The following is a 113,157-nucleotide window of genomic DNA, read 5'->3' as shown; positions in this document are numbered from 1 at the left end:
GATGAGGCCGAGCGAGGGCCACGCCACGGTCGGCTCTCTCCGGCTGCCGAAACGGATGGCGGCCGTCCGCAGGATCAGCGCCCTCGCCCACGTCCCCGGGGTGACCGACCTCGACCCGGCTCTGACCGTCGGGGAGCACCTACGCGAACGGGCGCTGCTGCGGCGGCGTTTCGACGGTTCCCTGCGCGGGCTGCTGCGGCCCCGGGCCGAGCGCGCCGCCGAGGCCGAGGACCGGGTCGAGGCCGCCTTGAGCGCCGCCGGGCTCGACCTCGAGGCGCTGCCCAAGGGAGCCAGGACCGCCGTACGGGACCTGGACCGGCTGGAGGCCGTGCGGCTGTCCGTCGCCCTGGCCCTCGTCGGCCGGCCCCGACTGCTCGGCGTCGACGACATCGACCTCAAGCTCTCCGACGCCGAACGGGCCGAGGTGTGGGCCCTGTTGAAATCCCTCACCGGGTCCGGGATCACGATCGTGGCGGTGTGCAGCGAGGCCCCGGAGGGGGCCGTCGTCGTGTCGACTGCGCCGGCCGGAGCACCACGCGCGCGTGAGGACGCGCACGAAGCCCCTGAGCCCGACAGCGACCCCGACAGTGGCCCCGACGCCGACCCCGACCGCGCCCCCCACGGCGACGAGGGTGACAGCGACGAGGACGTCAACGACAAGGCAGTCGTCGACAAGGACAAGGACAAGGAGACGGCCGATGCGCTCGCCCAGGCTCGCCGCGCTTGAGCTCAGGCGGTTCGGCCGGGGGAAGCTGCCCCGGGCCGCGCTGGTCTCGCTCCTGCTGCTGCCGTTGCTCTACGGCGCCCTGTACCTGTGGTCGTTCTGGGACCCGTACGGCCGTCTCGACCGTATCCCCGTGGCGTTGGTCAACGACGACAAGGGCGCGTCGGTCGGCGAGGAGAGGCTGACGGCCGGTGAGGACATAGCGAAGGGGCTGCGGGACAGCGACACCTTCGAGTGGCACCGGGTGAGCGCCGCCGAGGCCCGGAAGGGTGTCGAGGACGGTACGTACTATCTGTCGCTGACGATGCCGAAGGACTTCAGCGAGCGGATCGCGTCCAGCTCCGGGGACGTACCGGAGGCGGGCGCCCTCCAGGTGCGGACGAACGACGCGAACAACTACATCGTCGGGCAGATCTCCCGGACGGTGTTCTCGGAGGTGCGGACGGCGGCGTCGACGAAGGCCTCGCGGTCGTTCCTGGACCGGATCTTCATCTCGTTCTCCGGCATCCACGACGAGACCCAGAAGGCGGCGGACGGCGCCGACGACCTCAAGGGCGGCATCGACAAGGCGGAGAAGGGCTCCAAGGACCTCGCGGACGGGCTGAAGGAGGCCAAGGAGGGCAGCGGGAAGCTGTCCGGTGGCCTCAAGGACCTGGACGAGGGCGCGGGCGATCTGGAGGACGGGGCCCAGCAGGTCGCGGACGGCACCGGCAAGCTCGCCGACAAGGTCGGCGGCGCGGCGGACCGGGTGCGGCCCTTCCTCGACGAGAACGGCGACACGATCGCCGACACCGCCACCCTGGTCGCCGACTCGGCGGCCACGATCCGCGCACACCTCGACGCGTTCGTCACGACGGCGCCGGCCGCCGCGACCGGCACCCGCGCCGCCTCCGACACCCTGGACGAGGTGTACGAACGGCGCTGCGAGAAGGCCGAACTGCCGGACGCGGCCTGCGCGGACCTGAAGAAGGCAAAGGACGCGGCGGCGGAGGCGGCGGTGCTCGCCGAGGACGTCGACACCGTGGTGAAGAACTACGACGGTGACATGAAGGCGTTCGACAAGGACCTGGAGACCCTGGAGAAGCAGGCCCGCGCCCTCGCGAAGGCGGCCCCCACCCTCTCCGGGGACCTCGACGACGCCGTCGCCAAGGTGAACGCGCTCGACAAGGGCGCCGCACAGGTCGCCAAGGGAGCCAAGACCCTGCACACCGGCCTCGGCACGGCCAAGACGGGCGCGGAGACCCTCGACACGGGCGTCGGCGACCTGAAGACGGGCGCGAACAGCCTCAAGGGCGGCATGTTCAAGCTGGCCGACGGCTCCGGGAAGCTCGCGGGCGGGCTGCACGACGGGGCCGAGCGGATCCCCGACTACGACCGGCGGGACCGTGACCGGCGCACCGAAGTGATGGCCGATCCCGTCCAGTTGGCCAGCCGGGACCTGCACAAGGCGCCCAACTACGGCACCGGGTTCGCCCCGTACTTCATCCCGCTGTCCCTGTGGGTGGGCGCGATGGTGGCGTACATGCTGATCCAGCCGCTCAACCGGCGTGCTCTCGCGACGGGTGGGTCGGCGTGGCGGATCGCGCTGGCGGGATGGCTGCCGGTGGCCGTCCTGGGCGTGCTTCAGACGGCGGCTCTGATGGCGGTCCTGCACTGGGCGGTCGGGCTGGAGATGGTGCGGGCGGCCGGGACGGTGGGCTTCCTGTTCCTGGTGTCGGCGTGCTTCGCGGCGATCGTCCAGTGGCTCAACGCGCGCTTCGGGGCGGCGGGCCGGATCCTCGTCCTCGCCTTCCTGATGCTTCAGTTGACGTCCGCGGGCGGCACCTATCCCGTGCAGACCAGCCCGGACTTCTTCAACGCTGTCCATCCCTTCCTGCCGATGAGCCACGTCGTCGACGCCCTGCGCAGGCTCATCACCGGCGGCGGCCTCGGTCCGGTGTGGCAGGCGTGCGCGGTGCTGGTGGCCTTCACTGCCGGCGCGCTCGCGCTGACCGCCCTGTCCGCCCGCCGCAAGCAGGTGTGGACCCTGGACCGGCTGCACCCGGAGCTGAGTCTGTGAGCGAGCGAGCAACAGTGCCCGCACACCGCGAGGTTCCTGTGACAATCAGGGCCATGGAAAGCAGCAACGCCCCCGGCGGCGCAGGCGGGGGCCGCCGCGAGGCGACCCGGCAGAAACTCTACGAAGCGGCCGTCACCCTCATCGCGGAGCAGGGGTTCTCCGCCACCACGGTGGACGAGATCGCCGAGCGCGCCGGTGTCGCCAAGGGCACGGTCTACTACAACTTCGCGAGCAAGTCGGTCCTCTTCGAGGAGCTGCTGCGGCACGGCGTGGGACTCCTCACCGCCTCCCTCCGCGAGGCGGCCGAGCGGACCGCCGGGGAGGGCGGCTCCCGGGTCGACTCCCTGGACGCGATGATCCGGGCCGGACTCGTCTTCATCGACCGCTACCCGTCCTTCACCCAGCTCTACGTCGCCGAGCTGTGGCGCACCAACCGCGCTTGGCAGTCCACGCTGATGGTGGTCCGGCAGGAGGCGGTCGCGGTCGTCGAGGACGTGCTCCGCGAGGGCGTCGAGCGGGGTGAGCTGAGCGAGGAGATCGACGTCGGTCTGACGGCGGCGGCCCTGGTCGGCATGGTCCTGGTGGCCGCCCTGGACTGGAAGGCCTTCCAGCCCGAGCGCTCCCTCGACGACGTCCACGCGGCGCTCTCCCGACTGCTGCAAGGGCGGGTGAGCGGACACCGCTGACGGGGCCGGCACACGTACACGGACAAGAGCGCCGGTCCGAACTGGCCGCGTCCCCCGCGGGCCACCTCGAACCGGCGCTTCCCCGTTCCCCCCGTTCCCCCGTGCCTCGCTCCCGCCGACTCTCGTCGACGGAAGGAGCGGTGCGGGGCGCGAACCGTTCCGCCGCCCCGTGTCGGCGGTACCGGAGCCGTGCCCCCTTCCCGTGCCTCCACCCTCTCGTTCGCGCAGGTCGCAGCCCATCCGCGCGCGTACTCATCTCATCGGCTGAGTACGGATACTCAGCACTGCGCACTCAGCCCCAGGACACGTTGTTGCCGACTGGTGACGATCGCGTCCGCGCACGTACTCCCCGCAAGGCGGCACGCCGCTCCCACGCCCCGCAAGGCGGCGCGCCGCTCGGACTCCCCGCAAGGCGGGCACGGCCACCGCACGGGGCGCGGGGAAGCGGCGGCCGATAAGGTCGCTGCCATGGCGAGAATCGCGGTGATCGGTGCCGGCCTCGGCGCCATGGCAGCCGCCGCCCGGCTGGCCGTGGCGGGCCACCGCGTGGTGGTGTACGAGAGCACGGCGACCTACGGCGGAGCCGTGGGTCGCTTCGAGCGCGACGGCTTCGTGTTCGACACGGGCCCCGCCCTGCTCCCGCTGCCCGCCGTCTACCGCGATCTGTTCCTCAAGACCGGCAAGGAGCCGCTGGAGAAGTGCGTCGACCTGGTCCAGGTCGACCCGGCGGCCCGCCATGTCTTCGCCGACGGTACGGACCTGTCGCTGCCGAACGCCTCACGCGCCGGCGTGGTCGCCGCCCTGAACACCGCGCTCGGCTCGGGCGCGGGCGACCGCTGGGGCGACTTCCTGGTGCGCGCCCGCGAGGCCTGGGACCGCACCCGGCGTCCCCTCCTGGAAGAGCCGCTGTGGCCCGACTGGAAGGTCCTCGCCGAGCGCGAGCCCTACCCCTCGGTGCCGCACAAGCGGCTGCTGCGCACCCGCCGCGCCCGCACCCTCGCCGAGGTCGGCGCCTGGGAGCTGCGCGACCCCCGGCTCACGGCCCTGCTGGAGAGTTACGCCCTCGCGTACGGGCTGGATCCCAGGAACATCCCGGCGAGCGCGGCGGTCCTGCCGTACATGGAGCACGCCTTCGGGACCTGGTACGTGCGGGGCGGGCTCAGGGAGTTGGCGCGGGCGCTGTACGAGCGGTGCCTGGCCCGGAAGGTCGAGTTCGTCTTCGGCGCCGAGGTCACGGGGATCGTCGAAAGAGACGGCCGGGCGGCCGGTGTGGAGCTCGCGGCCGAGGTGGACACCGGGGACCGCGCGGTGACGGAGGCGGACCACGTCGTCGCGGGCATCGATCCGGTGAGGCTGGGCGGCCTGACGGAGACAGCCGTCCAGGGCGACGGGGACGTGCGGCCGGACCCGGGGTCACCGCGCTCCGGCCGGCTGACCGTGCTGCTGGCCCTGCGCGGCGCCCGCGAGGCCGGCGCGGCGCACCGGACGGTCGTGCACGCGCCGGACCGGGAGGCGGAGTTGGACTTCCTGAGCCACCTGCGCGAGACCGACGACCCCGTGGCTCTCACCGTGACGGTGCTGCGCCCGGACGACCCCGCGCTGCGCCCGGACGAGGAGCACGAGTCGGTGGTCGTCTCGGCGGCGGTGCCGACCCACATCGACTGGTCGGCGGGCGACATCGCCGAGCGGTGCGCGCGGTCGCTGGTCGGCGCCGCCGAGGCAGCCGTGCCCGGCCTGCGGGAGCGGCTGCTGTGGCGCGAGGTGCGCACGCCCGCGGACACGGCCAGGGAGACGGGTGCCGACGGCGGGGCCGTCCCCGCGCCGGCGCTGGCCGCGGCCGACGGCCGTTTCCTGCACCCGTCCAACGCGTCCCGCGTGCCCGGGCTCCATCTGGTCGGCGGCTGGTCCCATCCGGGCGGCGGCCTCCCGCACGCGGGGATGTCGGGGGCGCTGGTGGCGGGACTGATCGTGGAAGGTCCGGACTTCCGCGGCTCACAGTGAGCGGTGAGCCGCCGCCGACGGCGGTTCAGAAACGGTACTGCTGCTCGTCGTAGCCGTTCTGGCCGTTGCTGTTCTGGCCGTTGCCGTTCTGGCCGTTGCCGTTCTGGCCGTTGCCGTTCTCCTGCTGCGGGTACGACTGCTCCGACGGAAGTCCGTTGCCGAACGGGTCGAAGGTGTCGTCGGTGTTGCGCTGCTGCGGGACCCAGACGCCGCCGGGCGGGGTATCCCCGCCGTAACCCCCGTTGCCGTACTGGTCCTGCCCGTAGCCCTGTTGACCGTATCCCTGCTGGCCGTAGGACTGGTCGTAGGAGGCGGTGGCGTCGTACGTCTGTGTGCCGATGTACGGGTCGGAGTAGGCCGCGTACTGCTGCTGGGCCTGGTCGTAGCCGTAACTCTGCTGGTCGTAGCCGTAGTAGGCGAAGGCCTCGTCCTGCGTGGACCGGTCGGCGGTCTCGTGGGGCTGTCCGGGGGCGCCCGCGTAGTGGTTGCCGTCTCCGTAGACGCCGTAGGTGCTGGTGTCGTCGGGCATGGGCTCCGGGGAGTAGACGGTGGTCGTCTCCGCCGCGGCGGGCGTGGACCGGCGGCGGACGAACACGTCGTCGTCGCGGTCGTCGTGGTCCAGCGGATCGTCGGCCCGGTGGTACGTCCCGCCGGGCGTGGACTCCAGGTCGGTGACCTCCGGGCTCGGGTCCTGGCTCTCCGGTTCGCCGCGTCGCCGCTTCTTGCCGGCCTTGGCGAGCTTGCCGGGCCTGTCGCCGTCCTCGCCCTCACCGGACCGCGGGCGGACGGCCCAGCCGGCCTCGAAGCCGCGGCGGAACGACAGCGTCACATAGGTCTGCCCGGTCGCGAACCCGATCGCGCCCAGCGCGATGACGATCACGTTGGGCATCAGTACGCCGAGGACGACACCGAGGAAACCGACGAAGGCGAGCAGCCGCCAGCGCAAGCGCGCCTTGTACTGCAGCAGCACCTCACCCAGCAGCCACAACGCGACGATGCCGAACGCGATGTAGAGGACCGTCCAGCCCATGTACGCCCCTCTCCCTGTGGCCGCTACGCAGTGTGTCGTACGCGAGTGCGACCGGTCTAGGCCCGTGGTGGATGGTGCAGGCCCAGGTTCTCGTAGATTTCCAGAGTCGCGGTGGAGTTGTTCAGGGTGATGAAGTGAAGCCCGGGGACTCCCTCGTCCAGCAGCCTCGCGCAGAACTCCGTGGCGAACTCGATGCCAATGGAGCGTACAGCGGCCGGATCCTCTTTGGCTGTGACGATCCGCTCTTTCAGGGCGTTCGGGATTGCGGCGTTGCTGAGTTGGGGCAACCGTTCCAGCATCTTCACGCTGGTGACGGGCATGACCTCGGGAATGACCGGGGTCTCACAGCCCGCCTTCGCGACGGCGTCCCTCAGACGCAGGTACGAGTCCGGGTGGAAGAACATCTGGGTGATGGCGTAGTCGGCGCCTGCCCGGCACTTGTCGACGAAGTGCGCCACGTCGCTGTCCCAGTTCGGGGAGCGCGGGTGCATCTCCGGGAAGGCCGCCACGCCCACACAGAAGTCCCCGGACTCCTTGATGAGTTGGACGAGTTCGGCGGCGTACGTCAGGCCTTGCGGATGCGGTACCCACTCGGCCATGGGGTCGCCGGGCGGGTCGCCGCGCACCGCGAGCATGTTGCGGATCCCGGCGTCCGCGTACTGGCCGATGATGTTGCGCAGTTCGGCGATGGAGTGGCTGACCGCGGTGAGGTGGGCGACCGGGGTGAGGGTGGTGTCGGCGGCGATCTGCTCGGTGGCCTTCACCGTGCCGGCCCGGGTGGAGCCTCCGGCGCCGTAAGTCACGGAGACGAAGCTGGGGGCGACCGCCTCGATCCTGCGGAGGGCGTTCCACAGGTTCCGCTCACCCTTCTCCGTCTTGGGCGCCCAGAACTCGAAGGAGTACGTGGTCTTGCCCGTGGCGAGCATGTCGCGCACGGTACGCGCGCGATCCGTCCTGGTGGAGGCGGTTCCTAGGGCCATATCGGCAGATTAGTCAGATCGGGGCCGTCCCCCAACCAGAGCAAGGCCATTTGCCCGTTTTGCCGAGCTGTTGTCCACGCCTTGGACAGCGGTGGAGGGCCATGAGGGGCCATGAGGGGGCCTGAGGGGCCATGGAGGCCCTAGAGGGCGCGCAGCCGCCCGGCGAACTCGGCCGCGGCGGCTCCCGGGTCGTCGGCCTCGGTGATCGCCCGGACGACGACGGCCCGGCGGGCGCCCGCCTCGACCACCTCATCCAGGTTGCCGAGGTCGATGCCACCGATGGCGAACCAGGGGCGGTCGGTGCCGAGGCCGGCGGTGTACCGGACGAGGTCCAGGCCAGGGGCGTGGCGGCCGGGCTTGGTGGGGGTGGGCCAGCAGGGGCCCGTGCAGAAGTAGTCCACGCCCTCCTGGACGGCGGCCGCCGCGGCCTCGGACTCGGAGTGGGTGGAGCGGCCCATGAGAACGCCGTCGCCGAGGATCGCGCGGGCGGCGGGGACCGGGAGGTCTCCCTGGCCGAGGTGCAGGACGTCCGCGCCGATGGCGTGGGCGACGTCCGCGCGGTCGTTGACCGCGAGCAGCGTGCCGTGCCGACGGCACGCGTCCGCGAAGACCTGGAGGTGCTCCAGCTCCTCGGCGGCCTCCATGCCCTTGTCGCGCAGCTGCACGATGTCCACGCCTGAGCCCAGGACCGCGTCCAGGAACTCCGGTAGGTCGCCCTGACGGGTACGGGCGTCCGTGCAGAGGTAGAGCCGGGCGTCGGCGAGCCGGGCGTCGGCGTCGGACATGCGTGGGTCCCCCGTTGGTGGTGGATCGTCGGTGCGGCGTACGGGATCGCGCTCCTCGGGGCGGGCTCCCGTACGCCGTACGGCTGGCGGTGTCGCGGTTCTCTCAGGTGGTTCCGGTCAGACGGCGAGCGCCTGGGCCCGGCGCTTCACCTCCGTGCCGCGATTCTCGCTGAGGGCCTGGGCCGGGGTGCCGGGCAGGCTGGGGTCCGGAGTGAAGAGCCACTCCAGCATCTCTTCGTCGGTGAAGCCGTCGTCCCTCAGGAGGGTCAGGGTGCCGGACAGGCCCTTGACCACCCTGTCCCCGTCGATGAAGGCGGCGGGGACGTGCAGTGCGCGGTTCTCACCACGGCGTACGGCGATGAGCTGGCCTTCCTTCACCAGTTGCCGTACGCGCGTCACCTCGACGTCGAGCATCTCGGCGATGTCGGGGAGGGTCAGCCACGCGGGGACGAGAGCATCGATCTTTGCGTCAATCTCGGTCACGTCTCCAAGACTGCCATCTGCGACTGACACTGGGTAGCCGAGCCGCCTCCGGCGAGGCCGACGGGGCGTACGCCTGCGGCGACACCGCAGGCCCCGCTTCCCGGCACCGGGCTATGCCGTGGCGGCCTTCAGGGGCCTCGACGGATCCCGCAGGAGGGCCGGGTCCATGGGGGTGCCGGCGTCGATCAGGCGGCGGCCCTGGGCCAGGTCGCGGGGGCGGCCCACGGCGAGGAGCGCGATGAGACGGCTGTCGCGGAGCCAGCACACGGACCAGGCGGCACCGGCGGGGTCGCCGCGCCAGAGGGTGGTGTCGGCGAAGGCGTGGTCACCGGCGTACTGGACGAAGCGGCCGAACTGCTCCGACCAGAAGTAGGGAACGGGATCGTAGCGCTCGGGGGCCTCGCCGAGGATGTTCGCGGCGACCGTGCGGGGGCCCTGGAGCGCGTTGTCCCAGTGGTGGACGAGGAGGCGCTGGCCGTACCTGCCCGAAGGGAAGGACGCGCAGTCGCCGACGGCGTAGACGTCGGGCGCGGAGGCGCGCAGGTGATCGTCGGCCACCACCTCGCCGTGCTGCGCGCCGAGCTCGATGCCTGAGCCCTGCAGCCAGGCCGTGGCGGGGCGCGCGCCGATGCCGACCACGACGGCCCCGGCCGGGATCTCGGTGCCGTCGTCCAGGACCACCGTCCCGGGCTCCACACGCTCCACGCGCGCGTGCGTGCGCAGCGTGGTGCCGCTGTCGGCGTACCAGGCGGTCATCGGCGCGGCCACCTCCGCCGGCAGCGCGCCCGCCAGGGGCCGGTCGGCCGCCTCGACGACCGTCACCGCGCACCCCGCCTCCCGCGCGGCCGTCGCGAACTCGGCGCCGATCCAGCCCGCGCCCACCACCACGATGTCGTGCTGCTGCGCCAGCACCGGCCGCAGCCGCTCCGCGTCGTCCAGCGTCCGCAGCAGATGCACTCCGGGCACGCCCTCGGCCCCCGGCAGCCGGATCGGTTCCGCGCCGGTGGCGATGACGAGGACGTCGTACGGGACGGGTCCGGTGGCCGTGTCGAGTTCATGGTCGGCGGGGCGCAGGCCCGACACCTCACGGCCCAGCTGGAGTTCGATGCCGAGCGCCTCGAAGTCGACGTCGAAGGCGGAGCCCTCGGCCTTGCCGAGCAGCACGGCCTTGGACAGCGGTGGCCGGTCGTACGGCTGGTGGGGCTCGGCGCCGATCAGTGTGACGGTGCCGGCGAAGCCCTGTTCGCGCAGGGCGACCGCGGTCTGCACACCGGCCATGCCCGCGCCCACGACGACCACGCGGCGTGCCGGTGACGTGCCCCGTTGTTGCGTCTGCTCGCTCACCTGATCACCATAGACAACTGACTGTTCATCAGTCAGGGGGCATGCTCGGTGACCTGCTCCACAACGCTGCTCCCGGCACCTTCCTGTGACTCCCACTCCCAGGTCTCCTCCAGGCGCACCCGCCCGTCGGGGAGCTCGACCACCGTCGACACGCAGTGCCCCGAGGACGTCGTCCCGTCCCGCTTCAGCTGCACGTACCGGAAGTCCAGCCGGTCGCCGTCCCTGGTGCCCACCAGATGCCCGCGCACGACGTCGCCGCCCGTGTACTCCGCCCAGATCTCACCGTCCTTCTCGTGGTAGGTGAACCGGGTGCGGGTGCCCACCTGACCTGGGGCCTGGTCGGCCACGGGGGCGAGGACGAGACCGTCGAGCGAACGTGCCACGGGTGGAGGCTCCCTTACTGAGACTTACGGCGGCGGGCTAGGGTGGCCAACGTAGAGCACTCGCGGGAGCCCGGACGTACCGGGCTGAGAGGGAGGCTGGCGGCCTCCGACCGTACGAACCTGATCCGGGTCATGCCGGCGAAGGGAGGGGCTGGACGCCCATGTCGCGTACACACACGTCAGACGTCCTCGTCGTGGGGGGCGGAATCATCGGGCTGGTCACGGCGTGGCGGGCCGCCCGGCGCGGGTTGGCCACGGCCGTGGTCGATCCCGAGCCCGGCGGCGGGGCCGCGCAGGTGGCGGCCGGGATGCTCGCCGCCGTGACGGAACTGCACTACGGCGAGCAGACACTGCTGGGGCTCAACCTGGAGTCCGCACGCCGCTACCCCGACTTCGCGGCCGAGCTGACCGAGGAGACGGGCCTCGACCTCGGCTACCGCCGCTCCGGCACGCTCGCCGTGGCACTCGACGCCGACGACCGCGCCCACCTGCGGGAACTGCACACTCTGCAGCGGCGGTCGGGCCTTGAGTCGGAGTGGCTGAGCGGCCGTGACTGCCGCCGTCTGGAGCCGATGCTGGCCCCCGGCGTGCGCGGTGGGCTGCGCGTCGACGGGGACCACCAGATCGACCCGAGGCGGCTGTCCAGGGCCCTCGTCGCGGCCTGCGAGCGCGCCGGGGTGGTGTTCCACCGGACATGGGCTGAGGAACTGTCGGTGGTACGGGCGCGGGCCGCCGGGGTCCGGACCGGTGACGGTGACCGGTTGGCCGCCGGGCAGGTCGTCCTCGCCGCGGGCAGCCTCAGCGCGCGGCTCGCGGGGGTCCCGGAGGAGGTGCTGCCGCCGGTGCGGCCGGTGAAGGGGCAGGTGCTGCGGCTGACCGTGCCGAAGCCCTGTGCGCCCTTCCTGAGCCGGACCGTGCGGGCCGTGGTCCGCGGCGGTCACGTCTACCTGGTGCCGCGCGAGAACGGCGAACTCGTCGTCGGCGCGACCAGCGAGGAGCTGGGCTGGGACACCACGGTGACGGCCGGCGGGGTCTACGAACTGCTGCGCGACGCCCATGAACTCGTCCCCGGGATCACCGAACTCCCGCTCACCGAGACCCGTGCGGGCCTGCGCCCCGCCTCCCCCGACAACGCGCCGCTCCTCGGCCCCACCGCACTCGACGGTCTGCTCCTCGCGACGGGCCACCACCGCAACGGGGTGCTCCTCACCCCGGTCACCGGCGATGTCATGGCCCATGTGCTGACCGCCGGTGAACTGCCGGAGGAGGCCAGGGACTTCACGCCGCTGCGGTTCCGCGCCGGTGTGGCCCGCGCACTCATGGAGCAGCCCGCGTGAGCGCCACCGAGACCCTGAGCATCCTCGTCAACGGGGAGCGGCGGGAGATCGCTCCCGGTACGGCGCTCGACGCGGTCGTACGCGCTCTCACCGCGTCCCCGTCCGGGGTCGCCGCCGCCCTCAACGAAACCGTCGTCCCTCGCGCGCGATGGACGTCCACCGCCCTCTGCGAGGGGGACCGCGTCGAGGTCCTCACCGCCGTCCAAGGAGGCTGATCCATGGCAGACGACCCCTTCGTCCTCGGCGGTACGACCTATTCGTCCCGGCTGATCATGGGCACCGGTGGCGCGGCCGGCCTGGACGTCCTGGAGCGTGCGCTGGTGGCCTCCGGCACGGAGCTGACGACGGTCGCGATGCGCCGGGTGAACGCCTCCGTGCACGGCTCGGTCCTGTCCGTGCTCGACAGGCTGGGCATCCGTGTACTGCCCAACACGGCCGGCTGCTTCACGGCGGGCGAGGCCGTGCTGACCGCCCGTCTCGCGCGCGAGGCGCTCGGCACCTCGCTGGTCAAGTTGGAGGTCATCGCCGACGAGCGGACGCTGCTGCCCGATCCGATCGAGCTGCTCGACGCCGCCGAGACGCTGGTCGACGACGGTTTCACCGTGCTGCCGTACACGAATGACGATCCCGTGCTCGCGCGGAAGCTGGAGGACGTGGGCTGTGCGGCGATCATGCCGCTCGGGTCGCCGATCGGGTCGGGGCTCGGGATCCGCAATCCGCACAACTTCCGGTTGATCGTCGAGCACGCGCGCGTGCCGGTGATCCTCGACGCGGGGGCGGGAACGGCGTCGGACGTCGCGCTCGCGATGGAGCTGGGGTGTGCGGGGGTGATGCTCGCCTCGGCCGTCACCCGGGCGCAGGAGCCGGTGCTGATGGCCGAGGGGATGCGGCACGCGGTGGAGGCGGGACGGCTGGCGTGGCGGGCGGGCCGGATTCCCCGACGGTACTTCGCGGAGGCGTCGTCGCCGGAGGAGGGGATGGCACGGCTGGACCCGGAGCGGCCGGCGTTCTGAGCGGCGCCTCATGGCTCGCAGGACACGGCCCCCGCGCCCCTGAGCCTTGAGACGCCCGACCGTCCCCGACCGGTCACAGCTCTGCTGCAGTCCGCACCGGACGTGATCCGGGGGTCGGTGGCGGCTCGTAGACTCGCTGCGTGGACACGACCCTTCAGGACCCGCTTGTCGGCCGGGTGCTCGACGGCCGGTATCGAGTCGAGGCGCGGATCGCGGTCGGCGGGATGGCCACGGTCTACCGGACCGTGGACACCCGCCTCGACCGCGTGCTCGCGCTCAAGGTGATGCATCCGACGCTGGCCGCGGACCGGATGTTCGTCGAGCGGTTCATCCGTGAGGCCAAGTCGGTGGCGAGGCTGTCGCACCCGAACGTGGTGGGGGTCTACGACCAGGGCACCGACGGCCCGTACGTCTACCTCGCGATGGAGTACGTGGCCGGCTGCACCCTCCGCGACGTGCTGCGTGAGCGCGGCGCGCTGCAGCCCCGGGCGGCGCTGGACATCCTGGAGCCCGTGCTCGCCGCGCTGGGCGCCGCGCACCGCGCCGGGTTCGTGCACCGGGACATGAAGCCGGAGAACGTGCTGATAGGGGACGACGGCCGGGTCAAGGTCGCCGACTTCGGGCTCGTACGGGCCGTGGACACGGTCACCAGCACCACCGGCACCGTCCTCGGCACCGTCTCCTACCTCGCTCCGGAGCAGTTGGAGCACGGCACGACCGACACCCGGGTCGATGTGTACGCGTGCGGCGTGATGCTCTACGAGATGCTCACCGGCGGCAAGCCGCACGCCGGGGACTCCCCCGCACAGGTGCTCTACCACGCACTGCACGTCGACGTGCCCCCGCCGTCGGCCGTCGTTCCGGGGCTGCCGTACGAGCTGGACGAACTGGTCGCCTCGGCGACCGCCCGCAATCCCGAGCTGCGGCCGTACGACGCCGTGGCCCTGCTCGGGCAGACGCTGGACGCACGGGCCGGGCTGAGCGCCGAGCAACTGGACGCGGTGCCGCCCCAGGCGACAGCGGGCGGGCACGACAACGCGGAGGACCGGACGAGCGTGATCCCTCGCTCCCTGTCCCTGCCGCGGTCGGCTCCGGCCGAACCCGACCAGCCGCTGAACCGGACGAGCCGGCTGGAGTCGCCCCCGCCGCCGCCCCGGCGTGCCCGTGACGGCCGAGCGCCCCGGCGTGGGCTGCTCGCGGTCATGGTGGCCGTGCTGCTGGTGTTCGGTGTGGGCGGCGCCGTCTGGTACATCACCTCGGGCCAGTTCACCCGGGTCCCGGCGGTGCTGCAGCAGAGCCAGGCGGACGCGACGAAGCGGCTCCAAGGCGCCGGGCTGGACGTCGATGTCGAGCGCGAGTTCAGCGACACCGTCGAGCGTGGGAAGGTGATCAGCACCGACCCGGCGCCGGGCGAGCGGATCCGGGACAACGACACCGTCATGGTGAGGATCTCCCTGGGTCCGGAGATCGTGGAGGTACCCGATCTGCAGGGTGACCGGCTGGACCTGGCGAAGACCCGGCTGAACAACGACGGGCTGGAACCGGGCGTGGTGACGCGGGAGTTCAGCGAAGAGGTCGTCAAGGGTCAGGTGATCAGCACCGAGCCGGCCTCCGGCACCGAGGTCTCCGCGGGCACGGCCGTCAGGATCGTGGTGAGCCGGGGCGCCCCGGTGACGGTGCCCGAGGTGTCCGGGTCCTCGGTCGAGGACGCCACCGCCGAGTTGGAGGAGGCGGGTCTCAAGGTGAAGACCGCCTCGACCCGGGTCAACTCCGAGTTCGACAAGGGGCTCGTGGCCAAGACCTCCCCGGACCAGGGCAAGCAGGTCGGCGAGGGCGACACCGTCACCCTGACGATCTCCAAGGGGCCCGTGATGGTCGAGGTCCCGGACGTCGTCGGCGACAGCGTCGACGAGGCGACCCAGAGGCTCAAGGCCGCCGGTTTCGAGGTCGAGGAGGACCGGGGCTTCCTGGGACTCTTCGGCGACGAGGTCAAGGGCCAGTCGGTGGACGGCGGCGACACGGCCCCCAAGGGGTCCACGATCACGATCGAGATCGGCTGACCGAGAGCGTCGGACCGTCCTCGGCCGCTCGCGAGCGGCCGAGGACGGTCTCCAGCAGTGCCGTGCCGCGCCGCGCGCCCCCCGTCGGCGGACGAAAGCCAACGACGAAAAGCGCCTACGGCAACGAGCGCCCGGCCCGCAGACGCCGTGGTTGCCGACCACGGCCCCCTGAGGCGCATGCCGCCGGGACCCTGAGCCGCATCCTTCCGGTACCCCGGGCCGCACGACGCCGTAGCTGCCGCCCGGGCTCGCCGAGCCGCATGACACCCTTGGGCCCGTGAGCACTCAGCAGTCCCGGGGTCGCGTCCCCGCCCCCTCCGCCGACCGGCCCTCCCCCACCCCCACCGCCACTCAGCCGGGCCGGCCCGCCGCGGCCCGGCCCGGTCCCTCCCGCAACCCCGTCGGTGGTCATGTGCCCGTGGCCGGAGGGCTGAACTCCGTCGGACTGGCGTACGCCCGTGATCTCAAGGCCGAGACGGTACAGGTCTTCGTGGCCAATCCACGGGGCTGGGCGACGCCCGTCGGGAATCCCCGGCAGGACGAGGAGTTCCGGGCGGCGTGTGCCGAGGAGTCGATTCCCGCGTACGTGCACGCGCCGTACCTGATCAACTTCGGGTCGCACACCGAGGCGACTGTGGAGAAGTCCGTGGAGTCGCTGCGGCATTCGCTGCGCAGGGGCCGGGAGATCGGTGCGCTGGGGGTGGTCGTGCACACCGGAAGCGCGACCGGCGGGCGGGACCGGTCGGTGGCGCTGAAGCAGGTGCGGGAGTATCTGCTGCCGCTGTTGGACGAGCTGACACACGACGACGACCCGTGTCTGCTCCTGGAGTCGACGGCGGGCCAGGGGGCCTCGCTGTGCTCACGCACCTGGGACTTCGGCCCCTACTTCGAGGCGCTGGACGCCCACCCCAAGCTGGGCGTCTGCCTGGACACCTGCCACATCTTCGCGGCGGGACACGACCTGACCGGCCCGAACGGTATGCACCAGACCCTCGACCTGCTGGTGGACACCGTCGGCGAGGGCCGGCTGAAGCTGATCCACGCCAATGACTCCAAGGACGTGGTCGGCGCGCACAAGGACCGCCACGAGAACATCGGCGCCGGTCACATCGGAGAGGACCCGTTCCGCGCGCTCATGACACACCCCGCCACGGCGGGCGTCCCGCTGATCATCGAGACGCCCGGCGGCAAGGAGGGCCACGCGGCGGACGTGGAGCGGCTGAAGAAGCTCAGGGACGGCTGAGGCGCCGGGCGGTCAGTCCTCGTCTTCGAACAGTACGTGGGTCGTGTCGACGAGGTGCACCACGAGCACGATCAGCAGTCCGTCGCTGACGACATACTCGATGGCCATCGTGTGAGTCAGTGCGAGGGAGCGAGTGTTCTCATCACCGGAGAGAGGCGACGAGATCTTGTTACGGGGGTCTGTGGCCAGTATGGCGAGGCCACGCTGGAGCAGCTCACGGCGGTCGTCCGGGAGGCTGTCGCGCACACGCGCCGCAGCCTCCGAGAAGATCACGTTGAACACTGCCATCAGGGGCTCCCCGCACGTTCGGTGGAGTAACGACCACCGAGCCTACCGGCCCGGTCAGAGCTCGGGCCCGTCCCCCGGCTCCTCCTGGTACGAGTACCGCTGTTCCTGCCACGGGTCGCCGATGTTGTGATAGCCGCGTTCCTCCCAGAAGCCGCGGCGGTCGGCGGTCATGTACTCGACACCGCGGACCCATTTGGGGCCCTTCCAGGCGTAGAGGCGGGGGACGACGAGGCGGAGGGGGAAGCCGTGCTCGGCGGTGAGGAGTTCGCCGTCCTTGTGGGTGGCGAAGATCGTGCGGTCGTCGGCGAAGTCGGCCAGGCGGAGGTTGGAGCTGAACCCGTACTCGGCCCAGACCATCACATGGGTGACCTCGGGGGCGGGCGGCGCGGCCCGCAGGATCGTGCGGGCCGGGATGCCACCCCACTCGGCGCCGACCATGCTGAACTTCGTCACGCAGTGCAGATCGGCCACGACCGAGTCGTACGGCAGGGCGGTGAACTCGTCATGGGTCCAGCTGTGTTTCTCGCCGTCGGCGGTGGCGCCGAAGACCCGGAAGTCCCAGCGCTCGGGACGGAACTTGGGGACGGGGCCGTAGTGCGTGACCGGCCAGCCGCGCTGGAGCCGCTGTCCCGGCGGGAGCTGCGGCGACACCGCGTTCTCCGTTGCGCGATCTCCTGATGCGCGTTCCGCCGGCTGACCCATGACTCCATCCTGACAGACCGCGAGTGGTGCACATGACCAGGGTCGACTCGACCCGGGCATTTCGGACTAAGGCTGCACTTACTTACTAAGCTTGCACTTACTGGACGATCTTCGACGGCGGTGCAATCATCGCGGCGCAACCTCCCAGTCCCCCGCTTGGAAGGAGCCTCTGCGATGCAGGGCGACCCCGAGGTCATCGAATTCCTCAACGAGCAGCTGACCGCTGAGCTGACCGCGATCAACCAGTACTTCCTGCACGCGAAGATGCAGGAGAACTTCGGCTGGACCAAGCTCGCGAAGTACACGCGGCACGAGTCGTTCGACGAGATGAAGCACGCGGAGGTGCTCACCGACCGGATCCTCTTCCTGGAGGGCCTGCCGAACTACCAGCGCCTCTTCCACGTCCGCGTGGGCCAGACGGTCAAGGAGATGTTCGAGGCCGACCGGCAGATCGAGGTCGAGGCGATCGACCGCCTCAAGCGCGGCATCGAGGTGATGCGCAACAAGGGCGACATCACGTCCGCCAACATCTTCGAGTCGATCCTCGCGGACGAGGAGCACCACATCGACTACCTCGACACACAGCTGGAGCTGCTGGAGAAGCTCGGCGAGGCGCTCTACATCGCGCAGCTCATCGAGCAGCCGGAGAGCTGAGCTACGCCGCTTCCTCGAGCCCGGTGAGGACCGGCACGCGCCGGTCGGCCGACTCGGGGCGCGGGCAGGCGCCCCTGCCCAGGATCGCCTGGATGCGCCGTACGCACGAACCGCAGTCCGTGCCCGCCTTGCAGGCGGACGCGATCTGGCGCGGGGTGCAGGCGCCGTCCGCCGCGTGCTTCTTGACCTGCTGCTCGGTGACGCCGAAGCAACTGCAGACGAACACGCGGTCCACCTCCCGCCGGGATCGATGAGTGAGGCCGTCCCGATGATCGGTGAGGCTAACCTAACCTTACCCGGCGCATAAGAGCCGCAAAAGTGGAGCGGGGCGCGGATCTCATGTGATCCGCGCCCCACCTCATGCCCCTGTAACAGGCGCATCCACTGTTGATCTCCTACTAGTCCCGGTACAGCTCGGCGACGAGGAACGCCAGGTCCAGGGACTGGCTGCGGTTGAGCCGGGGGTCGCAGGCGGTCTCGTAGCGCTGGTGCAGGTCGTCGACGAAGATCTCGTCGCCGCCGCCCACGCACTCGGTGACGTCGTCACCGGTGAGCTCCACGTGGATGCCGCCCGGGTGGGTGCCCAGACCCTTGTGGACCTCGAAGAAGCCCTTGACCTCGTCGAGCACGTCGTCGAAGCGGCGGGTCTTGTGGCCGGAGGCCGCCTCGAAGGTGTTGCCGTGCATCGGGTCGGTCACCCAGGCCACGGTCGCGCCGGAGGCGGTGACCTTCTCGACCAGCTCGGGCAGCTTGTCGCGGACCTTGTCGGCGCCCATGCGGACGATGAAGGTCAGCCGGCCCGGCTCACGGTCGGGGTCGAGGCGCTCGATGTACTGCAGCGCGTCCTCGGCCGTGGTCGTCGGGCCGAGCTTGATCCCGATCGGGTTGCGGATCTTCGAGGCGAACTCGATGTGCGCGTGGTCGAGCTGACGGGTGCGCTCACCGATCCACACCATGTGCGCGGAGACGTCGTACAGCCGGCCCGTGCGCGAGTCCACGCGGGTCAGCGCCGACTCGTAGTCGAGCAGCAGCGCCTCGTGCGAGGAGAAGAACTCGACGGTGCGGAACTCCTCCGGGTCGGCCCCGCAGGCGTGCATGAAGTTCAGCGCGTTGTCGATCTCGCGGGCGAGCTGCTCGTAGCGCTGGCCGGACGGGGACGACTTCACGAAGTCCTGATTCCAGGCGTGCACCTGGCGCAGGTCGGCGTAACCGCCGGTGGTGAAGGCGCGGACCAGGTTGAGCGTGGAGGCGGAGGCGTGGTACATCCGCTTCAGCCGCTCGGGGTCCGGGACACGGGCCTCTTCGGTGAAGTCGAAGCCGTTGACGGAGTCGCCCCGGTAGGTCGGGAGCGTCACGCCGTCACGGGTCTCGGTCGGCTTGGAGCGGGGCTTGGAGTACTGCCCGGCGATACGGCCGACCTTCACGACCGGCACGGAGGCCGCGTACGTGAGGACCGCACCCATCTGGAGCAGCGTCTTCAGCTTGTTGCGGATGTGGTCGGCCGATACGGCGTCGAAGGCCTCGGCGCAGTCGCCGCCCTGGAGGAGGAACGCCTCTCCCTTGGCGACGGACGCCATCCGGGCGCGCAGCTGGTCGCACTCGCCCGCGAAGACGAGCGGCGGATACGACTCGAGCTCCGCAACGACTGCGCGCAGAGCCTCGGTGTCGGGGTACTCGGGCTGCTGCGCCGCGGGCAGGTCTCGCCAGGTGTTGCCAGCGCTCGCGCTGGACTTAGCGTTCACGGTCACGACGTCCACATTACGGGGTCGTGTCGGGCGTCCATCCCCCTGCTCATCAAGTGAGACGAACCCCGCTCGATCGGAGCGGGGGTCCGTGGACGGAGTGGGTGCGGGCGTCAGTGCAGGTCCATGACCACCGGGTCGGTGAAGCCGACGGCGAAGACCGTGCGCAGCGAGAGGTTGGCCCCGCCCGCGCAGCCGTCACAGGCGTTGCGTCGCTCGTCGGCTGCCTCGACGGCCTCGAACTCTCCGTCGACGGTCGTGTCGCACGGCCTCGGGGCCCGGGTGTCACCGACCCGGGTGCAAGCCGACTGTGGGGTGTCGATCGTGTGAGTTTCCGGCAGTCGTCCGGTAAGGTGCGGCGCATGTTCGCGCATCCGACCCAGAACTGGTGGTGGACCGCTCATCCGGCGGCCCACTGACTGCGCGTACGCACAACTTCGCGAAGGCCGCCCGAGGGGCGGCCTTCGGTGTTTCCAGGGCCCGGCCGTTCCTCCCCGATCACCGCGACGACCGTGATCTCCCAGGGAAGAGGAACCCATGGACCTGACCAGGCTCCCGTACGACGACCGCCCGTTCGCCCTGCTCCGCCGCCGCACACCCGGCATCGACCACGACACGGTGGAGCTGCTGATCGGCCCGGTGACCACGTGCGAACGGCTCGCCGACCTTCCCGACGAGGGGCTGGCGCTCGTGCCCTTCCGGCAGATCCGCGAACGCGGCTTCGACGTCCGCGACGACGGGACGCCCCTGGCGGTCATGGTGCCGCAGGAGCGCTACGAGCTGCCGCTGGACCGGGTCCTCGCCGAGCTGCCCGGGCACGACGTCCGGGTCGGGGGCGGTGGCTTCGACGTGGACGACGAGGAGTACGCGGAGATCGTCGGACGGGTGCTGCGCGAGGAGATCGGGCGGGGCGAGGGCGCGAACTTCGTGATCCGGCGGACGTACGAGGGCGCGATCCCCGGGTTCGGGCGCGCCGACGCGCTCGCACTGTTCCGGCGGCTGCTGGAGGGCGAGCGGGGCGCCTACTGGACGTTCGTGGTCCACACCGGTGAGCGCACGCTGGTGGGCGCCTCGCCCGAGGTGCATGTCCGGATGTCCGGCGGGACGGTCGTGATGAACCCGATCAGCGGGACCTACCGCTACCCGGCCGAGGGGCCCACGCCGGAGGACCTGTTGACCTTCCTCGCCGACGGCAAGGAGATCGAGGAGCTCTCGATGGTCGTCGACGAGGAGCTCAAGATGATGTGCACGGTCGGCGACATGGGCGGGGTCGTGATCGGGCCCCGGCTGAAGGAGATGGCGCACCTCGCGCACACCGAGTACGAGCTGCGCGGGCGGTCGTCGCTGGATGTGCGGGAGGTGCTGAAGGAGACGATGTTCGCCGCGACGGTCACCGGGTCCCCGGTGCAGAACGCGTGCCGGGTGATCGAGCGGCACGAGGTGGGTGGGCGCGGGTACTACGCCGGGGCCCTGGCCCTGCTGGGGCGGGACTCGGGGGGTGCGCAGACCCTGGACTCGCCGATTCTGATCCGTACGGCCGACATCGCCGCGGACGGGCGGCTGAAGGTGCCGGTGGGGGCGACGCTGGTGCGGGGGTCCGATCCGACGGGCGAGGTCGCGGAGACGCATGCCAAGGCCGCGGGCGTGCTGGCGGCGCTGGGGGTACGGCCGGGGCGGCCGGCTCGGGAGCGGGTGCGGGCGGGGCTGGCCGACGATCCCCGGGTGCGGGCGGCGTTGGACGGGCGCCGCGAGTCGTTGGCGCCGTTCTGGCTGCGGATGCGGGAGCGGACGGCCGAGCCGGCCGGGCACGCGCTCGTCGTGGACGCCGAGGACACGTTCACCGCGATGCTCGCGCATCTGCTGCGGTCCTCGGGGCTCGAGGTGACGGTGCGGCGGTACGACGAGCCGGGGCTGCGGGAGGGTGTGCTCGCGCACGAGGGGGTCGTGGTGCTGGGGCCCGGGCCAGGGGATCCGGGGGACCTGCGGGATCCCAGGATGCGGTTTCTGCGAGGGCTGACCGCGGAGGTGGTGCGGGGGCACCGGTACGGGGTGCTCGGGGTGTGTCTCGGGCACGAACTCATCGCGGCGGAGTTGGGGCTGGGGATCGTGCGGAAGGAGGTGCCGTACCAGGGGGCTCAGGTCTCGATCGATCTGTTCGGGAGGAGGGAGACGGTCGGGTTCTACAACAGTTTCGTGGCGTACTGCGACGACGAGGCTGCGGGTGGGCTGGTGGCGCGTGGGGTGGAGGTCAGTCGTGGTGGGCGTGGGGGTGGAGAGGTGCACGCGTTGCGGGGGCCCGGGTTCGCGGGGGTTCAGTTCCATCCTGAGTCCGTGTTGACGTTGGATGGCCTGGGTGTGGTGCGGGAGTTGGTGGCGGGGGTTCGGTCGCTGCGGGCGCTGTAGGGTTCTTCGCCCCCGCCGCCCCTACCCGTCCCGTCCCCAGGGGCTGCGCCCCTTCGACCCCCTTGGGGGCGTCGGGTGTGCGTTCTTCGGGTGCGGGTGGGTGGGGGCTGGTCGCGCAGTTCCCCGCGCCCCTTGAGGGCCTGCGGCCACTCAGGGCGAAAGGCACGGGGCCGCAGCCCCTGCATTTCAGGGGCGCGGGGAACTGCGCGAGCAACCACGAACCACCCGCACCCGCCGACGAACCCGCAACCCCCGAGTTCTTCCGCGCCCCTCCCCCGGGTCAGCCGAAGAAGACTCCGACCTCCTCGTACAGCTTGGGGTCGACGGTCTTCAGCCTGGCCGTGGCGTCGGCGATGGGGACGCGGACGATGTCCGTGCCCCGCAGCGCGACCATCTTGCCGAAGTCGCGGTCGTGGACGGCGTCGATCGCGTGGAGGCCGAACCGGGTGGCGAGCCAGCGGTCGAACGCGGAGGGCGTACCGCCGCGTTGGACATGGCCCAGCACCGTCGTACGGGCCTCCTTGCCCGTCCGCTTCTCGATCTCTTTCGCCAGCCATTCACCCACGCCGGAGAGGCGGACATGACCGAAGGAGTCCAGCGACTCGTCCTTCAGGACCATCTCGCCGTCCTTCGGCATGGCCCCCTCCGCCACCACCACGATCGGCGCGTACGAGGCCTTGAAGCGGGACGTCACCCAGGCGCACACCTTGTCGACGTCGAAGCGCTGTTCGGGGATGAGGATGGCGTTCGCGCCGCCGGCGAGGCCGGAGTGGATGGCGATCCAGCCGGCGTGACGGCCCATCACCTCGACGACGAGGACGCGCATATGGGACTCGGCCGTGGTGTGCAGACGGTCGATCGCCTCCGTCGCGATGCCCACGGCGGTGTCGAAGCCGAAGGTGTAGTCCGTGGCGGAGAGGTCGTTGTCGATGGTCTTGGGGACGCCCACGCAGGGGACGCCGTACTCGTCCGACAGGCGCGCGGCCACTCCCAGCGTGTCCTCGCCGCCGACCGCGACGAGCGCCTCCACCTCCTGTTTGGCGAGATTGTCCTTGATGCGGCGGATGCCGTTCTCCTGCTTGAGGGGGTTGGTGCGCGAGGAGCCGAGGATGGTGCCGCCACGGGGCAGGATGCCGCGTACGGCGGGGATGTCGAGGCGGACGGTGTCGTTCTCCAGCGGTCCCCGCCAGCCGTCCCGGAAGCCGACGAACTCGTAGCCGTACTCCTGCACGCCCTTGCGGACGACGCCACGGATGACGGCGTTGAGTCCGGGGCAGTCGCCGCCTCCGGTCAGTACTCCGACGCGCATGGAAATGTCCCTTCGCCGCGGTTGCCTGGTGAGGGCCACGCTAATAGTGATCCACGTCACTTCGGCATGAACGGGAGGTCAATTCCGGCGAATTACGGCCGATTGAGGGGGAGTTGGCTGAAGTTGATCAAATTACCTTCACTCTATGGGGTGATTCGCGACGTTTACTCGTCGTCGAGACCGCGCTCTATGGCATAGCGGACCAGCTCCACCCGGTTGTGGAGTTGGAGCTTGCCGAGGGTGTTCTGGACGTGGTTCTGGACCGTGCGGTGGGAGATGACGAGGCGCTCGGCGATCTGCTTGTAGCTCAGGCCCTTGGCGACCAGACGCAGCACCTCGGTCTCACGGTCGGTGAGCTGCGGGGCCTTGGGCTCGTCGGCGCCCGGCGCGGGGGCGGGCTCCGAGGCGAGGCGGCGGTACTCGCCGAGGACCAGGCCCGCGAGGCCGGGGGTGAAGACGGGGTCGCCGACGGCGGTGCGGCGTACGGCGTCGATCAGTTCCTCCGTCGAGGCCGATTTGAGCAGATAGCCCGTCGCGCCGGACTTCACCGCCTCCAGCACGTCCGCGTGCTCACCGCTCGCCGAGAGGACGAGGACGCGCAGGGCGGGGTTCGCGCCGACCAGTTCCTTGCAGACCCGCACCCCCGGCTTCGCGGGCAGGTTCAGGTCCAGGACGAGGACGTCGGGCGTGGCGGCCCGGGCGCGGCGCACCGCCTGCTCGCCGTCGCCCGCCGTGGCGACGACCTCGAAGCCGGACTCGGCGAGGTCGCGGGCGACGGCGTCGCGCCACATGGGGTGGTCGTCGACCACCATGACCCTGATCGGGCCGCGCCCGCCGGACTGCGCCTGCCCGTCCGCCGTCCCGCCGTCCCTCGACCCGCCGTACGCCGGCCTGCCGTTCTCCACGCTCTCCGTCACCGTTTCTCCGCCTTCCCCCGTACGCCCTTCGGCCCTTCCACGGCCTTGGGCACCTTCAGTTCGACTTCCGTACCCTGCCCCGGCACCGAGATCAGTTCGGCGGTGCCGCCGATGTCGCGCAGCCGACCCCGGATGGAGAGGGCCACTCCGAGCCGGCCCTCGCCCTCGGCCTGGGCGAGCCGGCCCTCGGGGATGCCGGGGCCATCGTCCCGTACGGTCACGATGATCTCCTCCGGCCAGTCCTCGACCAGGATCCAGGCGCGGGCCCCGTCTCCGGCGTGCTCGCGCACATTGTCCAGGGCGGCACCGACGGCGCCTGCCAGCTCGCGCGCGACCGGCGGGGCGAGCGGGACCGGGGCGCCGGGCTCGGAAAGGGTGATCTTCGCGCCGGCGTACGGGGCGAGGAGGGAGCGCAGGTCCACCGGGCCCGTCGAGGGGTCGTCCGCCGCCGCTGCGTCCGGTTCGTCGACCGCCCGTACGAGCGCTCCGTGGGCCGCGTCCTCGGAGATCCGGGAGACGGGGACCAGGCCGCCGGAGACCAGGGTGCGCAGGGCGACCTCCTGCTCGCCCGCCATCCGGCCCAGCTCGGCGGCCTCGCCGCCGAGCGCGGTGCCGCGCCGCTGGACCATGGCGAGAACCTGCAGAACGCTGTCGTGGATGTCGCGGGCGAGGCGTACTCGCTCACGGGTGGCCGCCTCGATCTCCAGGGCGCGGGCGAGGGTGCGCTCGGAGGCGCGGGCGACCTCGACCACGTACCCGATGGCGATGGACGCGACCCAGACCAGCAGCACGTTGTGGATGGTGTCGCGGGTGGGGGCTCCGCGGTGGATCAGGTTGGCGACGCCGACGAGCGTGGAGGCGAAGGCGGCCCACCGCCAGCCGCCCTTGATGGCGAAGGCCAGCACGGCACCGGCGGTCCATATCGACGGCAGCGTCGGGCCCCCGGCCTCCACCCGCGCGGCCGAGTCGGCGACCCGGGTGAGCAGGATGCCGACGATCGCGATGGTGAGGTCGGCGGCGAGGAACCGCTTGGTGCAGTTGGCCGCGGTCGCGACCCTGGGCAGGGTGATCAGCGTCCAGCCGGCCAGCACCGCGAGGTAGGCGACGGCCAGCCAGGGACGCTCGAACTTGCCGCACGCGCTGACGAAGAGGCCCACGACGTAGACCATCGTCAGGACCCGGTAGCCGGTGAGCGCGCGCCACAGCGGCTGCTCGACCGACATTCTCATGACTCTCTCGCGCTTCGGCATGTCCCCCACCCCGCCCCGGCCCACGACGGTCGCGCCCGGGAACGCGACCGTACCCGTGAACGCGGCCGTTACGAACCCTGCCGGTCCTTGGCCGCCTGTTCCCTCTCGGCCTTGGCCAGAGCGGCCTTGGCGGCCTTCTCGGCCCCCTTCTCCGCCTTGGCCGCGTCCGCGATCTGCCGCTTGGCCGCGGTCGCGTACATGTCGACGTACTCCTGGCCGGAGAGCTTCATGATCTCGTACATGACCTCGTCGGTCAGCGCCCGCAGGACGAAGCGGTCGTGCTCCATGCCCTGGTAGCGGCTGAAGTCGAGGGGCTTGCCGATCCGGATGCCGGGGCGCATGACCTTGGGCAGGACCTTGCCCGGGGGCTGGATCTTCTCCGTGTCGATCATCGCTACGGGGATGACGGGGGCGCCGGTGGCGAGGGCCACCCGGGCCAGGCCGCCGGGCTTGCCCCGGTAGAGCCTGCCGTCGGGCGAGCGGGTGCCCTCGGGGTAGATGCCGAACAGCTCGCCGCTCTCGATCACCTGTATGCCGCTCTTGACGGCGGCCTCGCCCGCGCCGCGCGCGCCGGAGCGGTCCACCGGGAGCTGGCCGACGCCCTTGAAGAAGGCGGCCGTCAGCTTGCCCTTGATGCCGGGGGTGGTGAAGTACTCGGCCTTCGCGATGAACGTGACCTTGCGGTCGAGGACCGCGGGCAGGAAGAACGAGTCCGAGAAGGAGAGGTGGTTGCTCGCGAGCACCGCGGCGCCCTCGGCCGGAATGTTCTCCAGGCCCTCCACCCAGGGCCTGAAGGTGACCTTGAGCGGTCCCCCGATAGCGACCTTCATCGCGCCGTACAACAACCGAGTGCCTCTCTGTGTTCTGTGGATCAGACCTTAACCCGGACGTCCGAGCGGGACTCCGACAGGTCCGGCGGGCGTCGGGTACCCCCGATGGTCCCCACCCGCTCCCTCGGGCGTCTTCCCACCGGCTCCTTCACCGGCCCTCCACCGAGCGAAGCCCCTGGTCGGTGTCAGTGCGGTCGCGTACGGTGAACCACATCCGGACTCATTCACACCCTTCTCATGAACAGGAGACCGAACCGTGCCGGTCCTTCCTGGCGCCGAGCCGTTCCACCACGAAGGCGGGGAGGTCGGTGTCCTCCTCTGCCACGGATTCACCGGGTCCCCGCAGTCGCTGCGCCCCTGGGCGGAGTACCTCGCCGCGCGGGGTCTGACCGTCGCGCTGCCCCTGCTGCCGGGACACGGCACCCGCTGGGAGGACCTCCGGCCGACCGGCTGGCAGGACTGGTACGCGGAGGTGGACCGCGAGCTGCGGGCCCTGCGCGAGCGCTGTACGCACGTCTTCGTGGCGGGGCTGTCCATGGGCGGCGCGCTGGCGCTGCGGCTGGCCGCCAAGCACGGGGACGCGGTCGACGGCGTGATGGTCGTCAACCCCGCCAACAAGGTGCACGGCCCGGCCGCGCACGCCCTCCCCTTGCTCCGTCACTTCGTTCCCACCACGAAGGGCATCACCAGCGACATCGCGAAGGAGGGCGTCGAGGAGGTGGGGTACAGCCATGTGCCGCTGCACGCGGCGCACTCCCTGCGCACCTTCCTCCGCCTCGTCGACGGTGAACTGCCCCAGGTCACCCAGCCGTTGCTGCTGTTGCACAGCGCACGGGACCATGTGGTGCCGCCCGTGGACTCCGAGCGCGTCCTCGGCCGGGTGTCATCGACGGACGTCACGGAGATCCTGCTGGAACAGAGCCACCATGTCGCGACGTTGGACCACGACGCGGACCGGATCTTCGAAGAGAGCCACGCGTTCGTCACCCGGCTGGTGACAGAGTCCGACGCGGCGCACCTGACGGAGTCGGACGAGGCGCACGTGAGGGAGTCCGACGCGGAATCCGTACAGGAGTCTGATTCGGGGTCCGGGGAGCGGATCGGTCCGGGGTCCTTGGAGCAGAGGGAAGGGACGGCCACTGGTGGCTGAGCACGACTCCGAGCGTGAGCCGGAGGAGACGGGAGCGCCCCTCGGCGAGCGCCACGGCGACTCGCGGGGCGACTCCCCGGGCAGCGGCCCCGCAGGTTCCACGGGCAGTCCCACCGGCTCCACGGGCAGTTCCCCGGGCGCTACGGGCAGTTCCCCGGACTCCACGGGCACGTCCTCGGGCGCTACGGGCGGTTCTTCGGGCGCCTCGTCCAAGGAGGCGACCGGTGAGGAACAGCCCGTGGGCGGGGAGCAGCCCACGGGTGAGAGGCAGCAGGTGCCGTTCGACGAGGACGCCGCGTGGCGGGCGATCGTGGCCGGGTTCGGCCAGGAGCCGCCGGATCCGCCGGGCGCCAAGCCGTTCCGGTCGGTGGAGGATCTGGCCCTGCTGGAGACCGAGCCGGAGGAGTCCACGGACAAGGCCCCCGACGCGGCCGGCCCCGCCGCCCCGAGGCCACTGGGCAGCTCGGTCGCGTTCGCCCCGGGCGTCGGCTCGGGGCCGCGTGACTACAGCGTGCCGGACCCGGTCGGCGAGGACCCGGACAAGGGCGACGAGGACTCCGACGACGAGGACGACGAGGGCCACTTCGTGCCGCCCGAGCCTCCCCCGCTGCCGGAGGCCGACGCCACCGCCAAGTTCGCCTGGCTCGGCATGGTCGGCGGCCCCGTGCTGCTGCTGCTCGCCGTGCTGCTCGGCTGGGACATGACCTGGTGGCTCACCACCCTCAGCATCGGCGGCTTCCTCGGCGGCTTCGCCACTCTGGTGATGCGGATGAAGAGCGACGACGAGGACGACGACGATCCCGGTCGGGGCGCGGTCGTCTGACCGATCCGCCACCGTACGAGGGCCCGTCCGGGAGCGTTCCGGGCGGGCCCTCGCTGTTGGCGGCGACGGTCGGCCGGCACGACCGCGCTCTCGCGGAGCGGTAGGGCGGAACGGAACTCGATCCCGGCGAACGGCGAAGTACGGCTGGACGACCCGGGCCGGCCCCGAGCCTTCGAGGCGTTCGGACGAAGGAGAGGAGCCCCGGTGACCTCGGTCGGACCACCGGGCTTCGGCACCCGCGACGAGGATCGCAAGGCCAGTGATGCTGCGTGATCGAGCGGTCCCGGGACGAGCCCGAGCTGTTCGCCGTCCTCTACGACCGGTACGCCGACACCGCGCACGGCAAGGCCATGCAACGGCCTGCCCTGCTAGGACTCGGCGGGCACCCGGAGGGCGGCCAGGACCGGCAGGTGGTCCGTGGCCGCCCTCAGGTCGTGCTCGGTGATGCCGGGGTGGTCGAGGGGGACCCCGCAGCCGAGGACCTCGATGCCGGGGGTGGCCAGGATCGCGTCGATGCGCTGGTGGGGGTCGGCGGGGGTGGAGGTGTACTCGCCGCCCCAGGGGGTGGTGGTCCAGCAGTCCTGGAGTTCGCCGGCCAGGCGGCGGAACGTACGGCCGTCGGGGCGTTCGTTGAGGTCGCCGCCGGCGACGGCGTGCGTCACGCCCAGGTCGGCCAGCCGGTCGAGGAGCATGCCGCCCTGCGCGTACCGCTCGTCCTTCTGCAGGGAGAGGTGGCAGGACAGGACGCCGAGGCGGGCCCGGCCGAAGCGGACCACCGCCGTGGCGAAGCCGCGTCTGTGCAGGCCGGGGGTGAGGGGGAGCAGGATGTCCTCGGTGCGCTCGACGGTGGCCCGGAGGTTGCACAGCAGTGCCGGCCCGGAGGCGGTGGCGCCGCCGGAGAGGGTGACCAGGCCGGAGGCGGCGGCGAGCCTCGCGAGCTTCTTCTGCCAGCGGAAGAAACGAGGGGCTTCCTGGACGAGGACCAGGTCGGGGGCGCAGGCGGTGATCACTCGGGCGAGGGCGGTGGTGTCGTCCCGCATGGAGCGGATGTTGTAGCTGAGGACGCGGATGGTTGCCGAACCGTCGGAGTTCGTGCGGGAGTTGGGGAGCGGCGTCATGTGGATCAATGTACGCGGCAGCGCTCCGCCGGGAGAGCCGGGAAACCACGGGTCGTTCGTTCGGCCGACCGCTGGCGAGGGCTGGTCGCGCAGTCCCCCGCGCCGCTGAAGCGGGCGCGGGGGTGCCCCTGAAGCGGGGCGCGGGGGTGCCGCTGGCCGGTGTCTACATGATCGGGTCGGGTTCTCTCGCCAGGTCCGCCGCGCCCACCAGGCCTGCCTCGTTGCCCAGTTCGGCGGCGATGACCTCGGCCACCGGGCGCCAGTTTCCGCCCACGAGCCAGCGCTTGTAGGACTTGCGGATGGGGTCGAGAACCAGTTCGCCCTCGTCGGAGAGGCCTCCGCCGACGATGAAGGCGGACGGGTCGAAGAGCGAGGCGAGGTCGGCGAGGCCGGCGCCGGCCCAACGGGCGAGTTCGCGGTAGGAGTCGACGGCGACGGGGTCGCCCTGGCGGGCGGCCATGGAGATGTGCTTGCCCTCGATGCCGTCGGGGGTGCCGTCGCCGAGGCCGAGGAGGAGTTCCGCGTTCTCCGGGGTGGCGTTGGCGCGCTGCTTGGCGTACCGGACGAGGGCGCGGCCCGACGCGTACTGCTCCCAGCAACCCTGCGAGCCGCAGCCGCACAGCAGCCCGTCCGGGACCATGCGGATGTGGCCGAACTCGGCCGCCACTCCGTAGTGCCCGCGGCGCAGCTTGTTGCCTATGATGATGCCGCCGCCCAGGCCGGTGCCGAGGGTGATGCAGATGACGTTGCGGTGGCCCTTGCCGGCGCCGAACTTGTACTCGCCCCAGGCGGCCGCGTTGGCGTCGTTCTCCACCACGACCGGCAGGCCCACGCGGGCCTCGACCTTCTCCTTGAGCGGCTCGTTGCGCCAGTCGATGTTGGGGGCGAAGTAGACCGTCGACCGCTGACGGTTGACGTAACCGGCCGCGCCGATGCCGACACCGACGATCTCGTGTCCGGCTCGCGCGCCCTCGACGGCGGCGGCGATGGCGTCCACGATCCCCTCGGGGGTGCCCGGGGTCGGCACCTTGTGGGTCGAGAGGATGTTGCCTTCCTCGTCGACCACACCGGCCGCGATCTTGGTACCGCCGATGTCGACGCCGATGGTGAGTCCCATGAATCCCTCAGTTTCGGTCGAGCCCCGCTACGGCCAACCGTACCCGAGGCCCTGCCCCAGGACTCCCGGCGTCCGCCGGGCGGACGGTCCGGCGTCAGTCCAGGTCGATGCGTTCTCCGGGGCCCGGATCGTCGCCCTGGTCGCGCCCTTCCCGGTGAGCGGCGTCCCGGTGGGTCCAGCGGCGCTCCTGGGCCTCGACGGCGGAGCGGTACGCGGCGAGCAGTTCGCCTCCGGCGGCGGCCAGGTGGTCGAAGACGTCCGGGTTGCGTTCGATGACGGGTTCGACGGCGGCCTTGGCCTGCCGGACGACCTGGTTGACCATCTGCTGGGCCGCGCCCCCGGCGACCGCGCCGAGCAACGGCGACTGCAGCCCGGACAGCTTGTCCGCGACGGTGTCGACGAGCTTGCGCAGTTCCTCGGCGGCCGAGCCCGGCGGTGGCCCGTACTGCGCCCGGCGTCGGGCCTTCTCCGCGGCGAGGTCCTCCTCGCACGCGGTGGCCCAGGCGTCGGCGTCGGTCGCACTGGTCCGGTCGCTCGCGCGCACCTCCTCGGCCGTCCGCGCCTCCTCGGCCGCGTCCTTCCCAGCGGCGTCGGACGTGGGGCGCTCTTCGCTCATGGCGGGCTCCTGCCTACGGTTCGTACCTTCGACGTTACCCGAACGGGCGTAGGGGGTTCACCGGGTCCGGGGCCACAACCGCGGGTCCGGCGCGAAACGGATCCTCAAGCAGCCGTCGCGCAGGGCCGCGCCGTCGACCGTGCAGCGGCGCAGTGCCGACGGCAGCGGAACGATACGGCGGAACTGCCCCGCCGTGACGACCAGCTCGTCACCGCGCCGGATGAGGTCCAGCTCCTCGCGTATCGCGCCGGGCAGCGGGATGCGCCAGACGAGCACGCCCTCCTCCGCGAGGTTGTCGGTGACGGCCCACTCGACGCGGGCGGGAGCGTCACCCGTACCGGGGACGCGGAGAGCGGTGAGGTCGTCGACACCGCGGGGATCGTGCCCGAGGTGGGCGACGCGCCGTACGGAACGGCCGCCCTCCCTCTCTTCCCACTCCTCCAACGCCTTGCGCTGCTGGGCGACGAGGCCGGCGAGCCGGCTGTCCTGTATGCCGTCCGGCAGCACCCGGTTGGCGATCAGCCCGTCCACGGGCAGGCCCCGCAGCGCCAGGCCCACGCTCGCGACACGCAGGTGATCGGCTCCCGCCGGACCCGGTTCCACGACCAGCCGCACGCTCGTCCCGGGGTCCTCGACGACCGCCGCGACGGCGGCCAGCTCCACGTCCCACCGGGCGGCCGTCTCGTACAGCCACTCGGCGGGCATCGGCACACCGGCGAGCCGCCCCAGCACCGGCCGCAGCGCACGGGCCGCCTGTCGCTCGGGCGGGAGCAGCCTGCGCAGATACCTCCGCAGCTCCTCCGGCAGGCCCAGCAGGGCGAGCGCCTGCGGGGCGGGCGGCAGATCGACGACCAGCAGGTCGTACGCCTCCGAGAGCGCGGCGTCGCGCAGCGCCCGCAGCAGGGCGAGCTCCTCGGCGCCGGGCAGGGGCGTGAGTTCTTCGGCGTCCAGCCGACCGGCCCCCAGCAGATCCAGCACGGACGCGGCCCGGTCCTGGAAGGCGACGAGATCCTCGCGGAAGCCGGCCGCGGCATCGGGCCGCCAGGCAGTGAGACGCGGCGCGGCCCGGACGGGCTCCGCTCCGGTCGCCACCCCCAGCACCGTCCGCAGGCCGTCGATCCGGTCCGCGCTCAGCACGAGCGTCCGCGCCCCCGCGCGTGCCGCGTCGAGCGCGGTGGCGGCCGCGACCGTCGTACGGCCACTGCCGCCTTGCCCGGTGATCAGGATGGTGCGCATGAGGCTGAACGGTAACCCAGTGCGGCCCCCACCGACGCCGCGCCGTCGGGGGGCGCGGCCCCGCCGGGAACGCGGGGGCTCGCGCTACCGGCCACGAACGACCTGCAGCCGCGATCCGACACAACCCGCCGGGCTGTTGGGCGCACGGGCGCCCTCACCACCACGGCGAGTCGGGAGGGTGGGTGTGCAAGCCCGTCGCGCTGGCGACGGCTACGCCCCGGACTCGACCCGCTTCTTCAGCCCCGCCAACGCCCGATCGATGATGACCTTCTCCGCCTTGCGCTTGATCATCCCGAGCATCGGGATCTTCACGTCGACGGTCAGCTGGTACGTCACCTCGGTCACCGAGTCACTCACCGGCTTGAGGATGTACGACCCGTCGAGCGACCGCAGCATCTGGGACTTGACCAGCGTCCAGGACACCTCGTTCGCCCCGGTCCAGGTGTACGCCAGCGTCTGGTCGTCCTTGATCGCGCCCGCGTCCATGACGAGCCGGACCTGCTCGGCGCGGCCCTGACCGTCGGTCTCCAGCACCTCGGCCTCCTTCACCTCGCCCGTCCAGTCCGGGTAGCGGGCGAAGTCGGCGATCACTGCCATGACGTCGGCCGCCGCAGCCTCGATCGTGATGCTCGAACTGGTGAATTCCGCCATCGCCGTGGCTCCTCCAGAGACGTTCCGGTGAGGGAGGTGGGTGCGCACGTATGTGCAGCGTGAAGGCTACCGCGCGGAGGGACTCACCACTCCAACGCCCACGGCTTCCCGTTCCCCGCGAAGTGCCCCACGTTCACACACTCCGTCGCCCCGATCCGCATCCGCCGCACCAAGGGCTGGTGGACGTGCCCGAACAGCGAGTAGCGGGGACGCGTCCGGCGGATCGCCTCCAGCAGCGCCCGGCTCCCCCGCTCGAAACGGCGCGCGACCGTGTCGTACACCAGCTCGGGGACCTCCGGCGGGATGTGCGTGCACAGCACGTCCACCTCTCCCACCGCCTCGATCTTCGCCGCGTACTCCTCGTCGCTGATCTCGTACGGCGTCCGCATGGGCGTGCGCAGCCCGCCGCCCACGAAGCCGAAGACCCGTCCGCCGATCTCCACCCGCTCGCCGTCCAGCACCGTCGTCCCCTCGCCCGCGTACTCCGGCCACAGCCTCGGTATATCGACATTGCCGTAGGTGGCGTACGTCGGCGTGGGGAAGGCGGCGAACATACCGGCGTACTGCTTGCGGACGGCCTTCTCGATCACGGCGGACCGCTCCTCCCCCACGCCCGCCCAGAGCCGGGCACCGAGTTCACGCGCCTCCTCGAAGCGCCTGGCGGTGCGCAGTTCGACGAGCCGGGTGGCGTTCTCTGCGCCGAAGAGGTCGGGGAAGATGCCGCGGGAGTGGTCGGCGTAGTCGAGGAAGAGGACCAGGTCGCCCAGGCACACCAGGGCGTCGGCGCCCTCGCCCGCTCTGGCCAGGTCGCGGGTGTTGCCGTGCACGTCGCTGACCACGTGTACGCGCGTCCTGTTACTGCCGCCTGGTGTGGGTGCCATGGCGATCAAGGGTAGGCGTGTGCGGCTCAGGTGAACAGAGCCGTTCGCACGTGCGGTTACTGGCCAGTCAGTAAGTGAGGGGATTATTGTTTCCGGGGAGAACCCGACGTGTGACGCGGAGAACATCTCGCCGGACCCCCCTCGCGGAGAACCCGTACCGGCGGGTAACGTCCGGGCAGTCCAGTTGTGCTCAGGTTTTCAACCAGTGAGGAACCCCGTGAGGCCTGAGCGCTCGTCCCAGCCATGGACCGCACCGTCGCAGCACACACAGAGTCGTGGCGCCGGCGCCCTATGAGGAGCAGCAGTCTTGCGCGAGTTCAGCCTTCCGGCTTTGTACGAGGTCCCGACGGACGGCAATCTGACCGACATCGTCCGTAGAAACGCCGCGCAGCATCCCGATGTCGCCGTCATCGCCCGCAAGGTGGGCGGTGCCTGGCAGGACGTCGACGCGGTCCAGTTCCTCACCGAGGTGCGGACGGCCGCGAAGGGGCTCATCGCCGCCGGGGTCCAGCCGGGCGACCGGGTGGGACTGATGTCCCGTACGCGGTACGAATGGACCCTGCTGGACTTCGCGATCTGGTCGGCGGGCGCGGTCACGGTGCCGGTGTACGAGACCAGCTCGCCTGAGCAGGTGCAGTGGATCCTCGCCGACTCGGGCGCGACGGCCATGATCGTGGAGCTGGACACGCACACGGCCGCCGTAGAGTCCGTCCGTGACGGGCTGCCGGCGCTGAAGCACGTCTGGCAGATCGAGGGCGGCGGTGTGGAGGAACTGGGGCGCCTCGGCCAGGACGTCACCGACGCGGCCGTGGAGGAGCGCAGCTCGCTGGCGAAGGCCGACGACCCGGCGACGATCGTCTACACCTCCGGGACGACCGGCAAGCCCAAGGGCTGTGTGCTCACCCACCGCAGCTTCTTCGCCGAGTGCGGCAACGTGGTCGAGCGGCTGCGGCCGTTGTTCCGTACCGGTGAGTGCAGTGTGCTGCTGTTCCTGCCGCTCGCGCACGTCTTCGGGCGGCTGGTGCAGGTCGCGCCGATGATGGCGCCGATCAAGCTGGGCACCGTGCCGGACATCAAGAACCTCACCGAGGAGCTCGCCTCCTTCCGGCCGACGCTGATCCTCGGGGTGCCGCGCGTCTTCGAGAAGGTCTACAACTCGGCACGGGCCAAGGCGCAGGCCGACGGCAAGGGCAAGATCTTCGACAAGGCCGCGGACACCGCGATCGCGTACAGCAAGGCGCTGGACAGCCCCTCGGGCCCGACCCTCGGCCTGAAGATCAGGCACAAGGTGTTCGACAAGCTCGTCTACAGCAAGCTGCGGGCGGTGCTCGGCGGCAAGGGCGAGTTCGCGATCTCGGGCGGTGCCCCGCTGGGCGAGCGCCTCGGCCACTTCTTCCGCGGCATCGGCTTCACGGTCCTGGAGGGCTACGGCCTCACGGAGTCCTGTGCGGCGACCGCGTTCAACCCGTGGGACCGCCAGAAGATCGGTACGGTCGGGCAGCCGCTGCCGGGGTCCGTGATCCGGATCGCGGACGACGGGGAGGTGCTGCTGCACGGCGACCACCTGTTCCAGGGGTACTGGAACAACCCGCGCGCGACCGAGGAGGCGCTGGCCGACGGCTGGTTCCACACCGGTGACATCGGCACCCTCGACGAGGACGGCTACCTCAGCATCACCGGCCGCAAGAAGGAGATCATCGTCACCGCGGGCGGGAAGAACGTCGCCCCGGCCGTGATCGAGGACCGCATCCGGGCGCACGCCCTGGTCGCGGAGTGCATGGTGGTGGGCGACGGGCGGCCCTTCGTGGGCGCGCTGGTCACCATCGACGAGGAGTTCCTGGGCCGTTGGGCCGCCGAGCACGGCAAGCCCGCGGGGTCCACCGCGGCGTCGCTGAGCGCGGACGCCGATCTGAACGCGGCCGTTCAGGCCGCGATCGACGACGGCAACGCCGCGGTGTCGAAGGCGGAATCGGTGCGGAAGTTCCGCATTCTCTCCTCCCAGTTCACGGAGGACTCGGGCCACCTGACGCCGTCACTGAAACTCAAGCGGAACGTGGTGGCGAAGGACTTCGCGGACGAGATCGAGGCGATCTACCAGAAGTAACCAGTGGTCACACGGTAGTCGGCCGTCACCCGGCGGCCGACGGTCGCACGGCTCATGGCGCGGTGTCCTCGGCGAGGACCCGCGCCATCGTGCGTTCGGCGAGCGCGGTGATCGTGACGAAGGGGTTCACGCCGATCGAGCCGGGCACCAGCGAGCCGTCGGTGACATACAGCTTCGAATACCCCTTGACCCTCCCGTAGTCGTCGGTCGCCTTCCCCAGCACACAGCCGCCGAGCGGGTGGTACGTGAAGTCGTCGGCGAACACCTTGTTGGACGAGCCGAACAGGTCGTACCGGTAGATCGTGCCGTTGGCGGAGTTGATCCGGTCGAAGAGCTTCTTGGCCATGGACACGGAGACCGCGCTCTGGGCGGCGCTCCAGCCGAGTTTCGCCGAGTCGGTCGCGGCGTCGTACGTGAAGGCGGCGCGCTCCGGGTTCTTGGTGATCGCCAGGTAGAGGCTGACCCAGTGTTCGAGACCGGTGGGCAGCGGGGCGATCTCCGCGAAGACGGGGTTGGAGGTGTTGGCCCAGTCGTCGATGCCCAGGACCGGCATGGTCGACTGGTTGGCACCGACGGTGTCCCAGAGGTGGTTGGCGCGGCCGAGCATCACGTTGCCGTTGGTGCCCCAGCCCGCGCCGACACCGGCGTCCAGCGCGGGCAGGGTGCCCTTCGCCCGTGCGCGGACGAGGAGTTCGGTGGTGCCGACGCTGCCGGCGCCGAGGAACAGGTAGGTGCAGCCGTACTCCTTGGTCTCGACGACCGTGCCCGTGCCGTCGATACGGTCGGCGGTGACGACGTACGTGCCGTCGCTCAGCCGGCGGATGCCCCTGGCCCGTTCCATGGTGTGGATGGTGACGTTGCCGGTGCCGAGGGCGGCGGCCAGGTACGTCTTGTCGAGGCTCTTCTTGCCGTGGTTGTTGCCGTAGATGACCTCACCGGCGAGGGCCGACTTCGTCGCCGTACCGGCGGCCTCGCGCTGCATGTGGCCGAAGTCGTAGACGCTGGGGACGAAGGTGGTCCTCAGGCCGGTCTTCTCGGCGTGGGCGCGGGAGATCCGGCTGAAGCGGTACCACTCGGTGGACTCGAACCAGGCGGGGTCGATGGTGTTGACACCCAGCATGGAGCGGGCGCGGGGGAAGTACGTCGCGTACATCTCGGCGGTGTCGACGGTCGGGAACTGCTCGGCGAAGTACGACCGGAGGGGAGTGACGGCCATGCTGCCGTTGACGAGGGAGCCGCCGCCGACACCCCGGCCGAGGAAGACCGACATGTTGGCGTAGCGGACCCGGTCCAGCACGCCGGGGTAGGGGCTGATGTCCTTGTTGACGACGTCCAGCCAGAGGAACGTGGCGAGCGGGGCCTCCGTCCGGGTCTTGAACCACATGGACCGCTCGTCCGGCTCCCTGGTCGAACAGAAGACCTTGCCGTCGGAGCCGGGGGTGTTCCAGGCGCGGCCCATCTCCAGGACGAGGGTGCGGATGCCGGCCTGGCCGAGGCGGAGGGCGGCCACGGCGGCGCCGTAGCCGGAGCCGATGACGATCGCGGGGGCGGATGCGACCGCGTCGGGCTCGGCGGCGTGGGCGGACTGGAGGTTGATGCGGGTGAGGCCGAGGGTGGCCGCGGTCTGGAGCGCGGCCATACCAAGGATGTGACGTCTCGTCAGCTGACGCTGCATCAGTTTTGCTGTCATGTGCGCAGCATGTGCGGATTTCGGGGCTCCGGCTAGGGGTTCGGCCGGTTTTGGGACGCCGTCCGGGGTGTCATGCGTACGTCATGGGCGGCTGCGGGCGGTGGTGGCTGGTCGGTGGCTGGTCGGTGGCTGGTCGCGCAGTTTCCCGCGCCCTTGGGTCGGCTGCCCTACAGCAGTGCCCTGAGATGTTCCGCCAGCAAATCCCAGCGCCACTTCTCCTCGACCCACTCGCGGCCCCGCTGCCCCATGCGCTCCCGCAGCTCTCGGTCGCCGAGGAGGGTGGTGATGCGGTCGGCGGCCTCCGTCGGGGAGCCGCCCCGTACGACCCAGCCCGTCTCGCCGTCCAGGACGGCGTCGGGGGCCCCGCCGGAGTCGCCCGCGACGACGGGCAGGCCGGTGGCGGAGGCCTCCAGGTAGACGATCCCCAGCCCCTCGACGTCCAGGCCTCCCCGGCGGGTGCGGCACGGCATGGCGAAGACGTCGCCGGCGCCGTAGTGGGCGGGCAGCTCGGACCAGGGGACGGAGCCGGTGAAGCGGACGGAGCCGGCGACGCCGGTCTCCTGGGCGAGCCGGCGCAGATCCTTCTCGTAGGGCCCGCCGCCGACGATCAGCAGCACCGCGTCGGGCTGCTCGGCGAGGATGGCGGGCATGGCCTGGATCAGCGTGTCCTGGCCCTTGCGCGGGACGAGCCGGGAGACGCAGACGACGACCGGGCGGTCGGTGAGCCCGAGCCGGGCGCGGACCTCGGCGCCGCCGGAGCCCGGATGGAAGGTCTTCTCGTCCACGCCGGGCGGTAGCTGGACCATGCGTCCTGCGGCCCGCGGGGTGAGTGCCGTGGCGATCCGGGAGCGTGTGTACTCGCCCAGGTACGTGATCGTGTCCGTGCCCTCGCCGATCCGCCTCAGCAGCTGCCGGGCGGCGGGCAGTTGGGCCCAGCCCGCCTCGTGGCCGTGCGTGGTGGCCACCAGCCGCTCCGCGCCCGCCCTGCGCAGCGCTGGTGCCATCAGGCCGAGCGGGGCCGCCGCGCCGAACCACACCGAGGTGCAGCCGTGCTCCCGCAGCAGCCCCACGGCCGTACGGGTGGCTCCCGGCGTCGGCAGCAGCATGGTCGTGCGGTCGCGTACGACGGTGAAGGGCTGCTCGGCGTCGAAGGCGGCCGTCGCTTCGACGCCCTCCCGGCTCCGCTTCCAGGTGGAGGCGTAGACGACGATCCGCTCGGGGTCCAGCCGTAGCGCCATGTTGTGCAGAAACGCCTGGATACCGCCGGGCCGGGGCGGGAAGTCGTTGGTCACGATCAGGGTCTTGTGCATCGCCGCCGACCCTACCGAACCGGCGTGTGCCCACCGCCGCCAGGCACATCCGCACGAGGTCCGGCCATGCTTCACGGCCGCTTCACAGGCCGACGGGGGATCATGTCCCTCACAGACGGGAAGCAGAGTGCGGACGGACAGGGACTCACGTGGCTCATACGGACATGACGGGATCTCGACGGCTCCCGTTCGGGTTGCTGACCCTCTGGGGCGCGACCCGACTGCTCCTGCTGCTGTTCGTCTTCAAGGTGTACGTCTTCCCGGGCCCGGACGTCACCACCGACGTCTCGGTGATCTACCGGGGCTGGTACGAGACCCTGCGTGCGGGAACGTATCCCCTGGACGACGTCACCTGGCAGTACCCGCCCGCCGCCGCCCTCGCGATCCTCTCTCCCGCGCTGCTGCCCTTCCTGGACTACGCGTCGGCGTTCTTCGTCCTCGCCTTCCTCGCCGACCTGGCCGTCCTCGCGCTGCTCCTCCACGCGGGCGCCCGGCCCGGCAGGTCGTGGCGAGGGGCCTGGGTGTGGGTGGTGGGTCTGCCGCTGCTGGGCCCGACGGTGTACGCCCGGTACGACGTGATGGTGACGGCGGTGGCGGTCGCGGCCCTTCTGGCCGGCAGCCGCCACCCGCGCGCGATGGGGGCGCTGACGGCGTTCGCCGCCCTGCTGAAGGTGTGGCCTGCGCTGCTGCTCCTGGGCGTCCGCAAGCGGGCGGCCTGGGCGTGGGCGGCGGGCACCGGTCTGGCCGTGGCCGCCCTGTTCGCCGTCTCCATGCCCGGCGCCTTCGCCTTTCTGACCTTCCAGCGCGACCGGGGCACCGAGGTGGAATCGCTGGGCGCCCTCGTCTTCCATGTGGCCCGGCAGTTCGGCTGGGACGGCGAGGTACGGCTCAACTACGGCTCGGTGGAGTTCCTCGGCGATCATGTCGACACCGTGAGCGACGCGGCCCTGCTGCTGAGCGGGGTGGCCTTCGCCTGGCTGCTGTGGTGGCGGGTGCGGGCCCGGCGGTTCGCCCCGCACACCCTCGCGGACGCCGCCTTTGTGGCGGTGCTGATGTTCACGGCCACCAGCCGGGTGATCAGCCCCCAGTACATGGTGTGGCTGGTCGGTCTCGCCGCCGTGTGCCTCTGCTTCCGGGCCGGCCGCATGGGTCCGCCCGCCCTCCTGGTCCTGGTCGCGTCCTTCGTGACCGTCCTGGAGTTCCCGATCTGGTTCGCCCATGTGGTGGCCAGCGACGGGCTGGGCCTCACCCTCCTCCTCGTCCGTAACGGCCTCCTCGTCCTCGCCGCCCTCCTCGCCGCCTTCGAGCTGTGGCAGGGCACGGTCTCCCGGCCCGCTCCCGCACCGCTGCCGGGTCAGCCGACCCGCGCCAAGGAGCCGCTGGGTTCCTGAGCCCACCGGCACGAGGACCGCGCCCCGCACCGCCCAGGACACCGCGAGCGCCAGACGGCCCCCGGGCAGCCCGGGCCCCGACAGGCTGTACCCGGGGGCAGTCGGCCCCGTACGGCCGGCCCGGCTCGGAACGCGTGCGTCACCAGCGGTGCGGGCGACGTCGGCAGCACGGCGGCCGCGAGGCACACCAGCCGAGTCCACGACCGCCTGCCACCCGACGGCCCACCGCTCGTGCCGGCACTCCCCGCCCGTGCGCGCGGAGTGGAGTGCCACCGCCTGCCGTGAGGCCCCCGGCGGGGCCTGCGGCCCGGCCGCAGGCGACACAGCGGCAGAACTGCAGAACTGCACGCCAGTGCTGCAGTTCTGCAGTTCCGCAGTTCCGCAGTTCCGCACAGCACGGTCTGCCGGACGCACCTTCGATGCCGACCGGTGGAGGTGGAACGGGTCTCGGACGAGGATCACCGCGTTCGCGAGCAGGGCGAGCCACAGGGGGCGGGTGTCGCCGGGGACCGGATGCCGGTCCGAGGCCGATCAGCCGAGCTGGGCCCGCACGTACGCCCGCCACCGCTCGGTGAAGTCCTCGACGGTCGTGCCGAGGACCTTCTTCAGGGCGCCCTCCACCGCCCCGGCCCGCTCCCCGTGGGCTCCGACGGCCCGGTAGAACGCGTCGAGCCGGTCCTCGCCCCAGCGGTCCGCGATCAGACGGCAGGCCAGCCAGCCGCCCTCGTAGGCCTGGGCGAGCTTGCCGGAGTCGCCGGAGAAACCGAAGTCGGAGTCCTCGGGCAGAGCGGCAGGCAGCTGCCCCTCCGCCACGGCCCGCTGCAACTCCGGGGCCACCTCGGGCGCCGTACGGCCGGTTCCCCGGTAGCCGACCCAGTCGGCGTAGCCCTCGGAGAGCCAGAGGGGGGTGGCGGCGTTGGTGTGGGCGCGGGTGGCGACATGGGTCGTCTCGTGGGTGAGGACGGCCTGTTGGCCGAAGTCCCCGAGGACGGCGTACGCGTCGGGGTTGACGATGATCCGGTCGGCGGGGGCCTTGGCCGGGCCTCCGGCCTCCCCGGTCGTGACGGCGGCGATCCCCCGGTACCCGGACGCGGGCGCCCCCAGCAGTCCTGCCATCTCCTCCAGCGACTCGGGGACGAGGACGACGACCCGCCGCGCCCAGTCCCCGCCCCACGCCTCGGTCACGGCAGGCACGGCCCGGTCCGCGAGCCCGGCGTACGTCCGCAGCGCCCGCTCGGACCGCCCGACTCCCAGCACGAGGCTCCGCTCCCCCCGGACCGCGCGTATCCGCCCCTGCTCCCAGAGCTGTTCGGTGCCCTTGCGCGAAGGCTCGTCGGCGGCGACCTGCCAGGCGCCCTCGCCGTCCCGCACCAGGGTCAGGGTCCGTACGGCGGTGACCGGCGCCTTGTCGTAGCCGCGGATCCGGTAGCGCAGGGCCGCCTCGGCGGTGGCCCGGTCGCCGGAGCGCCGGAAGTCGGTGAGATCGTACGACCAGGAGGCCAGGGGCAGGGCGCGAAGGTTGACGAACTCGGCCGTCCCGGTGGCCAGTTGGCCGGGCACGGTGGCCGTCGTCGCCTCGGTGGAGCGGTATGCCCTCTCGTCCCTGCCCAGGACCGCCGTGGCCCGCCGGTCGAGCATCCGCTCGACGTCGGCGCGGGCCCGGTCGCCCACCGCGTCGCCGCCACAGCCGACCAGGAGGGTGAGGGAGAGAGCGACCGTCGAGGGGACCGCTCCGCGTCCCGGGAGCCCGCGCCGGACCCCCGACCCGGACCGGGAACGCGTCGTGCGCCTTGGGCCAGCCACGTTCCCGATCGTACGGTGACCCGGCAGCCGTACGGCAGTGCGTCCGGGCCCGGCCGGCGTACGGCAGGGGCCCGGACGGCGGTCAGGGCCGGGTGACCGAGGTGACGGGCATCATGCCGACGGGGTCGTAGCGGACGGGGGCGCCGGGATAGGGGGCGTGGATGACCTGGCCGTTGCCGACGTACATGCCGACGTGGCTGGCGTCGGCCCGATAGGTGACCAGGTCCCCGGGCTGGGCCTGGGAGAGCGGGACCTGGGTGCCCGCGTACCGCTGGGCCTGCGAGGTGCGGGGCAGACCGACGCCGGCCTGCCCGTACGACCAGACCATCAGGCCCGAGCAGTCGAAGCCGTCGGGGCCGGTGGAGCCCCACACGTACGGCTTGCCGAGGGCGGAGCGGGCGGCGGCGACGGCGGCGGCCGCGCGGCCGCGCGGGGCGGCGGCGACGGAGAGGTCGGGCATGTCGGTACGGCCGGAGCCGGTGGAACGGGAGGCGCGGTCGTACTCGGCGCGCTCCTCGACCGGGAGGGAGTTGAGCAGCCGCCGGGCTTTGGCGAGCTTCCCCTCGACGATCCGCTTGTGTGCGGCGACGGCCTTGCGGCTCTTCTCCAGCTCGGTGAGCTTTCCGGTGGCCTCCTGGCGCTTCTGGGAGAGGTCGCGCAGGGCCTGCTGGAGGTCGTGGAGTTGGCCCGCCTGGTGCGCGCTGATGCGGTCCAGGGCGGCGGCGGTGTCCAGGTAGTCGTCGGGGTCGTCGGAGAACAGCAGGGCGATCGACGGGTCGACGGCGCCGGAGCGGTACTGGGCGCCGGCGAGCGAACCCAGCGACTCCCGCATGGTGTTGACACGGTCCTGCTGCCGGGCGATCGAGTCCTGTGCGATGCCGATCTTGTCGCGCAGCTTGTCCGCGCGCTCGTCGGCCTTGTTGTACGCCTCAGTGGCCCGCTCGGCCTCCTCGTACAGCCGGTCCACCTCGGCCCTGGTGGTGTCGTGCGGCGCGGCGGCGGCCTGCTGGACGGGAACGGCGCCGAAGGCCGCGGCCGCGGCGGACAGCACACCGAGGGCGGCGGCCGCGCCCCGGTCGAACCCGGACGGTACAAGGCGACTGTGGGACACCACGGGAAGCCGCACTCCCTTCGACGCTGGACAGGGCCCTCCCTCGAGGGCCGGAGTGGCGACCCCGATGCGGGGTCGCCCTCACGGCGAGTGAGGGAAGCGCGGCCGACAGTAGCCGCGCGACCGTGTCTCAGCCAAAGACCTCGGCGGGCACACAGCGTGACGCCCGGACCGGAGCCCAGGTCACCAGCGGGTGAAGGGGTCAGCTCGATGTGCGGGAATTCGCCCGTTCGGGCGGCTCTGTGTCCTGATCTTGAACAAGAAAACGGCCGACCGTCACGGAGTGTGATCGGTCGGCCTTGTGTTCAAGCCGTTATGGGCGTCAGATCCGGACACCGAACTGGAAGGAACCGATGGTGCTCATCGACTCGTAGCGGACGACCTTGCCCGGGTAGGGGGCGTGGATGACGGTGTCGTTGCCCGCGTAGAGGCCGACGTGCCCGAGGTTGTTGAAGAAGACCAGGTCGCCCGGCATGAGCTCGCTGCGACCGATCTTCGTGCCGTCGTTCTGCTGCGTGTACGTGGTCCGGCTGATCGACACACCGGCCTGGGCGTAGGCCCACTGGGTCAGCCCGGAGCAGTCGTAGGAGTTGGGGCCGCTGCCACCGGAGACATAGGGCTTGCCCTGCTGGCTGTCGGCGGCGGCGAGGGCTGCGGCGCCGCGCTCGGAGGCCGGCACCTCCTTGCCGAGGTCGACGCGGTCCCCGGCGTCACGGCTGGCGCGCGTCTCCTGCTCGTCCAGGGCGGCCTTCTCCTCGGCCGTCAGGGTGTTGAGGAGCTTCTGCGCCGCGGCCAGCTTGGACTGGACTTCCTTCTTCTTCTCGGCCAGGGTCTCGCGGGTGTCGGCGAGGTCCTCCAGCTTCTCGGAGGCCTCCTGACGCTGCTGCGCCAGCGTGCGCTGCTTCTCCTGGATCTTCTTCAGCGCCTCGACCTGCTGGCTGGACAGCTGGTCGAGCGTGGCGGCCTTGTCCAGATAGTCGTCCGGGTCGGCGGAGAGGAAGAGCTGGATCGAGGAGTCGATGCCACCCGAGCGGTACTGGGCGCTGGCCGCGAGGCCTATGCCCTCACGCAGCTCGTTGAGGTCTTCCTGACCCCGGGCGACGTTGTCCTGGATCGTGGAGATCTCCTTCTCGAGCTTCTCCTGCTTCGCCTGGGCGCCGTTGGCCTTGTCGGTGGCCCGCTCGACGTCTTCGTAGAGCTTGTCGACCTTGGCCTTGACCTCGTCCTTGGTCGGCTTCTCGCTGGGCGCGGCGTTGGCGGCCTGAGAGGTCAGGGCCACGGCAGCGGCGGCGGCAGTGGTGAGCACGGTCACACGCGCACGGCTGGGCTGCTTAGGTCGACGGTGGGACGCCACGGTAGGTGAACTCCTTCATGTGAGCGACCAGCCGGCGAGGACTCCGGCGACGATCACCCGTTCAGAGGTTTAAGCCCAGACCCTAGTGACCGAACGGTGATCACTTCAAATCCCCCACAGGAAAAATCCCGTCCCACGGCGCACAATTTACACGCAACGCACATGCGGTAACGCTCGGTTGACGCAACATTGCGCAACAGTTCAATCCAATTCGGACATAGAGCCCGTTTGTTGCTGGTGGGGCGTACCGGATCGAAGGGTCAGGAAAGCCGCTTGAGGAGCACCGCCGAAGCCACCGGGCGGGCCCCCGCCTTGGCGATGCCGTCGGCCACCTCGCGGTCGGTGGAGGCCACGATGACCGGCCTGCCGGGCGGCTCGGCGCGCACCAACTGGCGGATCAACTCATCGGCGGTGACGCCGGCCTTGGAGAACAGCACCCGCACCCCGCGCGGCGGCGCCAGCAGCACCGGCGCGGCCAGCTCCGCCCCGTCGAAGACACAGGTCACCTCGGCGCCGGTCTGCGCGGCGAGCTGCGAGAGCTGACCGAGGAGCCTGAGCCGCTGCTTCTCCAGCGGCATCTGCGGATAGCCGGTCTTGGTGACGTTGTAGCCGTCGACGACGAGGTGCGCCTGCGGCAGCGCCAGCAACTGGTCCAGGATCGCCGGGTCGTTCTCGGACAGCGCGCGGGCGGCGATGTCCTTCGGGGTCATCCGCCCCGGCTCGACCGCGTCCACCGTCTCGGCGGGCCGTACGGACACCGGCGGCAGCGCCAGCTCCCGCCTGAGTCCCTGGGCGGCGTCCAGCACGGTGTCCAGCAGCAGCCGTACGCGCATGTCCTCGACGCTGCGCCCCTCGCGGGCGGCCCGCCGGGCGGCCTCCAGGGCGGCCTCCGCCTCACCGAGCCGGGCCTTGAGGCGCCGTGACTCGCTCTCAGCGGCGGACACCTGGGCGTGGCCCTCGGCGCGTACGGTCTCCATCTCGGCGTGCAGCTTGCGCAGGGCGGCCTCGCCGCGCTTGACGTCGCTGAGGGCCGCCCGGAGCTTGCGGTGCAGCGCGTCGGCCTCCCGCTTCGCCGACTCCAGCTCCGCGCGCAGCCGTTCCGTCTCGGCCTTCGTGTGGCCGCGGGCCTCGGCGAGCTGCTCGCGCAGCCGCTCCAGCTCGGCCCGGCTCTCCTCGTCGGCCCGCTCGGCGTCCGCCCGCAGGGCTTCCTCACCGGCGGCGGCGACCAGCTTCACCCAGCCCGTGGGGCGCAGCACATAGGCCGCGGCCGCCACGTCCAGCGGATCCGCGGCCGGGGGCGGCGCGCCCGTGTCGAGGGCTCCGGAGAGCTCCGGGTGAGCCTCCCGGAACCGCTCCCCGATCCGCTGCCTGAAGAGCGTGTCGCCCTCCACGGCGGCGGCCATCGCGTTGCCCGCGAACTTCACCCGGCGACTCGGGGTGAACCGGGCGTACTGCCTGAGCTGTGCGGGCAGTTCGGCGACGGTCAGTCCGCCGAAGCCGTCGGAGACGATCTGCACGACGCGTCTGCGCACGCCCTCGGGCAGCGGACGGTCGAGCACCTCAGCGGCGCCGTCGCCCGGCCCCCCGCCCTCGGTCTCCACCATCCGTCACCCCAAAAAATGTTCGTGCGAGGCCGGCTCCCTCAGGAGTCGGCGCCCGGCCTGTCCACGAGTTCCACCTGGTCCACGGCGTTGCACCAGCGGCAGCGGACCGACTCGATGGTCTCACTGACCACGTCGCGCTCCTCGACCTTGGGCTCACCGGCGAGGTCGAGGTGAACGTACTCGACGACCTTCGACGAGCGGGTCACATCGAACCGCGTGAGATTGCCACAGAGCGTGCAGCGCCAGCGGGTCGTGTCCGTCGGCAGGGGAACCGTCATCGTGGCTGCTCTTCCTTCTTCCAGTCTCCGTGATGCGCCGGCGTCCCGGTGCGTGTGGCTCGTAACCCTACGGCCTGACCGGTACCCATCGCCTCCGGCGGCGGGGCGGAGCGGCTCCGGCGAGGCCGATCGCCACCGGCGGCGAGGCGGTCTGTGCGGGTGGGTCCCGTTACGTCATGCTCTGTTCATGATCGGCAAGTGGAGCACCGCGGTCGAACGGGCCGTACGGAACGAGTCGGCCTCCGTGACGTACGGGCTGATGGCCGTCTGCTGTGCGATCTTCCTGGTCGGACCGGCCGCCGGCCTCAATCCGTCGTACGGCACCGGCGACGAGTTGCTCGTCGCGCAGCGCGCGTACTTCCGCCGCTGGGGCGTGGTCCCGGCCGAACTCTTCGACGGCACCGCTCGCGCGGCGCTCACCCCGCTCACGGCGCTCTTCGTCCACGGTGGCTGGCTGCACCTCCTCGGCAACATGCTCTTCCTCTTCGTCTTCGGGGCGATGACCGAGGAACGCATGGGTCATGTGGAGTTCGCCCTCTTCTACGTGGGCTGCGGCTATGTCGCGCTGGTGGCGTACGCGGCGGCCCACGCCGGGTCGCCGCAGTCGCTGGTCGGCGCGTCCGGGGCGATCTCGGCGGTCCTCGGCGCGTTCCTCTTCCTGTTCCCCCGGGCGCGGGTGACGAGCCTCCTGCCGTTCCTCTTCTTCCTTCCGCTGCGGTTCCCGGCGTGGGTGACGCTGCCGTTCTGGGTGTGCCTGCAGTGGCTGGCCGCGGGGCGGCAGACCTCGGGGCCGGGGGTCGCCTACCTGGCGCATCTGGTGGGGTTCGCGCTGGGGTTCCTCTACGCGTGGGGGCGTTACGGGCGTGGGACTAGAGTGAAAGCGCCCGTGGATGTTCCAGCGAACGCCCCAGCTCCGGCCCCCGAGGGAGAGAAACAGCCGTGATCACCGCGATCGTGCTCATCAAGACCAGCGTGGACCGAATTCCGGAGATCGCGGAGTCGATCGCCTCGCTCGATTCCGTGAGCGAGGTGTTCTCGGTGACCGGTACGTACGATCTGGTCGCCATGGTGCGGGTGAAGGCGCACGACGATCTGGCCGACGTCATCCCGGGCGGGATCAGCAGGATTCCCGGGGTGTTGGGGACGGACACGCATGTGGCGTTCCGGACCTACTCCCAGCACGACCTGGAGGCCGCGTTCGCCATCGGGCTGGACGGCTGAGGCGCTGTCATGAGCCGAGGATGAAGAAGTCCTCATCTTGTGCTCATCCTCGGTCGCCGTTGCTGTCCTCAGGATCGTCGGCATGGTTTTCTCTCGCCGGATCGCGGCTCTCGCCGCCGTCGTGGCGATTCCGCTGGGGATCGCCGCGACCAGTTTCGCCCTGACCGACAACCCCGAGGCGCCGAAGGTGCCGCCGAAGGTGGAGTTGGAGAGCGGGTCGCCCAGTCCTACGCCTTCGCGGCCGAAGGCGACGCCCAGTGACGAGGTCGTGTCGCGGCCTCCGGTGACCGACAGCCCGGCGGGTGATGACGATGACGACGACCGTGGGCAGGACGGGCGGGACGGACAGGACGCCGACGACGACGGACCCGGTGACGACGGCTGAGGCGCCGTCGGCCCGCCGGGTCTCGGCCCGGGTCCGGATCCTGCTGTGGCTGCTGCTGGTGATGGCGGTGGCGCTCGCCTCGGTGGCGACGACGACGCGGTCGATCCTGTTGCGGGACGTGGACCAGCGGATCAACGAGCTGCTGGCGCAGGAGGCCGGGGAGTTCACCAACCTCCAGGCGCAGGGGGTCGATCCCGAGACCGGACGGCCCTTCACCGAGCCGTCGCGGCTGCTGCGGGTCTTTCTGCAACGGCAGAACGCCGACCTCGACGAGGAGCTGATCGGGCTCGTGGGCCGGGCCGACGGCGACCTCACCTGGCTCATCCAGCAGCGGGAGATCCCCGTCGCGCTGCCGCTGTACAAGGACGCCGACGCACAGCGGAAGATATTCGACTCGCCCGATTCCACGGGGACGCTGGATCGGGCGGCCGGGGAGATCCGCTGGGCGAAGGTGGAGGTGGCCCGGTACGGGGACGAGGCGGACGCGGCGTTCGTCGTCGCCTTCCATCCGGCGAGCGAGAAGGACCGCGCCGACGAGGTGTTCCGGGTGCTGCTCGCCATCTCCGGGGTCGCCCTGCTGATGACGACCGGGATCGCGTGGGTGGTCGCCGGGCGGATCCTCAAGCCGGTACGGGTCGTGCGGTCCGCCGCGGCACAGCTCACCGAGCAGGACCTCACCCGGCGCATCCCGGTGCACGGGCGGGACGACGTGGCCGCGCTCGCCGAGACGTTCAACGCGATGCTCGACCGGCTGGAGCGGGCCTTCGCCGCGCAGCGGGAGTTCGTCGACGACGCCGGGCACGAGCTGCGGACGCCCATCACCATCGTGCGGGGCCATCTGGAGCTGATGGGCGACGAGCCCGCGGAGCGGGAGGAGACGGTCCGGCTGGTCACCGACGAGCTGGACCGGATGAGCCGGATCGTCGAGGACCTGCTGCTGCTGGCCAAGGCCGAGCGGCCCGACTTCGTCAGCCCCGAGCCGGTCCAGCTCGCCGAACTCACCGCCGATGTCTACGTCAAGGCCCGCACCCTGGGCGAGCGCGACTGGCAGCTCGCCGAAGTCGCTGATGTGGAGGCCGAGTTGGACTCCCAGCGGATCACCCAGGCGATGGTCCAGCTGGCCCAGAACGCCGTGCAGCACACCACCACCGGCCAGACCATCCGCATCGGCTCCCGCGCCGAGGGCTCGTCGATCGAGCTGTACGTCGTCGACTCCGGGCCCGGGGTGCAGCCGCAGGACGCCGAGGTGATCTTCGAGCGGTTCCGGCGCGGTACGGCCCGGCGTGGCGCCCGTGGCTCCGGTGCGGGGCTCGGCCTGTCGATCGTCCGCGCGATCGCCGAGGCCCACGGCGGCCGGGTACGGCTGCGTGACACCGAGGGCGGCGGCGCGACCTTCGTCCTCACCCTGGAAGAGGCACGCACGTGAAACGGAACGACGGCGAAGGGGCACTTCCGTGAACCGCATTCTCATCGTCGAGGACGAGGAACGCATCGCGTCCTTCGTGGAGAAGGGCCTGCGTGCCGGTGGCTTCACCACCACCGTCGTGGGAGACGGCGACACGGCCTACGAGTACGCCCTCACCGGCGGCTTCGACCTCGTCGTCCTCGACATAGGCCTGCCCGGCCGCGACGGCTTCACCGTCCTGCGCGAGTTGCGCGAGGCCCGGGTGACCGTCCCGGTCATCGTGCTGACCGCTCGGGACTCCGTACGCGACACCGTGGCCGGACTGGAGGGCGGCGCCGACGACTGGATGACCAAGCCGTTCCGCTTCGAGGAACTGCTGGCGAGGGTCCGGCTGCGGTTGCGTACGGCGGCGAGGGCCCCCGAGGTGACGATGCTGAGGAGCGGCGAGCTCACCCTCGACCTGCGGACGCGGCGGGCGAGGGCGGGGGAGCGCCTGGTGGACCTGACCGCGAGGGAGTTCGTCCTGCTGGAACTGTTCCTGCGGCACCCGGGGCAGGTGCTGTCGCGGGAACAGATCCTGTCGCATGTGTGGGGTTACGACTTCGATCCGGGGTCGAACATCGTGGATGTGTATGTGCGGGCGCTGAGGAAGAAACTGGGGGCCGCGCAACTGGAAACGGTGAGGGGCATGGGCTACCGGTTGCCGTCGACGTGAAGTTTCCTTCATAGAGGTCTCATCAAGGGCTCACCCGTCCTCTGAACCCTTGATGACGTGACCCTGAACTTCCGTCTCGCCGCCTCCCTCTGCATGGCCCTGTCCCTCTGCGCGCTCCTCGCGGTGCCCGGCAACCTCGCCGGCCTGGGCGGCGAGGCACGCCTCACCCTCGCCGTCTTCGCGCTGGCGACCGCCGCCTGGATCGGCACCCCCATCGACGACACCTACATCGCCCTGGGCGCCGGCCTCGCCCTCACCGTCACCGGGGTGATCAGCAACGACACCCTGTTCGGCACCCTCGGCGACTCCACCGTCTGGCTGCTGATCTGCGCGTTCGTCCTGGCGGCGGCGGTGACCAGGACGGGTCTCGCCGGGCGGGCGGCGGCGTTCCTGGTGACCGGGGCGCGGACGGTACGACAGCTCACTCACCTGACGACGGCCGCACTGGTGGTGACGGCTTTCGCCGTGCCCGCCACCTCGGGCCGCGCGGCGCTCGCGCTGCCGGTGTTCCTGGCGCTCGCCAAGGCCCTGGCCGACCGGAAACGACTCGTCGTGATGCTGGCGCTGCTGTTTCCCACCGTGATCCTTCTGTCGGCGGTGGCGACCCTGATCGGAGCGGGAGCGCATCTGATCACCGTGTCGGTGCTGTGGGAGGCGACCGGCGACCGGATCGGATTCACGGAGTGGCTGCTGCTGGGCCTGCCGCTGGCGATCGTGTCGTCCCATCTGGCCGCCGAGGCCGTCCTGTTGACGACGACCCGACGCGAGGACCGTCGCGGCCCCGTCAGGATCACGGCCGAGGAGATCCAGTCGCACAGCGAGCAGCCGGTGACCGGCCCCTGGTCCCCCGCCGAGTCGCGCTGCGCCCTGCTGCTGGCCACGGTCGTGGTCCTGTGGTGCAGCGAGCCGCTCCACCGGGTCTCCCCGGCCGTGGTCGCGCTGATCGGCGCGGTCGTCGCCTCCTCCCCGGCCCTGGGCACCGTACGGCTGAAGGACGCGTTGAAGACCGTGCCCTGGTCGATGCTGCTCTTCATGGCCGCGACGATGGCGATGGGCGTCGCGCTCAGCGACTCGGGAGCGGCGAAATGGCTGGTCTCCGGGCTGCCCACGGGGGTGACACCCCTGGTGTTCCTGGCTGTGGTCGTGGTGGTCAGCACGGCCGCCCATCTCGTCCTGCAGTCCCGGTCGGCGCGCTCCTCGGTGCTCGTGCCGCTGGTCGTCGCGGCGGCCGTGGGCGCCGGGGTCAACCCGGTCGCCGCCGCGCTGGCCTCCACCGCGGCCGCGGGCTTCTGCCACACCCTCCCCGCCTCCGCGAAGCCGGTCGCCCTCTTCGCCGACCTCCCCGGCACCCCCACCTACACCCCACGCGACCTGCTGCGCCTCTCGGCCGTCCTGGCCCCGCTGACCGCCGCCCTGGTCGTCCTCTTCGCGCTGGCCGTATGGCCACTGCTGGGCGTACCGCTGACCCCCTGAGCCCCATCGGCCCACGCCTCCTCCCCCATCGACACCACGACCACCCAGGAGCCCTGAAGCACCATGCTGAACCGAGTCGCCGTAGCCCCCAGTGGCTTCAAGGAGTCCCTGTCCGCCGAGGCCGCCGCCGACGCCATCGCGGAGGGCGTCCGCCGGGTCGTGCCCGACGCGGAGGTGGACCTCATCCCCCTGGTGGACGGCGGCGAGGGCACGGCCGCCGCCCTGGCCGCCTCCACCGGGGGCCGCCTGGTCTCCCTGCTCGCCACGGGCCCGGTCGGCGAACCGGTCGACACCCACTTCGCCCTCCTCGGCTCCCCCGACCGCTCCCCCGACCCGGCCAGGGCGGAGACGGCCGTCGTCGAGATGGCCGCGGTCGCGGGCCTCTCCCTCGTCCCGCGCGCCCTCCGCGACCCCGGCGCCACGACGACGTACGGCGTCGGCGAACTGATCGGGGCCGCGCTCGACACCGGAGTACGCCGTGTCCTGATCGGCTGCGGCGACTCAGGCACGTCGGACGGCGGGGCCGGCGCCCTCCAGGCGCTCGGCGCGCGGCTCCTGGACGCGAAGGGCATCGAACTTCCGCCGGGCGGACAGGAGTTGACGCGACTCGACCGCATCGACCCGTCCGGCCTGGACCCCCGCCTCAAGGACGTGGAACTGCTGGTCGCCTGCAACCCGTTCAACGTGCTCTGCGGCGAACGGGGCGTCGCACGGGTCTTCGGCCCGCAGAAGGGGGCGACACCGGCACAGGTCGAGGAACTGTCGGCCGGCCTGGAGAACTGGGCACACGTCCTCACACGGGACCTGTGCGACTTCGCCCCCACCGGGACGGACCTCCACGCCGGCCCCGGTACCGGCGCCTCCGGTGGTCTCGGTGCGGGGCTGGCCGCCCTGGGGGCCCGGCTGCTCCCCCGCTTCGAGGTCCTGCTGAGCCATCTGGACCTCGACGCCCGGCTCGCCCGCGCCGACCTGGTCATCACGGCGGAGGGCGCGCTCGACCACCAGACCCCTCGCGGGAAGGTTCCCGCCGAGGTGGCCCGCCGTGCCAAGCTGGACGGCCGCCCGGTCCTCGCCCTCGCGGGCACCCTGGGTGAGGGGGCGCACGAGGTACCGGGCGTGGACGCCTGCAGCGGCATCCTGCCCGCTCCTATGGCCCTCGCCGAAGCCCTGGTCCGCGCGAGCGAGCTCCTCACGGACGCCACGGAACGAGCGTTGCGGATGATCGTCCTGGGTGCGCGGGTGACGGCGGGCACCGGAAGCGGAGCCCGCCGGCACATGCTGGGATCAAACCGCGGAGATCACACGGCGGGGACGCAACGCCCGTCCTCCGTGCGGTAGTTCCACTTCGCGCCGTCCCGGACCAGTTCCTTGACCGCGTCGACGAACCGCTCCACGTGCTCGTCGGGCGTGCCGGCCCCGAAGCTGACCCGGATGGCGTTGAGAGACCGCTCGCCGGGCGCGGCCTCGGGGGCGCCGCACTCGCCCTGGGTCTGCGGGTCGCTGCCGAGGAGGGTGCGGACGAGGGGGTGGGCGCAGAAGAGGCCGTCGCGGACACCGATGCCGTACTCGGCGGAGAGGGCGGCGGCGAAGTGGGAGCTGTTCCAGCCCTCGACGACGAAGGAGAGGACGCCGACGCGCGGGGCGTCGTCCCCGAAGAGGGAGAGGACCCGGACTTCGGGAACCTCGGCGAGACCGGCCCGTACGGTGTCGATCAGATACCGCTCACGGGCGACCAGTGACTCGAACCCGGCCTCGGTGAGGGCCTTGCAGGCGGAGGCGATGGAGTAGGCGCCGATGACGTTGGGCGAGCCGGCCTCGTGACGGGCGGCGCTCTCGTGCCACTCGACGTCCACGCCGCCGTCCGTGCGCCGCGTCACCTTCCGGCTGGCGCCGCCGCCCGCGAGGTACGGGTCCGCCTCGCGCAGCCAGTCGGCGCGCCCGGCGAGCACGCCGGAGCCGAACGGCGCGTACAGCTTGTGCCCCGAGAAGGCGACCCAGTCGACGTCCAACTCCTGTACCGACACGGGGTGGTGGGGTGCCAGCTGGGCCGCGTCGAGCACGATCCGCGCGCCGTGCGCATGCGCGGCGGCCGCCAGCTCGCGCACCGGCCAGATCTCTCCGGTGACGTTGGAGGCACCGGTGACGCAGACCAACGCGGGCCCCTGCGGGCCGCGGCCGGCGAGGGCACCCTCCAGCGTGGCCACGGCCTCCTCCGGGGTGCGCGGGGCGTCCAGGTACGTCACCCGCGCGTTCCGCCACGGCAGCAGAGACGCGTGGTGCTCCGTCTCGAAGACGAAGACCTGGCAGTCGGCGGGCAGCGCGGCGGCCAGCAGGTTCAGTGAGTCGGTGGTCGACCGGGTGAACACCACCTGGTCGTCGCCACGGCAGTCGAGGAATTCGGCGACGGTCTTCCGGGCGTTCTCGAAGAGGTCGGTGGACAGCTGCGACAGATACCCGGCGCCCCGGTGCACGCTCCCGTAGTAGGGGGCGTACGCCGCCACGTCGTCCCACACCCGCTGCAACGCGGGGGCGCTGGCGGCGTAGTCGAGCGCGGCGTAGGTGACCTCACCGCCGGTGACGAGCGGGACGGTGACATCCCGTCCCAGAACGAGCAGCGGGGAGCAGACGGACCGGGCGGCGGCAAGGGTGGAGACAGACATGGCGAACTCCCGTGAAGAGCATGCCGAGGCAGGCATGCTGAAGAAGGAACGAAGGGTACGCGGAGGCGGGGCTCGGCGGCCCTATCGCATTCGCTTGCTCACGGAAGACTCCCATGGAAACCGCGCTTGTCGTAGACCTCACTGCCTACGACCCGGTCTTCACCCGGGGCACCCCGCCACGGAAGGAGGGTTGCCGGACAGCCAGCCGGGGCTTGGGGCTGTCACTCATGACCTGAACAGGAACGTACGTGAAGTGATCGCCGCGCCGCAACCTGTGTCCGGATGGCGGGATGACGGGATGGCGGGATGGGCGCGGGATGGGTCGGAGGGTGCGGTTGTACGGCGGTGCGGGTGGGGTGGGGGTTGTTCGCGCAGTTCCCGCGCCCCTAAAGGCAAAAAGCATGGGGCGCAGCCCCTGCTTTCTGAGGGGCGCGGGGAACTGCGCGAGAAGCCCCACCCCACCCGCACCCGACCGGACTACCTGTTCGTCGCCGCGACCCACCGCTCAAGAACTCCCCGCGCCGCCCCGGAATCGATCGACTCGGCGGCCTTGGCCATCCCACCTCGCAACTGCTCCGCCAGCGACGCGGACGTCGGTTCCAGCGCCACAAGCGCCGCCGCCGAGTTCAACAGCACCGCATCCCGCACCGGCCCCGTCTCCCCACCCAGCAACCGCCGCGCGACATCGGCGTTGTAGGACGCGTCGGCCCCCCGCAGCGCCTCCACCGGCACCAGTTCCAGCCCCACATCACGCGGATCGAAGGCTTCCTCGGTGACCTTGCCGTCCCGTACGACCCACACCCGTGAGGTCGCCGTCGTCGTCAGCTCGTCCAGCCCGTCGTCGCCCCGGAAGACCAGCGAGGAGTTGCCGCGCTCGGCGAAGACACCGGCCATGATCGGCGCCATACGGGGGTCGGCGACCCCGACCGCCTGGGCGCGCACCTTCGCCGGGTTGGCCAGCGGCCCCAGCGCGTTGAAAACGGTCCGGATCCCCAACTGCCCGCGCGCGGCGGCCACATGGCGCAGCGCCGGATGGAACTTCACCGCGAAGCAGAAGGTGATCCCGGCCTCCTCGGCGACCTCGGCGACACGCTGCGGCGTCAGCTCCAGATTGACGCCCAGCTTTGCCAGCACGTCGGACGCGCCCGACGCCGACGACGCGGCCCGGTTGCCGTGCTTGACCACCTTCGCGCCCGTACCGGCGACGACGATCGACGACATCGTGGAGATGTTGACCGTCTTGGCGCCGTCCCCGCCCGTACCGACGATGTCGACGGTCTTCCCGGACACCTCGATCACCTTGGCGTGCTCGTACAGCGCCTGCACGAGGCCGGTGATCTCCTCCACGGTCTCGCCCTTGGCCCTCAGCGCCACCACGAACCCGGCGATCTGCGCGTCCGTCGCCTCGCCACGCATGATCTGGTCCATCGCCCAGAACGTGGCAGCGGCGTCCTGGTCGCGCCCGTACAGCAGCGAGTTCAGCACCGAGGGCCAGGAACGGCCCGCCGCGGTGTCGCCTCCAGCGGGGGTCACAGCGCTCATAGCCGCTCCTGGGTTTCCTGGCCGCGTGCGGGCGATGCCGCGCGGACGTGAAATCAATTCTGCGCTCTCACCCTATCCAGGTCGGAGCACGGCGAAGGGCCCCCGTCCGAAGATCGGACGGGGGCCCTTCGACCGTGGTGTGGCGAAGCGAAGCGATCAGTGGTGGCCGTGGCCGCTCGTGATCTCCTTGTACTCCTCGACGGTCGGCTTGGCGATCTGGCTCTCCTCGCCGTAGTAGCCCTTGCTCAGCTTGGCGCGGAGCTTCTCGCGACGCGTGATCTTGCGGGCGACACCGTTCTCGTCGACCGCCGGACCGATCTGGGCCGGCACGTACTGCTCGTGCGCCGTGAGCGTGTGCAGCTGCTCCTGGCTGAGGGGCTCGTGGACCTCGATGAACTCACCGTGCGGCAGGCGCTTGATGATGCCGGTCTCGCGACCGTGCAGGATCTTGTCCCGGTCCCGGCGCTGGAGACCGAGGCAGATGCGCTTGGTGACGACGAACGCGATGACCGGGGCCACGAAGAACGCGATCCGGACGAACCAGGTGATGGCGTTGATCGACAGGTGGAAGTGGGTCGCCCAGAGGTCGTTTCCACCACCGATCAGCATGACCATGTACCAGGTGATCCACGCGACACCGAAGGCCGTACGGGTCGGGGCGTTGCGCGGGCGGTCCAGGATGTGGTGCTCGCGCTTGTCACCGGTGACCCAGGACTCGATGAACGGGTAGACCGCGATCGCGACCAGGACCAGCGGGAAGACCATCAGCGGGATGAACACGCCCAGGACGAGCGTGTGGCCCCAGAAGTCGATCTCCCAGCCGGGCATGACACGGATCAGACCCTCGGAGAAGCCCATGTACCAGTCGGGCTGGGCGCCGGTCGACACCTGGTCCGGACGGTAGGGACCCATGGTCCAGATCGGGTTGATCGTCGCGATCGCCGAGATGATCGCGATGACACCGAAGACCAGGAAGAAGAAGCCTCCGGCCTTCGCCATGTACACCGGCAGCAGCGGCATGCCGACGACGTTGTTGTTCGTCTTGCCGGGGCCCGCGAACTGCGTGTGCTTGTGGTAGAAGACCAGGATCAGGTGGGCCACCATCAGGCCGAGCATGATGCCCGGCAGCAGCAGTACGTGGACCGAGTAGAAGCGGGCCACGAAGTCGCCGCCCGGGAACTCCCCGCCGAAGAGGAAGAACGACAGGTACGTGCCGACGATCGGCATGGACAGGACAGCGCCCTCCATGAAGCGGACACCGGTGCCGGAGAGCAGGTCGTCCGGGAGCGAGTAACCGGTGAAGCCGGTGAACATGCCGAGGACGAACAGCAGGAAGCCGAACAGCCAGTTGACCTCACGCGGCTTGCGGAACGCGCCGGTGAAGAACACACGCATCATGTGCACGAACATGCCGGCGAGGAAGACCAACGCGGCCCAGTGGTGGATCTGCCGGATCAGCAGACCACCGCGCACCTCGAACGAGATGTGCATGGTCGAGTTGAACGCCTCGGACATCAACTGGCCCTGCAGCGGGACGTACGGGCCGGTGTACTCCACCTCGTTCATCGACGGGTGGAAGAACAGCGTCAGGTACACACCCGTGAGGATGATGATGATGAAGCTGTACATGCAGATCTCGCCCAGCATGAACGACCAGTGGTCGGGGAAGATCTTGCGCATGTTGGCCTTGGCCAGGGAGTAGATCCCGAGCCGGCCGTCGGCCCAGTCGGCGACACGCTCGCCGGCCGGTGCCTTGCCGCGCTTGTCGCGCGTCTCGGTGGTCGATGCAGTACTCATCCGCGCTCCCAGAAGGCAGGACCGACGGGCTCTTCGAAGTCGCTGACCGCTTCGAGGTAGCCGTCTTCACCGACGGTGATCCTCAGCTGCGGAAGAGCGTGACCCGCGGGGCCGAAGATGACCCGGCCGCCGTCGGCGAGGTCGAAGGTGGACTGGTGGCAGGGGCAGAGAACGTGGTGCGTCTGCTGCTCGTACAGGGAGATCGGGCATCCCACGTGGGTGCAGATCTTCGAGAACGCGACGATGCCCTCGTGGGACCACTCCAGCTCGCGCTTGTCCTTGATGTCGTTCGGCTGGATCCGAACGATCATCAGGGCGTCCTTGGCGATGTTCTTCTGGAAGTCGTGGTCGTGCTCGTCCAGGCCGTCCGGCATGGCGAAGGTCAGCGACCCGACCGCGACGTCCGCGGGACGCAGCGGCTCCATGGTGTTCATGTTGACGAGCTTCTTGCCCTTGGCCCAGGTGGTGTGCCGCAGCGAGGTGCCGGGCAGCGGACCGAGGTCGCGCAGCAGGACGACACCGGAGAGCGGGACCATGGCCAGCGCGCCGAACATGGTGTTCCGGATCAGCTTGCGACGGCCGAGCGCCGACTCCGTGGCCCCCTGCCTGAAGTCCGCGTGAACCTGCGCGCGGACCTCGGGCGAGGCCGCGATCGGGTGGCGCTCGTCGGCGGACTCCACGTCGGACATCAGGGTGCGGGCCCAGTGGACCGCGCCCGCGCCGATGCAGAACAGGGCCAGACCGAGGGTGCAGCCCAGCGCGAAGTTCAGCGCGCTGACGTGCCCGATCGGCCAGACGTAGACCGCCTTGTCCACGGGGATCGCCACGTACGCGGCGATGAACGCGATCGTGGAGAGCATCGACACCGTGAACAGCAGGGCGACCGTGCGCTCGGACCGCTTGGCGGCCCGCTCGTCGAGGTCCTGGATACGGTGCTCGTGGGGCGGGAGGCCGGGGTCGGCGAAGGGGTTCTCCTCGTCCGCGGCCTTCACCACGACATGGGCGTGATCGTCGTGTCCTGCGGACTGCTGCGCCGGCAGGTTCTCTTTTGAAATCTCTTGGCTACTCATGACTTCTTGGCCTTTGCGGTCCGAGCGGCGACCCACACGGCGACGGCGATCAGTGAGCCGAGACCGAAGACCCAGCCGAACAGGCCCTCGCTGACCGGACCGAGTCCGCCGAGGCCGAGGCCACCGGGCTCCACGGTGTCGTCACTGTTGACCGCTTCGAGGTACGCGATGATGTCCTTCTTGTTCTCCTCCGACAGCGTGGTGTCGGGGAAGGACGGCATGTTCTGCGGGCCCGTCTGCATGGCCTCGTAGATGTGCTTCGGGTCCACGCCCTCGAGGGACGGCGCGTACTTGCCCTCGGACAGCGCACCACCCTTGCCGGTGAAGTTGTGGCACTGAGCGCAGTTGGTACGGAACAGTTCACCGCCCTCGGCGATGTCCGCGCCCTCGGGGTTGTACTCGTTCTCGGTCGGGATCTCCGGACCGGCACCCAGCGAGGCGATGTACGCGGCGAGCTGGTCGATCTGGGCCTGCGAGTAGATGTTCCTCTTCTTCGGGACCTGCGCGCCCGGCTGCTGGGCCGGCATACGGCCGGTCGCGACCTGGAAGTCCACGGCCGCAGCGCCCACACCCACCAGGGACGGCCCGTCGGTGGTGCCCTTACCGCCGGTGCCGTGGCAGCTCGCGCAGCCGACGGCGTAGAGCTTCTTGCCCTCCTCGATGGTGAGGGTCTGGGCGGTCTCATCGGCCTTGGCCGGCGCCGCTGGGGCGAAGGTGGTGTACAGCCCCGCGCAGGCCGCCAGCGCGATGAATAGGACGACGACCGCCGCCAGCGGATGGCGTCGTCGTGCGGAGAGCTTTTTCACGGATTACCCCGGTGTCAGGATCTTCTGCGTCGGTGCTTCTGGATAGGTCGTTCTCGGATCGAGGCGGGCGTACGGTCCGCCCGGCTCGCCGCCGATCACTTGATCATGTAGATCGTGGCGAAGAGGCCGATCCAGACGACATCGACGAAGTGCCAGTAGTAGGACACGACGATGGCCGCGGTCGCCTGCTCGTGGGTGAACCTCTTGGCCGCGTAGGTGCGCCCGAGGACCAGCAGGAAGGCGATGAGACCGCCCGTCACATGCAGTCCGTGGAAGCCGGTGGTCAGGTAGAAGACCGAGCCGTACGGGTCGGACGAGAGCGACAGGCCCTCGTGCTTGACCAGCTCGGTGTACTCGAAGACCTGACCGCCGATGAAGATCGCACCCATCACGAACGTGACGATGAACCACATCCGGAGCTTCTTCACGTCCCCGCGCTCGGCGGCGAACACGCCGAGCTGGCAGGTGAGGGAGGAGAGCACCAGGATCGTGGTGTTCGTCGCCGAGAACGGGAAGTTCAGGGTGTCGGCCTTCTCCGACCAGAAGTCCTGACCGGTCACCGATCGCAGGGTGAAGTACATCGCGAAGAGGGCCGCGAAGAACATCAGCTCGGAACTCAGCCAGATGATGGTTCCGACGCTGGTGAGGTTCGGCCGGTTGACCGACGGGTGCGCGTGCCCGGTATCTACTGTCGTTGCTGTCGCCACGACCGACATTATGTCGGTCGCTTATCTCGCCCTGACCCCGGGGGGTGCCGTTCGGAGTGTTGCTCCCTCCCGAACCGGTGCTGACGTGGTCTTCGAGGGAGTAGCATCCGCGCATCGGGCCTGTCCTTACGACGCTGACGTCACGGAGGAACAATGCAGCCGACCGCCACGGTGCTGGTCTACAGCGACGACTCCAACACCCGCGAACAGGTGCGGCTGGCCTCCGGCCGGCGACCGGCTCCTGATGTGCCGCCGGTGGAGTTCCTGGAGTGCGCCACCCCTGCCGCTGTCGTGAAGGAGCTGGACAGGGGTGGGATCGATGTATGTGTCTTCGACGGTGAGGCCGTGCCGATGGGAGGCATGGGGTTGTGCCGGCAGATCAAGGACGAGGTGTTCAACGCTCCGCCGGTCCTCGTGCTGATCGCCCGGCCCCAGGACGCCTGGCTCGCCACCTGGAGTCGGGCCGAGGGCGCGGTGGCGCTGCCGGTGGAGCCGGTGGAGTTCGCCGCGGCGTTGGCGTCCTTGTTGCGGAGGAAGAGGGCCGTGAGCGCCTAGCCGTGAGCGCCTGGGGGGCTCACGGGGACGGGCCCGCTCCTCAGGCGGACTCGGGACGTAGGCGCGCCTGCTGTTGGGGGTTCGGGGTTTCCTTCGTGCCTCCGACCAGGGCGCTGCCCTCGCGCCACTTCTGCCAGTCGAGGTTCCAGTCGCCGTAGCCGTTGCCGAAGGGGGCCATGGTGTCGCCGGCCGAGTTGACGACCTTGACGAGGTCGCCCTCGTTGATGGTGTCGTAGAACCACTGCGCGTTGTCGTTGCTCATGCCGGTGCAGCCGTGGCTGACGTTGGCGTAGCCCTGCGAGCCGGTGGACCAGGGGGCGGCGTGGACGTACTCACCGCTGTTGGTGACGCGTACGGAGTGGTGGACGGTCAGGTCGTAGAAGTCGGACGCGCCTATGCTGGCGCTGGTCATACGAACGGTACCTTCCTTGGCCAGTACGACCTTGACGCCGTTGCGGGTGTCGTAGCCGGGCATCCCCGTGGTGACCGGTATCTCCTTGATCACCGCGTCGTTCTTGTAGACGGTCATACGGTGTGCCGCGGCGTCCGTGATGGCGACTATCTTGTCGCCGGTGGTCAGCTCCAGCGGCGCGGCCTTCCCGCCCCAGAGGCGGTCGCCCACCTTGAGGCCCTCCAGGTTGCTGCGGACCCTGATGGTGGCGTTCGCGGGCCAGTAGTCCTGGGGGCGGTAGTGGAGCTTCTTGTCGTCCACCCAGTGCCAGGTGCCTTCCACGGCGGGCGTGGACTCCACCTTGAGGGCGCGTTCGACGACGGACCGGGCGGCCTTGTCCTTGACCGGTCTGCTGAGTTCGGCGGTGACGGGCTGACCGACGCCGTACCTGCCCGCCTCGGGGCCGAAGGTGACGTCGACGCGCTTCTTGGTGAGGGGACGGCCGGTGTCGAAGGCGAGGGTCTCGCGGCCGGGGGCGCCGTCGCCGTCCTCGGTGCTCACCCGGACCGTGTAGCGGGCGTTGGCGGCGAGCGGTGAGGTGGAGTGCCAGCGGGCGCCGTCGGCGGAGAGTTCGCCCGCCACATACCGTCCTGCGGCGTCCACGGCGGTGACGTCGGTGATGCGCCCGTCGTCGGCGGTGACTTCCAGGGGCTTGTCCGGGTCGGCCTTCGCGCCCGCCCCGGAGGGGGTGTTGAAGGAGATCTGCTCGGCGGCGTCGTACGGTTTGCCCGCGAGCGGGTGGCCGCCGGAACCGCAGGCGGTGACGCCTGCTCCCAGGCAGACCACCAGCATGGCGCAACGGACGGCCGTGCTGTTTCGGTGCGGGCTCTCGACACCGGCTGTGGCGCCCCTGAAAGATTCTGTAGTGCTCATGGGTTCAACGTAGGAACGCCGCCTGTCCCCGGCGCGCCGGGTGGGCCGAGTGGGCTACGTCCGGCGTGGCGAAAGGGGGAAGCCCGGACCTCCTGTCGGAGTGTCCGGGCTTCCGTGCGCTCGGCGCGTGTTACTGGTTCTGGTTCTCTCCGCGGTAGTACTCGAAGACCCAGCCCCACAGACCGATCAGGATGATCGGGGTCGAGAAGTACAGCAGCCACCAGCCGAAGACGACGCCCATGAAGGCGAGCGCGCCGCCCACGCCCAGGGCGAGGGGCTGCCAGCTGTGCGGGCTGAAGAAGCCCAGCTCACCGGCGTCGTCCGCGACGTCGGCCTCCTTGTTGTCCTGTGCGCCCACGTCGACCCGCCGGGCCGTGAAGGCCAGGTAGTAGCCGATCATGATGCACAGGCCGAAGGCCAGGAAGAGCGCCGTGGTACCGGCCGGCTCCTTCGACCACACGCCATAGACGATCGCCATGGCGAGGACGAAGACGCTCAGCCAGATGAACATCTTGCCCTGGATCTTCACTTGCCGGCCTCCTTGCCGCTGGTCGCGAGCTCATTGGCCGCGGGGCCGCCGTGCGCGAGCTGTTCGAGCGCGGCGATCTCCGGGTGGTGCAGGTCGAACGCCGGGGATTCACTGCGGATCCGCGGCAGGGTGAGGAAGTTGTGCCGCGGCGGCGGGCAGGAGGTCGCCCACTCCAGGGAGCGGCCGTAGCCCCACGGGTCGTCGACCTCGACCTTCTTGCCGTACTTGGCTGTCTTCCACACGTTGTAGAGGAACGGAAGGATCGACAGACCGAGCACGAACGAGGCGATCGTCGAGACCGTGTTCAGGGCGGTGAAACCGTCGGCCGCGAGATAGTCCGCGTACCGGCGCGGCATGCCCTCGGCGCCCAGCCAGTGCTGGACGAGGAACGTGCCGTGGAAGCCGGCGAACAGCGTCCAGAAAGTGATCTTGCCGAGGCGTTCGTCGAGCATCTTGCCCGTGATCTTCGGCCACCAGAAGTGGAAGCCGGAGAACATCGCGAAGACCACGGTGCCGAAGACGACGTAGTGGAAGTGCGCCACCACGAAGTACGAGTCGGAGACGTGGAAGTCCAGCGGCGGCGAGGCCAGGATGACACCGGTCAGGCCGCCGAAGGTGAAGGTGATCAGGAAGCCGGTGGCCCACAGCATGGGTGTCTCGAAGGAGAGGCTGCCCTTCCACATGGTGGCGATCCAGTTGAAGATCTTCACACCGGTGGGCACCGCGATCAGGAACGTCATGAAGGAGAAGAACGGCAGCAGTACCCCTCCGGTGACGTACATGTGGTGCGCCCACACCGTCACCGACAGACCCGCGATCGCGATCGTGGCGGCGATGAGGTTCATGTAGCCGAAGATCGGCCGGCGGGAGAAGACCGGGATGACCTCGGAGATGATGCCGAAGAACGGCAGGGCGATGATGTACACCTCTGGGTGTCCGAAGAACCAGAAGAGGTGTTGCCAGAGCAGCGCTCCGCCGTTGGCCGCGTCGAAGACGTGGGCACCGAACTTGCGGTCGGCTTCCAGGGCGAACAGCGCCGCCGCGAGGACCGGGAACGCGAGCAGGACCAGAACACCGGTCAGCAGCACGTTCCAGGTGAACACCGGCATGCGGAACATGGTCATGCCGGGCGCGCGCATGCAGATGATCGTGGTGATGAAGTTGACCGAACCGAGGATCGTGCCGAAGCCGGAGAAGGCCAGACCCATGATCCACATGTCGGCGCCGACGCCGGGGCTGCGGATCGCGTCCGACAGCGGGCTGTAGGCGAACCAGCCGAAGTCGGCCGCGCCCTGCGGGGTGAGGAAGCCACCGACGGCGATGAGCGAGCCGAAGAGGTACAGCCAGTACGCGAACATGTTCAGCCGCGGGAACGCCACGTCGGGCGCGCCGATCTGCAGCGGCATGATCCAGTTGGCGAATCCGGCGAACAGCGGCGTCGCGAACATCAGCAGCATGATCGTGCCGTGCATCGTGAACGCCTGGTTGAACTGCTCGTTCGACATGATCTGCGTACCCGGGCGGGCGAGTTCGGCGCGCATGAGGAGCGCCATGACGCCGCCGATGCAGAAGAACGCGAACGACGTGACCAGGTACAGCGTGCCGATCGTCTTGTGGTCGGTGGTCGTCAGCCACTTGACGATCACCTCGCCACGGCGCTGGCGCCGGACCGGCAGCTCGTCCTGGTAGTGGGAGCCCGCCTCCTCGGCACCCTGTGGTTCGTTGAGGATGCTCACAGTACGTTCGTCTCCCGGTTCTTCTCGTGCTTCGTCTGCTCGATGCCGGCCGGGACGTAACCGGTCTGCCCCTTCTCCACGAGCGACTTGAGGTGCTCCTCGTAGCGCTCCTGGGAGACGACCTTCACGTTGAAGAGCATCCGAGAGTGGTCCACGCCGCACAGTTCGGCGCACTTGCCCAGGAAGGTGCCCTCCTGGTTGGGGGTCACCTGGAAGGCGTTGGTGTGGCCCGGGATGACGTCCTGCTTCATCAGGAACGGCACCACCCAGAAGGAGTGGATGACGTCACGCGAGGTGAGGACGAAGCGGACCGTCTTGCCCTTGGGGAGCCAGAGGGTCGGGCCGGGGTTGCCGGTCTGCGGGTTCTTGTCGCCAGGAATGCCGCAGGTGTAGACGCCGCCGGCGTTCGCCGGGAAGTCCTTCTTGTACCGGTCCGGGATCGCGGCCAGGTTCTCGTCTGTGGCCGCGTCGCCGGTGGAGCCTTCGACGTTCTCGATGTAGTTGAAGCACCAGCTCCACTGGAAGCCGACCACGTTGACCGTGAGGTCGGGCTTCTTCGACGTGTCGAGGAGCTTCGACTCGTCGCGGGCGGTGAAGTAGAACAGCACCGAGACGATGATCAGCGGAACGACCGTGTACAGCGCCTCGATGGGCATGTTGTACCGGGTCTGTGGGGGAACTTCGACCTTGGTGCGGCTGCGCCGGTGGAAGAAAGCACTCCACAAGATCAGGCCCCAGACCAGTACGCCCGTGGCGAGCGCGGCCGCCCACGACCCCTGCCACAGGGAGAGGATCCGCGGAGCCTCTTCCGTGGTCGGGGTGGGCATACCAAGGCGGGGGAAGTCCTTGTATGTGCAACCGGTGGCGGTCGCCAGGACCAGGCCCGCAGTCAGTGCCTGCAGCAGCTTCCGCCGCATCGGGCGCCGCGGCATGGGGGTACCACCCGCGCTCTTGAGGCAGCGGGGGAGGTCGGAGCCGTTGGGACTCACGTAGCGCCTTCCCGAGAGTCTCGCCCGCGCGGTGGTGGCTGCGGCCTTCTCGCTGGTCGGTCGCCGCCCTGCGACGGGCAGGGGTTTGGATGTTTATGCGGACCAAACCCTACTGGACGCGATTTGGGGTCGCGCGGGGAGGGGGGCCCAACACTCCGTGGGTCGCGCCGGGCGCCTAATAGCTCGGGAGTTCGGGTGGTTTGGCGGGTGCGGGCCGGTTGTGTCGGTTCGCGCGGTTCCCCGCGCCCCGTTTCGCTCACCCCGAGGCTTTAGCGTTGACCTGTGGCCTACTTCGACTCCGCTTCCTCCGCTCCTCTTCATCCCGTCGCCCGGCAGGCGTTGCTGGCGTCCCTGGACGAGGGGTGGGCCGACCCCGCCCGCCTGTACCGGGAAGGACGGCGGGCCCGGATGCTGTTGGACGCGGCTCGGGAGGCCGCCGCCGAGGCCGTGGGGTGCCGGGCGGACGAACTGGTCTTCACCTCGTCGGGGACGCGGGCCGTGCACGCCGCGATCGCGGGGGTGACGGCCGGACGGCGGCGGGTCGGGCGACACCTGATCGTGTCAGCGGTCGAACACTCTTCGGTACTGCACGCGGCGGAGGTGCATGAGGCCGAGGGCGGGACGGTCACCCAGGTGGTGGTGGATCGGTCGGGTGCGGTCTCCGCGTCCTCGTACGCCGAGGCCCTGCGCCCCGACACCGCGCTCGCCTGTCTCCAGTCCGCCAACCACGAGGTGGGGACGGAGCAGCCGGTGGCCCGGGTGGCGGAGGTGTGCCGGGAGGCCGGGGTGCCGTTGCTGGTGGACGCGGCACAGTCGCTCGGGTGGGGTCGGGTGGACGGCAGCTGGTCAGTATTGACCGGGAGCGCCCATAAATGGGGTGGTCCGTCCGGAGTTGGCCTTCTCGTCGTACGGAAGGGTGTGCGGTTCGCGGCCCAGGGGCCCGCCGACGAACGGGAGTCGGGGCGGGCCGCCGGCTTCGAGAACATCCCCGCGATCGTGGCGGCCGCCGCCTCACTGCGGGCTGTACGGGCAGAGGCGGCCGCGGAGGCCGTACGGCTGCGGGAGTTGACGGAGCGGCTCCGGGCGCGGGTGCCGTCGCTGGTGCCGGACGTGGAGGTGGTAGGACACCCGGAGCGCCGACTGCCGGGGGTCGTCACCTTCTCCTGTCTCTATGTCGACGGGGAGACATTGCTGCACGAACTGGACCGCGAGGGGTTCTCCGTCTCCTCGGGCTCCTCCTGTACCAGCAGCACGCTGACCCCCAGCCATGTGCTGCGGGCCATGGGCGTACTGAGCGAGGGGAACGTCCGGGTGTCACTGCCGGTGGGGACGGTGGAGGAGGACGTCGAGCGGTTCCTCTCCGTGCTGCCGGGGGCGGTGGCCTCGGTGCGGGAGAAGATGGGGGCACCCGTCTCCACGGATGTGACCGAAGAGAAGGACGACGCCCTCGTCGTGGACGCCCTCGGCAGGCGCTGCCCCGTCCCCGTCATCGAACTGGCCAAGGTGATCGGGGACGTACCGGTGGGCGGCACGGTCCGGGTGCTGTCCGACGACGAGGCGGCCCGTCTGGACATCCCGGCGTGGTGCGAGATGCGGGGCCAGGAGTACGTGGGCGAGGAGCCGGCGGAGAGCGGTTCGGCGTATGTGGTGCGAAGGGCGAGTTGAGACGTTACGAGAAAGCCCCGCGCCCTGAAGGGGGCCGCAGGCCCGAAGGGGCGCGGGGCTGTGGCGATATGCGGCTCCGCCGCGTGGGCGCGTCCGGCCACATCGCCGTGAGGAGCCCCTCAGCGGAGGTGCGCGCGAACCTCGTCCGCCGCATCGTCCCCGTACGCCTTGGCGAACCTCTCCATAAAGTGTCCCCGCCGCAGCTGGTACTCCTGCGTGCCCACCGTCTCGATCACCAGCGTCGCGAGCATGCACCCGACCTGTGCGGCGCGCTCCAGCGAGACGCCCCAGGCCAGCCCTGAGAGGAACCCCGCACGGAAGGCGTCGCCCACACCCGTCGGGTCGGCCTTGCGCTCCTCCTCGGGGCAGCCGACCTCGATCGGGTCGTGCCCGGCGCACTCGATACGGACGCCCCGTGCGCCGAGCGTGGTCACGCGGTATCCGACCTTGGCCAGGATCTCCTCGTCCGACCAGCCGACCTTGGACTCGATGAGCCCCTTCTCGTACTCGTTGGAGAAGAGGTACGTGGCGCCGTCCAGCAGTATCCGGATCTCTTCGCCGTCCATGCGGGCGATCTGCTGGGAGAAGTCCGCGGCGAAGGGGATGCCCCGGGAACGGCACTCCTCGGTGTGGCGGAGCATCCCCTCGGGGTCGTCCGCGCCGATGAGAACGAGGTCGAGGCCGCCGACGCGGTCGGCGACGGTCTTCAGCTCGATGAGGCGGGCCTCGCTCATCGCACCGGTGTAGAAGGAGCCGATCTGGTTGTGGTCGGCGTCCGTGGTGCACACGAAGCGGGCCGTGTGCAGCGTCTCGGAGATCCGCACGGAGGCGGTGTCCACCCCGTGCCGGTCGAGCCACGCCCGGTACTCGTCGAAGTCGGAGCCGGCCGCGCCCACCAGGATCGGACGCGTGCCGAGCTGTCCCATGCCGAACGCGATGTTCGCGCCGACACCTCCCCGGCGCACGTCGAGCTGGTCGACGAGGAAGGAGAGGGAGACCGTGTGGAGCTGGTCCGCGACGAGTTGGTCGGCGAAGCGGCCCGGGAAGGTCATCAGATGGTCGGTGGCGATGGAGCCGGAGACTGCGATACGCACGGCGAGGACACACTCCTGCGAAGGGAGGGGGATTGACAGTTCACGCTATCGGGTCGTCCGCGCGCACTGAAGCAGGCGAAACTACCCGATAGTAGGTCTTTCTTCGCGGGGTTCGCGGTGCGTACGGTGCGGTTATGACGAACCCCAAGATCCACGGCACCGTCCCGTTCGACCCGGACGGCGGCCTCGCGGCGCTGCGTGGCGACTGCGCACGGATGGTTCCGCACTGGGCGGCCCCCGCGAAGGTCATTACGGCTCCGGTGTCGCCTTCGCTCATTCACGGGGTGACGGTGCCGGCGACCTCCGCGCGGCTGGTCGACGCGATGTCCGACTACGGCGACTGAGGGAACCGCCGGCTCCTGCGCCGCGTCCCATCGCTGTCCCCCGTACAGGGGATGCGGTGTACGACCAGCCGAAGGAGCGATGCGGTGAACTCCGAGCGACCCGACAACCCCGAGAACCCGGACGAGGGCACCGAGCCCGACGCCGCCGAGGAGATCGGGGCTGCCGGCGACGACGCCACCGAGGCCGATGGGGTCGCGGGTAACGGTGCGGCCGCGGAGGCCGGTGCGGGCGCGGAGGCCGGTGCGGTCGCGGAGGCCGACACGGCGGACGTCGTCTCCGGTGGTGCCGACGACGACGGACACGTCGTCGAGGTCGGTGGTGGTCAGCGGGCTCGTCGTCGGCGATCCCCCGTGGCCGTCGCCTCGGTGGCCGCCGCGGTGCTGCTGGTCGGGGGTGGCGGTGCGCTCCTCGCCGCCACCGCGTCCGGTGGCGATGCCGGTGGTTCCGGTTCACCCGGCGGCGACGGCACTCCCCCGCCGCTCGCCCTCGACGGCTCCGCGCACGGCGGCTCGAACGGGATCGCTCCAGGTGAGCCGAACCCCAACGGCGTGAGGTACCGCGCGGCCGGCGACCTGCCCGACGGCCCCGACTCGGCCCCGGTGTACTCCGTCGAGGGCCAGGTGACGGCCGCCGAGGTGGCGCGGCTCGCGAAGGCGCTCGGTGTGGAGGGCAGGCCGAAGGCGGAGGGCGACGCCTGGCGAGTGGGGAACGCCGGGGACGGCTCGGGACCGATGCTGCACGTGGGCAAGGAGTCGCCGGGCTCCTGGACCTACAGCCGATTCGCACCCGGCACCGACAACTGCCAGAAGGTGGACGTCTGCACCTCCGGCACCCCCGAGGGCGGCGATCCGGTGAGCGAGGCGGTGGCGAGGAAGGCGGCGGCCCCGGTTCTCAAGGCCGTCGGCCAGGACGACGCCAAGCTCGACGCCACCCAGCTCATGGGGGCCGTACGGGTGGTGAACGCCGATCCCGAGGTCGGCGGGCTGCCCACGTACGGCTGGACGACCGGCGTCCAGATCGGCGCCGACGGCCAGGTGGTCGGCGGCAGCGGCCAGGTGAAGTCACCGGTGAAGAGCGACACGTACCCCGTGGTCGACGCGGAGCGGGCGCTGGAGCTCCTGAACGGTTCCGGTCAGGGTGCCGGCACCGCGCGCGGCGGCATCGGGGGCTGCACCGGCCCGGTCCCCCTGGAGGGAGACAGCGGCACGGCCGGCGGGAACGGGACGGTCGGCGGGAGCGGCACGGCCGGCGGGAACGGGACGGTCGTGGCCGAGGAGACGCCGTGCGAGCTGACGTCCACGGCGCCGAAGCCGGAGCCGGTCACCGTCGATGACGCGGTGTTCGGGCTCGCCTCGCACCAGGTGGACGGCCGGCCGGCGCTGGTCCCGTCCTGGCTGTTCGAGGTGCGGCCGACGGGGGCCGAGGACACCTACACGGTGACGCGTCCGGCGATCGACCCGAAGTACCTGGCCTCCCCCGAGCCCCGGTCGGAGCCGACCGAGGAGCCCGGCGGCCCGGGTGACACGCCGTCCACCGATCCGGCGTCCCGCGCGGTGCGGGTGGAGGGCTACACGGTCGACGGCGACGAGCTGACCGTGACCTTCTGGGGCGGGGTGTGCAGCGAGTACTCGGCCTCGGTGAGCGAGGCGGGGGGCAAGGTGACGGTCACCGTGACCGACACACCCTGGGAGGACAGGGCCTGCATCATGATCGCCAAGGCGATGGAGCGGACGGTGCGGCTGGACGAGCCGCTGGGCGACCGAACGGTGGTCGGATCGGACGGCAGGGCGATCCCGGAGGGCGGGATTCCTGAGCTGGAGCCGCGGTGATCAGCAGCGGGCGTACGAAGGCGGCGTCCCCGTCGGAGGGGGACGCCGCCTTCGTCGTACGCGTGGCGCTGCCGCGCCGGGGACTCAGCTGAAGGAGTCGCCACAGGCGCAGGAGCCCGTCGCGTTCGGGTTGTCGATGGTGAAACCCTGCTTCTCGATGGTGTCGACGAAGTCGATGGTGGCGCCGCCCAGGTACGGGGCGGACATGCGGTCGGTGGTGACCTTCACACCGTCGAAGTCCTTCACCACGTCGCCGTCGAGCGAGCGCTCGTCGAAGAAGAGCTGGTAACGCAGGCCGGAGCAGCCGCCGGGCTGAACGGCGACGCGCAGCGACAGGTCGTCACGGCCTTCCTGGTCGAGCAGGGCCTTGACCTTGGCCGCGGCGGCGTCGGTCAGGATGATGCCGTCGGTGACGGTGGTGGTCTCGTCCGATACGGACATCTACATCTCTCCCGGGTTGTACGGAGACTGCTTGCCGACGAGTGCAACCGCCGGAGTCCCGGATTCATTCCGGGCCGCGCGGATTTCCTACGCGTCTTCCCTTCATGCTCGCACATGGCGCGTGCAGGGGGCACGAGCCTGTGGACAACCGTCGCGCAACCACCGGGCAACCACCGAGTGCCCGTACCGGGATTCATGTCACATCGACGTTATGGACATCGTCAAAGTGACATGAAGCGGTTATGATAGATAGCGTCAATTCGACGAAAAGGATAGTCCGAATGTCCCGCCGACCCTCCACCGGGCGGCGAGCCGCAGAACAGAAAGGGTGCGTGTCGTGACCACCGCCCAGACCCAGGAGCTCGACGTGCAGCCGACGCCCCTCGCCCTGCTGCTGCTCGGCCGCGAGGCCGACCCGAGGAGCGAGCGCGGCGTCGAGTGCCCCGGCGATCTCCCCTCCCCGTCCGACCCCGATCTGGTGGAGCGCGCCCGCGCGGCCAAGGAGAAGCTCGGGGACAAGGTCTTCGTGCTCGGCCACCACTACCAGCGCGACGAGGTCATCCAGTTCGCGGACGTCACGGGTGACTCCTTCAAGCTGGCCAGGGACGCGGCCGCGCGCCCCGAGGCCGAGTACATCGTGTTCTGCGGTGTGCACTTCATGGCCGAGTCGGCGGACATCCTCACCGGTGACGAGCAGAAGGTCGTGCTGCCGGACCTGGCCGCCGGGTGCTCCATGGCAGACATGGCCACCGCCGAGCAGGTCGCCGAGTGCTGGGACGTGCTGACCGAGGCCGGGATAGCCGAGCAGGTGGTGCCCGTCTCGTACATGAACTCCTCCGCCGACATCAAGGCCTTCACCGGCAAGCACGGCGGCACGATCTGCACCTCCTCGAACGCGAAGCGAGCCCTGGACTGGGCCTTCGAGCAGGGCGAGAAGGTCCTGTTCCTGCCGGACCAGCACCTGGGGCGCAACACCGCCGTGCGGGACATGGGCATGTCGCTGGACGACTGCGTCGTCTACAACCCGCACAAGCCGGGCGGCGGCCTGACCGTCGAGCAGTTGCGGGCCGCGAAGATGATCCTGTGGCGGGGCCACTGCTCCGTGCACGGCCGCTTCAGCCTGCAGTCCGTGAACGACGTACGGGAGCGCATCCCGGGCGTCAACGTCCTCGTCCACCCCGAGTGCAAGCACGAGGTCGTGGCGGCGGCGGACTACGTCGGTTCGACGGAGTACATCATCAAGGCGCTGGAGGCGGCGCCCGCCGGGTCCAAGTGGGCGATCGGCACCGAGCTGAACCTCGTGCGGCGGCTGGCGAACCGTTTCGCGCCCGAGGGCAAGGAGATCGTGTTCCTCGACCGCACGGTCTGCTTCTGCTCGACGATGAACCGCATCGACCTGCCCCACCTGGTGTGGACCCTGGAGTCCCTCGCCGAGGGCACCCTCGTCAACCGCATCGAGGTCGACAAGGAGACCGAGGCGTTCGCGAAGCTGGCGCTGGAGCGGATGCTGGCGCTGCCGTAGCCCTGCCTCCACAGCCCCGCCGGAGCTCTGCCTTCACAGCCCCGCCGGAGCCCTGCCTTCACAGCCCCACGCGCTCACCCCGACACGGGCTCCCGGTCGGGGTGAGCGGGGTCGAGGGAGAAGAGGGTGCCGTCGGAGACGGTCACGAACAGCGCTCCCTCGTGGGGCAGCGCCCAGTTCGCGCTCCCGGTGGCCCAGTGGGGCGTCGCACGGGGCAGCGTCTCCCACAGCAGGGTGCCCTTGAGCCTGTCGAGGGCCGCGACCCGGCCGGTGGTGCTGGCCAGGTAGAGGGTGTCCGTCGCCGCGTCGTACCCGGGCCCGCCCGGCCGTTCCAGACTGGTTCTGGTCCGCCACAGCAGCTCGCCCGTGTACGGCGACACGGCGGTCACCTGGCCGCCGGGCCGGGTGAACACCAGCACACCACCCACCATGGCCGCCCGGCCCTTCCCGTGCTCGCCCGGCGTCGTCATCGCTCGGTCCCCGGTCTTCAGGTCCAGGAAGAGGATCGCGTTGTACGTCGGGTCGCCGTCGTCCGCGTCGGTGTCCTTGGTGCCGCCCACGACCAGGACCAGGTTTCCCTGCCTCACCCCGAGGAGGACGCTGTTCAGCGGCACCTTCACGGTCCGGGCCGAGCCGTCGGCGCGGTCCACGACCAGGACCCGGGACTCCGGGTTGGCCGCCTTGGCGTCCCGGGTCACCGGCCGGCAGTGCGCGTACGTGCCCGCTCCCACGGTGGTGAACGAGCAGTGGTGGCCGGCGGGGATGGCCAGGGACCAGCGCTCGGCGCCCGTGCGCGGTGCTCGGGCCGTCAGCGCGGTGCCGTCCGGGTCGGGGGCGAGGACCAGGTCGCCCGAGAGGGCCGGGTCGATGTCGGTGGTGTTCACCTGACGGGACCACAGCCGCTGACCGGTCTCCGCGTCGAGGGCGATGAGATGGGCGGGGTCCACCACCGGTTCGCCGCTGATGACGGTCTGCTTTACGAGAACGACGCTGTCCCTGACGCCGATGACCGCCGATTGGTACTGCCCCTGCTCGGTGGTGGACGGCGCGGTTTCCGCGCGCCAGAGCGTCCTCCCGGTGCGCCCGTCGAGGCGGACCGGGAGGGCTCCCGTGCCCCCGCAGTAGACGTCGCGTCCGTGCACCTGGCAGGAGGGAGCGCCGCCGGGGTCGCCGTCCTTCGCGGGCAGCGCCTGGCGCGCGCCGGCCGACGCCGTCGCGAACAGCGTCGTCTGCCAGGGCTTCCAGCCGGTGGGCGGTGCCGTCCACCGGGAGGTCGCCGTCGGCGCGGGGTCCGCCGTGTCGGTCGTGTCCGCTCCGCCCGGCCCCAGCAGATAGGCGGTCAGCCCGAGGACCAGCGCGCCGACCGTGCCGGTCGCGGCGAGCAGGGGACGGAGACGGCGCCGGCGGGCGGGGGGCGCATCCGGATCCGGGCCCGGCCCTGCCCCCGCATCGATCTCCGCACCCGGTCCGTTCCCCGGGTCGATCTCCGGACCCGGCCCGGTCCCCACGTGGTTCTCCGCGCCAGACCCTTTCCCCACCTGGATCTCCGTGGTGGCGGCCGCGGCATCCACGCGCCGGTGCCCTGCCGGCAGGGCACCCGGCTCCGGCTCCCGCTCCGGCAGGGCGGTCTCCAACTCCCGCGCCAGTTCGTCGAGTCCGGGGCGGTCGGCGGCCTTTTTGGCCAGGCAGGGCTCCAGTACCGCGCGCAGCGGCGGGTCCACCCCGTCCAGTACGGGTTCGTCGTGGACCACCCGGTAGGCCGTCAGATAGGGGCTGTCCGCGTCGAAGGGGCCCCGCCCGGTGAGCGCGTACACCAGCAGCGTCCCCAGCGAGAACACGTCCGAGGCGGGGCCTGCCGTACGGGCGTCGGTGAGCTGTTCCGGGGACATGAACGGCGGGGTGCCGATCATCTGGCCGGTCTCGGTCAGGGAGAGGTTCTCCGCCGCGCGGGAGATACCGAAGTCGATGACCCGGGGGCCGTCGTCCGCCATCAGCACGTTGGCCGGCTTCAGGTCCCGGTGCACCACACCGGCCCGGTGGATCTCCCGCAGCGCCTCCACGAGCCCCAGGGCCAGCGGGCGCAGCTCGGTGACACGGAGCGGGCCCCGGTCTCGGATCCGCTGGGCGAGCGAGCGGCCGGGCACGTACTGGGTGGCCATCCAGGGGCGCTCCGCCTCCGGGTCGGCGTCCACGACCGCCGCGGTGAAGGCGCCGCTGACCTTGCGGACGGCCTCGATCTCCTGGCGGAACCGGCTGCGGAACACGGCGTCCTGCGCGTACTGGGCGTGCACCACCTTCACGGCGACCTCGCGGCCGGAGCGGGATCTCGCCCGGTAGACGACGCCCATGCCGCCGTTGCCGAGCCGGTCGACCACCTTGTACCCGCCGACCGATCTCGGGTCGTCGCTGCGCAGCGGCACTCCCTGGTCCCTCCCCCGACAAGCAGCCCGACAAGCAGTTCGAGGCACAGGATACGTAAGGGCGACGCGCGGCGGCCGGTTCGCCCTTACGGGCGACGCGCGGCGGCCGGGGCGCGGAACCTCGCGGTTCCACGCCCCGGCCGCCCTGGACCTTCGGGGGGTGTCAGACCCCGGCGGGCTCCGGCTTCTCCGCCTCCGAGTCCGACGCCGGCTTCGTCGGCTGGGACGGGGTGCCCGCCCGTTTCGCGGCCTTCTTCTCAGCCCGGCGCTCCTTGCGGATCTCGATCATCGTGTAGAGGGTCGGGACCAGCAGGAGCGTCAGCAGCGTCGACGTGATCAGACCACCGATGACGACCACGGCCAGCGGCTGGGCGATGAAGCCGCCCTCACCGGTGATGCCGAGGGCCATGGGCAGCAGCGCGAAGATCGTCGCCAGTGCCGTCATGAGGATCGGGCGGAGGCGGTGGCGGCCGCCCTCGATGACCGCCTCGACCGTGCCGTAGCCCTGGCGGCGGTACTGGTTGATCAGGTCGATCAGCACGATCGCGTTGGTGACCACGATGCCGATGAGCATCAGCATGCCGATCATCGCGGGAACGCCCATCGGGGTGCCGGTGACGATCAGCAGGCCGATCGCGCCGGTGGCCGCGAACGGGATCGAGACCAGCAGGATCAGCGGCTGGACCAGCGACCGGAAGGTCGCCACCAGCAGCATGAAGACGATCGCGATGGCCGCGAGCATCGCGAGGCCGAGGGAGGCGAAGGCCTCGTCCTGGTCCTCGGAGACACCGCCGATGGAGGCGGTCGCGCCCTCGGGGAGCTTGAGGGCGTTCAGCTTGGCGGTGAGGTCGGCGCTGACCGCGCCGGTGTTGTCGCCCTTGGGCTTCGCCGTGATCGTCGCGGCCCGCTGGCCGTCGATCCGGGTCATGGAGACCGGGCCGTCCACCAGCTCGACGTCCGCGATGTCGCCCAGCTTCACCGCGCCGAGGCGCAGGTCCCGCAGCTCCTTCAGCGTCTCGGCGGGCTTCGCCGACTTGATGACGACGTCCCGCTCGGTGTCGTCGAGGATGGCCCGGCCGCTGGTCGTCCCGCGTACGGCCTGGGTGACGGCCGCGCCGAGGGTCTGCTCGTCGAAGCCGGCCGCGGACGCCTTGTCGGTGGCCTTCACCGAGATACGCGGCACGCTCTGGGCGAGGTCGCTGGTGACGTCGGTGACGTTGCCCATCGTGGAGACGGCGTCACGGACCTGGTCGGCGGCCTTGCGCAGGACGTCGGCGTCGGCGGCCTTGACGACCACGCTCAGGTCCTGGCTGCCGAAGGCGTCGCCGACCGCGACGGTCGTCGTACCGATCCCGGAGAGCCCGGCGAGGCCCTTCTCGATCGTGGTCTGGACGCCGGCGGCGTCGGCCGAGTCGTCCAGCATGACGCTGTAGGAGGCCTGGTTGGTGTCGGTGCCCCCGCCGAACGCGGCCATGAACCCGGAGGAGCCGACGGTGACCTGGTAGTCCTTGACGCCCTCGGTGTCGGCGAGCAGCTTCTCGACCTTCTTCGTCTGCTCGTCGGTCGCCGCGAGGCTGGTGCCGGGCTTCAACTCCTGCTTGAGGCTGAGGACTTCCTGGTCGCCGGGGTCGAAGAAGTTCGTCTTCAGCAGCGGGGCCATGCCGAACGTGCCGACCAGGACGACGGCCGCGATGGCCAGGCTGGTCAGCCGGCGTCGGGTGGCGAAGCGCAGGACGGGGACGTAGAAGCGCTGCAGACGGCTCTTCGCCTCCTTCTCCTCGGCCTTGCGGCGCGCCTCGTCGGCATCCTCGGGCGTGCCCTTCGGGGCGCGCAGGAACCAGTACGACAGGACCGGGACGACGGTCAGCGAGACGAGCAGGGAGGCCAGGAGCGCCGCCGTCACGGTCAGCGAGAAGCTGCCGAACAGCTCGCCGACCATGCCGCCGGTCAGGCCGATCGGGAGGAAGACGGCGACCGTCGTCAGGGTGGAGGAGGTGACGGCGCCGGCGACCTCGCGGACCGCCTTGAGGATGGCCTCCTCGCGCTCCTCGCCGTAACCGAGGTGGCGCTTGATGTTCTCCAGGACCACGATCGAGTCGTCGACGACCCGGCCGATGGCGATGGTCAGCGCGCCGAGGGTGAGCATGTTGAGGGAGAGGTCTCGGGTCCACAGCACGATCAGCGCCAGGACCACCGACAGCGGGATGGACACCGCGGTGACGAGGGTCGAGCGGATCGACGCCAGGAAGACCAGAATCACCAGGACCGCGAAGAGCAGACCGAGGGCACCCTCGGTGGTCAGCCCGTCGATGGACTTGGAGACCGCCGGGCCCTGGTCGCTGACCACGGTGACGGTGGCGCCGGAGCCAAGGTCCCGGCGCATGTCGGACAGCTTGTCCTCGACGGCCTCGGAGATGGCGACCGCGCTGCCGTTGCGGTCCATGGTGACCATGACCGCGAGGCTCGGCTCACCGTTCGTGCGGGTGAGGGAGTCGGCCTTCGCCTGCTCCTCCTTGACCTCCGCGACGTCGGCGAGGCGTACGGGCTTCTTGGCGCCCTCGCCGCGCACCCTCAGGTTCTCGATCTGCTCCAGCGAGGTGTAGCCGCCGCCGACCTGGACGGTGCGGTTGGCGCCGTCCTCGTCGAAGGAGCCCGCGGGGACGGTGACGCCGCCGGCCTGGAGGGCCTGGGAGAGGGCCATCGTGGTCAGGCCCGCCTTCGCCAGCTTCGCGTCGTCGGGGGTGACGGTGACCTGGAGGTCCCGTACGCCGTCGACGGTGACCTGGCCGACGCCGTCGATGTCCTCCAGTGTGGGCACGACGGTCCGGTCGAGCTGGTCGGCGAGGGCCTGCTGGTCCTGGTCGGAGGAGACGGCGAGGACGACGGTCGGCATGTCGTCCGTCGAGCCCGCGATCACCTGCGGGTCCACGTCGTCCGGCAACTGCGCCCGGACGCGGTTGACGGCCTGCTGGACGTCGGCGACGAGCTGGTCGTTGTCGGGGCCGTAGTCGAAGGACGCCATGATCAGGGCGTTGCCCTCGCTGGCGGTGGAGGTCACGCCCGTGATGCCGTCGACGGCTTCGAGGCTGTCCTCGACGGGCTCGACGACCTGCTTCTCGACCACGTCCGGGGACGCGCCCTGGTAGGGGGCGAGCACGGACACCATGGGCAGTTCGATGGTGGGCAGCAGCTGCTGCTTGAGCTGGGGTATCGCGATCGCCCCGAAGACGAGCGCGATGATCGACATCAGACCGACGAGGGCCCGTTGTGCGAGGCTGAACCGGGACAGCCAGGACATGGGTCAGGGTCTCTCTTCTGTGGCGTGAGCGGAGGACGAACGCCCATGCCACATGCGGCTTTGTTCCCCCCATGTGTCGCTCCTGTGAAGCGGTTGTGAGCGCTCACCTCATACCCTGAGCCATAGGGGACCCCTATTCCCTCGCTCCCCAGGGCCATTTCCTTATGCCGCGCCTACTCCGGGTGGAGTAGTCCCCGGCGGCCCTCAGTCCACCCTTGGGCGTACCAGGCCCGACTCGTACGCGATGACCACCAGTTGGGCGCGGTCGCGGGCGCCGAGCTTGGCCATGGCCCGGTTGACGTGCGTCTTCACGGTCAGCGGACTGACCTCCAGACGCTCGGCGATCCCGTCGTTGGAGAGCCCTCCCGCGACCTGGACGAGCACCTCGCGCTCGCGGCTGGTCAGGGTGGCGAGCCGCTCGGAGCGGGCGGTGCCGTCGCCGCCGTCGGCCGAGTCGTCCGGCTGGGCCAGGAAGCGGGCGATCAGGCCCTTGGTGGCGGTGGGCGACAGCAGCGCCTCACCGTCGGCGGCCACCCGGATGGCGTTCAGCAGCTCGTCCGGCTCGGAGCCCTTGCCGAGGAAGCCGGAGGCGCCGGCGCGCAGTGACTGCACGACGTAGTCATCGACCTCGAAGGTGGTGAGGATGACGACCCGGACCTGGGCGAGCGTCGGGTCGGCGCTGATCATGCGGGTGGCGGCCAGTCCGTCCGTGCCGGGCATCCGGATGTCCATCAGCACGACGTCCGCCCGCTCCTCCTTCGCGAGCCGCACCGCCTCCGCCCCGTCCGACGCCTCCCCCACGACCTCCATGTCCGGCTCCGAGTCGACGAGCACCCGGAAGGCGCTGCGCAGCAGGGCCTGGTCGTCGGCGAGCAGGACACGGATGGTCATACGGGGCCCCCCGGGGCGCTGGTCACGGCCGCCCGGCCCGCCGGCGTCGGCGTGACGGAGCGGCTCATGTGCGTACGGCTTCTTCTGCGGCGGTCGTTCGGGTCTTGAGGGGCAGGATCGCATGGACGCGGAAGCCGCCGCCGTAGCGGGGGCCGGCGGTGAGGGAGCCGCCGAGCGCGGTGACGCGTTCCCGCATACCGAGGAGGCCGTGGCCGCCGCCGGCGCCCGCATCGCCCCCGGCGCCGTCCTCACCGCTCTCACCGTCCTCGCCGTCCTCGCCGGGGTCCTTCCCGTCGGGTCCCGTGCCGTTGTCGAGGACGGTGATCTCCACGTTCGGTCCGACCCGGACGACGCTGACCTCGGCCTTCGCCGCCTCGCCCGCGTGCTTGTGCACATTGGTGAGGGCTTCTTGGATGACGCGGTACGCGGCGAGGTCGACGGCGGCCGGGAGGCTCACCTCCTCGTCGGCGCGGACCACCTCGACCGCGAGGCCCGCGCTGTGGAAGGTGCCGACGAGTTCACCGAGCCGTACCAGGCCGGGGGCGGGTTCGGTGGGGGCCTCGGGGTCGCCGGACTGGCGGAGCAGACCGACGGTCGCGCGCAGTTCGTTGAGTGCGGAGCGGCTCGCCTCACGAACGTGGGCGAGGGCCTCCTTGGCCTGGTCGGGCCGCTTGTCCATGACGTGGGCGGCGACTCCGGCCTGCACATTGACCAGGGCGATGTGGTGGGCGACGACGTCGTGCAGGTCGCGGGCGATCCGCAGCCGTTCCTCGGCGACCCGGCGGCGGGCCTCCTCCTCGCGGGTGCGTTCGGCCCGTTCGGCGCGTTCCCTGATGGCGTGCACGAAGGCCCGGCGGCTGCGGACCGCGTCCCCGGCGGTGGCGGCCATGCCGGTCCACGCGAAGATGCCGATGTTCTCCTGGGCGTACCAGGGCAGGGGGCCGACAAGCATGGCCGTGCCCGTCAGCAGGGTCATCGTGAGCAGGCCGACGCGCCAGGTGGTGGGGCGGTCGGTGGCGGAGGCGACCGTGTAGAGGGCGATGACGGCGGACATCGCCACGGGGGCGCGCGGGTCGCCGGTCACCAGTTCGGCGAGGGTGAGGGCGCAGGTCGCGGCCAGTACGGCCATGGGGGCTCGGCGGCGGGCGACGAGGACGGCGGCGGCCGGCACCATGAGCGCGATGCTGAGGGCGTCGGGGGTGCGGGCGCCCCACTTGTCGCCGTGGTCGGCGTTGGGGTCGACGAAGGAGCCGGCGACCATCGCGACGAGGACGCCGAGAGCGAGGGCGGCGTCCAGCGCGAGGGGGTGCGCTGTCAGCCAGGTCCTGGCTCGCTGGAGGGTGCTCACGGGGGATCACGGTACGGGGCGGTTGTCGGGGGCGGAACTGGTGGTGGCGGTACCCCGTTGAGGGCTGGGGGATTCTCGCCCCCGCCGCCCCTACCCGTCCCATCCCCAGGGGTTCCGCCCCTTCGACCCCCACGGCTCGGGTCCGGTGGGGGCCGGTCGCGCAGTTCCCCGCGCCCCTTCAGGGCCTACGGCCCTTCGGATCCGTCCCACGGTCGTCAGCCCGGGATCAGGCCGTCGTCGCTCAGCATGTCCCTGACCTCCTCCAGCGTCGCGTCCGGCGCCGGGAGGATCAGTTCGGACGGTTCCAGGGAGTCGTCGGGCAGGGGTGTGCCCAGTTCCCGGACCTTGTCCAGGAGGGCGTGGAGGGTGTGGCGGAAGCCCGGGCCGTCGCCGACCTCCATTTCCGCCAGGAGTACGTCGTCCAGCTTGTCCAACTCGGTGAGGTGGACGTCGTCCAGCCTCACCTGCCCCTCCCCCATGATCCGTACGATCATGTCGCCCTCCTCGGGGACGAGAGTCCCCTTACTTGTCGAAGCGGGGGGTGTCCTGCTGCGGGGACCGCTGCTGGGCCGACTGGCCCGTGCCGCCCTCGATGGCCTGCTGCTGCGCGGACGAGCCGCCCGCCAGCTCCGCCTTCATGCGCTGGAGCTCCAACTCGACGTCCGTGCCGCCGGAGAGGCGGTCCAGCTCGGCCTGGATGTCGTCCTTGTGCATGCCGGACGGGTCGTCCAGGGCGCCGGAGGCGAGGAGCTCGTCGATGGCGCCGGCGCGGGCCTGGAGCTGTGCCGTCTTGTCCTCGGCGCGCTGGATGGCGAGACCGACGTCGCCCATCTCCTCGGAGATGCCGGAGAAGGCCTCGCCGATCCTGGTCTGGGCCTGGGCGGCGGTGTAGGTGGCCTTGATCGTCTCCTTCTTCGTACGGAAGGCGTCGACCTTGGCCTGCAGGCGCTGCGCGGCGAGGGTGAGCTTCTCCTCCTCGCCCTGGAGGGTGGAGTGCTGCGTCTCCAGGTCCGTCACCTGCTGCTGGAGCGCGGCGCGGCGCGAGAGCGCCTCGCGGGCCAGGTCCTCACGGCCGAGCGCGAGCGCCTTGCGGCCCTGGTCCTCCAGCTTCGAGGACTGGGACTGGAGCTGGTTGAGCTGGAGCTCCAGGCGCTTGCGCGACGTGGCGACATCGGCCACGCCCCGGCGCACCTTCTGGAGCAGCTCCAGCTGCTTCTGGTACGAGTAATCGAGGGTCTCGCGCGGGTCCTCGGCCCGGTCAAGGGCCTTGTTCGCCTTCGCGCGGAAGATCATCCCCATACGCTTCATGACACCGCTCATGGGCTTCGCGCGCCCCCTTCTGACGGACTCCAGCTCACAGGTCTGCGACAGAACCCACAGTACGGGCCCTGCATCCATTACCGCACTGTTCGGGGACGGATGCGGTCATCCCCAAGGACGACTGTGGCCGGCCTCGCTCCGGCGTAGGGAGTAGGTGCCTCCCGGGGTCACGTACGGGCCGCCCCGGGGATACCTCAGCCCCGCACGGACGAAACCTTCACCGCACTCCCCCTTTTCCGAGTTTTTTCCGAGTTCTCGGAATCCCCGGCCACATTCGCCCCGGCTCTGTCCCCAGCACAGACGCCGGGTGTTGCCGGATCGTTCCCCACCTGGCTGGGGTCCATGCCCCGGCACCCCGTACCCTAGGGTTTTGTGTTTCGTAGCCGCGCCAAGAACGAGAAGGCAACGGCCGCCGATCAGGCGCCGGTGACCAACTCCAAGCAGACCCGTGATCCGCAGGCCCCCAAGGGGCGGCCCACTCCCAAGCGGAGCGTGGCCCAGTCCCAGCGTCGGAGCGTGGCCAACACGCCCACGACGCGCAAGGAGGCCGCCAAGCGCTCCCGCGACGAGCGCCGCGCCGCGCTGGAGAAGCAGCGCCAGGCGCTGGCGACCGGCGACGAGCGCTATCTGCCCGCGCGGGACAAGGGGCCGGTGCGCAAGTTCACCCGGGACTACGTGGACTCGCGGTTCCACATCGCCGAGTTCTTCCTGCCTCTCGCGGTGATCATCCTCGTGCTGAGCATGGTGCAGCAGGCGACGCTGCAGAACGTGGCACTGCTGCTGTGGCTCGGCGTGATCATCCTGATCGTGGTCGACTCGATCGGCCTCGGCTTCCGTCTGAAGAAGCAGCTCAACGCGCGCTTCCCCGACGAGAGCAAGAAGGGCGCCGTGGCCTACGCCCTGATGCGCACGCTCCAGATGCGTCGCCTCCGGCTGCCGAAGCCGCAGGTCAAGCGCGGAGAGCGGCCCTGAGCACGACCGCTTTCTCCGGGGGTGCGGCAGAGGCCTGGCTGGACCGGCTGGGGACCCTGCGCGAGGTCGTACGACAGGAACTGGTCTCCCGTCAGGTGGACGAGCAGATAGCCGGACGCTTTCCGGTCGGGCAGCGGCTGCGGGTGCTCGACGTCGGCATGGGGCAGGGCACGCAGGCGTTGCGGCTCGCACGGGCCGGGCATGCGGTGACCGGGATCGAGCGCGAGCCGAAGCTGATCGCCGTGGCCCGGGAGGCGGTCGCCGCCGAGCCCGAGGGCATCCGGGGCCGGATGCGGATCGTCGAGGGCGACGGCCGGGACACGGGTGTGCATTTCCTGCCGGGCAGTTTCGACGTCGTCCTCTGTCACGGGGTCCTCATGTACGTCGAGGAACCGGACGCGCTGCTGGCCGGCCTGGCCCGGATGCTGGCCCCCGGTGGCCTGCTGTCGCTGCTGGTGCGGAACGGGGACGCCCTCGCCATGCGGGCGGGGCTGGCCGGTGACTGGGCCGGGGCGCTGGCCGCGTTCGACACCACCGCGTACCGGAATCGGCTCGGGCTGGATGTACGGGCGGATCGGCTGGGGGCGCTGACGGACACCCTGGCGGGGATCGGGGCGCCGCTGCACGCCTGGTACGGGGTGCGGGTCTTCACCGACCTCGCCGCCGATGACGCGGGGGCCCCGGAGGTTCCGGGAGCGCTGGACGCGCTGCTCGCGGCGGAGGAGCGCGCTGGGCGGACGGATCCCTACCGGCAGGTGGCGGCCCTGCTGCACCTGTGCGGTGTGCGCGGCTGAGGGCGCCTGACAGCCCAGGGTGGGGGTGCGTCGGCGGGTGCGGGTTGGTGGGGGCCGGTCGCGCGGTTCCCCGCGCCCCTCAGGAGCGGGGCCGTGCCCTTCAGGAACAGGGCCGCGCCCTTCAGGGGCGCGGGGAACCGCGCGAGCAACCACATACCACCCGCACCCGCCGACGCACCCCCACCCTCCGGGTCCCCCCGCGGGGACCGGGGCGGAGCCCCGTGTCGAAGCCCCGCCCCAAGCGGAGCGCTACGCCTCCTGTGCGTGGAGGCTCATCGGCCCGTAGATCTCCGCCGTGTCCTCGAAGAGACGCACCTGGTCCGCGCCGCCCTCCAGCAGCGCCTTCCAGTGCTCCCCGATCCACGACTCGGCGTCCCCCTGCGTCGTGAACTCCTCGGGCTGGACCGCGGGCTGGACCTCCGCACCGTCGGACTTCTCGAAACGCCACGTCCATGCCGTCATGTGAGCCTCCGTAAGTACCGGCCCGGTACCGCACTCGGCACCGAGCAAGATCCGGTTCCCCTTGAGCCTAGTCGGACGAGCAAGACCTGCGGGTGTTCATCCGGACACGGGAAAATCGGGGTGTGGAACTGACTTTGCTCGGCACCGGTGCCCCCGCGGGGCTTCCCCGCCCCGACTGTCCATGCGCGGTGTGCGCGACCGCGCTCGCCGCTGCCGCGCGCGGGGCGACCGCGCTGCTCGTGGACGACACGCTGCTGCTCGACCTCACTCCGGGCGCCGCCCTGGCCGCCGCGCGCGCCGGGCGGTCGCTGACCGGCGTACGGCAGGTACTGCTGTCGCATCCGCACGACGGGCCCCCCGTGGAGGTCCCGGCGGGGCTGCCGCAGCCGGGGCGGGTGCCGGACGGGCGGGAGCTGGCGCTGCTGACCGGGCACCGGGTGCGGGCGCAGGCCCTGGACTCGCCGGGCACGGGATACGCGGTGACCGGGCCGGGCGGACAGCGGCTGCTGTATCTGCCGCCGGGGGGCGCGCCCGCCGGAATGGAGGGGCGGGTGGAGCCGTACGACATGGTGCTCGCCGATGTGCTGGGGCGGCCGGACGCCCTGGCGCGGCTACGGGCGGCGGGGGCGATCGGGCCGACCACCGATGTCGTCGCCGTGCACATCGACCACGACGTGCCGCCGGACGGCGAGTTGCCGCGTCGGCTCGCGGCGGCGGGCGCGCGTGCCGTACCGGACGGGACGACGCTGGCCGTGGGCGCCTACGAGGACGTGCCCGATGTGCCGCGTCGCACGCTGGTGCTCGGCGGGGCACGGTCCGGGAAGTCGGTGGAGGCCGAGCGGCGGCTGGAGGCGTTCCCGGACGTGCTGTACGTGGCGACCGGCGGGACGCGCAACGGGGACGGGGAGTGGGCCGCGCGGGTCACCGCCCACCGGGAGCGCAGGCCGGGCTCGTGGCGCACGGTCGAGACCTGCGACCTGGTGCCGCTGCTGAAGGACGACGACGGCCCACCGCTGCTCGTCGACTGTCTGTCGCTGTGGCTGACCGACGCGATGGACTCGGTGGGGGCGTGGGACGACGCCGAGTGGGCCGGGGGCGGGGAGCGCGCGCTCCGGGCGCGCGTCGCGGAACTGGCCGAAGCCGTGCGGCACACGCGCCGCACGGTGGTCGCCGTCTCCAACGAGGTCGGCTCAGGGATCGTGCCGGCCACCGCCTCCGGCCGCCGTTACCGCGACGAACTGGGCCGCCTGAACGCGGCCTTCGCGGCGGAGTGCGAGCACGTACTGCTGGTGGTGGCGGGGCAGGCGTTGCCCCTACGGGGCTGAAGGGTGGGCCGACGAAATCGGAGGTCTGGGGGGCCGGGGGACCGTGGGGGCGGTCGGTCGGGGGGTGCGGTGGGCGAGGACGCGGTGGGTTCGGGGTGGGAGGGAGGTGCAGGGGCGGGCGGCCAGGATCTCGAAGCCCAGTGACCTCAGCTCGGCGAGCAGATTGCGCAGGGGCATGAGGTGGAGGGGGCGCGGGCGGGCGGACGACTTGCGGAGCCGGCGGCCCCGGACGGGCAGCGCGCCGAAGAGGCGGGCGCCGTCCGTGACTTCGAGGAGGAGATGGCCGCCGGGGCGCAGGACCTCGTGGGCGGCGCGGAGTTCCTCTCGGGGGTCGGCGGTGTGTTCCAGGTGGCGGAACATGCTGACCACGTCATAGCGGGCGCGCAGCCGCGTCACGATCCACGGGTCGGTGAGCAGTCCCTGATACGCCTCCTCGACGCGCTCGGCGGCCTGGGCGTGCGCGACGCGCGCGGTCGGGTCGAGGCCGTCGAAGACGGTGTACGGGTGGATCTCGCGCGCGATCTCCGGGAAGTACCCGAGGCCGGTGCCGACGTCGAGCCAGCTCTCCGGTTCGGGGTACGGCAGCAGCGCGCGGGCGGCGGCCCGGTGGTGCCGGCGCAGCCGCCCGGCGGGGGTCGGGCGGCTGTGGTCCTCGGCGGATTGCTGGTGATGGCGGAGCAGCAGTCCGTCCACCGTGGGCCGGGGGTTCTGAAAGGTGTGGGAGCAGTCCCGGCACTCGTCGACCACGAACGCGGCCGGCGTGCGCCGTCCCCTCTCCGGCGCGCGCGCCCTCGTACGCAACTGGCGCGAGCCGCACCAAGGGCAGTCGTCACGGCGCGGCTCGTGGAAGGGATCGGCGCCCTGGGCTGGTCGGCCGTGGTCCGGCCGCGGGACGGGGGGCATGGCGGCTCCTGAGGCAACGGGGCATGGCGTGGACATTCACCTCAAAAAGGTACGTAGGTGATGGCGGTCCCGGGCGCAATGACGTGCCGGTGGTGTGGTGCGGCGGCCGTGCGTCGCGGGGTCTCGGTGTGGCGCTGTCGTGTTCGATCGCTGCCGGTACTGTTCGGCGAATGAGCTCGCTTAATCTCGACGACTTCACCGATCTGATCGAGCGCCCCGACGGTGGGGTGCGCCGCGACGCCGAGGCGCGACGCGAGAGGCAGATCGTGCCGCCCGGGGCGCTGGGCCGCCTCGACGACCTGGGTGAGTGGCTGGCGGCGGCGCAGTCGGCCGTGCCGGTGCGGCCGATCGGGCAGGCCCGTGTGGTGCTGTTCGCGGGCGACCACGGCGTCGCCGAACTCGGTGTCTCCGCGCGGGCCGCGGGCACCGCGGACCAGTTGGTGCGGGCCGTGCTCGACGGCAGCAGCCCGGTGTCGGTGCTGGCCCGGCGGCTCGACGTTCCCGTACGCGTGGTGGACCTCTCGCTCGACTGCGATCCGGAGGCGCTGCCCGCGCAGGTCGTACGGCACAGGGTGCGGCGCGGGTCCGGGCGTATCGATGTCGAGGACGCGCTGACGACGGAGGAGGCGGAGGCCGCGTTCCGGGTGGGCGTCGCCCTCGCGGACGAGGAGGCGGACTCCGGGACCGACCTCGTGGTCCTCGGTGATGTGAGCGTCGGCGGGACCACGGCGGCGGCCGTCCTCGTGGCCGGGTTGTGCGGGACCGACGCGTCCGTCGTGACCGGGCGGGGCGGCCGGGCGATCGACGATCTGACGTGGATGCGCAAGTGCGCGGCCGTACGGGACGCCCTGCGGCGGGCTCGGCCGGTGCTCGGGGACCAGTTGCAGTTGCTCGCGACCGTGGGTGGGGCGGACCTCGCCGCCATGACCGGGTTCCTGCTGCAGAGCGCGGTACGGAAGATGCCGGTGATCCTCGACGGGGTCGTGTCGGCGGCGTGCGCGCTGGTCGCCCAGCGGGTGGCCTTCCGGGCGCCGGACTGGTGGCTCGCCGGGCAGATCAGCGGGGAGCCGGCCCAGGCCAAGGCGCTGGACCGGATGGCCATCGAACCGCTGCTGGACCACGGGGTGAAGGTCGGGGAGGGCGCGGGGGCGTTGCTGGCACTGCCCCTGGTGCGGGCCGCGGCGGCACTGGCGGCGGAGCTGCCGGAGCGGGAACCGGCGGAGCCGGAGAAGACCGGGACCGAGACCGAGACCGAGGACAAGTCGCCGGCCGAGGAGTACGACGCGACCTAGTCCAGGAGCGGTGGGTGCGGGTGCCGTCGTACCCCACGGCGGGCGCGGTTCGACACGCCGACCGTGCCGGAGAGAGCGGGATCACGCGGGTCCGGCTCAACTTCGCCGTGTCCGGGTGGGTCTTCGCACGTGGCGGGCGCCGCGGCCGGACGCACCGCAGGCACCCGGAACCGCACAGACGAGGACCCGCCGATGGGGCGCACCCAGGAGACCGACGAGGGCGTTCGGGCGGACGCGCCCATGAAGGCGGTCGTCGTCCGCTGGGCCCGCGCCGAATGGGGGCCGCTGTGCGAAGCCGTGCGCCCGGCGCTCGTGCGCCGGCGACTGCGGGCGCTCCCCATGACGCTGACCGCCGTCTGCCTCACGTCCGTCGTCCACCTCGTGCACGGCCGGTCCTGGGGCCACCGGTTCATCGAGAACGTGGGTGCCGTGCGTGCCGAGGACCCGCTCTGGCCGGCGCTGCTGCGGACGCCGCTCTCCCTCTTCGTACCGGCGCTGGATCTGCCGGTGTGGGGCGCACTGGCGCAGATCCTGATCGTGTTCGGGATCGCGGAGCTCTGTCTGGGGCGGTGGCGCACGCTGGCGCTCGCGTACGTCGCCACACTGGCCGGCACGCTGTACGCCCGCGTGGGCATCGCGCTCGGCCCGGACGTCTTCTTCGTGGGGCTGCCGGCCTCGGACGCGCGGGTCATCGACACCGGGCCGTCGGCGGCCGTGGTGGGGCTCGCCGTGTTCGTCGGCTGGCGCTACCGGGCGTACGGGACGGTGGGCGCGGTCGTCGTGGCCATGGTCGTCGAGGTGCTGGTGAAGGAGAACCTCGCGGGCAAGGAGCATCTGGCGGCGATCGCGGCGGTGCTGGTGGTCTGCGGGATCCTGGCCGTACGTCAGCGCGGCCCAGCCGTTCCGAGCGGCCCGGCGCGCCCCGACGGCCCGGCATCCGACCCACCCCGGACTCACGGCCCGCGACCCGACGGCCCTGCGTCCGACCCGGCCGGGGCTCATGGGCGGGGGCCTGACGGGCCGGGGCCCGGCGGGTCGGCGGAGGGCGGCGGTCCGGTGCGGGGCTCCGGCTCCGGTGCCGTGTCAGGGGTGCCGCCGATCCAGTCCTGGAGGCGGCGGCCGGGACCCGCCCAGCGTCGGTCGTGGCGGTAGGCGCGTCGCCAGGCGCGGGCGCGGGCCCGGGGGCGGCGGCGGTAGAAGCGGCGGGCCCAGGCGGAGGTGGGGCGGGCCAGGCGGACGGCCCCGATGACGGCGATGATCGGGACGACCGCGCCGAAGATCGCCGTGCGGGCCTTGCCCTTGGCGAGGGCGATCAGGGCGATGAGGAAGTTCGCGCCCATGCTGACCATGACGGCGCCCCGGCCCTGGACCTCCTCGTCGTCGAGGTCGTTGACGCCGAAGGGGAGGAAGCCGATCAGCATCAGACCGACCAGGGCGGCCGTCAGCACGACCACCTCGACGCTCTTGCGGCCCGCCTCGCTCCAGTACACGTCGTCGAGGTGCAGGATCAGGGCGAACTCGTCCAGCACCAGACCCGCGCCCATGCCGAACAGCACGGCGGAGATCAGCGCGCCGAAGCCGTGCCCGTCACTGGCCACCGCGCCGAACCCGCCGACGAGGGTGAGGACGACGCCGGGGACGACGTGGTGGATGTGGACGCCGCCGCTGCCGCTGATGTTACGGAAGGGCCCTTTGCCCGCGCGGATCATACGGGTGATGACCCGGGTGATCAGGAACGTCAGTACGAATGCGGTGAGGGCCAGCAGCAGGGGCAGTTTGCCCGGTTCGATGATGTTCCGTTCCCACCAGTGACCCATATGTGAACTTTATCCATCGCCACCCCTGGACGCCCCCGAGCCGCCGGGTAGCCTGCGCCGGTGTCCACGACCCCCGAACCCGCGACGCCCGAGCCCCCGGCCGACCAGCCCGAGGCCCTGCCCCCCGCCTCCGGGCCCACCCTCTTCGACGGTCTGCGTTTCGCCTTCGGCACCCTGACCGTGCTGCCGGTGACGGTGAACCGCTGGGACCGCGAGGCAGCACGCGTCGGGATGCTGTGCGCACCGGTCGCCGGGCTGGTCGTCGGTCTGGGCTCGGCCGTGGCCGGTGGCTTCCTTCTGCTCCTCGGCGCCGGTCCCCTGCTCGCCGCCGTGGCCTCCGTCGCCGTACCGGCGGTCCTCACGCGGGGCCTGCACCTGGACGGGCTCGCCGACACCGCCGACGGGCTCGGCAGCGGCAGGCCGGCCGAGGACGCCCTGCGGATCATGAAGCAGTCGGACATCGGGCCGTTCGGCGTCATCACCCTCGTCCTGGTGCTGCTGGCCCAGGTCGCCGCGCTCACCGAGGCGTACGGCGACTCCTGGGCGCTGGGCGCCCTCGCGGCCGTCGTCTCCGCGAGCGCCGCCCGGTTGGCCCTGACCCTGGCCGCGCGCACGGGCGTACCGGCCGCCCGGCCCGAGGGACTGGGGGCGGCGGTGGCGGGCGTGGTGCCGGTGCGGGCCGCGCTGCTGGTGGCCGGAGTCGTCGGCTGTGCGGCGGCGATCGGCGGGGCGCTCCTCGGGCCGTACGACCTCGGCCGTACGGTGCTCGCGGTCGTCGTCGCGTGTGCCGCCGCCGAGTCGCTGCTGCGGCACTGCGTGCGGCGGTTCGGCGGTGTCACGGGTGATGTGTTCGGCGGGCTGGCGGAGACCGCCGCGACGGCGGCCCTCGTCGTGTTCACGTTCGGATGAGCCCTCGACTGCGGCTTCGGGCGAGTCCTCGACCGGCCCGCCCCCGCACGCTCAGCAGGTCTTCCGCCACACCCCCAGCTCCCACTCCTTGAGCAAGGAGCTGAGCTCCAAGCGCCGGGCCTCGGGGCAGAAGTCGCCCGTCCTCATCTCGTACTCGACGTGGAAGACGGCCTTTCCGGCCTCGATGAAGGGGGTGAGCTCGTCGCACTCCTCGTACTGGGCGCACTGCTCGTTGACGGCGAAGTCGAAGTCGTCGACCAGCTCGGGTATCTGGTCGAGGTCGTTCTTCAGGCCCACCGCGAGGCCCCGCTCATGGGCGAGGCGGGAGATGAGACGGTTGTAACGGAGCTGGTCGGCTGACTTCAGGGGGAAGCCGGTGTCGTTGCGGTAGCCGTCCATGTTGTCGGGCTCGACCGCGTCGAAGCCCTTCTCCGCGCACATGTCGATACGGGCGGCCATGAGGGGTTCGAGGACGTCGGTCTCCCTGATGTCGAGCCAGCGCTCGCCCTTCCAGCCGTTGCCCTCGCCGATCACCGACTTGGGGAACGCGTCGGCGTCCGGCCGCCAGTCCTCCCAGGCGCCGGTCGACAGGTAGCAGATGACCTTGCGGCCGTCGTCGTGCAGCTCGGCGACCGTGTCCGCGGAGTGGTCGAAGCCGTCGATGTCGTAGACGGGGACTTCGACGGAGGTGTCCAGGCGCCCGCTGAGCTGCCACTGCCACGGTGTACCGGGCTCCGGCCGCCAACGCGGGCCCCCGTCCGTCCCGCGACCGGCCTCCGGCTTGTCGTCGGGGGCGGTCGTGCACCCGGCCGCCAGCAGAAGCAGGGACAACAGGGCGCTGCGGGTGAGGAGTCGGCTCATCGGGTGGGCTCCAGGGCGTGCGGCAGGGTACCCCAGGGATGATCTCCCACGCCGGGGACCGCGCAGTGCACGGAGGCGCCCCGGACTCGGGCGAGAGCGCCGACATCGATGTCCGAGGGCACCCCGTGCACCAGATGACACACCACCGTGCCGAGGCCGCCGCTGCCGCCCGGCCACGGCTCGGGCGGCAGGTCCCGGTAGGTCTCCCAGGTGCCCTCGAAGGTGACGACGAGGTCGGCGATCCGGGCGTAGGCGGGGTGCGGCGGCGTGCCGGGGTTGAGGGCGAGGGTGGCGTGACCCGCCCCCCAGACGGCCGCCGCGACCCGGCGGTAGTAGTCGAACTCACCCGGTCCGGCGGCCACCTGGTCCAGGAAGGTGCCGTCGGTGCCGTACCAGGCGCGGTACTTGGTCAGGTCCCGTACGACCTCGGTGACGGGTCTGCGGCCGTACCCGGTGTCGGCGTACCCGAGAAGCCGTACACCCGCGGCCCGCAGCCGGCCGGCGACCTGGAGGAAGGCCGGGTCGGGGGCGTCACCCGGCCCGTCGGCCGGGTTGAGGACGACGCCGTACAGCCGGGGCGCGGCCGCGACGAGGGCGTCCCATTCGGCGGGACGGTCGCAGGGGTGCTCGTAGTAGGGAACCAGGAGAGACGGGTGGGAGGAGGTGTGCGTCTTCATCGATGGGCCGTCGCCCTCCCCAGCAGTGCGCAGACGAGGGCCGCCTGGAGGCCGGCCGCGGCGCCGTACACCAGCAGGCCGGTCAGGTGCGGGGCGCCCGTGTGCGTCGCCAGGGTCACGGTCTGGACGAGGGCGGCGGCGCAGCACACGGCGGCGGCGCCCGGGACGGCGCCGAACGACTGGAGCAGCAGGCCGGTCCAGAGGGCCGCTCCCAGCAGGAGCAGGCCCGCGAGGTGGACGGCGTCGAGGCCCGGGGCGCCGGGCCACAGCGCGGCCGTGGCGTGGGCCAGGACGAGCAGCGCGGCAAGATAGCCGGCCAGGCACTGGACCAGGTTCACGGAGGTGGTGCGCCAGAAGGCCCCCGGTGTGCTGGTGGAGCGCAGGCCCGCGAGGCCGTCGCTGCGGAAGCGGTACAACAGCCATTCGGCGGGCCCCATGCTGAGCGTGAGTGCCACGGCGGCCGGTACGGCGACCGTGCCCTCCCCCTCGTGGACGATCACGTCTCCGACGGCCGCGTACAGCACGAGCACCCCGGTGCCCAGGCCGAAGAGGGCGTACGGGAGGGAGGCGGAGAGCCGGGGAGCCGACGGGTCCCTCTCCGGGACGCCGGCGGGGGCGCCGATGGACCGCGGGGAGCTGAGCCCGGTCCGGCGGCTTCGGGTGCCCGGCTCCCGCAGGGCGGGCGCCACTTCGTGGACCGCGAGGACCACGACCACCGACAGGGAGCCGGCCAGCAGGGTGAGCCGGGACCAGTCGGGCACCTGCCGGGCCAGCGCGAACAGCGCGCCCGCCGCCATCGGCGACAGACTGTGCAGCAGGGCCCGTTCGCGCCCCGTCACGAGCAGGACGGTCGCGGCGCCGAGGTAGCAGGACTGTCCGGCGGCGAAGGCCACCGCGCCCGCGTCGTCGCCGCGCGCCGCGAGGAAGGCGACCGCCGTGCCGAGGAACGCGCCCGCCGGGGCCCCGGCGGCCAGGCAGCGGCGGCACGCGTCGCGGTCGCCCAGCGCGAGCCAGGAGTACGCCCGGTGGGCGAGTCCCTGGTTCCACGTCCAGCCGCACAGCGCGCCTGCCAGGAGCGGAACCGTGCCGGCGGGGAGCCCGAAGCCGTCCCGGGGGCCGGTGAGGAGGGGTGCGCCCAGGACGTGGGCGAGGCCGGGGAGGGCGAAGACCACGCCTCTGAGCAGGCAGCCCAGTAGGCCGATCCGCCAGGGGTCGGGTGCCGGGCCGTCCGGTTCGGGGTGGGCGCGCTCGACCCGCTCGTACAACTCCTCGGCGAGGGCGAAGGAGTTGCGGCAGCCGTAGCGTTCGCGGCTCTGGTCGTCCGACACGCCGTCGGCCTCCAGTCGGGCCGCGACCTCGTCCGGGTGGACGGCGGCGGCCACGAACTCCCGGTACTCCTCGGTGAGCCGGTCGAGGGGGTCGGGTGGGGCCCAGGGGGCTCTGCGGCGCTGCCGTGGGACGGCGGAGAGGGCGCCCCGCCGGGCGCCCGAAGGCGTCGGGAGGTTGCCGCTCACCAGTCGGATCCGTCCGCCGCCACGTTCCGGTACCAGGGATCGCGCAGTTCGGCGATCCAGTCGTCGACCGTCTCGGGACCGGGCTCGTACACGACCTCGTCCCGGCCGGCGAGTTCCCGGTAGACCATGCGGAAGGCGTCCAGGGAGCGCCGCAGGGTGAACCGGTCGATCACCCGTTGCCGTGCCGACCCGCCCAGCCGCAGCCGGCGTTCGTCGTCGCGGAGGAGGGTGAGCGCGGCGGCGGCCAGGGCCTCCGGCTCGCGCGGGGGTACGACGAGTCCGGTGTCGCCGACCGCCTCGCGGACCCCGCCGACGTCGGTCGACACGGTGGTACGGCCGCAGGACATGGCCTCGATGATCGAGTACGGGAAGCCCTCGGAGATGGAGGACAGCATCACCACGTGCCCGGCCGCGTAGGCGCGCCACACCTCGTCGACGCGGCCCTCGAAGGTGAGCCCGTCCGTGACGCCCAGTTCGGCCGCGAGCTTCTCCAGCTCGGTGCGGTACTCCTCGCCGCCCGGCGGCACGGGTCCGAACAGGCGGAGTCTGGTCTCCGGGATCTCGGCGCGGACCAGGGCGTAGGCGTGCAGCAGTGTCTCCAGGTCCTTGATGGGGTCGATCCGGCCGCACCAGGTGAGGGTGGGCAGCTCGGGTTCGGGGCCGGCGTGCGGGAAGGCGGCCGGATCGACGCCGTTGTAGACCGTGCGGATCTTCTCGGCGTCGGCGCCGCCGCGCTCCTCCCAGCGGCGGTTGTACTGGTTGCACGGGGTGATGAGGTCGGCCGCGCGGTAGCCGAGCCTGGTCAGTTCGCGGTGGAAGCCGAGCATGAAGGCCTTCACGGGCCAGCGCTGGTCGCCGCCGCGCTGGCCGAGGTAGCGCTCGCGCAGATAGATGCCGTGCTCGGTGAGCAGGAACGGCACGCCGTCCAGCTCACGGGCGGCGAGCGCGGGCAGCGTGGCCAGGCCGCCGCTGACCGCGTGGGCCACACAGTCCTCGGGTATACGGGCGCCCAGCGGCCGCAGGGCGTGTTCCAGCAGGTCCGTCGCGGTGAGCGCGTCGTGGACCGTGGGGTTCGCGGCGGCCGTCGGCAGATGGGGCATCGTCCAGATCCACATCAGTGAGCGCAGCGCGGACTCGGTGCGCAGGGCCGCCGACAGACGGCCGTCGCGGGCGAGTTCGGCCAGCTCGTACAGCGCCTCCCCGAAGGCGCGGGGCGCGTCGGGGTCGAGGACGGCGAGCAGCAGCCGCTCGTAGGCGTCGGTGAAGCGGCGGCGGGCCCTGCCGTACGGGCCACGGGCGTGGCCGGGGCGTGGGCCCCAGGTCGGTACGGAGGTGTGCCGGTACACGTTCGGCGGCAGCTCCCAGGTCACGGGTTCGCGGCCGGTGCCGGTGAGCGACACGAGGTGGAACTCGACGTCGGGCATGCCCCTGACGAGCTGGTCGCACCAGGTGCTGACGCCGCCGTGGACATGCGGATAGGTGCCTTCGGTGAGCATGGTGACATGACGGCCGTCGCGCATCGCCGCGCGGCTCCCCCCTGCTTGTTCGGATGATGTGCGGAGGGCTGCGGGCCCGGACACCGACCGCGGGTCGGTGCGGGTCGGTGCGGGTTGATCGCGCCCCGCGGCGGAGCCGCATGTCCGATACGGCCCCGCGCCCCCCGTCGGGTCGCTCTACGGGAGCTTGAGTCTTACGGCGGACTGGAGTTGTGCCGGTGTGGTCCAGGCCGAGCGTGCTCCCGCGTACGGCGTCCCGAACGCGGTGGTCCCGAGCGGAAGTTGCGTGACGGTTCCCTTCGGTGCCGTTACCGGGATCTCGGTCCCGGACGGCGCCTTCACCGTCACCGTCGTGCCGATCCGGTACGCCGTGACCGTGCCGTTCGCGACCGCGGTCTGCCAGGCGGCCCGGCGCTTCAACTCGGTGCCCACCGCGCTCTGCCGGGGGTTCTCCAGCGGCGTGTCGGCGGTGAAGAGCGCCCGGTAGTCGGCGAGCACCTGGTCCAGGACCGGGTAGAGCAGCCGTTCCTCGGCGAGGTTGGACTGGTGGGCGTAGTGCGGTCGCGGGTCGTTGCCGATGGCGTGCAGCAGGGCCGTGCGGGCCTCCTGCGGGACGATGTGCGAGGCGTAGCCGGTGGCCGGGTCCAGCGGGGTTTCGAGGCAGGTGGAGTGCGCGTTGTTCTCGCAGATCCCGCTGCCGCCGTCGGCCGCCGAGGTGTACACCCAGTTGTACTCGTCGGCCATCTCCCCGGCCGTGCCCACGTTGTAGTAGACGTTCATCGGGTGGCGCGGGACGGTCAGCGCGGGGCCCACCGGGCGCTGGGCCGACTCGCGGGAGTTGTCGGAGGCGATCCACCTCACGCCGGTGTCGGTGAGGGCGCCCGCCAGGTTCGGGTTGTCGTCCGGCTGCTGCGGCAGCGTCCTCAGCCCCGAGTGCTCGCCGGTCACCAGCTCGTCGCGCCGCACCGGCAGGTCGTGGGCGACCGCCCAGTCGTGGTTGTCGCGGATCTGCCCGGCGATGGCGGCGCGGCTCAGGTAGCGGGTGGTGCCGTCGGCGTTCTTCGCACAGCTCCACGGGACGGTCGAGGTGTCCTGGACGCAGCCGAGGTACTGGTGGGTGTGGGTGTGGTTGATCCAGCGGTAGGCCTTCCGGTCGGCGAGCAGCCGGTCGGTGAGGGCGTCGGTGCCGCCGTTCGCCGCCTTCCACTCCTCGCCGCTGCCCCCGTTGAAGACCAGGTCGAGGGTGAAGCCGCTGGACCGCTGCCACTGCCGGGCGTACTCGGCGTCGGCGGCGGTCATCCGGATCGGGTCGGTGTCCTCGCCCTCCCCGCCGCCGCAGTTGAAGCTGCCGGGCGTGCAGTTGTTCTCGGTGTCCCAGCGGCTGTCGGGGGCGAAGACGTCGTCGACGTGGACGGCGAAGTGGTTCCGGCTCCGCCCGAGGTGCACGCCCTGCGTCAGCCATTCGACGATCCCCCGGGCCAGCACCCGGAACTGCCGCTGGTGCTGGTTGTAGGCGAAGGTGACCACCAGTTCGCGGCGCCCGTCGTGGGCGTACTCGCCGACCAGGCTGCCCCGGCCGTCGGCGCCGGGCACGGGAAGGTCGACATAGCTGGTGTAACCCGGGCGGGGCCGGGCGACGAAGCCGTAACTCTCCTGGCTGGAAGCGGAGTTGTCCTCGAACGCGAACCGCCCGTCGAGATAGCCGAAGTGACCCGCCCGGCCGGCGTCGGTGACCGTGGCCTCACGGCCGTCGAGGGTGCCGGCCCAGCCCCCCTCGCTCGTGTGGTCCAGTCCGACCCCGGGGTGCGCCCAGGTGTAGGCGTCGACCTGCGGGATGCCGTACGTCCGCTCGTACGTCTCCAGGGCGGTCTGCTCGGCCGAACCGGCGCCGAACGGGGCCTCGTTGGGCAGGACCACGCCCTGGTACCTGGCGCGCGGAGTGCCGCCCACCGTGTCGCTCAGGAAGGCGGCGTCGATGGTGGGGCGGTCGGCGTCGGTCAGATCGACACGGGTGTACGGGACACCGGTGCTCTTCAGTTCGGCGGCGATGGCCTGGACGGGGCTGTCGCCGTTGTCCACGACCAGGACCCTGAGGTCGACGCGCGGGGTGCCGGCGGCCGACGCCGCCGGTATGCCAAGGCCCGCCACCAGCAGACTCGTCGTCGCCACGACGGCGGCGGCGGTTCTCCATCCGGGCACGCTGTGCGCCATGTTCGCCCCTCCCCCAAGAAGGTCCCGGCGGCCGGGCCGAGGGCCCTGCCGGGGGAATCCGTGGAAATGATGCAAACCGATGAGCTGATCACTCACCGGCCGGGACGAGTGTGACCCAGGTCATGGCATACGAGGACGTGGAAATGACCATGAAGCCACATAGGGGTGAACGCCCGCAGAGCTGATCGAAATCGGCGCCGGGGGCTCGCTACGCGCGGAGACCGGCGACAAGGGATCCCCCTATGCCGAAGACATGGGGATCTCCCTGCACGGCCGGAGCCCAAAGTCGGGGAGGCTGGTCGCAGCGGACTCCGTGCGGACGGTGAGTGCGCGACCGCCCGCGCCCCCCGGTCCGATGGGCCGAACATGGGCCTAGGCTCGTTCTCGGCACGTCGACCCATCCGTTCGGCCACCGAAACTCAATCGGAAGCGAGATTCCACCACCGTGACTGCTCTCACTCTCAGCACCGCCGCCGCGTCGGGCCTCCGTGCCGACGCGATCGTGGTCGGTGTCGCGAAGGGCTCCGCATCTCGGTCTGGGGACCTGGTCGTAGCACCGGGTGCCGAGGCCGTGGACAAGGCGTACGACGGCAAGCTGGCCGGCGTCCTCACGACCCTCGGCGCCTCGGGCGCGGAGGGCGAGGTGACGAAGCTGCCCGCACCGTCCGGCTTCAAGGCGCCGCTCGTGGTGGCGGTGGGCCTGGGCTCGGTGCCCGAGAAGGACGGCTCGTTCGGCGCGGAGGCCCTGCGCCGCGCGGCCGGCGCCGCGGCCCGTGCCCTGTCCGGTACGAAGAAGGCGGCGTTCGCGCTGCCCGTCGCGGACGCCGCCGCCGTGGGCGCCGTCGCCGAGGGCGCGCTGCTGGGCGCCTACTCGTTCGACGCGTACAAGGAGACCGGCAAGGACGCCAAGGCGAAGAACGGCAAGGCGCCGCTCGCCGAGGTCGCCCTGCTCGGCGCGAAGCCCCGCGACCGCGCCCACAAGGCCGCCGCCGAGCGCGCGATCGCGGTGACCGAGGAGCTGAACCGCGCCCGCGACCTCATCAACACCCCGCCGAACGACCTCGACCCGGAGGCCTTCGCCGCCGTCGCGCAGACCGCGGCCAAGGAGCACGGCATCAAGGTGACCGTGCTGGACGAGAAGGCGCTCGCCAAGGGCGGATACGGCGGCATCCTCGGCGTCGGCGCGGGCTCGGCCGCCACGCCCCGGCTGGTGCGGCTGTCGTACACCAGCTCCAAGGCGAAGAAGCACCTGGCGTTCGTCGGCAAGGGCATCACGTACGACTCGGGCGGTATCTCGCTCAAGCCCGCCGGGCACAACGAGACGATGAAGTGCGACATGAGCGGTGCCGCCGCCGTGTTCGCGGCCGTCGTCGCCGCCGCGCGCCTGAAGCTTGAGGTCGACGTGACCGGCTGGCTCGCCCTCGCCGAGAACATGCCGTCCGGCTCCGCCACCCGCCCGGGTGATGTGCTGCGCATGTACAGCGGCAAGACGGTGGAGGTGCTCAACACCGACGCCGAGGGCCGGCTGGTGCTGGCGGACGCGCTCGCCAAGGCGTCCGAGGACAAGCCGGACGCGATCGTCGACGTGGCGACGCTCACCGGGGCGATGATGCTGGCACTGGGCAACCGGACGTTCGGGATCATGGCCAACGACGACGCGTTCCGCTCCGCGGTGCACGAGGCCGCCGAGGAGTCGGGCGAGCCGGCGTGGCCGATGCCGCTGCCGGACCACCTGCGCAAGGGCATGGACTCGCCGACCGCCGACATCGCGAACATGGGTGAGCGGTACGGCGGCGGCCTCGTCGCCGGTCTGTTCCTGAAGGAGTTCGTGGGCGAGGGGATCACCTGGGCGCACCTGGACATCGCGGGGCCGGCGTTCAACGAGGGCGGTCCCTTCGGGTACACGCCGAAGGGCGGGACCGGGACTGCTGTGCGGACCCTGGTGCGGCTGGCCGAGCGGGCTGCCTCCGGCGACCTGGGGTGATGGTCGCCCCACGGCTCGGAACCTGAGGGGCGCGGGTGACCGCGGACCGGCTGCGGCCGGTGGCGTGGTCCCCGCGCCCCTTTCCGTCACACGTGAGCGTGTGGTGTCTCACACTCCAGCCCGGCGTCTCGTTCGGCGTGGACAAGTGCGAAGATGGGGCTCGGCAGGACAGGGCCCCCACCACAGGGCCGAAGAAGAGCGGCCGGACACCAGCCGCCGCCCGGTCATGGACGACCGGCGTACGGCGCACATGCATGGAGGACGTGACGTGGCGAACGACGCCAGCACCGTTTTCGACCTAGTGATCCTCGGCGGTGGTAGCGGTGGGTACGCCGCGGCCCTGCGCGGGGCGCAGCTGGGCCTGGACGTCGCCCTGATCGAGAAGGACAAGGTCGGCGGCACCTGCCTGCACCGGGGATGCATTCCCACCAAGGCCCTGCTGCACGCGGGCGAGATCGCCGACCAGGCCCGCGAGAGCGAGCAGTTCGGTGTGAAGGCCGCCTTCGAGGGCATCGACGTACCCGCCGTCCACAAGTACAAGGACGGTGTGATCGCCGGGCTGTACAAGGGTCTGCAGGGCCTCATCGCCTCCCGGAAGGTCACCTACATCGAGGGCGAGGGCCGGCTGTCCTCCCCCACCTCCGTCGACGTGAACGGCCGCCGTGTCCAGGGCCGCCACGTCCTGCTGGCGACCGGCTCCGTGCCGAAGTCGCTGCCGGGCCTGGAGATCGACGGCAACCGCATCATCTCCTCGGACCACGCCCTGGTCCTGGACCGTGTCCCGAAGTCGGCGATCGTCCTCGGCGGCGGTGTCATCGGCGTCGAGTTCGCCTCCGCCTGGAAGTCCTTCGGTACGGACGTCACGGTCATCGAGGGCATGAAGCACCTCGTCCCCGTCGAGGACGAGAACTCCTCCAAGCTTCTTGAGCGCGCCTTCCGCAAGCGCGGCATCAAGTTCAACCTGGGCACCTTCTTCTCGAAGGCCGAGTACACCCAGGACGGTGTCAAGGTCACCCTCGCCGACGGCAAGGAGTTCGAGGCCGAGGTCCTGCTGGTCGCCGTCGGCCGCGGCCCGGTCTCCCAGGGCCTGGGCTACGAGGAGGCCGGGGTCGCGATGGACCGCGGCTACGTCCTCGTCGACGAGTACATGCGCACGAACGTCCCCACCATTTCCGCCGTCGGTGACCTCGTCCCGACCCTCCAGCTCGCGCACGTCGGCTTCGCCGAAGGCATGCTGGTGGCGGAGCGTCTGGCCGGTCTCAAGACCGTTCCGATCGACTACGACGGTGTCCCCCGCGTGACGTACTGCCACCCGGAGGTCGCCTCCGTGGGAATCACCGAGGCCAAGGCCAAGGAGATCTACGGCGCGGACAAGGTCGTCGCTCTGAAGTACAACCTGGCGGGCAACGGCAGGAGCAGGATTCTGAACACCTCGGGCGAGATCAAGCTCGTCCAGGTCAAGGACGGTGCCGTGGTCGGCGTCCACATGGTCGGCGACCGCATGGGCGAGCAGGTCGGCGAGGCCCAGCTGATCTACAACTGGGAAGCGCTCCCCTCCGAGGTCGCCCAGCTCATCCACGCCCACCCGACGCAGAACGAGGCGATGGGCGAGGCCCACCTGGCCCTGGCCGGCAAGCCGCTGCACTCGCACGACTGACCCCTCGGTCGACGAAGCGACGATCCAGACTTCCGCAATTCGTTAAGGAGCAACAGAAACCATGGCGGTTTCCGTAACCCTTCCGGCGCTCGGCGAGAGCGTCACCGAGGGCACCGTCACCCGCTGGCTGAAGGCCGAGGGTGAGCGCGTAGAGGCCGACGAGCCGCTGCTCGAGGTCTCCACCGACAAGGTCGACACCGAGATCCCCTCCCCCGCCGCGGGCATCCTCGCGTCCATCAAGGTCGCCGAGGACGAGACCGTCGAGGTCGGCGCCGAGCTGGCGCTGATCGACGACGGCACGGGCGCGCCCGCCGCCGCCCCCGCCCCGGCCGCCGAGGAGGCTCCGGCTCCGGCCCCCGAGCCCGCCGCGGCCGCGCCCTCCACCGAGCAGGAAGCCCCCGCGCCGGCCCCGACCGCCGAGGCGGCCACCGGCGCCGGCTCCGCCGAGGGCACCGACGTGGTCCTCCCGGCGCTCGGCGAGTCCGTCACCGAGGGCACCGTCACCCGCTGGCTGAAGGAGGTCGGCGACTCCGTCGAGGCCGACGAGCCGCTGCTCGAGGTCTCCACGGACAAGGTCGACACCGAGATCCCGGCGCCCACCTCCGGTGTGCTGCTGGAGATCACGGTCGCCGAGGACGAGACGGCCGAGGTCGGCGCCAAGCTGGCCGTCATCGGCGCCCCGGGTGCCGCTCCGGCGGCTGCTCCGGCCGCTCCGGCTCCGGCGCCCGCCGCCGCTGCCCCGGCTCCGGCTGCTCCCGCGCCCGCCCCCGCGGCTCCTGCTCCGGCTCCGGCTCCGGCCCCCGAGCCGGCCGCCCCCGCCGCTCCGGCTCCGGCGCCCGCCGCCGCTGCTCCGGCCGCTCCGGCTCCGGCGCCCGCCCCGGTCACCCCGGCCCCGGCCGCCCCCGCCCCCGCCGCCAAGGCGACCGACGAGGGCGCCTACGTCACCCCGCTGGTGCGCAAGCTCGCCGCCGAGAACGGTGTCGACCTGGGCGCCGTCAAGGGCACCGGTGTCGGCGGTCGTATCCGCAAGCAGGACGTCATCGCCGCCGCCGAGGCCGCGAAGGCCGCCGCGGCCGCTCCGGCTCCGGCGCCCGCCGCTCCGGCAGCCGCCAAGAAGGCGCCGTCCCTGGAGGCCTCCCCCCTCCGCGGCCAGACCGTCAAGATGCCGCGCATCCGCAAGGTCATCGGCGACAACATGGTCAAGGCGTTGCACGAGCAGGCGCAGCTGTCGTCGGTCGTCGAGGTCGACGTCACGCGGCTGATGAAGCTGCGCGCCCGGGCGAAGGACTCCTTCGCGGCTCGCGAGGGCGTCAAGCTCTCCCCGATGCCGTTCTTCGTCAAGGCCGCCGCCCAGGCGCTGAAGGCGCATGCGCCCATCAACGCCAAGATCAACGAGGGCGAAGGCACGATCACCTACTTCGACACCGAGAACATCGGTATCGCGGTGGACTCCGAGAAGGGCCTGATGACTCCGGTCATCAAGCACGCCGGTGACCTCAACATCGCCGGTATCGCCAAGGCCACCGCCGATCTGGCGGGCAAGGTCCGGGCCAACAAGATCACGCCGGACGAGCTCTCCGGGGCGACCTTCACCATCTCCAACACCGGCTCGCGCGGCGCGCTCTTCGACACGATCATCGTGCCGCCGGGTCAGGTCGCGATCCTCGGCATCGGTGCCACGGTCAAGCGCCCGGCGGTCATCGAGACCGAGGAGGGCACGGTCATCGGCGTCCGCGACATGACGTACCTGACCCTCTCCTACGACCACCGTCTGGTCGACGGCGCCGACGCGGCCCGTTACCTGACGGCGGTCAAGGCGATCCTGGAGGCGGGCGAGTTCGAGGTCGAACTCGGCCTGTGACAGGCATGTGTGGGTGAGTGGTGCCCCCGTCCGGAGCTTTCCGGACGGGGGCACCACTCGTTTCCGGTCAGGGGCAGCGCCCTCGACCTTTACGGAGCGGCGCTCCACGGGAACGTGTAAGTCTCGTCTCACCTGCGCGAAAGCACGCCCATGCGTCTCTCCCCCGGCGAGCCACGGCCTTATTGTCTAGAGGTCAACGCCCTTGGGGCTCTGTCCCCCGCCGGTCCCCGCCGAAGGAGCCCGCATGACCACCGCGCCCGTCGTCCACTCGCTGCGCGAACAGATCCGCGAGCACATCGTGGAGGGGATCGTGAGCGGTCGGTGGCAGCCGGGTGAGCGGATCGTGGAGCGACGGATCGCCACGGAACTGGAGGTCAGCCAGACTCCCGTGCGGGAGGCGCTGCGCGAGCTGGAGTCGCTGCGGTTGATCGAGTCCGCGCCGAACAAGGGCGTACGGGTGCGGAACCTGACGGCGGCCGATCTGGAGGAGAGCTACCCGGTGCGGGCCGGGTTGGAGGCGATCGCGGCGGAACTTGCGGCGGAGCGGCTGGCCGAGGACTGCTCGGCGCTGGAGCCGCATGTGGCGGCCCTGTACGAGGCGGACCGCAACGCCGACGGGACGTCCCAGGTGCGGCACACGGTGGCGTTCCACCGTGAGCTGGTGCGGGCCGCCGGGAACGCGGTGCTGCTGCACACGTGGGAAGGGCTGGGCATCGAGGTCTTCACGGCGCTGTCCATCCGCTGGCTGGGGACGGTGCAGCAGTCGTACGCCGAGGAGCACGAGGAGTTGGTGGCCGCGTTCCGCCGCCGCGACCCGCGGATCGCCGACCTGGTCAAGTCCCACGTCCTGGGCTGCGCCCCGCACACGGACGACGATCCCGCGTAGCCAGTGGGGTCCCGTATCGGCCGCGGCTGGGTGGGGCCTGGTCGCGCAGTTCCCCGCGCCCCTAAGAACCAGGCCCTACGGGCCTGAAAGACGCCGGGTCGCAGGCCGAGAAGCAAGGGGCGCAGCCCCGGGTCTTCAGGGGCGCGGGGAACTGCGCGAGAAGCCCCACACACCCACAGCCGCCAACGCACCACAACCCCACGCCCCTTGAGCGCACCCCCGCTCAAACACCGCCCCACCTGCACAAACCCCGAACCACCAAGGCACCCGGTGTCGTCGCCGAAGGCACCCCGTGCCGACTTTCTCGTGATCAAGATATTTTGCCCGCAACCCTTTGATCGATCATCGATCAGCGGGTTACAGTCACCGACGGGCTCACCGAAGCCCCTCGCCCTGTCCTGCCAAAGACCAAGGGCAACCCCCGAACCTTTACCGATGAGGGAACCCCCTTCGACTGAGGAAGGCGGCGCAATGACCGACCCCAACGCCATCCAGCCGAGCGCGCTCGACCAGCTCCCGGACCGCGATCCGGAGGAGACCGCCGAATGGCAGGCCTCACTGGACGCCGTCGCCAAGGCGGCCGGGCCGCACCGTGCCGCGTACCTGATGCGCCGCACTCTGGAGCGTGCGGAGGGCAACGGCATCGCGCTGCCCAAGCTGCTCGAGACGGACTACGTCAACACCATCCCCACCGCCGCCGAGCCGGGCATCCCCGGTGACGAGGCGATGGAGCGCCGTATCACCGCCTGGAACCGCTGGAACGCGGCCGCGATGGTCACCCGTGGCTCCAAATACGGCGTCGGCGGCCACATCGCCACCTTCGCCTCCGCCGCCTGGCTCTACGAGACGGGCTTCAACCACTTCTTCAAGGGCAAGGAGGCCGACGGCTCGGGCGACCAGCTCTACATCCAGGGCCACGCCTCCCCCGGCATCTACGCCCGCGCCTTCCTCGACGGCCGGCTGAACGAGTCCCACCTGGACAACTTCCGCCGCGAGTCGGGCGGCGACGGCCTCCCGTCGTACCCGCACCCCCGCCGCCTGCCCTGGCTGTGGGAGTTCCCGACGGTGAGCATGGGCCTCGGCCCCCTCTCCGCCATCTACCAGGCGCGTTTCAACCGCTATCTCACCAGCCGCGGCGTCAAGGACGTCTCGAACTCCCACGTCTGGGCGTTCCTCGGCGACGGCGAGATGGACGAGCCCGAGTCCACGGCGGCACTCGCCCTGGCCTCCCGTGAGGGCCTGGACAACCTCACCTTCGTCATCAACTGCAACCTGCAGCGCCTCGACGGCCCGGTCCGCGCCAACTTCAAGATCGTGCAGGAGCTGGAGGCCCAGTTCCGCGGCGCCGGCTGGAACGTCGTCAAGTCGCTCTGGGGCTCGGCCTGGGACGAGCTGTTCCAGCTCGACACCACGGGCGCGCTCGTACGCCGGCTGCGCGAGGTACCGGACGCCCAGGTGCAGACGTACCAGACCCGTGACGCCGCCTACATCCGCCAGGACTTCTTCGGCAAGGACCCGGCGCTCGTCGAGATGGCGAAGCTGCTGAGCGACGACAAGATCCTGGAGTGCTTCCACCTCTCGCGCGGTGGTCACGAGGCGCGCAAGGTGTACGCCGCCTACAAGGCCGCCGTCGAGTTCAAGGGCGCGCCGACCGTCATCCTGGCCCAGACCGTCAAGGGCTTCACCCTCGGTGAGGGCTTCGCGTCGAAGAACGCCAACCACCAGATGAAGAAGCTGTCGACGGACGAGTTCAAGCAGATGCGTGATCTGCTCGAACTCCCCATCAAGGACAGTGACTTCGTCGACGGGGTCGTGCCCTACGGCCACCCGGGCGCCGACTCCCCCGAGGTCCGCTACCTCCAGGAGCGCCGTGCCGCGCTCGGCGGCCCCGCCCCGGCCCGCCGTACGCACGCGCTCGCCCCGCTGCCGGCCGCCGCCGACAAGACCTTCGCCGCCTTCGACAAGGGCTCCGGCTCGCAGAACGTGGCGACGACCATGGCCTTCGTCCGCCTGGTCAAGGACCTGGTCCGCGACAAGCAGACCGGCCGCCGCTGGGTGCCGATCGTCCCCGACGAGGCGCGCACCTTCGGCATGGAGTCGCTCTTCCCGTCCCTCGGCATCTACTCCCCCAAGGGCCAGACGTACGAGCCGGTCGACCGCGACCAGCTGATGTACTACAAGGAGGCCAAGGACGGGCAGATCCTCAACGAGGGGATCACCGAGGCCGGTTCGATGGCCGACTTCATCGCCGCTTCGACGTCGTACGCGACGCACGGCGAGGCGATGATCCCGTTCTACATCTTCTACTCGATGTTCGGCTGGCAGCGCACCGCCGACCAGATGTGGCAGCTCGGCGACCAGCTCGGCCGCGGCTTCCTCGTCGGCGCGACGGCCGGCCGTACGACCCTGACGGGCGAGGGCCTCCAGCACGCCGACGGCCACTCCCCGGTGATCGCGGCGACCAACCCGGCGGCGCTGACGTACGACCCGGCGTTCGCGTACGAGGTCGCGGCGATCGTCAAGGACGGTCTGCGGCGGATGTACGGCGAGGCGGCGCCGGGTGAGGACCCGAACGTCTTCTACTACCTCACCGTCTACAACGAGCCGCTGCCGCAGCCCGCGAAGCCGGCCGTGGCCGGGGTGGACGAGGGCATCGTCAAGGGGCTGTACCGCTTCAACACGGCCGAGTCGGCAGGGCTCTCCCCGGTGGCGAACGCGCCGCGGGTCCAGCTCCTCGGGTCCGGTACGGCGATCCACTGGGCCCTGGAGGCGCAGAGGCTGCTCGCGGAGGAGTGGGGGGTGGCGGCGGACGTCTGGTCCGCCACGTCCTGGAGCGAGCTGCGGCGGGACGCGCTGGAGGCGGACGCGGCGTTGCTGCGCGGTGAGGAGCGGGTGCCGTTCGTGCGGCAGGCGCTGCAGGGGGCCGAGGGGCCGGTGCTGGCCGTCTCCGACTACATGCGGCAGGTTCCCGACCAGATCGCGCAGTGGGTGGAGCAGGATTACTCCTCGCTCGGGGCGGACGGGTTCGGTCTGTCCGACACGCGTGAGGCGGCGCGGCGGCACTTCGGGGTCGACGCGGAGTCGATCGTGGTGGCGGTGCTGGCGCAGCTCGCGCGGCGGGGTGAGGTCAAGGCGGCGTCGGTGAAGGAGGCGCGGGAGCGGTACGGGCTGTAGGGGGCGCCTCATAGCCCGGGGCGCGGGTTTCGTCGGCGGGTGCGGCTCTGGTGGGGCTTCTCGCGCGGTTCCCACCCACCCACCCGCACCCGCACCCCCACCCACCCGCGCCCGGCAACGCTTCCCCTCTTGTCGTCTCGGCCCGGCATCATGGCCGCATGCGTGCTGCTCGGCTGATCAAGATGGTGTTGCTGCTTCAGTCCCGGCCCTCCATGACGGCCGCCGAACTCGCCCGCGAGCTGGAGGTGTCCGAGCGGACGGTGACGCGGGACGCCCAGGCGTTGTCCGAGGCCGGTGTACCGGTGTACGCGGACCGGGGGCGGGCCGGTGGTTACCGGCTCATCGGGGGCTACCGCACCCGGCTGACCGGGCTGGGCCGGAGCGAGGCCGAGGCGCTGTTCCTCAGCGGTGTGCCGGGGGCGTTGCGGGAGATGGGGCTGGAGGACGCGGCCTCCGCCGCCCGGCTGAAGGTGTCGGCCGCCCTTCTGCCCTCCCTCCGCGACGCCTCCCACACGGCCTCCCAGCGATTCCATCTGGACGCGCCCAATTGGTTCAAGGAGCCGAAGACGCCCGAACTGCTGCCGGCCGTGGCGGACGCCGTGTGGGACGACCGCCGGATCGTCGCGCGTTACCGGAGGGGTGACACCGAGGTCGAACGCGAGCTGGAGCCGTACGGCCTCGTGCTGAAGGCCGGCATCTGGTACCTGTGCGCCCACGTCCCCTCCCATGGTTCCCGCGTCGGCTCCGGCGTCGGCTCCGGCGTCGGCGCGGACTTCCGCTCCTTCCGGACCTACCGCATCGACCGGTTCGTCACCGTCGATGCCGACGGCGACCGTTTCGTTCGGGACGAGGGCTTCGATCTGCCGGCCTACTGGGACGAGCACGCCGAGCGGTTCGCGCGGTCGATCCTGCGCGCGGAGGTCGTCGTACGGCTGTCGGCGGAAGGGGTGCGGAGGCTGCCGAACGTGGTGGATCCCGTGTCGGCCCGGGACGCGCTGGCGGCCGCGGGCGAAGTCCCCGACGAGGACGGCGGGGTGATCGTCACCCTCCGGGTCGAGTCGGAGGACGTGGCGCACACCCAGCTCACGGCGCTGGGGCCGGAGGCCGAGGTGCTGGCGCCCGACGGTCTGCGGGCGCGCTTCGCGGGCGACGCGCGGCGGCTGGCCCGGCTGTACGGGGCCCCGTGAGGCCCGGTGGAGCCGGGCGGGACTCCGGTACGCCGTACCGCGACCGGAGATAACGATCCGTCGTCCTCCACGTGCGTCCCACCCTCCCAGGCCCGATGCTGGACCAGTGATGGACGAGACGGAGTTCTGGGAGTTGGTGGACACCGCTCGGGAGGACGCCGAGGGCGATCCCGAGGACCAGGCCGACCTGCTCGTGGAACGGCTCGGCCGACTGGACCCGGAGGCGGTGCTGGACTTCGCCCGGCACTTCGAGTCCCGTTACAACCGGGCGTACACCTGGGACCTGTGGGGCGCCGCGTGGGTGCTGCTCGGCGGTGCGAGTGACGACGCGTTCGACTACTTCCGGTGCTGGCTGATCGGCCAGGGCCGGGAGGTCTTCGAGGGCGCGGTGCACGACCCCGACTCGCTCGCCGATCTGCTGGACGACTTCGACGACGAGATCGACGGGGACGGCGAGGAGCTGGGCTACGCCGCGGACGAGGCGTACGAGCAGCTCACGGGTGTGGTCGCCCCGGACCTCGGCATCCCGCCCGCGCCCGGCGAACCCGAGGGTTCGCCGCTGGACCTCGAGAACGAGTCGGCGCTCGCGGAGCGCTGTCCGAAGCTCTGGGAACGCTTCAGGGCGTAGGGCCGGCCCGACGTCAGCCGCGCAGCACCCGGCTCGTCGTGCGCGGCAGGTAGGCGTACTGCTCGGTGGTGTACGACTGGATGTGGTGGTGTCGGTCCGTGTCCGGGCGAGGGTGCTCGGGGGCCGAGGCTCCGTGCAGGGGCGCGGAGTTGGCGTGCTCCAGGGCGGACGCGGTGACGGCGGACGGGCCGAGCACGACGACGGCGGTCGCGCAGGCCACCGTCCAGGGGCTCCGCAGGACCGAGAACCAGGACTTCTTCGGCCCGCGGGCGGTGTTCTTCGTACGGCTGCTGATCATTTTCCCCACCTCCGGTCGGCGTGACACGACGAAGGTAGGGCGCGGATCTTGGAAAAGTCTGTGAGAGCACGGCGCGCTGTCTGTGAATCTGATGAGATCGTCAACGACGGCCCTGGAGGCGTGCCGCCTGCTGCCTCATCGCGGGCAGGCGCTCCGCGAGGGCCGCGCCCGGGCAGCTCGTCTGATAGCCGTCGCTGTGGCCCGTCAGGGCGGGCAGCAGGACGGTGGTACCGGCGGCGTAGCGGCTGAGGCTGTTGCTGGAGGTGAGCCGGACGCTGCCGCGGGGGTCGATGCCGGACAGGCCGAGCTTCCAGGCGGCGAGGGCGGCGATCGCGTCGGTCATGGCCCGCGGGACGGCGACGCCGGCGGTGAACGTCCCGAGCGCGGCGATGCCCGCGGTGCGGTGGTTGAAGCCCTGGGTGTGGGCGCCGGTGACGGGGCGGTCGACGCCGCCCGCGCGGCCCTCGTAGATGGTGCCGCAGCGGTCGACGAGGAAGTTGTAGCCGATGTCGTCCCAGTGCCGGGCGCCGGTCTGGCCCGCGTAGAGGTGGCGGATGATGCGGGGCGCGTCGGCGCAGTCGTAGCCGTTCGGGGAGTCCGTGTGGTGGATGAAGACGGCGGCGACCTCCCGGTCGTAGCGGGCGGGCGGCTGGCTGCGCGCGTCCTCCTCCAGCCAGCGGGCCCTCGGCACGATGGGCGGTCTGGGCGCCCGGTGGGGCGGTGCGGACCGGGTGGTCTCCGGCCGGGGCGCGCGGTGTCCCGTACGGTCCACCACGGCGAGCACGCCCAGCACCAGCGCGAGGACCGCCGCCAGAGCGGGCAGACCGGCCAGCAGCAGGACGACGGGACGCGGCGGATCCAGCCGTTCCCAGATCGAACGTACGCGGTCACGGGCCCGGCGCACCTGTCCCGGGAACAGACGGACGCGGTGACCGGCCCGGCGCACGTGCTCACGCATGTGCCCAGCGTCACCCCGATGCGCGCCGCCCGCGATGTGGGGTGTGCCACCCGGTGGAAACGGAAGGAACCAACGTCCCGGTCCGGGTCGTTTCCACGGTTCCAGGCAGATGGCGCACTGATGGCCGGTTCGTGCGGGCCACCGGAGTGCCGTGCCGGGCGTAGCTGATCACTGTGCCCACCCCACGCGTACTACAGGGTCCCGAGAGAAAGGCGGCTGGAGTGGACGTGCTCGACATCCTGCTGATGCTGGTGATCCTGGCCTACGCGGCGTCCGGGTACCGTCGCGGCCTGGTCGCGGGATGTGTGTCCCTGGCCGGTTTCGTGGGCGGCGCGGCGATCGGCGTCTGGGTGCTGCCGTGGCTGATGGAGCTGGTGGAGCCGGGCAGCCCGGCGGCGACCGTCACGGCGGTGCTCACGGTGCTGGTGCCGGGGGTGATCGGACACGAGCTGGCGGGCCGGCTGGCGCTGCGGCTGCGCCGGGAGATCGACCGCAGCCCGCTGCGGGTGGCCGACGGCATAGGCGGGGCGGCGGCCAACACGGTCGCCGTGCTCATCGTGGCCTGGGTGGCCGCGAGCGTCCTCGGGGCGTCGTCGTCCGCGGTGGTGACCAACTCCATCCGCAACTCCGCGCTGCTCGGCGCCGTACAGAACACCATGCCGGACACCACCCCGGCCTGGTTCTCCAACGCCACCGCCGCGCTCACCGAGGCGGGCTTCCCCCAGGTCTTCAACCCGTTCGAGAACGAGGCGACGGCCGAGGTGGCCGAGCCCTCCGGCGACAGCGTGACGGCGGCGGCGACGAGCGCCGCCAAGCGCAGCACGGTCAAGATCGAGGGCGTGGCGGGCACCCAGGGCCGCGAGGGCAGCGGCTTCGTGTACGCCACGGAGCATGTGATGACCAACGCCCATGTGGTGGCGGGCATCGACGACCCCAGCGTGCGGGTGGGCGGCGTGGGCCGGGCGTACGAGGCGCGGGTGGTGCTCTTCGACCCCGACAAGGACGTGGCGGTCCTCTACGTGCCGGATCTGCGGGCCCCGCTGCTCCGTTTCGACGACAGCGCGCGGCGCGGTGACGCGGCGGTCGTCGCCGGTTACCCCGAGGACGGCGGCCTGGACCTCCAGGCGGCCACGGTCGCCAGCCGTATCGACGCGACCGGCCGGAACATCTACAACTCCGATTCGGTCACGCGCGACATCTACTCCATCCGTTCCACCGTCCGTCCCGGCAACTCCGGCGGCCCCCTCCTGACCACCGAGGGCCAGGTCTACGGAGTCGTCTTCGCCCGCTCCACCTCGGACGCGGAGACGGGGTACGTGCTGACCGTGGACGAGGTCGCCTCCGACGCGGAGCGGGCGGCGAGCGCGACGGCGGCGGTGGACACGGGTGACCTGGTGACCTCGTGACGCGTGTGCGACGAGGGCCCGCGCGGTGGGCGAGGTGGTCGTGGGGCCGCGCGGGCGCTCAGAGCCGACGGCCCATCAGGACGTCGTCCACGTACGCCCCGTCCAGCAGGAACTCCCCCGGCAGGACGCCCTCCACGACGAAGCCCTCGGACTCGTAGAGCTTCCTGGCGGGGGTGTTGTGGCCGAGGACCCGCAGGGTGAGGCGCCTGGCGCCGCGGCGCCGGGCCTCGTCCTGCGCGGCCCGCAGCAGGGCGCGTGCGACACCGGTTCCGCGTGCCTCGTCCGCGACGGCGAGGCCCTGGATCTGGCGGACGTGGCCGTTGCAGGCGAGCGGGGTGGGTCGGACGACCCTGACATAGCCGACGACGGTGCCGGCGAGCTCGGCGACGAGGTGGTCCCGGGGGCCGTACCGCTCATTGAAGAAGGGCTCGTACGGCTGTCGGGGGCGCTCCTGGACGGAGTGCAGGGTGGACCAGGTGACACGGTCGAGGTGGCCGAGGGCGTCCTCGTCGTCGAAGGTCGCGGCGCGTATCTGCGGAACCTGCATGACGGTCACTGTACGGCGGCGCGAGGGCAGCACCGGGGCCGACCGCCCGGCAGGATGGGGGCATGGATGCTGCAGTTCCCGTCGCGCCCGGTTCCCGTATCGCGATCGCCGGGGCGTCCGGCCTCATCGGTTCGGCGCTGGCCCGCTCCCTCAGCGCCGACGGGTACAAGGTGCTCCGGCTCGTGCGGCGGGCGCCCCGGGGGCCGGGTGAGGTGCGTTGGGACCCCTCCGTCCAGCGTGTGGACACCGCGGGGCTCGCGGGGTGCGCGGCCGTCGTGAACCTGGCCGGGGCGGGGGTCGCGTCACGCCGCTGGACCACGGCCTACCGGGCGACGATCCGGCGCAGCCGGGTGCTCGGCACCAGGACGCTCGCTCGGGCGCTGGCCGCCCTCGACACCCCACCGAGCGTGTTCGTCAACGGCAGCGCGATCGGGTTCTACGGCTTCACGGGCGACCGGGTCGTGGACGAGTCGGCGGGGCCGGGGTCGGAGTTCCTGTCCTCGGTGTGCGTGGAGTGGGAGGGCGCGGCCGAGGCCGCGCGGGAGGCCGGGATCCGTACGGCGTTCGCCCGTACGGGGCTGGTGGTGGCTCGGGGCGGGGGCGCCTGGGGGCCGCTGTTCCCGCTGTTCAAGGCCGGGTTGGGCGGGCGGATGGGTAACGGCCGTCAGTACTGGAGTTTCATCTCGCTCCACGACGAGGTCGCGGCCCTGCGCCATCTGCTGTTCACCCCGTCGCTGTCCGGCCCGTTCAATCTGACGGCGCCGACCCCGCTCACCAATCGTGAGATCACGGCCGCCATGGGCCGGGTGCTGCACCGGCCCACCCTGTTCACGGTGCCGGCTCCCGCGCTCCGGCTGGTCCTCGGCGGGGTCGCCAACGACGTCCTCGGCAGCACACGGGCCGTCCCGACGCGCCTGCTGGAGTCGGGCTTCACGTTCACGTATCCGGAGATCGAGGACGCGATCCGGGTGGTGGCGGGGCGACAGGGGACGCCGGGGGTGGGTTGAAAAGCATGGGCGCAGCCCCTGTTCCTCAGGGGCGCGGGGTACTGCGCGACCAGCCCCCGCCGGACCCGCGGTCGCCGACGAACCCGCACCCCCCGAACGCCCGGCGCACACGCACCCCTCCCATGCCCCCGTGCGAGGTCACACGCTTCTTCCCCGGAACCGGCCCCACCTTCACTCTCGTGTCGAACTCAGGTATTTCAGATGGGTGTTGGGGGCATAACGTCCCCGGCAGCCGCGCGACCTCGGGAGGGGCACGTGCTTGAGTCGGTGCACCAGTCGGCGTACCCGGCGGACACGGAGAACGTGGACGTCATCGTCGTAGGAGCCGGCGTGGCCGGCCTCGCTGCGGCCGGACATCTGACCAGGGCGGGTCTGCGGACCCTCGTCCTGGAGGCCGCCCCCGCCGTCGGCGGCCGTATGTCCACCGAGAAGATCGACGGCTTCCGCCTCGACCGGACAGCCCCGCTGCTCTCCACCTCGTACCCGGAGCTGCGCCGTACCCCGGGCCTGGACACCCTGCCCCTGCGCCCGTTCGCCCCCGGCGTCCTGCTGCACGCCGACGGCCGCCATCAGCGGGCCGGCGCCACCCCTGTTCCGCGAAGCGCGAGGGGCGCACTCACGGCCGCGCGCGCCCTCGCAAGCGCCCCCAGGCTTCCCCGTCACCAGGGGCGTCTCCAAGGCCGTTCCACGGGCACCCGGCCCGGTCGGCTCGGCGCTCCCGCCGATCAGTCCCGGCTGGCCATGGCTCTGGCCCGACTCGCCGCGACCGCGCCCGAGCGGCTTC

100 protein-coding genes, 1 pseudogene and 2 riboswitches (2 of these 103 running past the window's edge) are annotated in these 113,157 nt (G+C 71.3%); of the genes and pseudogenes, 44 read left to right on the top strand and 57 right to left on the bottom strand.

The annotated features are described in order from the left end of the window. From ACFY9I_RS29095 to ACFY9I_RS29080, 4 genes are all read left to right on the top strand, one after another. Positions 1-727: the 3' portion of an ATP-binding cassette domain-containing protein gene (locus ACFY9I_RS29095; RefSeq protein ID WP_391006916.1), read on the top strand. It extends 200 nt beyond the left edge of the window; the window shows 727 of its 927 coding nt (coding positions 201-927); its start codon lies beyond the left edge, outside the window; its stop codon occupies positions 725-727. Next, entirely contained in the window at positions 699-2,783 is a 2,085-nt protein-coding gene (locus ACFY9I_RS29090) for a YhgE/Pip family protein (RefSeq protein ID WP_391006914.1), read from the top strand. The genes ACFY9I_RS29095 and ACFY9I_RS29090 overlap by 29 nt, the downstream gene beginning before the upstream one ends. A 53-nt stretch (positions 2,784-2,836) precedes the next feature. Beyond that, positions 2,837-3,469 (top strand): TetR family transcriptional regulator, encoded by a 633-nt coding sequence (locus ACFY9I_RS29085; protein WP_391006912.1) that lies wholly within the window; start codon positions 2,837-2,839, stop codon positions 3,467-3,469. A 468-nt stretch (positions 3,470-3,937) separates the two neighbouring features. Beyond that, the gene (locus tag ACFY9I_RS29080) at positions 3,938-5,470 is read left to right on the top strand and encodes an FAD-dependent oxidoreductase (protein WP_391006911.1); all 1,533 of its coding nucleotides are present in this window, start codon (positions 3,938-3,940) and stop codon (positions 5,468-5,470) included. A gap of 25 nt (positions 5,471-5,495) precedes the next feature. On the opposite strand, the gene ACFY9I_RS29075 is transcribed toward ACFY9I_RS29080, so the two are convergent. The 6 genes from ACFY9I_RS29075 to ACFY9I_RS29050 all read right to left on the bottom strand — a co-directional run bounded on the left by ACFY9I_RS29075 (position 5,496) and on the right by ACFY9I_RS29050 (position 10,475). Next, entirely contained in the window at positions 5,496-6,500 is a 1,005-nt protein-coding gene (locus ACFY9I_RS29075) for a hypothetical protein (protein WP_391006909.1), read from the bottom strand. 56 nt (positions 6,501-6,556) lie between these two features. Next, positions 6,557-7,480 (bottom strand): methylenetetrahydrofolate reductase [NAD(P)H], encoded by a 924-nt coding sequence (gene metF, locus ACFY9I_RS29070; RefSeq protein WP_391006907.1) that lies wholly within the window; start codon positions 7,478-7,480, stop codon positions 6,557-6,559. A 140-nt stretch (positions 7,481-7,620) separates the two neighbouring features. Beyond that, on the bottom strand, positions 7,621-8,265 hold the full coding sequence (gene thiE / locus ACFY9I_RS29065) for a thiamine phosphate synthase (protein WP_391006905.1): 645 nt from the start codon (positions 8,263-8,265) through the stop codon (positions 7,621-7,623). 117 nt (positions 8,266-8,382) lie between these two features. After that, positions 8,383-8,748, bottom strand: a complete 366-nt coding sequence (locus tag ACFY9I_RS29060; protein WP_338898755.1) for an Rv2175c family DNA-binding protein — start codon at positions 8,746-8,748, stop codon at positions 8,383-8,385. Positions 8,749-8,859: 111 nt separating this feature from the next. Then, positions 8,860-10,092 (bottom strand): FAD-dependent oxidoreductase, encoded by a 1,233-nt coding sequence (locus ACFY9I_RS29055; RefSeq protein WP_391006903.1) that lies wholly within the window; start codon positions 10,090-10,092, stop codon positions 8,860-8,862. Positions 10,093-10,124: 32 nt separating this feature from the next. Next, on the bottom strand, positions 10,125-10,475 hold the full coding sequence (locus tag ACFY9I_RS29050; protein WP_391006902.1) for a hypothetical protein: 351 nt from the start codon (positions 10,473-10,475) through the stop codon (positions 10,125-10,127). Between the two features lie 52 nt (positions 10,476-10,527). Next, positions 10,528-10,639, top strand: a riboswitch (TPP riboswitch). Between ACFY9I_RS29050 and thiO the strand changes: the two genes are divergently transcribed. From thiO to ACFY9I_RS29025, 5 genes are all read left to right on the top strand, one after another. Then, on the top strand, positions 10,637-11,812 hold the full coding sequence (gene thiO / locus ACFY9I_RS29045; protein ID WP_391006900.1) for a glycine oxidase ThiO: 1,176 nt from the start codon (positions 10,637-10,639) through the stop codon (positions 11,810-11,812). Its footprint overlaps the riboswitch before it by 3 nt. A 14-nt stretch (positions 11,813-11,826) precedes the next feature. Beyond that, positions 11,827-12,027 carry a sulfur carrier protein ThiS gene (thiS, locus tag ACFY9I_RS29040; RefSeq protein WP_391007008.1) on the top strand — a complete coding sequence of 67 codons (201 nt, stop codon included), beginning with the start codon at positions 11,827-11,829 and terminating at the stop codon, positions 12,025-12,027. Between the two features lie 3 nt (positions 12,028-12,030). Beyond that, positions 12,031-12,825, top strand: a complete 795-nt coding sequence (locus tag ACFY9I_RS29035; protein WP_391006898.1) for a thiazole synthase — start codon at positions 12,031-12,033, stop codon at positions 12,823-12,825. A gap of 140 nt (positions 12,826-12,965) precedes the next feature. After that, on the top strand, positions 12,966-14,885 hold the full coding sequence (gene pknB, locus ACFY9I_RS29030; RefSeq protein ID WP_391006896.1) for a Stk1 family PASTA domain-containing Ser/Thr kinase: 1,920 nt from the start codon (positions 12,966-12,968) through the stop codon (positions 14,883-14,885). 412 nt (positions 14,886-15,297) lie between these two features. Beyond that, a complete protein-coding gene (locus tag ACFY9I_RS29025) occupies positions 15,298-16,128 on the top strand; it encodes a deoxyribonuclease IV (RefSeq protein ID WP_391007006.1) in 831 nt (276 codons plus the stop codon). 12 nt (positions 16,129-16,140) lie between these two features. On the opposite strand, the gene ACFY9I_RS29020 is transcribed toward ACFY9I_RS29025, so the two are convergent. Both ACFY9I_RS29020 and ACFY9I_RS29015 read right to left on the bottom strand, forming a co-directional pair. Further along, positions 16,141-16,416, bottom strand: coding sequence for a hypothetical protein (locus tag ACFY9I_RS29020; protein ID WP_391006895.1), 276 nt, complete (start codon positions 16,414-16,416; stop codon positions 16,141-16,143). 54 nt (positions 16,417-16,470) lie between these two features. After that, a complete protein-coding gene (locus ACFY9I_RS29015; protein WP_391006893.1) occupies positions 16,471-17,118 on the bottom strand; it encodes a molybdopterin-dependent oxidoreductase in 648 nt (215 codons plus the stop codon). A gap of 174 nt (positions 17,119-17,292) precedes the next feature. Here ACFY9I_RS29015 and bfr point away from each other — a divergent pair, with 174 nt between their 5' ends. Further along, positions 17,293-17,772, top strand: coding sequence for a bacterioferritin (gene bfr, locus ACFY9I_RS29010; protein WP_391006891.1), 480 nt, complete (start codon positions 17,293-17,295; stop codon positions 17,770-17,772). Between the two features lies 1 nt (position 17,773). Here bfr and ACFY9I_RS29005 read toward each other — a convergent pair whose 3' ends face one another. The 3 genes from ACFY9I_RS29005 to ACFY9I_RS28995 form a co-directional block, all read right to left on the bottom strand. Beyond that, complete coding sequence (locus ACFY9I_RS29005) at positions 17,774-18,007, bottom strand: (2Fe-2S)-binding protein (RefSeq protein ID WP_391006889.1); 234 nt, start codon at positions 18,005-18,007, stop codon at positions 17,774-17,776. 163 nt (positions 18,008-18,170) lie between these two features. Continuing rightward, complete coding sequence (locus tag ACFY9I_RS29000; protein WP_391006887.1) at positions 18,171-19,520, bottom strand: class II 3-deoxy-7-phosphoheptulonate synthase; 1,350 nt, start codon at positions 19,518-19,520, stop codon at positions 18,171-18,173. A 107-nt stretch (positions 19,521-19,627) separates the two neighbouring features. Beyond that, positions 19,628-19,888, bottom strand: a complete 261-nt coding sequence (locus ACFY9I_RS28995; protein WP_391007014.1) for a hypothetical protein — start codon at positions 19,886-19,888, stop codon at positions 19,628-19,630. On the opposite strand from ACFY9I_RS28995, the gene ACFY9I_RS28990 reads away from it, so the two are divergent. Next, positions 19,877-19,933, top strand: a complete 57-nt coding sequence (locus ACFY9I_RS28990) for a trp operon leader peptide (RefSeq protein ID WP_352173385.1) — start codon at positions 19,877-19,879, stop codon at positions 19,931-19,933. The genes ACFY9I_RS28995 and ACFY9I_RS28990 overlap by 12 nt on opposite strands. Before the next feature lie 118 nt (positions 19,934-20,051). After that, positions 20,052-21,917 (top strand): chorismate-binding protein, encoded by a 1,866-nt coding sequence (locus ACFY9I_RS28985; RefSeq protein WP_391006885.1) that lies wholly within the window; start codon positions 20,052-20,054, stop codon positions 21,915-21,917. A gap of 280 nt (positions 21,918-22,197) precedes the next feature. On the opposite strand, the gene ACFY9I_RS28980 is transcribed toward ACFY9I_RS28985, so the two are convergent. The 4 genes from ACFY9I_RS28980 to ACFY9I_RS28965 all read right to left on the bottom strand — a co-directional run bounded on the left by ACFY9I_RS28980 (position 22,198) and on the right by ACFY9I_RS28965 (position 26,223). Then, on the bottom strand, positions 22,198-23,226 hold the full coding sequence (locus ACFY9I_RS28980) for an ATP-dependent 6-phosphofructokinase (RefSeq protein ID WP_391006883.1): 1,029 nt from the start codon (positions 23,224-23,226) through the stop codon (positions 22,198-22,200). 164 nt (positions 23,227-23,390) lie between these two features. Beyond that, the gene (locus ACFY9I_RS28975) at positions 23,391-24,038 is read right to left on the bottom strand and encodes a response regulator (RefSeq protein ID WP_391007004.1); all 648 of its coding nucleotides are present in this window, start codon (positions 24,036-24,038) and stop codon (positions 23,391-23,393) included. A 101-nt stretch (positions 24,039-24,139) separates the two neighbouring features. After that, positions 24,140-25,393, bottom strand: coding sequence for a MacS family sensor histidine kinase (gene macS / locus ACFY9I_RS28970; RefSeq protein ID WP_391006881.1), 1,254 nt, complete (start codon positions 25,391-25,393; stop codon positions 24,140-24,142). Positions 25,394-25,461: 68 nt separating this feature from the next. Next, positions 25,462-26,223 carry a 1-acyl-sn-glycerol-3-phosphate acyltransferase gene (locus tag ACFY9I_RS28965; RefSeq protein ID WP_391006879.1) on the bottom strand — a complete coding sequence of 254 codons (762 nt, stop codon included), beginning with the start codon at positions 26,221-26,223 and terminating at the stop codon, positions 25,462-25,464. A gap of 256 nt (positions 26,224-26,479) precedes the next feature. Between ACFY9I_RS28965 and ACFY9I_RS28960 the strand changes: the two genes are divergently transcribed. Beyond that, entirely contained in the window at positions 26,480-27,373 is an 894-nt protein-coding gene (locus tag ACFY9I_RS28960) for an alpha/beta fold hydrolase (protein WP_391006877.1), read from the top strand. After that, positions 27,366-28,196, top strand: a complete 831-nt coding sequence (locus ACFY9I_RS28955; protein ID WP_391006875.1) for a hypothetical protein — start codon at positions 27,366-27,368, stop codon at positions 28,194-28,196. The genes ACFY9I_RS28960 and ACFY9I_RS28955 overlap by 8 nt, the downstream gene beginning before the upstream one ends. Positions 28,197-28,564: 368 nt before the next feature. On the opposite strand, the gene ACFY9I_RS28950 is transcribed toward ACFY9I_RS28955, so the two are convergent. The 6 genes from ACFY9I_RS28950 to ACFY9I_RS28925 form a co-directional block, all read right to left on the bottom strand. Then, a complete protein-coding gene (locus ACFY9I_RS28950; RefSeq protein ID WP_391006874.1) occupies positions 28,565-29,314 on the bottom strand; it encodes an endonuclease/exonuclease/phosphatase family protein in 750 nt (249 codons plus the stop codon). Between the two features lie 163 nt (positions 29,315-29,477). Beyond that, positions 29,478-30,431: an ROK family glucokinase gene (locus tag ACFY9I_RS28945; protein ID WP_391006872.1), complete on the bottom strand. Its 954-nt coding sequence runs from the start codon at positions 30,429-30,431 to the stop codon at positions 29,478-29,480. Positions 30,432-30,525: 94 nt separating this feature from the next. Next, a complete protein-coding gene (locus ACFY9I_RS28940) occupies positions 30,526-31,047 on the bottom strand; it encodes a DUF5304 family protein (protein WP_391006870.1) in 522 nt (173 codons plus the stop codon). A gap of 57 nt (positions 31,048-31,104) precedes the next feature. After that, positions 31,105-32,283 carry an ArsA-related P-loop ATPase gene (locus ACFY9I_RS28935; protein ID WP_391006868.1) on the bottom strand — a complete coding sequence of 393 codons (1,179 nt, stop codon included), beginning with the start codon at positions 32,281-32,283 and terminating at the stop codon, positions 31,105-31,107. A 210-nt stretch (positions 32,284-32,493) separates the two neighbouring features. Beyond that, positions 32,494-32,934 carry an SRPBCC family protein gene (locus ACFY9I_RS28930; protein ID WP_391006866.1) on the bottom strand — a complete coding sequence of 147 codons (441 nt, stop codon included), beginning with the start codon at positions 32,932-32,934 and terminating at the stop codon, positions 32,494-32,496. Between the two features lie 83 nt (positions 32,935-33,017). After that, complete coding sequence (locus ACFY9I_RS28925) at positions 33,018-33,815, bottom strand: metallophosphoesterase (protein ID WP_391006865.1); 798 nt, start codon at positions 33,813-33,815, stop codon at positions 33,018-33,020. Positions 33,816-34,122: 307 nt separating this feature from the next. On the opposite strand from ACFY9I_RS28925, the gene ACFY9I_RS28920 reads away from it, so the two are divergent. Next, the gene (locus tag ACFY9I_RS28920; RefSeq protein WP_391006863.1) at positions 34,123-35,919 is read left to right on the top strand and encodes an AMP-binding protein; all 1,797 of its coding nucleotides are present in this window, start codon (positions 34,123-34,125) and stop codon (positions 35,917-35,919) included. Between the two features lie 52 nt (positions 35,920-35,971). Here ACFY9I_RS28920 and ACFY9I_RS28915 read toward each other — a convergent pair whose 3' ends face one another. Both ACFY9I_RS28915 and ACFY9I_RS28910 read right to left on the bottom strand, forming a co-directional pair. Beyond that, entirely contained in the window at positions 35,972-37,558 is a 1,587-nt protein-coding gene (locus tag ACFY9I_RS28915) for a GMC oxidoreductase (protein ID WP_391007003.1), read from the bottom strand. Positions 37,559-37,776: 218 nt separating this feature from the next. Beyond that, positions 37,777-38,919, bottom strand: a complete 1,143-nt coding sequence (locus ACFY9I_RS28910; protein WP_391006861.1) for a glycosyltransferase — start codon at positions 38,917-38,919, stop codon at positions 37,777-37,779. 164 nt (positions 38,920-39,083) lie between these two features. On the opposite strand from ACFY9I_RS28910, the gene ACFY9I_RS28905 reads away from it, so the two are divergent. Next, the gene (locus tag ACFY9I_RS28905; protein ID WP_391006859.1) at positions 39,084-40,310 is read left to right on the top strand and encodes a glycosyltransferase 87 family protein; all 1,227 of its coding nucleotides are present in this window, start codon (positions 39,084-39,086) and stop codon (positions 40,308-40,310) included. Between the two features lie 531 nt (positions 40,311-40,841). On the opposite strand, the gene ACFY9I_RS28900 is transcribed toward ACFY9I_RS28905, so the two are convergent. From ACFY9I_RS28900 to ACFY9I_RS28880, 5 genes are all read right to left on the bottom strand, one after another. Continuing rightward, positions 40,842-42,113, bottom strand: coding sequence for a hypothetical protein (locus ACFY9I_RS28900; RefSeq protein ID WP_391006857.1), 1,272 nt, complete (start codon positions 42,111-42,113; stop codon positions 40,842-40,844). A gap of 82 nt (positions 42,114-42,195) precedes the next feature. After that, the gene (locus ACFY9I_RS28895; protein ID WP_391006855.1) at positions 42,196-43,227 is read right to left on the bottom strand and encodes an NlpC/P60 family protein; all 1,032 of its coding nucleotides are present in this window, start codon (positions 43,225-43,227) and stop codon (positions 42,196-42,198) included. Positions 43,228-43,546: 319 nt separating this feature from the next. Then, positions 43,547-44,536 carry an NlpC/P60 family protein gene (locus ACFY9I_RS28890; protein WP_391006853.1) on the bottom strand — a complete coding sequence of 330 codons (990 nt, stop codon included), beginning with the start codon at positions 44,534-44,536 and terminating at the stop codon, positions 43,547-43,549. A gap of 302 nt (positions 44,537-44,838) precedes the next feature. After that, positions 44,839-46,182, bottom strand: a complete 1,344-nt coding sequence (locus ACFY9I_RS28885; protein ID WP_391006851.1) for an NYN domain-containing protein — start codon at positions 46,180-46,182, stop codon at positions 44,839-44,841. 38 nt (positions 46,183-46,220) lie between these two features. Next, positions 46,221-46,460: a hypothetical protein gene (locus ACFY9I_RS28880; protein WP_391006849.1), complete on the bottom strand. Its 240-nt coding sequence runs from the start codon at positions 46,458-46,460 to the stop codon at positions 46,221-46,223. Between the two features lie 187 nt (positions 46,461-46,647). Here ACFY9I_RS28880 and ACFY9I_RS28875 point away from each other — a divergent pair, with 187 nt between their 5' ends. The 7 genes from ACFY9I_RS28875 (at position 46,648) to ACFY9I_RS28845 (ending at position 52,997) form a co-directional block, all read left to right on the top strand. After that, a complete protein-coding gene (locus ACFY9I_RS28875) occupies positions 46,648-47,403 on the top strand; it encodes a rhomboid family intramembrane serine protease (protein WP_391006847.1) in 756 nt (251 codons plus the stop codon). Continuing rightward, entirely contained in the window at positions 47,400-47,681 is a 282-nt protein-coding gene (locus ACFY9I_RS28870) for an Lrp/AsnC ligand binding domain-containing protein (RefSeq protein ID WP_391006846.1), read from the top strand. Before ACFY9I_RS28875 ends, ACFY9I_RS28870 begins: the two co-directional genes overlap by 4 nt. Before the next feature lie 82 nt (positions 47,682-47,763). Next, positions 47,764-48,066, top strand: coding sequence for a small secreted hydrophilic protein (locus ACFY9I_RS28865; protein ID WP_391006845.1), 303 nt, complete (start codon positions 47,764-47,766; stop codon positions 48,064-48,066). Beyond that, positions 47,993-49,492, top strand: coding sequence for an ATP-binding protein (locus ACFY9I_RS28860; RefSeq protein ID WP_391006844.1), 1,500 nt, complete (start codon positions 47,993-47,995; stop codon positions 49,490-49,492). Before ACFY9I_RS28865 ends, ACFY9I_RS28860 begins: the two co-directional genes overlap by 74 nt. A gap of 28 nt (positions 49,493-49,520) precedes the next feature. Then, positions 49,521-50,186, top strand: a complete 666-nt coding sequence (locus ACFY9I_RS28855) for a winged helix-turn-helix domain-containing protein (RefSeq protein WP_391006842.1) — start codon at positions 49,521-49,523, stop codon at positions 50,184-50,186. A 57-nt stretch (positions 50,187-50,243) separates the two neighbouring features. Next, on the top strand, positions 50,244-51,659 hold the full coding sequence (locus ACFY9I_RS28850; protein ID WP_391006841.1) for an SLC13 family permease: 1,416 nt from the start codon (positions 50,244-50,246) through the stop codon (positions 51,657-51,659). A gap of 63 nt (positions 51,660-51,722) precedes the next feature. Further along, a complete protein-coding gene (locus tag ACFY9I_RS28845) occupies positions 51,723-52,997 on the top strand; it encodes a glycerate kinase (protein ID WP_391006840.1) in 1,275 nt (424 codons plus the stop codon). Here the strand turns inward: ACFY9I_RS28845 and ACFY9I_RS28840 are convergent. The 6 genes from ACFY9I_RS28840 to ACFY9I_RS28815 form a co-directional block, all read right to left on the bottom strand. Beyond that, on the bottom strand, positions 52,958-54,319 hold the full coding sequence (locus ACFY9I_RS28840) for an aminotransferase class V-fold PLP-dependent enzyme (RefSeq protein ID WP_391006838.1): 1,362 nt from the start codon (positions 54,317-54,319) through the stop codon (positions 52,958-52,960). The two genes, ACFY9I_RS28845 and ACFY9I_RS28840, sit on opposite strands and share 40 nt — an antisense overlap. Positions 54,320-54,436: 117 nt before the next feature. Beyond that, positions 54,437-54,552, bottom strand: a riboswitch (SAM riboswitch). A 244-nt stretch (positions 54,553-54,796) separates the two neighbouring features. Further along, positions 54,797-55,861, bottom strand: a complete 1,065-nt coding sequence (trpD, locus tag ACFY9I_RS28835; RefSeq protein WP_391006836.1) for an anthranilate phosphoribosyltransferase — start codon at positions 55,859-55,861, stop codon at positions 54,797-54,799. A 156-nt stretch (positions 55,862-56,017) separates the two neighbouring features. Continuing rightward, complete coding sequence (locus tag ACFY9I_RS28830) at positions 56,018-57,658, bottom strand: cytochrome b N-terminal domain-containing protein (protein WP_391006834.1); 1,641 nt, start codon at positions 57,656-57,658, stop codon at positions 56,018-56,020. Next, positions 57,655-58,728, bottom strand: a complete 1,074-nt coding sequence (locus ACFY9I_RS28825; protein WP_391006832.1) for a Rieske 2Fe-2S domain-containing protein — start codon at positions 58,726-58,728, stop codon at positions 57,655-57,657. The genes ACFY9I_RS28830 and ACFY9I_RS28825 overlap by 4 nt, the downstream gene beginning before the upstream one ends. Then, complete coding sequence (locus tag ACFY9I_RS28820) at positions 58,725-59,534, bottom strand: c-type cytochrome (protein ID WP_391006830.1); 810 nt, start codon at positions 59,532-59,534, stop codon at positions 58,725-58,727. The genes ACFY9I_RS28825 and ACFY9I_RS28820 overlap by 4 nt, the downstream gene beginning before the upstream one ends. A gap of 95 nt (positions 59,535-59,629) precedes the next feature. Next, complete coding sequence (locus ACFY9I_RS28815) at positions 59,630-60,250, bottom strand: cytochrome c oxidase subunit 3 (RefSeq protein WP_391006829.1); 621 nt, start codon at positions 60,248-60,250, stop codon at positions 59,630-59,632. Positions 60,251-60,394: 144 nt separating this feature from the next. On the opposite strand from ACFY9I_RS28815, the gene ACFY9I_RS28810 reads away from it, so the two are divergent. Continuing rightward, complete coding sequence (locus tag ACFY9I_RS28810; RefSeq protein ID WP_391006827.1) at positions 60,395-60,796, top strand: hypothetical protein; 402 nt, start codon at positions 60,395-60,397, stop codon at positions 60,794-60,796. A 40-nt stretch (positions 60,797-60,836) separates the two neighbouring features. Here ACFY9I_RS28810 and ACFY9I_RS28805 read toward each other — a convergent pair whose 3' ends face one another. The 4 genes from ACFY9I_RS28805 to coxB form a co-directional block, all read right to left on the bottom strand. Further along, a complete protein-coding gene (locus tag ACFY9I_RS28805) occupies positions 60,837-62,039 on the bottom strand; it encodes an Ig-like domain-containing protein (RefSeq protein WP_391007001.1) in 1,203 nt (400 codons plus the stop codon). 211 nt (positions 62,040-62,250) lie between these two features. Then, positions 62,251-62,649: a cytochrome c oxidase subunit 4 gene (locus ACFY9I_RS28800; RefSeq protein ID WP_391006825.1), complete on the bottom strand. Its 399-nt coding sequence runs from the start codon at positions 62,647-62,649 to the stop codon at positions 62,251-62,253. After that, positions 62,646-64,385 (bottom strand): cytochrome c oxidase subunit I, encoded by a 1,740-nt coding sequence (gene ctaD, locus ACFY9I_RS28795; protein ID WP_391006823.1) that lies wholly within the window; start codon positions 64,383-64,385, stop codon positions 62,646-62,648. The genes ACFY9I_RS28800 and ctaD overlap by 4 nt, the downstream gene beginning before the upstream one ends. Then, positions 64,382-65,374, bottom strand: coding sequence for a cytochrome c oxidase subunit II (gene coxB / locus ACFY9I_RS28790; protein WP_391006822.1), 993 nt, complete (start codon positions 65,372-65,374; stop codon positions 64,382-64,384). The genes ctaD and coxB overlap by 4 nt, the downstream gene beginning before the upstream one ends. A 282-nt stretch (positions 65,375-65,656) precedes the next feature. Here coxB and ACFY9I_RS28785 point away from each other — a divergent pair, with 282 nt between their 5' ends. Beyond that, the gene (locus ACFY9I_RS28785) at positions 65,657-67,039 is read left to right on the top strand and encodes an aminotransferase class V-fold PLP-dependent enzyme (protein ID WP_391006821.1); all 1,383 of its coding nucleotides are present in this window, start codon (positions 65,657-65,659) and stop codon (positions 67,037-67,039) included. Positions 67,040-67,158: 119 nt separating this feature from the next. On the opposite strand, the gene ACFY9I_RS28780 is transcribed toward ACFY9I_RS28785, so the two are convergent. Further along, a complete protein-coding gene (locus ACFY9I_RS28780; protein WP_391006819.1) occupies positions 67,159-68,133 on the bottom strand; it encodes a PfkB family carbohydrate kinase in 975 nt (324 codons plus the stop codon). 134 nt (positions 68,134-68,267) lie between these two features. Between ACFY9I_RS28780 and ACFY9I_RS28775 the strand changes: the two genes are divergently transcribed. Then, entirely contained in the window at positions 68,268-68,477 is a 210-nt protein-coding gene (locus ACFY9I_RS28775) for a hypothetical protein (protein ID WP_257563734.1), read from the top strand. 84 nt (positions 68,478-68,561) lie between these two features. Further along, positions 68,562-70,307, top strand: coding sequence for a hypothetical protein (locus tag ACFY9I_RS28770; RefSeq protein WP_391006817.1), 1,746 nt, complete (start codon positions 68,562-68,564; stop codon positions 70,305-70,307). Between the two features lie 84 nt (positions 70,308-70,391). Here the strand turns inward: ACFY9I_RS28770 and ACFY9I_RS28765 are convergent, their stop codons facing one another. Next, positions 70,392-70,748 (bottom strand): iron-sulfur cluster assembly accessory protein, encoded by a 357-nt coding sequence (locus tag ACFY9I_RS28765; RefSeq protein ID WP_055512670.1) that lies wholly within the window; start codon positions 70,746-70,748, stop codon positions 70,392-70,394. A 337-nt stretch (positions 70,749-71,085) separates the two neighbouring features. Here ACFY9I_RS28765 and nadA point away from each other — a divergent pair, with 337 nt between their 5' ends. Continuing rightward, a complete protein-coding gene (gene nadA / locus ACFY9I_RS28760) occupies positions 71,086-72,270 on the top strand; it encodes a quinolinate synthase NadA (protein ID WP_391006815.1) in 1,185 nt (394 codons plus the stop codon). Between the two features lie 74 nt (positions 72,271-72,344). On the opposite strand, the gene ACFY9I_RS28755 is transcribed toward nadA, so the two are convergent. From ACFY9I_RS28755 to ACFY9I_RS28730, 6 genes are all read right to left on the bottom strand, one after another. Next, on the bottom strand, positions 72,345-74,690 hold the full coding sequence (locus ACFY9I_RS28755; RefSeq protein WP_391006814.1) for a protein kinase: 2,346 nt from the start codon (positions 74,688-74,690) through the stop codon (positions 72,345-72,347). A gap of 163 nt (positions 74,691-74,853) precedes the next feature. Then, the gene (locus tag ACFY9I_RS28750) at positions 74,854-77,988 is read right to left on the bottom strand and encodes an efflux RND transporter permease subunit (RefSeq protein ID WP_391006812.1); all 3,135 of its coding nucleotides are present in this window, start codon (positions 77,986-77,988) and stop codon (positions 74,854-74,856) included. Between the two features lie 204 nt (positions 77,989-78,192). Further along, entirely contained in the window at positions 78,193-78,879 is a 687-nt protein-coding gene (locus ACFY9I_RS28745; RefSeq protein ID WP_391006810.1) for a response regulator, read from the bottom strand. Positions 78,880-78,943: 64 nt separating this feature from the next. After that, positions 78,944-80,227: a histidine kinase gene (locus ACFY9I_RS28740; protein ID WP_391006808.1), complete on the bottom strand. Its 1,284-nt coding sequence runs from the start codon at positions 80,225-80,227 to the stop codon at positions 78,944-78,946. 215 nt (positions 80,228-80,442) lie between these two features. Next, positions 80,443-80,721 (bottom strand): hypothetical protein, encoded by a 279-nt coding sequence (locus tag ACFY9I_RS28735; protein ID WP_391006806.1) that lies wholly within the window; start codon positions 80,719-80,721, stop codon positions 80,443-80,445. A gap of 28 nt (positions 80,722-80,749) precedes the next feature. Then, complete coding sequence (locus tag ACFY9I_RS28730) at positions 80,750-81,547, bottom strand: PspA/IM30 family protein (RefSeq protein WP_391006804.1); 798 nt, start codon at positions 81,545-81,547, stop codon at positions 80,750-80,752. A 372-nt stretch (positions 81,548-81,919) separates the two neighbouring features. On the opposite strand from ACFY9I_RS28730, the gene ACFY9I_RS28725 reads away from it, so the two are divergent. Together ACFY9I_RS28725 and ACFY9I_RS28720 are read left to right on the top strand one after the other, a co-directional pair. Continuing rightward, positions 81,920-82,519 (top strand): DUF3043 domain-containing protein, encoded by a 600-nt coding sequence (locus ACFY9I_RS28725; RefSeq protein WP_391006802.1) that lies wholly within the window; start codon positions 81,920-81,922, stop codon positions 82,517-82,519. 158 nt (positions 82,520-82,677) lie between these two features. Beyond that, the gene (locus ACFY9I_RS28720) at positions 82,678-83,313 is read left to right on the top strand and encodes a methyltransferase domain-containing protein (RefSeq protein WP_391007000.1); all 636 of its coding nucleotides are present in this window, start codon (positions 82,678-82,680) and stop codon (positions 83,311-83,313) included. A 249-nt stretch (positions 83,314-83,562) separates the two neighbouring features. Here the strand turns inward: ACFY9I_RS28720 and ACFY9I_RS28715 are convergent, their stop codons facing one another. After that, entirely contained in the window at positions 83,563-83,775 is a 213-nt protein-coding gene (locus tag ACFY9I_RS28715) for a hypothetical protein (RefSeq protein WP_391006800.1), read from the bottom strand. A gap of 122 nt (positions 83,776-83,897) precedes the next feature. Between ACFY9I_RS28715 and ACFY9I_RS28710 the strand changes: the two genes are divergently transcribed. Next, complete coding sequence (locus tag ACFY9I_RS28710; RefSeq protein ID WP_391006798.1) at positions 83,898-85,100, top strand: bifunctional adenosylcobinamide kinase/adenosylcobinamide-phosphate guanylyltransferase; 1,203 nt, start codon at positions 83,898-83,900, stop codon at positions 85,098-85,100. Here the strand turns inward: ACFY9I_RS28710 and ACFY9I_RS28705 are convergent. Next, the gene (locus ACFY9I_RS28705; RefSeq protein WP_391006796.1) at positions 85,089-86,003 is read right to left on the bottom strand and encodes a methyltransferase domain-containing protein; all 915 of its coding nucleotides are present in this window, start codon (positions 86,001-86,003) and stop codon (positions 85,089-85,091) included. The two genes, ACFY9I_RS28710 and ACFY9I_RS28705, sit on opposite strands and share 12 nt — an antisense overlap. A gap of 170 nt (positions 86,004-86,173) precedes the next feature. On the opposite strand from ACFY9I_RS28705, the gene cobT reads away from it, so the two are divergent. Continuing rightward, a complete protein-coding gene (gene cobT / locus ACFY9I_RS28700; protein WP_391006794.1) occupies positions 86,174-87,295 on the top strand; it encodes a nicotinate-nucleotide--dimethylbenzimidazole phosphoribosyltransferase in 1,122 nt (373 codons plus the stop codon). A 240-nt stretch (positions 87,296-87,535) separates the two neighbouring features. Beyond that, a pseudogene (locus ACFY9I_RS28695) lies at positions 87,536-88,189 on the top strand (hypothetical protein); the annotation flags it as partial. A 104-nt stretch (positions 88,190-88,293) separates the two neighbouring features. On the opposite strand, the gene ACFY9I_RS28690 reads toward ACFY9I_RS28695, so the two are convergent. Next, positions 88,294-89,112: a hypothetical protein gene (locus tag ACFY9I_RS28690; RefSeq protein ID WP_391006792.1), complete on the bottom strand. Its 819-nt coding sequence runs from the start codon at positions 89,110-89,112 to the stop codon at positions 88,294-88,296. Positions 89,113-89,229: 117 nt separating this feature from the next. Between ACFY9I_RS28690 and ACFY9I_RS28685 the strand changes: the two genes are divergently transcribed. Further along, complete coding sequence (locus ACFY9I_RS28685) at positions 89,230-90,021, top strand: adenosylcobinamide-GDP ribazoletransferase (RefSeq protein WP_391006998.1); 792 nt, start codon at positions 89,230-89,232, stop codon at positions 90,019-90,021. Between the two features lie 51 nt (positions 90,022-90,072). Here the strand turns inward: ACFY9I_RS28685 and ACFY9I_RS28680 are convergent, their stop codons facing one another. The 5 genes from ACFY9I_RS28680 to ACFY9I_RS28660 form a co-directional block, all read right to left on the bottom strand. Then, positions 90,073-90,882, bottom strand: a complete 810-nt coding sequence (locus tag ACFY9I_RS28680) for an endo alpha-1,4 polygalactosaminidase (RefSeq protein ID WP_391006790.1) — start codon at positions 90,880-90,882, stop codon at positions 90,073-90,075. Further along, the gene (locus tag ACFY9I_RS28675) at positions 90,879-91,559 is read right to left on the bottom strand and encodes a spherulation-specific family 4 protein (RefSeq protein ID WP_391006788.1); all 681 of its coding nucleotides are present in this window, start codon (positions 91,557-91,559) and stop codon (positions 90,879-90,881) included. Before ACFY9I_RS28675 ends, ACFY9I_RS28680 begins: the two co-directional genes overlap by 4 nt. Beyond that, positions 91,556-93,073: a hypothetical protein gene (locus ACFY9I_RS28670; RefSeq protein ID WP_391006786.1), complete on the bottom strand. Its 1,518-nt coding sequence runs from the start codon at positions 93,071-93,073 to the stop codon at positions 91,556-91,558. Before ACFY9I_RS28670 ends, ACFY9I_RS28675 begins: the two co-directional genes overlap by 4 nt. Next, positions 93,070-94,593: a GT4 family glycosyltransferase PelF gene (pelF, locus tag ACFY9I_RS28665; protein WP_391006784.1), complete on the bottom strand. Its 1,524-nt coding sequence runs from the start codon at positions 94,591-94,593 to the stop codon at positions 93,070-93,072. Before pelF ends, ACFY9I_RS28670 begins: the two co-directional genes overlap by 4 nt. A gap of 153 nt (positions 94,594-94,746) precedes the next feature. Then, on the bottom strand, positions 94,747-96,780 hold the full coding sequence (locus ACFY9I_RS28660; protein WP_391006782.1) for a hypothetical protein: 2,034 nt from the start codon (positions 96,778-96,780) through the stop codon (positions 94,747-94,749). Between the two features lie 445 nt (positions 96,781-97,225). Between ACFY9I_RS28660 and ACFY9I_RS28655 the strand changes: the two genes are divergently transcribed. The 7 genes from ACFY9I_RS28655 to ACFY9I_RS28625 all read left to right on the top strand — a co-directional run bounded on the left by ACFY9I_RS28655 (position 97,226) and on the right by ACFY9I_RS28625 (position 108,157). Further along, entirely contained in the window at positions 97,226-98,764 is a 1,539-nt protein-coding gene (locus ACFY9I_RS28655) for a leucyl aminopeptidase (protein WP_391006780.1), read from the top strand. Between the two features lie 268 nt (positions 98,765-99,032). Next, entirely contained in the window at positions 99,033-100,421 is a 1,389-nt protein-coding gene (gene lpdA / locus ACFY9I_RS28650; RefSeq protein ID WP_391006778.1) for a dihydrolipoyl dehydrogenase, read from the top strand. A 61-nt stretch (positions 100,422-100,482) separates the two neighbouring features. Further along, positions 100,483-102,282 carry a 2-oxoglutarate dehydrogenase, E2 component, dihydrolipoamide succinyltransferase gene (gene sucB, locus ACFY9I_RS28645; protein WP_391006776.1) on the top strand — a complete coding sequence of 600 codons (1,800 nt, stop codon included), beginning with the start codon at positions 100,483-100,485 and terminating at the stop codon, positions 102,280-102,282. A gap of 244 nt (positions 102,283-102,526) precedes the next feature. Then, positions 102,527-103,168: an FCD domain-containing protein gene (locus ACFY9I_RS28640; RefSeq protein WP_391006774.1), complete on the top strand. Its 642-nt coding sequence runs from the start codon at positions 102,527-102,529 to the stop codon at positions 103,166-103,168. 471 nt (positions 103,169-103,639) lie between these two features. Then, positions 103,640-106,342 carry a pyruvate dehydrogenase (acetyl-transferring), homodimeric type gene (aceE, locus tag ACFY9I_RS28635; RefSeq protein ID WP_391006772.1) on the top strand — a complete coding sequence of 901 codons (2,703 nt, stop codon included), beginning with the start codon at positions 103,640-103,642 and terminating at the stop codon, positions 106,340-106,342. A gap of 158 nt (positions 106,343-106,500) precedes the next feature. After that, the gene (locus ACFY9I_RS28630; protein WP_391006770.1) at positions 106,501-107,529 is read left to right on the top strand and encodes a WYL domain-containing protein; all 1,029 of its coding nucleotides are present in this window, start codon (positions 106,501-106,503) and stop codon (positions 107,527-107,529) included. Between the two features lie 109 nt (positions 107,530-107,638). Beyond that, positions 107,639-108,157: a DUF4240 domain-containing protein gene (locus tag ACFY9I_RS28625; protein ID WP_391006996.1), complete on the top strand. Its 519-nt coding sequence runs from the start codon at positions 107,639-107,641 to the stop codon at positions 108,155-108,157. A 13-nt stretch (positions 108,158-108,170) separates the two neighbouring features. Here the strand turns inward: ACFY9I_RS28625 and ACFY9I_RS28620 are convergent, their stop codons facing one another. Beyond that, positions 108,171-108,455: a hypothetical protein gene (locus ACFY9I_RS28620; protein WP_391006768.1), complete on the bottom strand. Its 285-nt coding sequence runs from the start codon at positions 108,453-108,455 to the stop codon at positions 108,171-108,173. A gap of 100 nt (positions 108,456-108,555) precedes the next feature. Next, positions 108,556-109,413, bottom strand: a complete 858-nt coding sequence (locus ACFY9I_RS28615; RefSeq protein WP_391006766.1) for an N-acetylmuramoyl-L-alanine amidase — start codon at positions 109,411-109,413, stop codon at positions 108,556-108,558. Positions 109,414-109,634: 221 nt separating this feature from the next. Here ACFY9I_RS28615 and ACFY9I_RS28610 point away from each other — a divergent pair, with 221 nt between their 5' ends. Beyond that, the gene (locus ACFY9I_RS28610) at positions 109,635-110,819 is read left to right on the top strand and encodes a MarP family serine protease (protein WP_391006764.1); all 1,185 of its coding nucleotides are present in this window, start codon (positions 109,635-109,637) and stop codon (positions 110,817-110,819) included. Between the two features lie 58 nt (positions 110,820-110,877). On the opposite strand, the gene ACFY9I_RS28605 is transcribed toward ACFY9I_RS28610, so the two are convergent. After that, positions 110,878-111,366: a GNAT family N-acetyltransferase gene (locus ACFY9I_RS28605; protein WP_391006763.1), complete on the bottom strand. Its 489-nt coding sequence runs from the start codon at positions 111,364-111,366 to the stop codon at positions 110,878-110,880. Positions 111,367-111,428: 62 nt separating this feature from the next. Here ACFY9I_RS28605 and ACFY9I_RS28600 point away from each other — a divergent pair, with 62 nt between their 5' ends. Together ACFY9I_RS28600 and ACFY9I_RS28595 are read left to right on the top strand one after the other, a co-directional pair. Beyond that, positions 111,429-112,373: a TIGR01777 family oxidoreductase gene (locus ACFY9I_RS28600; protein WP_391006761.1), complete on the top strand. Its 945-nt coding sequence runs from the start codon at positions 111,429-111,431 to the stop codon at positions 112,371-112,373. 255 nt (positions 112,374-112,628) lie between these two features. Then, positions 112,629-113,157, top strand: the 5' portion of a protein-coding gene (locus tag ACFY9I_RS28595; RefSeq protein WP_391006760.1) for an FAD-dependent oxidoreductase. It continues 869 nt past the right edge of the window; only the first 529 of its 1,398 coding nucleotides appear in the window; its start codon is at positions 112,629-112,631; its stop codon lies beyond the right edge, outside the window.

Origin of the sequence: Streptomyces sp. NPDC012510 (genome assembly GCF_042955065.1) — a bacterium.
In the GTDB taxonomy this organism is placed as follows: Bacteria; Actinomycetota; Actinomycetes; order Streptomycetales; family Streptomycetaceae; genus Streptomyces.
Note: the sequence above shows the minus strand (reverse complement) of the source record. Positions and strands in the feature narration are given on the sequence as shown.

Excerpts from the sequence above, each read along its gene's own strand:
- ACFY9I_RS29090 (WP_391006914.1), top strand. The coding sequence starts at position 699 with ATGCGCTCGCCCAGGCTCGCCGCGCTTGAGCTCAGGCGGTTCGGCCGG.
- ACFY9I_RS29085 (WP_391006912.1), top strand. The coding sequence starts at position 2,837 with ATGGAAAGCAGCAACGCCCCCGGCGGCGCAGGCGGGGGCCGCCGCGAG.
- ACFY9I_RS29080 (WP_391006911.1), top strand. The coding sequence starts at position 3,938 with ATGGCGAGAATCGCGGTGATCGGTGCCGGCCTCGGCGCCATGGCAGCC.
- ACFY9I_RS29075 (WP_391006909.1), bottom strand. The coding sequence starts at position 6,500 with ATGGGCTGGACGGTCCTCTACATCGCGTTCGGCATCGTCGCGTTGTGG.
- metF (WP_391006907.1), bottom strand. The coding sequence starts at position 7,480 with ATGGCCCTAGGAACCGCCTCCACCAGGACGGATCGCGCGCGTACCGTG.
- thiE (WP_391006905.1), bottom strand. The coding sequence starts at position 8,265 with ATGTCCGACGCCGACGCCCGGCTCGCCGACGCCCGGCTCTACCTCTGC.
- thiO (WP_391006900.1), top strand. The coding sequence starts at position 10,637 with ATGTCGCGTACACACACGTCAGACGTCCTCGTCGTGGGGGGCGGAATC.
- ACFY9I_RS29035 (WP_391006898.1), top strand. The coding sequence starts at position 12,031 with ATGGCAGACGACCCCTTCGTCCTCGGCGGTACGACCTATTCGTCCCGG.
- ACFY9I_RS29020 (WP_391006895.1), bottom strand. The coding sequence starts at position 16,416 with ATGGCAGTGTTCAACGTGATCTTCTCGGAGGCTGCGGCGCGTGTGCGC.
- ACFY9I_RS29015 (WP_391006893.1), bottom strand. The coding sequence starts at position 17,118 with ATGGGTCAGCCGGCGGAACGCGCATCAGGAGATCGCGCAACGGAGAAC.
- bfr (WP_391006891.1), top strand. The coding sequence starts at position 17,293 with ATGCAGGGCGACCCCGAGGTCATCGAATTCCTCAACGAGCAGCTGACC.
- ACFY9I_RS28995 (WP_391007014.1), bottom strand. The coding sequence starts at position 19,888 with ATGCGCGAACATGCGCCGCACCTTACCGGACGACTGCCGGAAACTCAC.
- ACFY9I_RS28985 (WP_391006885.1), top strand. The coding sequence starts at position 20,052 with ATGGACCTGACCAGGCTCCCGTACGACGACCGCCCGTTCGCCCTGCTC.
- ACFY9I_RS28980 (WP_391006883.1), bottom strand. The coding sequence starts at position 23,226 with ATGCGCGTCGGAGTACTGACCGGAGGCGGCGACTGCCCCGGACTCAAC.
- ACFY9I_RS28975 (WP_391007004.1), bottom strand. The coding sequence starts at position 24,038 with ATGGTGGTCGACGACCACCCCATGTGGCGCGACGCCGTCGCCCGCGAC.
- macS (WP_391006881.1), bottom strand. The coding sequence starts at position 25,393 with ATGCCGAAGCGCGAGAGAGTCATGAGAATGTCGGTCGAGCAGCCGCTG.
- ACFY9I_RS28965 (WP_391006879.1), bottom strand. The coding sequence starts at position 26,223 with ATGAAGGTCGCTATCGGGGGACCGCTCAAGGTCACCTTCAGGCCCTGG.
- ACFY9I_RS28950 (WP_391006874.1), bottom strand. The coding sequence starts at position 29,314 with ATGACGCCGCTCCCCAACTCCCGCACGAACTCCGACGGTTCGGCAACC.
- ACFY9I_RS28945 (WP_391006872.1), bottom strand. The coding sequence starts at position 30,431 with ATGGGACTCACCATCGGCGTCGACATCGGCGGTACCAAGATCGCGGCC.
- ACFY9I_RS28940 (WP_391006870.1), bottom strand. The coding sequence starts at position 31,047 with ATGAGCGAAGAGCGCCCCACGTCCGACGCCGCTGGGAAGGACGCGGCC.
- ACFY9I_RS28935 (WP_391006868.1), bottom strand. The coding sequence starts at position 32,283 with ATGCGCACCATCCTGATCACCGGGCAAGGCGGCAGTGGCCGTACGACG.
- ACFY9I_RS28930 (WP_391006866.1), bottom strand. The coding sequence starts at position 32,934 with ATGGCGGAATTCACCAGTTCGAGCATCACGATCGAGGCTGCGGCGGCC.
- ACFY9I_RS28925 (WP_391006865.1), bottom strand. The coding sequence starts at position 33,815 with ATGGCACCCACACCAGGCGGCAGTAACAGGACGCGCGTACACGTGGTC.
- ACFY9I_RS28915 (WP_391007003.1), bottom strand. The coding sequence starts at position 37,558 with ATGGCCGCGCTCCAGACCGCGGCCACCCTCGGCCTCACCCGCATCAAC.
- ACFY9I_RS28910 (WP_391006861.1), bottom strand. The coding sequence starts at position 38,919 with ATGCACAAGACCCTGATCGTGACCAACGACTTCCCGCCCCGGCCCGGC.
- ACFY9I_RS28905 (WP_391006859.1), top strand. The coding sequence starts at position 39,084 with ATGACGGGATCTCGACGGCTCCCGTTCGGGTTGCTGACCCTCTGGGGC.
- ACFY9I_RS28885 (WP_391006851.1), bottom strand. The coding sequence starts at position 46,182 with ATGGTGGAGACCGAGGGCGGGGGGCCGGGCGACGGCGCCGCTGAGGTG.
- ACFY9I_RS28880 (WP_391006849.1), bottom strand. The coding sequence starts at position 46,460 with ATGACGGTTCCCCTGCCGACGGACACGACCCGCTGGCGCTGCACGCTC.
- ACFY9I_RS28875 (WP_391006847.1), top strand. The coding sequence starts at position 46,648 with ATGATCGGCAAGTGGAGCACCGCGGTCGAACGGGCCGTACGGAACGAG.
- ACFY9I_RS28865 (WP_391006845.1), top strand. The coding sequence starts at position 47,764 with ATGGTTTTCTCTCGCCGGATCGCGGCTCTCGCCGCCGTCGTGGCGATT.
- ACFY9I_RS28860 (WP_391006844.1), top strand. The coding sequence starts at position 47,993 with ATGACGACGACCGTGGGCAGGACGGGCGGGACGGACAGGACGCCGACG.
- ACFY9I_RS28845 (WP_391006840.1), top strand. The coding sequence starts at position 51,723 with ATGCTGAACCGAGTCGCCGTAGCCCCCAGTGGCTTCAAGGAGTCCCTG.
- ACFY9I_RS28840 (WP_391006838.1), bottom strand. The coding sequence starts at position 54,319 with ATGTCTGTCTCCACCCTTGCCGCCGCCCGGTCCGTCTGCTCCCCGCTG.
- trpD (WP_391006836.1), bottom strand. The coding sequence starts at position 55,861 with ATGAGCGCTGTGACCCCCGCTGGAGGCGACACCGCGGCGGGCCGTTCC.
- ACFY9I_RS28830 (WP_391006834.1), bottom strand. The coding sequence starts at position 57,658 with ATGAGTACTGCATCGACCACCGAGACGCGCGACAAGCGCGGCAAGGCA.
- ACFY9I_RS28825 (WP_391006832.1), bottom strand. The coding sequence starts at position 58,728 with ATGAGTAGCCAAGAGATTTCAAAAGAGAACCTGCCGGCGCAGCAGTCC.
- ACFY9I_RS28815 (WP_391006829.1), bottom strand. The coding sequence starts at position 60,250 with ATGTCGGTCGTGGCGACAGCAACGACAGTAGATACCGGGCACGCGCAC.
- ACFY9I_RS28810 (WP_391006827.1), top strand. The coding sequence starts at position 60,395 with ATGCAGCCGACCGCCACGGTGCTGGTCTACAGCGACGACTCCAACACC.
- ACFY9I_RS28805 (WP_391007001.1), bottom strand. The coding sequence starts at position 62,039 with ATGCTGGTGGTCTGCCTGGGAGCAGGCGTCACCGCCTGCGGTTCCGGC.
- ACFY9I_RS28775 (WP_257563734.1), top strand. The coding sequence starts at position 68,268 with ATGACGAACCCCAAGATCCACGGCACCGTCCCGTTCGACCCGGACGGC.
- ACFY9I_RS28765 (WP_055512670.1), bottom strand. The coding sequence starts at position 70,748 with ATGTCCGTATCGGACGAGACCACCACCGTCACCGACGGCATCATCCTG.
- ACFY9I_RS28750 (WP_391006812.1), bottom strand. The coding sequence starts at position 77,988 with ATGTCCTGGCTGTCCCGGTTCAGCCTCGCACAACGGGCCCTCGTCGGT.
- ACFY9I_RS28745 (WP_391006810.1), bottom strand. The coding sequence starts at position 78,879 with ATGACCATCCGTGTCCTGCTCGCCGACGACCAGGCCCTGCTGCGCAGC.
- ACFY9I_RS28735 (WP_391006806.1), bottom strand. The coding sequence starts at position 80,721 with ATGATCGTACGGATCATGGGGGAGGGGCAGGTGAGGCTGGACGACGTC.
- ACFY9I_RS28730 (WP_391006804.1), bottom strand. The coding sequence starts at position 81,547 with ATGAGCGGTGTCATGAAGCGTATGGGGATGATCTTCCGCGCGAAGGCG.
- ACFY9I_RS28720 (WP_391007000.1), top strand. The coding sequence starts at position 82,678 with ATGGGGCAGGGCACGCAGGCGTTGCGGCTCGCACGGGCCGGGCATGCG.
- ACFY9I_RS28715 (WP_391006800.1), bottom strand. The coding sequence starts at position 83,775 with ATGACGGCATGGACGTGGCGTTTCGAGAAGTCCGACGGTGCGGAGGTC.
- ACFY9I_RS28705 (WP_391006796.1), bottom strand. The coding sequence starts at position 86,003 with ATGCCCCCCGTCCCGCGGCCGGACCACGGCCGACCAGCCCAGGGCGCC.
- cobT (WP_391006794.1), top strand. The coding sequence starts at position 86,174 with ATGAGCTCGCTTAATCTCGACGACTTCACCGATCTGATCGAGCGCCCC.
- ACFY9I_RS28690 (WP_391006792.1), bottom strand. The coding sequence starts at position 89,112 with ATGGGTCACTGGTGGGAACGGAACATCATCGAACCGGGCAAACTGCCC.
- ACFY9I_RS28680 (WP_391006790.1), bottom strand. The coding sequence starts at position 90,882 with ATGAGCCGACTCCTCACCCGCAGCGCCCTGTTGTCCCTGCTTCTGCTG.
- ACFY9I_RS28675 (WP_391006788.1), bottom strand. The coding sequence starts at position 91,559 with ATGAAGACGCACACCTCCTCCCACCCGTCTCTCCTGGTTCCCTACTAC.
- pelF (WP_391006784.1), bottom strand. The coding sequence starts at position 94,593 with ATGCGCGACGGCCGTCATGTCACCATGCTCACCGAAGGCACCTATCCG.
- ACFY9I_RS28660 (WP_391006782.1), bottom strand. The coding sequence starts at position 96,780 with ATGGCGCACAGCGTGCCCGGATGGAGAACCGCCGCCGCCGTCGTGGCG.
- sucB (WP_391006776.1), top strand. The coding sequence starts at position 100,483 with ATGGCGGTTTCCGTAACCCTTCCGGCGCTCGGCGAGAGCGTCACCGAG.
- ACFY9I_RS28640 (WP_391006774.1), top strand. The coding sequence starts at position 102,527 with ATGACCACCGCGCCCGTCGTCCACTCGCTGCGCGAACAGATCCGCGAG.
- aceE (WP_391006772.1), top strand. The coding sequence starts at position 103,640 with ATGACCGACCCCAACGCCATCCAGCCGAGCGCGCTCGACCAGCTCCCG.
- ACFY9I_RS28630 (WP_391006770.1), top strand. The coding sequence starts at position 106,501 with ATGCGTGCTGCTCGGCTGATCAAGATGGTGTTGCTGCTTCAGTCCCGG.
- ACFY9I_RS28625 (WP_391006996.1), top strand. The coding sequence starts at position 107,639 with ATGGACGAGACGGAGTTCTGGGAGTTGGTGGACACCGCTCGGGAGGAC.
- ACFY9I_RS28620 (WP_391006768.1), bottom strand. The coding sequence starts at position 108,455 with ATGATCAGCAGCCGTACGAAGAACACCGCCCGCGGGCCGAAGAAGTCC.
- ACFY9I_RS28615 (WP_391006766.1), bottom strand. The coding sequence starts at position 109,413 with ATGCGTGAGCACGTGCGCCGGGCCGGTCACCGCGTCCGTCTGTTCCCG.
- ACFY9I_RS28605 (WP_391006763.1), bottom strand. The coding sequence starts at position 111,366 with ATGCAGGTTCCGCAGATACGCGCCGCGACCTTCGACGACGAGGACGCC.
- ACFY9I_RS28600 (WP_391006761.1), top strand. The coding sequence starts at position 111,429 with ATGGATGCTGCAGTTCCCGTCGCGCCCGGTTCCCGTATCGCGATCGCC.